Genomic DNA, 84,672 nt, shown 5'->3' with positions numbered 1-84,672 from the left:
ACTGCCGAAACCTACGCAACTCATTGAATCTCAAGGAGTTTTCCGTTTCGACTGCGCCGGAAGTGGGGCGAATTATAGACTTCCAGAATCTGCCGTCAACCGCTATTTTCATATTTCTGCCACAAAGGTCAAAACCCCCTGAGTTGGCGCCCCACCTTCCCTTCTACTTATAAGAAAGGAGAAAAGCACTACGAAGCTTCGTGGCGCAAAAGTTGCGACCAGCGCCGAATGATCGCCCGATACTATATAGAAGCGTGCCCGCCCCAGCCTTCTGATACGCAGCCTCCAAACAAAACACCAAGAACGAAAAAGCCCCCGCAATCAGTAACGATTACGGGGGCTTAGTCTTATTCAATAATGGCGGAGAGATAGGGATTCGAACCCTAGGTACCGGTGAAGGTACAACGGATTTCGAATCCGTCCCATTCGGCCACTCTGGCATCTCTCCAACGGCGCGCATCATAACAACACTTTTACCGAATGGGAAACCCCTATTCGAAATTTTTTCCGTGCTATCAGATGCTTGCGTCGATTACAGCGGTACACCCAGACGTTTGGCGACTTCTTCGTAGGCTTCGATAACGTCACCGAGGCCTTGGCGGAAGCGGTCTTTGTCCATCTTCTTCTTGGTGTCCTTGTCCCACAGACGGCAGCCGTCCGGACTGAACTCGTCACCCAGCACGATGGTGCCGTCGCTGAACACGCCGAATTCCAGCTTGAAGTCGACCAGCAGCAGGCCAGCATCGTCGAACAGTTTGCTCAACACTTCGTTGACCTTGAGCGACAGTTCTTTCATGCGAACCAGTTGCTCGGCGGTACCCCAACCGAATGCCACAACGTGGGATTCGTTGATGAACGGGTCGCCCTTGGCGTCGTCCTTGAGGAACAGCTCAAAAGTGTACGGGTTGAGCTTCAAGCCCTCCTCGACACCGAGACGCTTCACCAGGCTGCCGGCAGCGTAGTTACGCACGACGCACTCGACCGGGATCATGTCGAGCTTCTTCACCAGGCATTCGTTATCGCCCAGCAGTTTGTCGAATTGGGTCGGAACCCCGGCCGCTTCGAGTTTCTGCATGATGAAGGCGTTGAACTTGTTGTTCACCATGCCTTTGCGGTCGAGCTGCTCGATGCGCTTGCCGTCGAACGCCGAAGTGTCGTTACGGAACAGCAGGATCAAGCGGTCAGCGTCATCGGTCTTGTAAACCGACTTGGCTTTGCCGCGGTAGAGTTCTTCACGTTTTTCCATGATGGGCTCCGCTTGCTAAGTAGATGGGCTAGGCGATGTGGCGCCAGTCGAGCCCTGAATCTTGATCGGCCAGTTGCAGCCAGTCCGGGTCGCACCCGAGAGTGTCGACAAAACATTGCCGGGCCAGCTGCGGCAGGTTGTTCTTGCTGCTCAGATGGGCCAGGACCAAATGTTGCAGGCCTTGCCAGCCCAACTCGGCCACCAGGAATGCCGCCTGATGGTTGTTCAAATGTCCCAGCTCGCCGCCGACCCGCTGCTTGAGAAAGTACGGGTAATGACCACGCGCCAACATGTCACGACAATGGTTGGATTCGATCATTAACGCATCGAGATCCCGATAACCGTCCAGCACCCGCTCGCAATAAGAACCGAGGTCAGTCAGCAGGCCGAAACGCCGCTCGCCGTCACTGAATACATATTGGGTCGGTTCCTGCGCATCATGGGCCACGGCAATGACCCCGATGTTCAGTGCACCGATCTGCAGTTGCTCGCCACCGGCAAGAAACCCGGCAGCTTCAATCGGTTTGCGCATCCCGCGCAGTGTGCCGCGACTGAGGTAGACCGGCAGATTGTAGCGCCGAGACAGCAAACCCACGCCATGCACGTGATCGGCATGTTCGTGGGTCACAAGTATCGCGCTCAATTGCGCCGGGTTCACACCCAGGCGCAACAGGCGTTTTTCGGTTTCCCGCAGGGAAAAACCACAATCCACCAGCACATAGGTATCAGCGCTGGCGATCAGCGTGCCGTTCCCTTGGCTACCGCTGCCGAGAACGGCAAAACGCATGGTATCAGCCCAGGTTGTCCTGAATCAGACTCAACACCTTGCGAGCCACATCGGCCGGAGCCACGGTATTGATGTTCTTCTCGACGGTAACTTGCACGTTCTCGCCGACCTTGCTCAGACGCACCTGATAACGCTCGGCACGGGCTTCAACTTCTTCCTTGCTCGGCGCACTGCCGAACAGGCTGCTGAAGAAACCAGGCTTGTCGTCTTTCTTCTCGGCCTTTTCGGACAAGTTGATGTAGTACAGGCCCAGGCTGCGGTTGATGTCTTCAACGCGCCACTCACCTTGCTCCAGCGCACGACCGACGCTCGACCAGGCACGATCCAGGTCATTGCCGACGTTCAGCACCGGGTTGCCGCTGCCGTCTTCGCTCAGGCTGACACGGCTTGGCGTATCGAAATCGCGCGAAGCCAGCATGGACACCGAACCGCCCTTCTCCGCGATGCGGCTCATGCTTGCAAGCATGTCGTCGACCAGCGCGGCGTCGAGACCGGTATTGACCGAACGATTGGTGAACGCCACGTCGGCCGTGCTGCCGGCAGGACGCTCGGCGCTGACCACGTAGACTTCACTGGTATTGCGCTGCACGCCTGGCTCGATGCGTACCCGCACGCGAGTTTCGCTGTCGGTGCTGATACCGGCCGCGCTCAGGCGCTTGGCCATTGCAGCCGACAGTTCATCCGAGTGCTGCCAGGTCGTGGTGAACTCGCCGGTTTGCGGGCGCTGTTCATCCAGACGGAAACCGTTGTCCTGGAAAAACTGCACCGCCACTGGCCAGACTTCAGCCGGTGGATGCTGAGCCATGACCCAACGCGAGTCACCGCTCTTCTGTAGCGAGTAGTCGCTGGCATCGGCAACAGCCGACAGCGGCTGAGGACGCGGAACGATGTATTCGCCCTTGGCGGTGTCGTCGGCTACGTTGCGCGGAATCGGCAACAACGGATCGAGACGCTTGGCGGTGGCTACGTCGGGTGGCAGTTGCATCGGTGCAGTCTGTTGCGCTTCCAGGTAATCGCTACCACGGTCACGGAAATAACCTTCCGGGCCCCAGACCCATCCGCAGCCACTGGTGCTGGAGATAATCAAGGCAAGTGCGGAAAGTCCGGCCATTCGCTTCATGCGTTGTACTTCCTCAATTAAACCAGGACGCTGCATTGGCGCAGGGCCGAACGCAACGTTTCATGACAAGGGGTGCTCAGCCAGGTCAGCGGCAGGCGGATGCCTTCGTGCATCAGACCCATTTCCACCAAAGCCCACTTCACCGGAATCGGGTTGGCTTCGATGAACAGGTCCTTGTGCAGCGGCATCAGTTTTTCGTTGATCGCTCGTGCTTTGTCGGCGTTGCCCTCGAGCGCAGCCTCGCACAGATCAGCCATTTCGCGCGGAGCGACGTTGGCGGTGACGGAGATGTTGCCTTTACCACCCAGCAGGATCAGTTCGACGGCGGTCGGATCATCGCCGGACAGCACGATGAAATCCTTGCTCACGCCGTCGATGATCGCTTTGGCACGCTTCAGGTCGCCAGTGGCTTCCTTGATGCCGATGATGTTCGGCACGGTGGACAGGCGAATCACGGTCTCGGCCTGCATGTCGCAGGAAGTGCGGCCAGGAACGTTGTACAGAATCTGCGGAATGTCGACCGACTCGGCGATGTGCTTGAAGTGCTGGTACAAACCTTCCTGAGTCGGTTTATTGTAGTACGGAACGACCAGCAGGCAGGCATCGGCCCCGGCTTCTTTGGCGTTGCGGGTCAGTTCGACGGCTTCGCGGGTCGAATTGGCGCCGGTACCGGCAATGACCGGGATGCGGCCGTTGACCTGCTTGACCACGGCCTTGATGACGGCAATGTGCTCATCGACATCCAGGGTTGCCGACTCGCCGGTAGTACCGACCGCGACAATGGCGTGGGTGCCGTTCTTCAGGTGAAAGTCCACGAGTTTGCTGAGGCTGTCCCAGTCAAGACGCCCTTGTGCATCCATGGGTGTGACCAGTGCCACCATACTGCCCGCAATCATGAAACCGCTCCTGCCGGAAAAAGAGAGCGGTAATGGTACTGGCGCCAAGATGCTTGCACAAGCGAAGTACTGCGCCGCTGCCATTCCCCTTGGCCGCGCTTTTCGCTACCCTTCAGACTTTGATCGGTAATGATCAGCTTGTACGCCGGGTTCCAGCCTCCCATTTCGGCCTCCCAGGCCCCGTTCCAGCGTCGCCTCGACGCGCTTCCGCCAAAGTGGAGCGAGTTGCGAGTGCTGCCGGGGATTTCTGACGGACAGACTGAATTGGCTCATGCAGGCAACTTCCGGTAATCAATGCCCCTCACCCTACCGACCGCTCATCGCTTTAGGAATGCTGCATGTCCACCCCCACAGTTCGCGAACAATTCCTTGTCATCAGTGCCCTCGGCGCCAACCCCATGGAGCTGACTAACGTCCTGTGCCGCGCCAGCCATGAAAACCGCTGCGCCGTGGTCACGTCCCGCCTGACTCGCCATGGCGAGTGCAGTGCGCTGATCCTTGAGATCTCCGGCACTTGGGACGCCCTCGCGCGTCTTGAAGGCAGCCTGTCGGGCCTGGCCAAGAAGCACGCTTTCACCGTCAACGTGGTGCGCAGCGCGCCGCTGGAAAATCGCCCACAGGCGCTGCCATACGTGGCTTACGTCAGCTCGGCATATCGTCCGGACATCATCAACGAGCTGTGCCAGTTCTTCATGGATCACAACGTCGAGCTGGAAAACCTGACCTGCGATACCTATCAAGCTCCGCAGACCGGCGGCACCATGCTCAACGCCACGTTCACCGTGACTTTGCCCGCGGGCACGCAGATCAGTTGGCTGCGCGATCAGTTCCTGGATTTCTCCGACGCGATGAACCTCGACGCTCTGATCGAACCGTGGCGCCCACAGAACCCAATGTAAGGATGCTTTCATGGCTGTCACCATCGACCAACCGGTAGCTGATTTCGAAGCGCCTGCGACCAGCGGGCAGACCTTCAGCCTCGCCGCCCTCAAGGGCAAGCAAGTAGTGATCTACTTCTATCCGAAAGACAGCACGCCGGGCTGCACGACTCAGGGTCAGGGCTTTCGCGATCAGCACGCGTCATTTCAGGCTGCCAACACTGAGGTGTTCGGTATTTCTCGCGACAGCTTGAAATCGCACGAGAACTTCAAGGGCAAGCAGGAATTCCCGTTCGAGCTGATCAGTGACAAGGACGAAGCCGTTTGCCAGCTGTTTGATGTGATCAAGCTGAAAAAGCTCTACGGCAAGGAATATCTTGGCGTGGATCGCAGCACGTTCCTGATCGACAAGAATGGCGTGTTGCGCCAGGAATGGCGCGGCGTGAAGGTGCCAGGACATGTTGATGCGGTGCTGGCTGCTGCTCAAGACCTGAACAAGGCCTGACACTTCGGCGTCCTGGCGGACGTCGATATTGCTTGTTTCACGCTTTTTTCAGCCAGTAACGATAGACACCCGCTTCATCTTCTTCACGCAACAGCGTGTGACCGGCCAATTTGGCAAAGGTACGGAAGTCGCGCTGTGAGCCCGCATCGGTGGCGATCACCTTGAGTACCGCGCCGCTGGCCAACTTGTTCAATTCCATCTTGGCCTTGAGCAACGGCAGTGGACAATTCAAGCCACTGGCATCCAGTTCACAATCAAAGGCTACAGCGTCGGTCATGCATCACTCCAGATCGAAGGTCGGGCTGCCTAGAATATCTGGTCGCAAGCGCGGTGTCCGGCTACAGTAAGGTCTTTGTCGACTAAGGCTTTGTGCATGACTTTTTTGCGCCCTACCCTGCTGACGCTCGCTTGCCTGCTCGCCTCACCGGGCTTCGCCGACGACCTGCCGTCACTCGGTGACGCCAGTTCTGCCATCGTCTCGCCACAACAGGAGTACCAGTTGGGTCGCGCTTGGCTCGCCATGCTGCGCAGTCAGGTTTCACAGCTCAACGATCCGCAGCTCAAGGATTACGTGGAGTCCAGCGTCTATAAGCTGGTGGAAACCAGCCAGGTCAACGACCGGCGCCTCGAATTCATCCTGATCAACAGCCCGCAACTCAACGCCTTCGCGGCGCCGGGCGGGATCGTCGGGGTCAACGGCGGTCTGTTCCTCAACGCGCAGACTGAAGGCGAATATGCCTCGGTGCTGGCTCACGAACTGGCTCACTTGTCGCAACGCCACTTTGCACGCGGCGTCGAAGCTTCGCAGCGCATGCAGGTGCCGATGATGGCCGCGTTACTCGCAGGTATCGTGATTGCCGCGGCGGGTGCCGGTGACGCCGGCATTGCCGCGATTGCCGGCACTCAAGCCGCCGCAATCCAGGAACAACGCCGTTTCTCGCGCCAGAACGAACAAGAGGCCGACCGCATCGGCATCCTCAATCTGGAAAAGGCCGGCTACGATCCGCGCTCGATGCCGACCATGTTCGAACGCCTGATGCGCCAATATCGCTTCGATGCCAAACCACCGGAATTCCTCCTGACTCACCCGGTCACCGAGTCGCGGATCGCCGACACCCGTAACCGTGCAGAACAGGCCAAACCGGGCGGTATAGAGGACAGCATGCGTTATCAGCTGATCCGCGCACGGGTGCAGTTGATCTACGAAGAAACCCCGGGACTGGGCGCCAAACGCTTCCGCGCACAGCTGGATGAAAATCCGAAAAACGACGTGGCGCGTTATGGTCTGGCCATCGCGCAGATCAAGGGCGGCCAGTTGAATGAGGCGCGGGAGAATCTCCAGCAACTGCTGACCAGATTCCCGAACGAGATCGTCTACAACCTGGCTCAAGTTGATCTGGATATCACCAACAATCGCCTGCCGGATGCGCAGTCGCGGGTTGACCGGATGCTCACGCAGTATCCGGGCAACTACCCGCTGAATCAGGTACGCGTCGATCTGCTGCTCAAACAGAATCGCACGGCGGATGCCGAGAAAGCGCTCGAGGGTTTGCTCAAGTCGCGCCCGGAAGATCCCGACGTCTGGTATCAGGTAGCTGAAACGCGTGGACTTTCGGGCAATATCATCGGGCTGCATCAGGCGCGGGCCGAGTACTTCGCTTTGGTCGGCGACTATCGCCAGGCTATTCAGCAACTTGATTTCGCCAAGCGCAAGGCGGGCAGCAACTTCCCGCTGTCATCGCGCATCGATGCTCGTCAGCGCGAGCTGATGGAACAGGAGCGCATGGTCAAGGACATGATGGGCTGAGCCTTTTCTCCAGACATAAAAAAACCGCCTCATTCGAGGCGGTTTTTTATTCAGCTCACAACCGGATTATTCAGCCAGTTTGAAGGTGATGAAGCTGGCACGACCTTGACGCAGCACGCGCATCGATACCGAACGATTCTTCGGCAGCGCCTTGGCAATCTCCGAAAATTCCTTGCTCGAACCGATGGCCTGGTTGTTCAAGTGCGTGATGACGTCACCCGGCTGCAGACCGATCAGCGCCGCAGGACCGTCTTGCACTTCCTTGATCACCACACCACCTTTGAGGTCGTAGGTTTTCTTCTGCTCGGCGGTCAGCTCACTCACCGAAACACCTAGACGGTTGCTGCTGGTTTCGGCGCTCGACTTAGGCAGCGCATCCAGCTCTTTGTCTTCGTCAGGGATCGCGCCGACCGTCAGTTCGACATTCTTGCGCTTGCCTTCACGAATCACTTCCAGATTGGCCTTGGCACCTGCCTTCAGTGCACCGACCAGATGTGGCAGATCAGCCGACATGACGATCGGCTGACCGTTCATGCTCAGAATCACGTCGCCAACTTGCAGGCCACCCTTGGCCGCCGGACCGTCGTCCTGAATCTGCGCAACCAATGCACCGGCCGGTTTTTCCAGACCAAACGACTCGGCAAGATCCTTGTTCACTTCCTGGATGACCACACCCAACCAGCCACGGCTGACCTTGCCACCGCTTTTCAGCTGGTTGGAAACGTCCATAGCCACGTCAATCGGGATGGCGAACGACACGCCCATGAAGCCGCCGGAACGAGTGTAGATCTGCGAGTTGATGCCGACCACTTCACCGTTCAGATTGAACAGCGGGCCACCGGAGTTACCCGGATTGATCGGCACGTCGGTCTGAATGAACGGCACGTAGTTTTCGTTCGGCAGGCTGCGGCCGACGGCACTGACGATGCCTTGGGTCACGGTATGGTCAAAGCCGAATGGCGAACCGATCGCTACGACCCACTGGCCGGCTTTCAGATCCTGGGATTTGCCAAGTTTAAGTACCGGCAGATCCTTGCCTTCGATTTTCAGCAGCGCCACGTCGGAACGAGGGTCGGTGCCGACCAGCTTGGCTTTCATCTCACTGCGGTCGGCGAGGCGCACGAGAATTTCGTCGGCATCAGCGATCACATGGTTGTTGGTGAGGATGTAGCCATCCGGCGAGATGATGAAGCCTGAGCCCAGCGACTGCGCTTCACGCTGGCGATCGCCACGCGGGGAACGAGGCTGTTGCGGCATGCCCCGCTCGAAAAACTCGCGAAGCATGGGCGGCAAGCCTTCAAGATCAGGCATCTGCTGATTAACTCTACGGTCGGGCAGTTTCTGCGTGGTGCTGATGTTCACCACCGCAGGCGAGGCTTGCTCGACCAGTTGGGTGAAATCAGGCAGTTCAGCTGCTTGCACCGCCGTAGGCACGGCCTGACCGAGCACCAGCACGGTGGCGAAAATTGAGAGATAAGACTTCAAGCTAAGTGTCGACATACAGCTCCCGTTACGACGAGCAGGATTAAGCGATATGGAGCAAGGAACACCGGGCGCGACCGGCCGGCATTTTTGTTCCGGCAACAACAAACAAGGCCAGAGCCGTGAGGCTCTGACCTATAAAAAATTTTTGGATTATTTGCAAATGAAAATGCTCAGCAAACATTTCTACGTCCCGCTGAGGAAACGCGATTTGCTGGATTCAGCTCACTGCTTGCTGGTGGCTGCGTCATTGCTGCGCATCGATAAAGCAATTCGTTCGGCGGTGCCGATCGGGATTTCGCCGACTACCGTCACCATCATTTCACCCTCAGGGGTAGTCAGACGGCGTGATACGGCAACGGTTGGACCCAACTGAGTCCGAGTGTCAGTGACGGTTGCACCATTTAACGGCTCGAGAAACACCGAGAATCGCGCAAGACCATCGTCATACATCAGGCTGTTGACCTGGGTTTTGGTTTCAGGATCTTTGTGCGAAGAGCTGCTGGTCAATTCGAAACCTGGCGGCAGCCAATCCGAGTGCCAGACCTGCGCGCTTTTTACAGCGGATGCCTTGTCGCTCTGGAGATTGACTGGCTTGCAGTCGGCGTCGGCCATCAATTCTTTGTCGGTCGGCGTTTCCACCGTGTTCAAACGGGTGAACTGAAACCGTTCCAGCAGTTGACCCTTGTCGTTGAGTAGCAACGACTTGAGGGGCAAACCGGTTTGTTTGTCCAGATGCAGTTCGAAACCATAGCGATGCTGATCACGCGGGGTAAGCGAAACGATCACCGCTTCGCGCCCAGCGACACGCGACTTGCCGACGACGGCAAGCTCATACCAATTCTTCAGCTTTTGAGGATCGAGTGCACGCGCGCCAGAGTTGGGAGAATCGCCCAACCCCGCAACCAGGGTGCCGCTAACGCATTGAGTATGCCCATCAATTCGCACGACTTCCTGGGCCGAACCGTCAAGCTGTAACAAACGCTCGCGGATCTGACCATTCTGGACGCGATGCCAGATGTTGTGGGTAGAAAAACTACCGTTACGCTCGTAGACGAAAGTACCGTTGAAGCTTTGCTGCTGCTCGGCCTGGCCCAGGCGTGTCAACCAGTCCTGGGCTTCGTCGGCATGGGCTGGAACTACAAACCAGCCGCTAAGCAGAAGCGAAAGTAGAGGTATGGAGCGCATGATCCTCCTTAACGGTTTTCCAGGCTTGCTGCACGTGCATATGGCAGGGCGCTTTCAGTACCTTTGAGCGCAGCCTGCTGAGCGTGCTGGCGCAAGTAGCCTGGCAGACGCTGGTCATGCCAACCTGGTTGACCTTGCAATACGCCGTTGGCCATAGGGCCAGTAGCTTCGGAGCTTTCACTATAGCCTGCCAGTACAGCCGGACCTTTGACCTGTGGAGCGGACAGAGTCGGCTGATTGGATTGCTGAGCGAGCTCAACACCAGCGATTTCATCCTGGTTGTACAGGCGAACACCGGCCAGAACTGCAACTGTCACCGAGGCTGCAACAGCCAGACGACCGAGGCTACGCCATGGACCGCGGGATGCTTTGGCTGGAGTTGCTTCGTCTTCCAGCGCAGCAGATACGGCCGAAGCGATATCCAGGCGAGGAAGCAGCAGATCCTTATGCATGGCTGCCCGAGCGATTTGGTAACGAGCCCAGGTTTCACGGGTTTCGACATCATCGAGTGCATTGATCACTCGACGCAATTCCAGTTCGTCCGCTTCGTTATCCATCACTGCGGACAGCGATTCCTGCAGGGCTTCACGACTCATGGCGTTCCTCTCTTGGCTATCGCCGCTGTCTTTAGTTTTCCTGCAACAACGGCTGCAGGGCTTTATCGATGGCCTCCCGAGCGCGGAAAATCCGGGAGCGCACGGTGCCAACCGGACACTGCATGACGCTCGCAATGTCCTCGTAACTCAGACCATCGAATTCACGTAAAGTTAAAGCGGTACGCAAATCTTCCGGCAATTGCTGGATGGTTCGATGGACGGTGCCCTCGATCTCATCCCGCAGCAGTGCACGCTCTGGAGACTCAAGATCTTTCAGGCCATGATCGCCGTCGTAGAACTCCGCATCTTCGGAACTTACATCGCTATCCGGCGGCCGGCGGCCGCGAGAAACCAGATAATTCTTCGCCGTGTTGATGGCGATACGGTAAAGCCACGTATAAAACGCGCTGTCTCCGCGAAAATTTCCCAGCGCTCGATATGCCTTGATAAAGGCTTCTTGCGCTACGTCCTGCGCTTCATGGGTGTCGTGCACAAAACGCACGATCAACCCGAGAATTTTGTGCTGATACTTCAGCACCAGCAGATCGAAAGCTCGCTTGTCGCCACGCTGAACGCGCTCGACCAGCTGCTGATCCTCTTCCTGGGTTAGCATGAACACTCCTCGATAAGCTCAGAGGAAGCTTGCATAACTAAACGACCAGACTTGCAAACATAGACTCGGGCTTTTCGCAAAAGTTCTCCCCCTCCAAGCAAGTTTCCTGCGGGCTCTGATTTGGCACGCACGAAAAACGCAGCGCGGGATAAACCGGCTGCGCGAATAATCTTGTAATCGGTTCGCCGGCAGGAACCCAACCGCAGGTTCCGCATTGAAGCCGACACTGTCCCGTGGTTTTGGCAACTGTCTATTGAGCTTGAGCCTCTGACAAAAGTTCCAATTATTTATAACGTCACATCGCCGACATGTAGCCACAACGTGGCGAAAAAGGGTGTTTCATCCTCGATACAGTCGCCTTTTCCCAAAACCTGCGGAAATTTCTTCCGACGAAGCGTCGCGCTGTTCACGCCACTGTAGTCTCACAATGCCATATCGGCCCGGCTATTGTGCCGCTCCACCCCTCTATATACTAGTGGGCTGTGTGGCTGTCTCGACTCGCGAATCGCCTGTCCTGCGCCACCCCCGACCCGGGTCGCTTTGCGCGGAATCCTGAAATGAGCCAACAGTTTCAACACGATGTTCTGGTGATTGGCAGCGGCGCTGCCGGTTTGAGTCTCGCGCTGACCCTGCCGGGCCACTTGAGCATTGCTGTATTGAGCAAGGGCGATCTCGCCAACGGTTCTACCTATTGGGCCCAGGGCGGTGTCGCCGCTGTGCTCGATGACACCGACACTGTCGAATCGCACGTCGATGACACGCTGAATGCCGGCGGCGGCCTGTGCCACGAAGACGCCGTGCGTTTTACCGTCGAGCATAGCCGCGAAGCGATTCAATGGCTGATCGACCAAGGCGTGCCCTTCACCCGCGATGAACAGTCTGGCACTGAAGACGGCGGCTTCGAATTTCACCTGACCCGCGAAGGCGGCCACAGCCATCGACGCATCATCCACGCAGCCGACGCCACCGGTGCGGCAATTTTCACAACCTTGCTGAACCAGGCTAAACAGCGCTCGAACATCGAGTTGCTGGAGCAGCGAGTGGCTGTCGATTTGATCACCGAACGCCGTCTGGGCATGGACGGCGACCGCTGCCTCGGCGCTTACGTACTCAATCGCAAGAGCGGCGAAGTCGACACCTACGGCGCACGTTTCGTGATCCTTGCATCGGGTGGCGCGGCCAAGGTCTATCTCTATACCAGTAACCCCGACGGCGCCTGCGGTGATGGCATTGCCATGGCCTGGCGTTCCGGTTGCCGAGTGGCAAACCTGGAGTTCAACCAGTTCCACCCGACCTGCCTGTATCACCCGCAAGCCAAGAGTTTTCTGGTGACCGAAGCCCTTCGCGGTGAAGGCGCTCATCTTAAACTGCCGAATGGCGAGCGCTTCATGCAGCGCTTCGACTCACGCGCTGAACTGGCGCCGCGCGACATCGTCGCCCGCGCCATCGACCATGAAATGAAGCGCCTCGGTGTCGATTGCGTCTACCTCGACATCAGCCACAAGCCGGAAGCGTTCATCAAGTCGCACTTTCCGACTGTTTACGAACGCTGCCTGACATTCGGCATCGACATCACCAAACAGCCGATTCCGGTCGTACCAGCGGCGCATTACACCTGTGGCGGGGTTATGGTCGATCAACACGGCCGCACCGACGTACCGGGCCTGTACGCCATCGGCGAAACCAGTTTTACCGGCCTGCACGGCGCCAACCGCATGGCCAGCAATTCGCTGCTGGAATGCTTCGTCTACGCACGCTCAGCGGCGGCGGACATCCTTGACCAACTGGACGAAGTCGCCATCCCCCGCGCTCTGCCCGTCTGGGACGCCAGCCAGGTTACAGACTCCGATGAAGACGTGATCATCGCGCACAACTGGGATGAACTGCGGCGGTTCATGTGGGACTACGTCGGCATCGTGCGCACCAACAAGCGCCTGCAACGCGCGCAACATCGGGTGCGTCTGCTGCTGGACGAGATTGACGAGTTCTACAGCAACTATAAAGTCAGCCGCGATCTGATCGAGTTGCGCAACCTCGCCCAGGTCGCTGAACTGATGATCCGCTCAGCGATGGAGCGCAAGGAAAGTCGCGGCCTGCATTTCACCCTCGACTACCCTGATCTGCTGCCGGAAGCACTCGACACTATTCTGGTACCGCCCACCTACGTCGACTGAACTTGAGCCGCACTCGCAGGCGTCGGTGCAAATCCGCCGCCTGCGCATCGCGCGGCACGCAGATCGATCTGACCCGCCACTCCCCGCGCAAACGAAAACGCAGCACCACGATCAGCGGCAGCGCCAGGCTGTCCGGTCGCAGCTGCACCGCTTGCCAGCCATTCGCCTGATTCCACAGCTGCCAGCCATCGGCGTCACGCCGCAGCCCGCAGAAGGCTTGCGGATGACTCAACAGAATCTGCCGGGGCAGCGCCCACATAGCGTGAAGCGCACAGCCGAAGGCCCCGAGCAAACTGGCCCAGATCGGAATAGATAGAAGAAACCAACAACCCAGAGCGAACGCCTGAGCCAACAAATACGCCGCCAGCAACTGCCGTGAGGCATGCCAGCGGCATTCGAACGAATTACTTGGGCTGGACACGATCCAGAATCATCCGGACCATGCGCTGAAGCTCCGGATCTTCAGATTCGTTACGCTCCATGAACCAGCCGAACATGTCCTGATCCTCGCACGTCAGCAGACGGACATACAGATCGCGATCCACCTCGTTCAAAGTCGCGTAAACCTCCTGAACGAATGGCACCAGCAGCACGTCGAGTTCAAGCATGCCGCGACGGCTGTGCCAAAAGAGGCGATTCAGTTCAACTTGTTCGACCATGGGGCCCTCCTCAAATTTGGCGGCAAGTATACAGCCCCCAAGCGGGTCGCACAGTCGGCTTTGGTCGGGCACCTCCGATCCTTTATGAACTACCCATTTCAATAGCGCCCCCTTATGATGTGCCCCAGACTTTTTACCCTGCGATGACCCATGGCCGATTCTGCTTTTTTCTGCACCCTTTCACATGAAGGCGTTCTCGCGGTTCGCGGCGTGGATGCTGGCAAATTTCTGCAAGGCCAACTGACCTGCAACATCAATTACCTGAGCGACACCCAGGCCAGCCTCGGCGCGCGCTGCACGCAGAAAGGCCGGATGCAGTCGAGTTTCCGCATTGTGCTTGAGGGCGACGGCGTACTGCTGGCGATGGCCAGCGAGCTGCTCGAACCGCAACTGGCGGATCTGAAAAAATACGCGGTGTTCTCCAAATCCAAATTGACCGACGAAAGCGCTGCCTGGCTACGTTTTGGTCTGGAACATGCCGACACAACGTTGGCCGCACTCGGGCTGCAATTGCCGGCCGAAACCGACAGCGTTGTACGTCACGAAGACCTGATCGCAATTCGCGTCTCGCCAAACCGTGCCGAACTCTGGGTACCGGCCGATCAGGCCGACGCCATCAAAATCAAGCTGTCCGCGCAATTGGCTGAAGGTGAACTCAACCAATGGCTGCTGGGCCAGATCCGTGCCGGTATCGGCCAGGTCATGCCGAGCACCCGCGAGCTGTTCATTCCGCAGATGCTCAACCTGCAAGCCGTCGGCGGCGTGAGTTTCAAGAAGGGCTGCTACACCGGCCAGGAAATCGTCGCGCGCATGCAATACCTCGGCAAACTCAAGCGTCGTCTGTATCGCGTCCAACTCGATGCCAGCGAATTGCCGGAGCCGGGCACGCAATTGTTTGCCCCAAGCCACAACAGTGCGATCGGCGAAGTGGTGCTGGCCGCCCGCGCCGAAAACAATATTGAACTGCTGGCCGTGTTGCAGGCCGAAGCTGCCGAAGCCGGTGATTTGCATCTGGGCGCCATCGAAGGCCCGGCCCTGCACTTGCTCGACCTGCCCTACGCACTGGATCGCGACCGCGAAATCCAGCGTTGAGCGCAGCATTTGTTGCAACACCTAGAGAAACGACATGAGCGATCTGGCGGATAAGGTCCAACAGGATTTGGTTGAGGCCATCGATAACGATGACCTGGTTCTGCCAACGTTACCGGAAGTGGCCCTGCAGATTCGCAAGGCCGCGGAAGACCCTGAAATCAGCGTCAGCGAGCTGAGCAAAGTCATCGGCCGCGACACCGCGCTGTCGGCGCGCCTGATCAAAGTGGTCAACAGTCCACTGCTGCGCGCGACGCAGGAAGTCACCGACTTGCATACCGCCATCACGCGACTCGGCGTCAATTACAGCAGCAACCTGGCCATCGGTCTGGTGATGGAGCAGATTTTCCACGCCCGCTCCGAGGTGGTCGAACACAAGATGCGCGAAGTCTGGCGCAAGAGTCTGGAGATCGCCGGCGTCAGTTATGCGCTGTGCCGCCGTTACACCCAGCTTAAACCCGATCAGGCTGCGCTGGGTGGACTGGTGCATCAGATCGGCGTGTTGCCGATCCTGACCTACGCTGAAGATCACAACGAACTGCTGTCCGATCCAGTCAGCCTCAACCATGTAATCGACCACATCCATCCGTTGCTCGGTGACAAGCTGCTGCGGGTCTGGGAGTTTCCGGAACGGCTGGTGGCGCTGCCTGGGCTGTATCAGGATCTGGAACGCAATTCGCGCGAAATCGATTACGTCGATCTGGTGCAAGTGGCGAGTCTGTATTGCCACAAGGGCACCGATCACGCGTTTGCGCGAGTTGATCCGCTCAACGTTCCGGCGTTCCGCAAACTGGGGATCGACCCGGACAACAAAGCGTTGTGCGCCGATCTGGAAGAAGCGCTGACAATGTTTTACTGACGCTTAGCCGGCAATAAAACTCACCCGCACTTTCAACCCGGCATGCTCGCCGTCATGCAGCGAGATCTGCGCCAGATGCGCGCGGCAGATTTCCCCGACAATCGCCAACCCCAGCCCAGAACCGGCGACCTGCTGATTGCGCCGGTAAAAGCGTTCAAACACCCGGTCCCGCTCATCCTGCGGAATGCCCGGGCCGTCGTCTTCGACTTCCAGCACGGCCGGCGACAGCACCCGCAAAATCACGTTGCCACCCGTCGGCGTATGCGCCAGCGCGTTGTCCACCAGATTGCTCAGCAGCTCATTGAGCAAGGTCGGCTCGCCGCGCAGCCACACCGGTTCGTCTGCCTCTAACGCCAGCGCCACACCACGAGCGTGAGCCAGCGGTGCCATAGCCATGCCCAGTTCGCGGGCCAACTGGCTCAAATCGAGCAATTGCGCGCCACCTTCGGCGATGGCTCGGGCGCCGTTTTCCACCCGCGCCATCGACAGCAATTGGTTGGCCAAGTGGGTCAGACGATCGGTGCTTCGCGCGGACGATTCCAAGGTGTCGCGCCAGGTTTCCGCTTCGCTGGAGCGCAGCCCCAGTTCCAGCCGCGCCTTGAGCGCCGCCAGCGGGGTGCGCAATTCGTGAGCGGCGTCGGCAATGAATTGCGCCTGGCGCTCGAACTGCCCGCGCAGGCGTTCGGTGAAATGGTTGAGTGCGCGCACCAGCGGCCATAACTCGTGCTGCACTTCTACCAGCGGCAGCGGGCGCAGATCGTCGGGCTGGCGCTCTTCCACCGCCGTGCGCAAACGCTCCAGCGGACGCAACGCGGCACTCACGGCAAACCACACCAGCAACAATGCACCAATCGCCAGCATGCCCAGACGCAGCAAGGTATCGGCGGCCAGACTGCGCGCCATGCTCACCCGTGCTTCATCGGTTTCGGCGACACGAATTTCCGCCATGCCATTCATATTCGGCTCGCTCACCGCTTTCAACAGGCTGACCACGCGCACGTTTTGCCCTTGATAGGTGGCGTTGTAGAAACGCGCCAGCGCGGGATAGCTGTCAGTTCGCGGCGTGCCAGGCGGCGGGCCGGGCAGGTTTTCGTAACCGGAAATCAGCTTCTGATGGATGTCATTGACCTGGTAATAGATACGCCCGGCGCTGTCGTAAGCGAAGGTGTCGAGGGCCACGTAAGGCACGTCGGCACTCAGGCTGCCATCGCGTTGCGAGAGGCCGGCGGCAATAGTGCGCGCCGAGGCCAGCAGCGTGCGGTCATACGCGGTGTCGGCGGCTTCGCGACCGTTCCAGTACGCGCTCAAGCCGCTGGCCAGCATCAGCACCACCAGCAGCGCCGCGAGGTTCCACAGCAAGCGCCAGCGCAGGCTGCTGGGCTTATGCATCGCGGCTCTCCAGCAGATAGCCGAGGCCACGGAAAGTCACGATGGCCACCGGTTGGCCGTCGAGTTTCTTGCGCAGGCGATGCACGTAGATTTCGATCGCATCGGGGCTGGCCTCTTCATCCAGACCAAACACCTGCGCGGCCAGTTGTTCCTTGCTCATCACCCGCCCCGGACGCGCGATCAACGCTTCGAGCACCGCTTGTTCGCGGGAAGTCAGGGTGAGCAACTCTTCACCGAGGGTGAAGCGCCGGGTGTCGAGGTCGTAAGCCAGCACGCCGCAGCGCTGCTGACGTTCACCGCCGAGCACACTGCGCCGCAGCAGGGCTTTGACTCGTGCTTCCAGCTCAGTCAGTTCAAACGGCTTGGCAAGGTAATCGTCGGCGCCCAGATTGAGACCATGCACGCGGTCCTTCACATCACTGCGTGCAGTCAACATCAGCACCGGCAGATTCTTGCCGCGTGCGCGCAGTCGCGCCAGCACTTCGAAACCGTCCATGCGCGGCAGGCCGACATCGAGAATCGCCACCGCGTATTCCTCGCTGCTGAGTGCCAGGTCGGCAGCCACGCCATCGTGCAACACATCCACGGTCAGACCGGTGCTCTTGAGCGCCTGGGCCACGCTTTCGGCCAGTGGCAAATGGTCTTCGACGAGCAGGACACGCATGGATTTTTACCTCGTTCAGGGATGGCCGACGCCATTCTTTGGCGCGGAGTTTACAGCCGCAACCGCCGCTGTGAAGCCCGAAAACCGTGAAAGCCGATTGAAAGGTTAGCGAAAGGTTAGCCCGTTAGAGTCGGGCCACGGACAGTTCCGACTGCCGTCGCTGATGCCACACAGCGAATACGAAAAACGCCTCGAAGCGTTTTCGCCAATAAGAACAATAAACGGAGTACACCCCGCATGCCGTCCTTGCAGACCAAGGCTCTTACGCCTGTTCGTCCTTCCCGTCTCAGTCACACCGCCCTTGCCAGTGCCGCCGCCCTCGCCGTTTTTTCGCCGTTGAGCTACGCCGACTTCATCGAAGACAGTTCCGCCACCTTCGAAACCCGCAACATGTATTTCAACCGCGACTTTCGCGACGGCACCAGTGCCCAGCAATCCAAGCGCGATGAATGGGCGCAGGGTTTCATGCTCAATCTGCAATCGGGTTACACCGACGGCACCGTGGGCTTCGGTGTCGATGCGCTGGGCATGCTTGGAGTCAAACTCGATTCAAGCCCTGATCGCACCGGCACGGGTCTGTTGCCGACCCACGATGACGGGCGCGCGGCGGATGAATACTCCAAGCTTGGCCTGACCGGCAAAGTGAAAATCTCCGCCACCGAACTGAAGATCGGCAGCCTGATCCCGGAACTGCCAATCCTCAAACCCAATGACGGGCGCATCCTGCCGCAGACCTTTGAAGGTGGTTTGCTGACTTCCAAAGAGATCAAGAACCTCACGTTCACCGGCGGGCGTCTGGAAAAAGCCAAGGACCGCGACAGCACCGATTTCGAGGACATTGCCCTCAACAACAAGAACAGCCGCTTCGCCGGCACCACCGCCGGCAAACATTTCGACTTTGGCGGTGTGGACTACAAGTTCACCGACAAGATCACCGGCAGCTACCACTTCGCACAACTCGACGAAGTCTATAACCAACACTTCTTCGGACTGGTCGCCTCGCGGCCGATGGGACCGGGCACTTTCGCGACCGACCTGCGCTTCGCCGTCAGTGATGACCAAGGCGCGGCGCGTGGCGGCGAGATCGACAACCGCTCGCTCAATGGTCTGGTGAGTTATGGCCTGAGCGGCCACAAGTTCAGCGCCGGTTATCAGCACATGTCCGGCGACAGTGCCTTTCCGTATGTCGATGGCAGCGATCCGTATCTGGTCAACTTCGTGCAGATCAACGACTTCGCCGGCGCCGAAGAGCGCTCGTGGCAAGCCCGTTACGACTTCGATTTCGCCAGACTCGGCATTCCCGGCCTGAGTTTCATGAGTCGCTACTTGAGCGGTGACAACATCAAGCTCAAGAACGGTGATGAAGGCAAAGAGTGGGAGCGCAACACCGAGATTAAATATGTAGTACAAAGCGGCGCCCTCAAGGATGTCGCGGTACGCCTGCGTAATGCCACTTACCGTTCCAACTACTCCGCTCGCGATGCCGATGAAGTGCGTCTGCTGGTGAGCTATAGCGTTGCCCTTTGGTAATTCAGTACGTCCATAACAACAACTCCCAAGGAGACATAGATGAACTTATCACTGCGTAAAGTTGCTTTAGCCGCCGGCGTCATGCTGTTCGCCGGCCAATTGCTGGCCGAACCGAAACGCCCTGAATGCATCGCCCCGGCCTCCCCCGGCGGCGGTTTCGACTTGACGTGCAAATTGGTACAGAGCGCGCTGGTCAACCAGAAGCTGCTGAGCAAACCGATGCGCGTGACCTACATGCCCGGCGGCGTCGGCGCAGTGGCGTACAACGCGGTGGTCGCTCAGCGTCCGGCGGATGCGGGAACACTGGTGGCGTGGTCGAGCGGCTCGCTGTTGAATCTGGCCCAAGGCAAGTTCGGGCGTTTCGATGAAACCAACGTGCGCTGGCTGGCGGCAGTCGGCACCAGTTACGGTGCGATCGCGGTGAAAAGCGATTCGCCCTACAAGAATCTCGACGATCTGGTACAGGCGCTGAAGAAAGATCCGAGCAAAGTGGTGATTGGTTCGGGCGGCACCGTCGGTAGCCAGGACTGGATGCAGACCGCACTCATCGCCAAGGCTGCCGGAATCAACCCGCGTGACCTGCGTTATGTAGCCCTTGAGGGAGGCGGCGAAATCGCCACCGCCCTGCTCGGCGGGCACATCCAGGTCGGCAGTACCGACATCTCCGACTCCATGCCGCACATCCAGAGCGGCGACATGCGTCTGCTGGCAGTGTTCGCCGACAAGCGCATCGACGAGCCGGAAATGAAAGACATCCCCACTGCCAAGGAACAAGGCTACGACATCGTCTGGCCGGTGGTGCGCGGTTTCTACCTCGGGCCAAAAGTCAGCGATGAAGACTACGCGTGGTGGAAAGATTCTTTCGACAAACTGCTGGCCTCCGACGAGTTCGCCACGCTGCGCGATCAGCGTGAACTGTTCCCGTTCGCCATGACCGGTCCCGAGCTGGACACCTACGTGAAGAAGCAAGTCGCGGACTACAAGGTGCTGGCCAAAGAGTTCGGCCTGATCCAGTGATCGTCGCTGTCTAGCGTCCACGGCCTCGCTCAGCGCGGCCGTGGCACAGGAGTTCCTCATGCTTATTCAACGCATTTTTGCCTCAGTGCTGTTGCTGGTTTGTGCCGGCCTGGCACTGATGGCCTGGCCGTATCAGGCGGCTTTTTCCTACGAACCGGTTGGCCCACGGGCCTTTCCCCTGCTGATGCTCGGCCTGATGGGCGCAGCGCTGCTGTACATGGTGTTTCGTCCCGCGCCAATCAAGCACAGCGATGACGAGCCGCCGCTGGATCGCGAAACCCTGACCAAGATCAGCATCTGCGTCGTACTGCTGCTGGTGTTTGCCGGCCTGTTTGAACCGTTGGGATTCATCCTGTCCAGCATCCTGATCGGCATTCCAATGGCACGTCTTTACGGCGGGCCATGGGTGCCGAGCGTCGTCGTGACGACGTTGATGGCCATCGGTTTGTACTTGCTGTTCGACCGCGTGATGGACGTTCCGCTGCCCCTTGGCCTGCTCGACGTTCTGGAGAACTGATATGGATACTCTCGGTTATTTGAGCCAGGGCTTCGGCGTTGCGCTGACCCCGTACAACCTCGTCACGGCGCTGACCGGCACCTTGATCGGCACGGTGGTCGGCCTGCTGCCGGGCCTCGGCCCGATCAACGGCGTGGCGTTATTGATCCCGATTGCCTTCGCCCTCGGGCTGCCGCCGGAGTCGGCGCTGATCCTGCTGGCGGCGGTGTATCTGGGCTGCGAATACGGCGGGCGGATCAGCTCGATTCTGCTGAACATTCCCGGCGAAGCGTCGACCGTGATGACCACCCTCGACGGTTACCCGATGGCGCGCAAAGGCATGGCCGGCGTGGCGTTATCGCTGTCGGCGTGGAGTTCGTTCATCGGCGCATTCATCGCCACCTGCGGCATGGTGCTGTTCGCCCCGCTGCTGGCGAAATGGGCGATTGCCTTCGGGCCGGCGGAATATTTCGTACTGATGGTGTTCGCGATTGTCTGCCTCGGCGGCATGGCCGGTGATCGACCGTTGAAGACGTTTATCGCGGCGTTGATCGGGCTGTTCCTGTCCAGCGTCGGCATCGACGCCAACAGCGGTGTGTATCGCTTCACCGGCGACAACATTCACCTGACCGACGGCATTCAGTTTGTGGTGTTGGTGCTGGGTCTGTTCTCGATCAGCGAAATCCTGCTGTTGCTGGAGAAAACCCATCGCGGTCAGGAAGCGGTAAAAGCTACCGGACGCATGATGTTCAACTTCAAGGAAGCGGCGTCGGTGTTCACCGTGAACATCCGTTGCGGCCTGCTCGGGTTCATCATGGGCGTGTTGCCGGGTGCCGGCGCGACGCTGGCCAGTGCCGTGGCCTACATGACCGAAAAACGCATCGCCGGTGCCAGCGGCAAATTCGGTGAAGGCGATGCCCGTGGCCTCGCGGCTCCGGAAACCGCCATCGGCGCTTCTGCCTGTGGCGCACTGGTGCCGATGCTGACCCTCGGCGTCCCAGGTTCAGGCACCACGGCAGTAATGATCGGCGCCTTGTCGCTGTACAACATCACGCCTGGCCCGCTGCTGTTCCAGCAACAACCAGACATCGTCTGGGGCCTGATCGCGTCGTTGTTCGTCGCCAATATCATGCTGGTGATCCTGAACATCCCGATGATCCGCATCTTCACGCGCATCCTCGCCGTGCCGAACTGGGCACTGGTGCCGGTGATCGCGATCATTACCGGGATCGGCGTGTACGCAGTGCACGCGACCACCTTTGACCTGTTCCTGATGGTGGGCATCGGCATCTTCGGTTACATCCTGCGCAAACTGGATTTTCCGCTGTCGCCAGTCCTGCTGGGTTTCATCCTCGGCGGTCTGATGGAGCAAAACCTGCGGCGTGCGCTGTCAATTTCCAACGGTGCGCTGGAAATCCTCTGGTCGAGCCCGATCACTTTCGGCGTCTGGGTGCTGACCGCCATCATGTTGCTGATGCCGCTGCTGCGCATCTGGCGTCGCCGTGCTGCTGCGCGTAACGCCATTGCCGATGTCTGATCGGCCCTTCAAAAGCTGGTGGGGAACGCCGCTGGTCGGTCTGCTTGGCGGTTATCTCGCCAGCCAGATCGGCTGGCCGCTGCCGTGGATGGTCGGCTCGTTGCTGGCGATCATCCTGGTGCGCTGCCTGACGCCGTGGCAATTGGCGGAAATACCTGGTGGACGCAAATGCGGGCAGTGGATCGTCGGCATCGGCATCGGCCTGCACTTCACCCCGTTGGTGATGGAGCAGGTGCTCAGCCACTTTGGCCTGATCTTCTTCGGCGCGCTGGTCACCAGCCTGTCGGCGGTGGTCGGCGTGTGGTTGATGCGCCGTACCGGGGAGGATCGCGCCACGGCGTTTTTCTCAAGCATGCCCGGCGGCTCCGGGGAGATGGTCAACCTCGGCGCACGCAACGGCGCGCTGCTCAGCCATGTTGCGGCGGGCCAGAGTCTGCGGGTGTTGGTGGTGGTGTTGTGCGTGCCGGCAGCCTTCAAATATTTGCTGGGTGACGGCACACCGATTTCTCACGCCGGCAGCGTCGATTGGCGCTGGCTGGCGATTCTGTTTCCGGCGGGCGGATTGCTTGCTTGGGGTTGGCAACGGTTGCGCCAACCCAATCCGTGGCTGTTCGGGCCGTTGCTGGTGAGTGCGACGGTGAGCATCGCCTGGGATCTGCACATCAGTCTGCCCAATGGCGGCAGCCAGATTGGGCAGTGGTTGATTGGCAGCGGATTGGGTTGTCACTTCAACCGGCAGTTCTTCCGCCGCGCGCCGTCATTCATGGGCCGTACCCTGATTGGTACGGCGCTGACCATGTTGATTGCGACTTTGGCAGCGCTGGGTTTGAGCGCCCTGACCCATCTGGATCTGCGTTCGTTGACACTGGGCATGATGCCTGGCGGGATTGCCGAGATGAGTCTGACGGCGGAAACCCTGCAACTGTCGGTGCCGTTGGTGACAGCGATGCAGGTGATGCGGTTGTTGTTTGTGCTGTTTCTGGCGGAGCCGTTGTTCAAATACTGGAACCGTAATCCCGATTGAGACCGAGTGAACTTCATCGCTGGCAAGTCGAATCGTCGCACCGCAGCTCCCACAGGTTTGGGGGATGCCACAATTATGTATTCCCCCCTAACCTTGTGGGAGCTTGCCTGCAAGCGATGAGGCCCTTCAGACCCACATCAAATCGGCGGAAGACGCCACTCAATCGGCGTCTCGCCATTCTGCTCAAGAAACTTGTTGGTGCGGCTGAAGTGCCCGCACCCGAGGAAGCCACGATAAGCCGACAGCGGCGACGGATGCACCGACGTCAGCACCAGATGCTTGGTCGCATCGATCAGCTTCTGCTTGCTCTGCGCATGCGCGCCCCAGAGCATGAACACCAGGTGCGGCTGCTCGCGACTGACCACTTCAATGATCCGGTCGGTGAAAAACTGCCAGCCCTTATCCTTGTGCGCGTTGGCGTTGGCGCGCTCGACGGTCATGGTGGTGTTGAGCATCAGCACGCCCTGCTCGGCCCAGCTCTGCAGATAGCCGTGGTTGGGAATGTCGATGTTCAGGTCGCGTTTCAACTCTTTATAGATGTTGACCAACGACGGCGGCGTCGGCACGCCGGGTTGCACCGAGAAGCACAAACCATGCGCCTGTCCCGGGCCGTGATATGGGTCTTGGCCGAGGATGACGACTTTGACTTTATCCAGCGGCGTCGAATTCAGCGCATTGAAAATCATCGGCCCCGGCGGATAGATTTCCTTGCCGGCCGCCCGCTCCTGCTGCAGAAAATTGCGCAACTCTGCCATGTACGGCTGGTCGAATTCAGCACGCAGTGCCTCCTTCCAGCTCGGTTCGAGTTTGATACGGTCGTCAGCAGTCATGGTCATTTCCGGCAAAATCAATGGGGCGAACCCTAGGAAACCCGCCCCTGCTTGTCAATTGATCTGACGCAGATCCGGCACTTTCCTACACTGCGATCATACTGATCGTTCAAATTCCCGATCGAGGTCACGATGAATCTGCACTTCGAAGAACTCACCGGCACCGACGGCGCACGCATCGGCGTGGCCAGTCTGGATGCCGAAAAGTCGCTGAACGCGCTGTCTCTGCCGATGATCAACGCGCTGAGCGATAAACTGAACGCTTGGGCCAAGGATGAACAAATTGTCTGCGTACTGTTGCGCGGCAACGGCGCCAAGGCCTTTTGCGCTGGCGGCGAAGTGCGCAGTCTGGTGGAAGCCTGCAGCGCGCATCCCGGCGAAGTGCCGCCGCTGGCCGCGCAATTCTTCAGCGCGGAATACCGTTTGGACTACAGCCTGCACACTTATCCGAAACCGTTGATCTGCTGGGGCCACGGTTACGTGCTCGGCGGCGGCATGGGTTTGCTGCAAGGCGCGAGCACGCGGATCGTCACGCCGAGCAGCCGCTTGGCGATGCCCGAGATCTCCATCGGTCTGTACCCGGATGTCGGCGCCAGTTGGTTTCTGTCGCGGCTGCCGGGCAAGCTCGGGGTGTTTCTGGGTTTGACCGGCGCGCACATCAATGGCCGCGATGCGATTGATCTGGATCTGGCGGATCGCTTTCTGCTCGATGAACAGCAACCGGATCTGATTGAGGGTTTACTGCAACTGAATTGGCAGGAACAGACCGAAATGCAGCTCAACAGTCTGCTCAAGGCCCTGCAACAGGAGGCGGTGGCGCAGATGCCCGAAGCGCAGTGGCTGCCGCGTCGTCAGCACATCGATGAGTTGCTGGATGTCAGCGATGTAACCTGTGCCTGGAAGGCCATCGCCCTGCAGCGCGACAGCAGCGATCTGCTGATCGCCCGTGCAGCGAAGACCATGAGCGAAGGCTCGCCCCTGACTGCGCATCTGGTCTGGGAACAGATCAAACGCGCGCGGCATCTGTCGCTGGCCGAAGTTTTTCAGATGGAATACACCCTGAGCCTCAATTGCTGCCGGCATCCGGAATTCAGCGAGGGCGTTCGTGCGCGTTTGATCGACAAGGATCAGAAGCCGCACTGGCATTGGCCGGAGATTGCACATGTGCCGGACGCGGTGGTCGAGGCGCACTTCCACAAGGTTTGGGAGGGGCGGCATCCGTTGGCGGATCTGACGCAATACTGAAATTTCTTATTACCCGCGATGGCTGCCTATCGCGGGAAATCTTGCTAGCAGCGGTGTTCGTTACGGCTAAACGTTCAACTCGTAGAACTCGATTATTTCCATAATTGCCCGTAATGACTCTTCGTCATTTTTCGGCAAAATATCCTCAACATCCCGTAGGGGGGGAAGAGGATGCAGGAACTCTTCCAGTTGGCTGCCCGTGATGTCCTGCGCGACTCCCCCTTCGTCTAGAACTCTTATGAAGCTGATAGCAGCGTCGCCACCTGAAAAATGCTCGGAAACACGAATCTTTGGCGACATTCCGTAACTTACGACTATGACGAGATCATTCCGCTCACGGTGAAATTTGAGTTGGTTGATCGGCAGCCCAACTTCTGAGAAATCTATACCATCGATTCCGCCACCGGCGTTTACAACCAGGTCTCGCCCGAGACCATCGTATTTATACACGTCATTACCGGTGCCACCGGATAAGGTGTCATTACCCGGTCCACCGTAGAGCACATCATCGCCTGCGCTACCGTAGAGCAGATCATCTCCTTGCATTCCTCGTATTTCACCAGCGCCGCTCAGAGTGTCATTACCGCGACCACCCACGAGTGGTAGAAAACGATTCTCTCGAAATGACTTAACACGAGCAGCGCCCTTAACAGAAACACCATGATGATAGGTATCGGGGGCAGAGCCTAACTGGCTCACAAGGTCTTTCAAGCTAATGCTTGAGCCGTCAGAAAACTTCACCAGTTCAATTCCGGAACCACTGAGATCATTCGAATTGGGCATAACGATTCGTACTTTTTGAGATCCGCCCCATGTCATATCGAGTGTCGTGTACAGCATTTGAGCTCGAGGCGGGTGTCGATCATTACCGCGTAGCGGATTGGGCGACAGTTCAGTATTGACCACCTCAATCAACACAGCGCCCCAGCTTAACTGCAATTTAGCCAGCCTCGCCGCATCTGGAAGGACGACAGTATCAATATCATCCGCTCCAAATTCGTCAGACCATCCGGAAGCTCCAACCTCAGGACGCAAAAAAACAGGGCTTAGCACGTCCGCAATAATGGTGGTTGCGCCATCATGTGCCTCAACGATGTAAGTGTCGGGACCGTTTTCCCCGTACAGCCGATCATTTCCCGCTCCACTGACCAGATAATCGGCACCCTTGGAACCGAGCAGCGTGTCGTTGCCTGCGCCAGCCGATAGAAACGCGCCAGGGATCCTGTCATTCACCCCGCCATAATCAAGCACCGAGCCTGCATAGGTGACGATCAAGTCATCTCCTGCACCGCCATGAAAGAGATTTCCCACTTCGAGATTTACCCTGCCGCCAGCGTCACCGCCATGGACAATTTTATGCTTGATCGTCTGGGTAGTAGCATTCCAGCGAAACTCCTTTCGGACTGTTTCATTGGCGTTGAAACTACCAGCGGAATACACGTACCACCCTTTAATCGCGCCGGAATCCTCCCTGTCTTCAACTACAAGGTCGCCTAAATTGAACGAGAACCCTGAATAAGTGGAACCAGACGGATAGTAATGTGGTTTATTTCCCGATGAATGCGGTGCTCCCTCTGCTTTTACAGATTTGAAAGTGCTTTTGCTCGTAGTGACTGACTGCCTATCACTCGCCACGGCGTCAGCGGCGATAGCCCCCATCCACTGCGGCGTCTCTGTCAACGATCCGGAAACGATGCTCTCATTAATCAGGTCGGCGTTAACGGTATAGCCACTGTCGTCGGTGGTTATATGACTTCTGACCCAAACACCCTGACTATTCAGTGCGAACCCTGAAGCCTGCCTGCTCTCCGAGCGCTTCTTCTGGATGTCCGAAAGGAATTTGTCGTTCCAGGCAACTTTACTATTGCTCTCCAGTTCGCCTCCCTCGGTAGGCATTTCACCATCGTCGGTCTGCGCAGGGTCGACAATTACCGAATTTGGCTTCATACCACTGACCACCACAACATCCGTGACGGACGTTTCTTTCGCATCTACCGGACGCTTTATCAGGGCCATTAAATCCTGATACTTCAAAACCTGCCCATCATCAAATCTGAAAGTCGCCCCGTACCAATTCTCATAACTGCGAATTAACAAGGCATCCCCCAGACCGTTCGACAGCCGCAATACCAAGCCGGCATCAACATTGACAATATCAGCCTTTAAACTTTCCGCAGAAAATCCAGCGCGAAAACTTACGACATTATTGCCACCGGTATCGGTAATAAGATCCAGTCCATCACCCACTCCGAAATAGAAAACATCATTGCCATCCAGCCCTTCCAGATAGTCGTTTCCAGCACCACCATCAAACACGTTATCGCCAGGACCGCCGCGCAGATAGTCCACGCCTTCTCCACCAACTAACGTGTCGTTTCCACCGCCACCCAGCAAAGTGTCGTTGCCTGAACCACCATCAAGGTAATCGGCGCCATGTTCCGTTTCGGGAGTTTGGTCATAGTCCCCCATTAGAATGTCATCATCAGCACCTCCCAGAAGCGTATCGGCGCCCAAACCTCCCCAAAGCGTGTCGTTTCCTGCATCGCCGCTGACGTGGTCATCATTGGTTCCGCCCGCTTGCAAGTTGGGCTCATCACCATCCAGAGCGTCAGCGCCTGCCCCGCCTATCAGAGTGTCCGAACCACCCAAGCCGCGGAGTGTGTCGTCACCCGCAGCGCCATCGAGATAATCATCACCGTGGTAACGAATTGGGTGCTCATGGTAATCACCGACCAGTTCGTCGTTACCGCTGCCACCGAAAAGTGAGTCACCGGCACCTCCGCCCCAAAGAGTGTCGTTACCCGGGCCGCCATCGAGAACATCACTCCCGAAAAAATGCGCCGCATCACCCGAAATTCCTCGCAGTACGCTGTCATCTCCGTTCAGAACATCATTGCCAGCGCCGCCATACAACACGTCGCTACCACCGTTGCCGGCTAGAGCGTCATCGCCATCGCCGCCCTGCAACAAATCGTTGCCATGGTGGCTGCCGTGGAGACCGCCACCCCAATCGAGGTTGTCTCCAAATAATGTGTCATTGCCACTCCCGCCAGCCAGCGTGTCATTACCTCCCTCGCCGGCCAACGTGTCGTCTTCACTTCCGCCGTCAAGCAGATCATCTCCCCAGCCTCCATTGATAAAATCCCGGCCCCCTTGGCCATAGAGAACGTCATTGCCTCCCTCCAAGGGTTGGTTCAAAGAGGAGTTCTCGAAGACGGTACGAAAGCTAGTGACTCCACCGGGGATTTGAACGTTGATTTGCTTGTATTCCCAATTTTGCTCATGTACTCCGGTCGTTTCGTCACCGGATAAATTGTCATCACCTGCTCCCCCGACCAACGTATCTCGACCATTCCCTCCGAGCAGCACATCTCCCGCAGCAGTGCCCACGAGCAAATCATTACCCTGCCCACCATCCAGCCAATCGCCGCGACTAGCCTTTCCCTTTGCAGCACCAGCCAAGGCTTTTTCGAGCGTCGACTGCTTGTCGCCGAACAAGCGGTCGTTCCCGTCTTTGCCAAACAATCGGTCAGAACCGCCAAGACCAACGATGACGTCATCTTTTGGTGATCCGTAGAGTAAATCGGCTTTGTTCCTCTGCTTTACATTGGGCAATAGCACTACATTGCCTAGCTCATCGTAGGCAGGCTGATCTCCGCGAACAGTGGGGTCGCTGTCTTTCGCTTTCCAGTCGCCTTGAAGAACCAGGTCTGGGGCGGAGAACGTCTGGTTTGGGTAATCAGGAAGATCGATGCCTAGCATCCCCGGTTTGAAGTTCTTTATGACTATCAGATCGTTCAGGCCGTATTTGATGTTCAGCGTTTTTTCAGCGATCTCCTCAATGAGCGTCAACGAGATGGCTTGATCTTCGGTTAACCAGGTACTACTCAGCGGAGCACTGCGTTTTAGGGCAGGAATGGGAAGTCTATTTATCAGCAACGTGCCGCTAACGTCCCCTTCGAAGATCTCATCTATTCCATCTCCGCTGGAGAACTCATACCGATCGTTGCCCGGCCCGCCGACCAGAGAATCATTGCCCTTGCCACCCACCAAAATGTCGCCACCGGCCATCCCGTACAACGCGTCATTACCATCACCTCCACTTAAAGAATCATTACCGCGAGCTCCCTGGATAAAATCTTTGCCGGCCAGTCCGTTGATTGAATCGTTGCCACCGCCGCCGTACAAATGATCGGAATTCGCTCCGCCACCGAATGATCGTCCGCCGTCATCACCGAACATGACCAAAGGGTTCGAGACGCCTGTGTTCATCGGAGCCTGCCTGCCCGAAGCCAGATCCGAATAGGAAAACGTCTGCGCTGTGTTTTCTCCGAACGAACCATTGGTTCGCGAAATCAGCCGGGCCAGCATTTCCGCGCGATCAGCAAGCCACAGCTCAGTGATAGAGCCCTCGCCAGTTTCGGGATCGTAGAGCTCCAGTCCGCGTCCGGGAAAACCGTCAGGTCGCTCAATCACTATTTCACTGAGCTGCTTAAGAGAATTGCGCAACGCTTCGCCGACTGGCGTTGCTTGCCCAGCCAACTTCGCCCAAGCCTTGGCACTGCCATACTCGCCAATTGTCTTGGTAACGATGCTTTGGGATTGAGCCGGCGAAAGTGCGGAAAAGAATGCGTAGGCGTTGGCGGCGAAGGTTTCATCGGTGGTAGGCGTTGCAGCTGAGTTGCCGTCGTAGGTTCGCCTGAACATATCGAAAAAGTCATTCAGGCCGTATCGCAATATCAGGCGGACGATGGGCGAGATCGGTGTGCCTTTCACCACATGCTGAATGAGCGGGTTAATGCTGCCACTGGCCAGAGCGATATTTATTTGCTCGGGCAGCACCGAAAACAGGCTTTCGAAGATGTTTAGTCCGAAGTTTTTGATCACCGCCTGCAAAGCAACGCTGTAGGAATCTATGGCAAACAGAATATTCTTTAAGTCGTCGAACCTATTGAACTTGGCCAGCTCATGATTACCTTTTATATGGGAGTCTGGATCACCTGCGGAGATTAACCTCCAGGTTTCATACGGAGGCTTTCCACCTAACAGACTAAAGCCGATTGTTCCAGACCACCCCGCGTTACGACTTGTAGCGGTATCATTCTTACCACTTTCATTAAGAAATAATACTTTACCAATTGCGCTCGCATCAATTGCTGCGATTTGACTGATTGAAGGTACGGTCCACGGGGCCAACTCATTCTCAATCGAACCTTTTATCAGCGTATTCATGAAGTTCACAGCAACCTGGTTAGATGACTCTTGCATCTTTGACTCAGAAAACTGTGTATTTAACCTCAATTCACCCTGCCGCTGGGTGTAGGCACGGATCAATGCGGAGTAAGCGCCCTGTCCACCGTTTGCGTCAATTGCTACATCGAGCCATAGCTTGGCACTTTTTAAAAAACTAATTTCCTCTTTGTCGAAACCAGAAACAGCGAGAAGCTTTTCACTTAAAATATTTGACAATGACTGATACAGCAAAGCACAGCCTCGCCGCTCCACGGATACGGCACTATATTCCTTCTCTTCAATATCAAACGTCATTCCATCGCAAAGATTGGCGGCTTGAAAAATTACCGACCTTTCTGAATCACTGAAAACATAGCTCATATTTACTTCCCTGTAATTATTGAACGTGAAAGATAGTCACTAACAAACTTAAGCGCTTCAGGAGCACCGCGTAACGCATCCGTACTCAAACTTACTCGACCATCTCCTCCTGCAAAGTCGAAACTGTGTAATTCCACAGTACAATAGGTACGCAGGCTACCAAAATCCAAACTTTCTAACTCTTGTTTACTCATTTTCAATAAATCTGCCTTACCCAAACCGCTGGCCAAGGTCTTCGGATCTGGAGAGTTCAAACCATCGCACTTTATCTTCCGTGGTGTTCCGTCACTCCGGCGCCAGTCGCGCATAACGAACGTGCGAATAGAAAACTCATTATCAACATGGGGTGGAGGTGCACTAAGCCAAAGTTCCAAACCTGGATAATTTTTCAGCTTCACAACCAGCTCATCCGGCCAATCAACATGCCGTCCGCCCATACCGTGCGGCTCAGTGGTTTCTTTTCTGGTGTACAGCCTGGCCGCAACCTGGAAATACCCCCAACTATCGGGTGGTTCTTTCCCGCTCTCCTCATATTCCGGACGCAGCTCAGTTCCTGTCCACCAAAAAGAACCCTCCAGGATATCGGCGATACACGAGCCGTCACTCCTCAACGTCGATCCAAAATAAAATCCGGGAATCCGCGTCCGGTCAAGCAGGCTGCCGCCACGGATGGGGACCTGTTCCATACCCGCGAGTTTTTTACTGCATTCACCCTGTTCTTTGTGATAGATCGCTCGGGCTTCAGCGGCTTCTTCCCATCTAATATAGAAATCAACTACCCAGTAACAGACTGCGAGAATCACACCGTATTTGATGCCCCTTCTGCACTGCCGAAAGACTTCCCTGCGAGACATCTTAAACATTTCAAATCTCCATTTTAAAATGACAAAACGTTCCTTTTAACCAACAACTCTGAGACTTTCAAAAACCTCAAAGTACCCTTTCATACCGTTCGCGACATCAAACTTGCTTGCCGTCAACTTTGCGGCCTCCTTTTGAGAGTCAAACTCACCGACAGATTTCAAAACCCTGCACACTTCTTCAGCTATTGCTTCAACATCAAAAAAACCGACAAGCATTCCGTTGACTCCATCCTCAATGACCTCGCGCACTGGAGCTGTATCGGAACCAATAACGAGACAGCCAGACGCCATCGCCTCTAACAGAGACCACGACAAGACGAATGGATAAGTCAGATAAACATGAGCTTTTGATAGCTTCAGCAGCGACCGATATGTTTGATACGGAACCTTCCCGGTGAAGTGCACGTTAGAAAAATCATATTCCAGCTCGGAAACCATTTTGCTACGCCAGTTCGGATACCCAATGGGTTTGCCCCCATAACTGACGTCGTCTCCGCCGGCGATAATTATTTGGGCGTTCGGGCACTGGTTCTGAATAAACGGAATACATCTCATGAAACTGTGAAACCCACGGTACGGTTCGAGATTTCTAGCCGCATAGGTCACGATTGGTTGACCAGTCTCTATCACGCAGCCACTGGGCAGCTTCACAAATTCATTTTTGTCTGGCGCGAAATCTTGAACAACGCCTTCATGAATCACGCGAATCTTGGACTGATAAGCCTTGGGAAACAGACTTCGTTGCCATTTGGTTGGAGCAATACCAATGTCACACTGTTCAATATTCAACAGATGCATCGAATTCAAGATTCGAAGTCTTGAAGACGTATCTACCGCAGATGGAAACTCAGGGTCAAAACCTGAGTCCGCCCCCTCAGCTCGATAATAGTATTCACAAAAATGGATGAGCGGCACATCTGGGTATACATCTTTTACGAACAGCGTTTCGCCCCATCCAGGATGCGCAAGTACCACATCAGGGCGATATCCAATGTGCTTTAATCTCTTCAATATCCGGAAAACTTGTTGACCGTCGAACACAGCATCTTCATATCGACTTAAATAAGCGTGAACAGCGCTGTACGTTTTTACTGACGCACAATATCGATATATTCTCACTCCGGTCAAACCCGGCGCCGTGTTTCGCCCAATAGCAGTCACCGCAAAATTTCTGCGAAGCGCCTCCAATGCCACATGACGAAATTGCCCCGGGAAATTCTGATGAATAATAAGAAGATTCATATCTAGACAGCATTCCATGCTTGTAGACGTCTTTAAATTGAGGTTTTCACCCTCAATTTGTGCCTACAAACGCTAACAAATGCCCAGAAATAAAAATGTAGGAGGCTTCCGAGAACGCGCTAGGAGATGGAGATACAACCCATTTCCCGCAGGCACAAAAAAAGCGGCGCTCAATGCGCCGCTTTTTTGTGGTTGGTTACCAGCGGTTACCACGACCGTTGTGATCACCGCGACCGCTGTGACGGTTGTAGTCGCCCCGGCCGCGTTGGTTGTCCCAACCGTTGCCGCGATGCCCCTCCCAGCGTCCGCGATCGTTACCATGCCAGCGCCGATTATCGTAATGGCGCGGTGCTGGTTGGTAGTAACGTGGCGCCGAGTAATAACGCGGAGCCGGTTGGTAATAACGTGGTGCAGGCTGGTAATAGCGCGGGGCCGAGTAGTAAGTGCTGCGGCCGCCGCTGTAATAATTTCCACCACCGCCGTAGTAGACCGGCGCGGGTGATGTGTAAACCTCTGACCTGTAGTAGGTGTCTGCGTAGGAATACGGGGCGCAGCCACTGAGGGAAAACAGCATCACGGCAAACAGAAAGATTCGGCGATACATGGCGGCCTCCTGGACCGCGGGTAGCCACACCAGCGACGCTGGCAGGCGTCAGTCGACTATTCGGTGACTGACGCAATATCTGACAGCGTTTTCGGAATCTGGTGCGTTTCCGTAACAAGTTGAAACAAGTGATTAATGAAACCTTGTTCATCCGCAGATGGCGCCGCCCGGCGATGGATTAGTGCTGGCCGGCCGGCAACCGCTTGCGCTGTCCAGAGTGCGGGTCGATCATGCATGCAACGCCTCAGTCGACTGATCTAAATATGACCCAAGCCAACCTCTGCCCCGCCTGTGGCGCGCGCAATGACTGCACCCTGGCCGATCCGCGCACCGCAGATCGCGCCTGCTGGTGCTACGGCGTTTCGATCGACCCGGCTGTGCTCGAAGCGCTGCCCGCGCAACTGCGCGACAAATCCTGCCTGTGCCCGCGCTGTGCTCAGGTCGAGGCTCAACTGCAAGCGGCCAGGCTGCCGATCCCGTAACATGCGCGCCCCTTTATCCGCCGATTCCTGACCATGCGCGTCGACCGTTTCCTCAGCAACCTGCCCCGCTACAACCGTAAGCAGGTTCGCCTGTTGCTGGCGGAAAAGCGTGTGCGCGTTGACGGAAAAATCGTCAGCGACCCGCACAGCGACGTCCTGGAGTTCAGCCGTGTCGAGGTCGACGACGAAGTGCTGCAAACCGGCAAACCGGCGCGTTACTTCATGCTGCACAAACCGCCCGGCTGCGTCAGCGCCACGCTCGATCCCCAGCATCCGACCGTGCTCGATTTGATCAATGAGCCGGGTAAGGAAGATCTGCACATCGCTGGGCGCCTGGACTTCAACACCACCGGGCTGATGCTGATCACCAACGATGGCGCGTGGTCGCGGCGACTCACTCAGCCGCAGACCAAACTGCCGAAGGTCTACTACGTCGAGACCGAACAGGAAATCGGCGAGGAATATGCGAGCAAGTTCGCCGAAGGGATCTATTTCGCTTTCGAAGACCTGACCACGCAACCGGCGCAGCTGGAAATCCTCGGCCCGAAAGCCGCGCGTTTGAGCATCGTCGAGGGGCGTTACCATCAGGTGAAGCGCATGTTCGGCCACTTCAACAACAAAGTGCTGCGCCTGCACCGTGAATCCATGGGCCTGCTGCATCTGGATAACGCGCTAAAACCGGGCGAGTACCGCGCTTTGCGCACCGAAGAGATCCATTTGTTCTAAGCAGCCGACCGCTCAGCAGAAGTTGTCGAACAATTCTCCAAACGCACTTGCGCGATCCGCCTCCCCCTGCTTGAATCAGGACGTCGGCCAGATTGTGACCGATGAGTCACAACGTACATCCAAGAAACTTTTTGCCGGTAGACAGCCCTCAAGGCTGCGCCTCAGCCGGCAGACTGCCCGCCAATAACAATACCCGTCGACCTGCATTACCGGATCGACATGGGCCTGCAAAATTCAAGGCGTATGCCTACCTGTCACAAAGCTCGTGCAATCTCTATTTGCGCGCATACCCGCTTGCTTGCCAGGAGTCTTATGACATGAGGCCAGAAATCGCTGTGCTGGATATACAGGGTCAGTATCGGGTTTACACGGAGTTCTATCGCGCAGACGCCGCAGAAAAGACCATCATTCTGGTCAACGGCTCGATGGCCACGACTGCGTCGTTTGCACAAACCGTGAAAAATCTGCACCCGCAGTTCAACGTGGTCTGCTACGACCAGCCCTACGCGGGCAAGTCGAAAGTCCACAACCGCCATGAGAAACATCTGACCAAAGACGTCGAAGGCCAGATCCTGCTCGAGCTGATCGACCACTTCGCCGCCGAACACGTTCTGTCGTTCTCATGGGGTGGCGCCGCCACGCTGGTCGCGCTGGCGCACCAGCCACGACGCATCGAAAAAGCCGTGATCAGCTCGTTCTCCCCGGTGATCAACGCGCACATGCTCGACTACCTCGAACGCGGCGTTGATTACCTCGGCAAACGTGATGGAGACCGCGTTGGCGAACTGGTCAACAGCACCATCGGCAAACACCTGCCGTCGCTGTTCAAGCGCTTCAACTATCGTCACGTCAGCAGCCTGGCCGAGCACGAATACGGGCAGATGCACTTTCACATCAGCGACGTGCTGCACAGCGACCGTCAGTGCTATCTGAAAGCCGCGCAGAAGATCAACGTGCCGGTGTTGTTCGTCAACGGCGAATGGGACGAATACACCGCCGCCACCGACGCCCGCCTGTTCGGCAACCACGTGGCGCAAAGCACTTTCACCACGCTGCAAGCCACCGGGCACTTCCTTGACATGGAACACAAATCGGCCTGCCGCGACAGCCAGAACGCCTTGCTCGGCTTTCTGAAACCAGCACCGCAAGCCAGCCGAACGCGTTACCAGTTTGTTCAGGATCACCATGCATTGGCTATTTGAAAAAGTGTCAGCGCGAGCAAGCCTGCGGGACTGAGTTTCCATCGACTCCCAGTCCGCAGTGCTTGCTGGCGATTGACCGTTTTGGCTCTGATTCAGGCTTTTGCAGCGCGTCGGCGCAAAGAAAACTTCTCATCCGTGGCCGAGTCTGGTACAAAGTCAGCCGCTCTGAGCGGGTGTCGTATAATGGCATTACTCCAGCTTCCCAAGCTGATAACGAGGGTTCGATTCCCTTCACCCGCTCCAATCGAATATTTGTCCTGCGTTGTGGTTTGACGGGGGATGCGCAAGTACAAAAAACCGGTCTTGATGGCCGGTTTTTTTGTGTCTGGGGTTTGTTGAAACCTAGTAGGGAACTCAGCGGTTACTCCCTGATAAATATTCCAGCTCCCCTTTCCCCGTGAGTGCTCCTACCCTCACAACAAAGCCAAGAGATCAAAGCCGAGCTGCGAACAGCCAGCATCCTCAAAGGTGCGAGGGTTGTATTCAATATCGGTGGTAACAAATATAGAGTGATTCTGGCGATTGATTATCAGCGGCAGCTTGGCTTCATCCGGTTCGTCGACACCCATGCCCAGTATGACCAGATCAATGCGGAGACTGTGTAATGAACATTAAACCGATTCGTAGCCCGGAAGATCTGGCCGCTGCGTTGACGCGTGTGGAAGCACTCTGGGGCGCCGAGGTCGGCTCGACTGAAGGCGATGAACTGGAGATCTTGGCGCTGCTCATCGAAAAGTACGAAGAAGAGCAATACCCGATGCCACCGTCCGATCCGATTGAGGCGATCAAGTTTCGTATGGACCAGCAAGGTCTTACTCCGCGCGACCTCGAGCCTTTCATTGGCACCAGCGGACGCGTGTCGGAAGTATTGAACCGTAAACGAAAGCTGAGCCTGTCGATGATCAAACGCTTGCACGAGGGCCTGCGGATTCCTTATGAGAGTTTGCTTTCCGGAGTAAGCTGAGGAGTGAGAATTCAGAAACTCTTGAGCAGAAAACAAATACTGAACGCAGATGACAAAGCCAAGAAAACAGTTGGAAGCATGGCCGGAGCCATTGTTGGCGGGGTTGCAACTGATACGTTCGACCCAGAGCTAGAGGAGCTGGCCCATTGGCACATATTCTGACGCCTGCGGAACGAGCAAGTATCCAGATCGCGCTGGCAGAAGCCTTCGTAGACAGCGCCGTCGACTATGCCTCTATCGCAGAACGAATACGGAGTTACGACCCAAAGGTCGTTGAGGACATCTTGTACTCAGAGGTTGCGCCTGTGTGCTTCTGCAACCTTGAAACGCCCGTCCCTCCTGTTTGGAGTGGTTTTCAGGATGAATGGTTACTAGATGAAATAGCCAAAGAACTCAAAGCGCGAGAAAACAGCTGGCTACGACGTGGCTTCGACTTCTTAAAAGTTACCTGGCTACGCTATAGCTACGGTTACATTTGGAAGGAGCTGTTGAAGTTTCATCATTTCTGAATCCCTGGGATAAGGAATCTATGCCGATTCCCTTCACCCGCTCCAATCGAATATTTGTCCTGCGTTGTGGTTTGACGGGGGATGCGGAAAAACAAAAAACGGTCTTGATGGCCGGTTTTTTTGTGTCTGGGGTTTGGGGTTTTGTCCTCAAATCCCACGATGGATAACGATGACACGTGCTGCGGTCAAGTCGGGCGCGGCCGTTGATTGACGCAGCTATAATTCTTTTTTGTTGTGTCTTATATCTTGATAAATGCGATAAACCACACCATAAGAGAATTAAGATCTTTGACAGGTTCAAGCTTGAGTCTGTAGTTTTGTGCCTTGAAGCACATCAAGGCGGGATGAGAGTCACCATGCTGGAACTAAGCCTCAGCAAACCGGGCGAGATCGTAAAGCGGCTCTGCCAACGCCTTCGCACGGAACGCCTCGCTTTGCAGATGACGCAGGGCGATGTAGCCGCTCGTGCGGGCCTCGGGATTAATACCGTCTCCAACCTCGAAGCCGGGCGCAATGTCAGTTTCGAGTCGGTTATTCGCGTGGCCATGGTTTTGGGCCGCCTCAAAGAGATCGAAGAACTGTTCCTGCCCAAGCTGGATAGCCTGGACGATATCCTTCGTTACAAAGACAGCGCCAAGCGTCAACGGATCAAAAGGAAATCTGACAATGCTTGAAAAAGTGGACGTTTATTACGCTGGCTGGGGCGAGCACTGGCGGTGGGGCACGCTGGTTTCCACGACCGCCATCACCGGCCGCCCACTGATCGTGTTCGAGTACAGCGACGAGGCTAAAAATAGAGGGCTGCAACTGTCGTCCTTCAAGCTTCCACTGGACGGCAGTAAGTTACACCGTGACTTTCCGCTGCACCAAATGGGATTACCCGGACCAGTCTACGATTCGCTGCCCGATGGCTGGGGCATGCTTTTGATGGATCGCTTGTTCAAGCGGCGAGGCCTCAACCCGGCGCGAGTGGGTCCATTGGAGCGATTGGCCTACATCGGCGGCAATGCGATGGGTGCCATGTCCTTCCAGCCGGTCGCACCCGAAGCACTGGAACCGCAAGTAGATGTCTCGATTGGCCTGCTGGCAACCGAGGTGCAGCAAGTGCTAAACGGCGAAGGTGGGGAGTTTTTGCAACGGCTACTGCTGGTGGGCGGTTCTCCGCAAGGCGCCAGGCCTAAGGCGCTGGTCTACCGTGATCCGCAAACAGGCACTTTTACTACCGCTGCCAAAGCAGGTTTTGAAGCTTGGCTGGTCAAGTTTCCGGCCAACCAAGAGCATCCCGAAGTATGTGCAATCGAGATGGTCTACGCCGAATGCTTGCGCATGTGCGCGATCAAAACGCCAGACACGCAGTATTTCAGCCTGCCGAACGGACTCGCCGCTTTCGCGACCAAACGTTTTGATCGACACGACGGTCTGCGCGTCCCCATGCAAAGTCTCGCCGCCTTTACTGCTGCGGACTTCCAGACCGCCGGAACATTGGACTACGTCAATTTCCTGCGCGCGACCCACATGTGCACCAACGACGTACGAGAGAAAGCTCTGGCGTTTGAACGTGTAGTCTTCAATGTCGCGTTCAACAACCGGGATGACCATCCGAAGAACTTCGCCTATCTCATGTCCAAATCTGGTGAATGGACGTTGGCGCCAGCTTACGATGTGACCTTTTGCGAGGGGCCGGGTGGTTACCATCAGATGGACGTGATGGGCGAAGCATTGGAGATACACCGAAAAGCCATGCTGGGTCTTGCCGAGGAAGCCGAGGTTTCAGCCGAAACGGCAGATGACATCATTAAACGGTTTTGTGATGTAGCAGACCAGTTCACAGCCATCGCCCAAAACATGTTCCCCGGCGTCATCACTCCAGACACCCTGCGCACTATCCAGAATCGCATCGACGAGAACGTCAAACTGCTGCGCTGAGTGCGCTCGGCCAAAGAGCCGACAATTGCAACCGGTCTATAGGGCCGGTTTTTTAGTGTCTGGGATCTGGTAAAACCGCGACCCTACTGCATTTCGCAGCAATGGCCTGCAATACACCTGCGTTCCTGCCGAGTCATCCCCGCCTAGACTTCGACCAGCCCTGCGGCTCCATCAAAGGATGATGACCGTTCGGTGGTTATAGTGTTGATCGAAAAACAATCGTGGGTATAGTAACCACCAAGCGCACCACAAGGAGGTGTTGTGAATAGCCGTTTTCTAATTGGCCAGCTCGTCGCAGACGGTTGGTTTCTGGTACGGATCAGAGGCAGTCATCACCACTTCAAGCACCCGACCAAGCCCGGTCTGGTGGCAGTGCCTCATCCGAAGAAAGATCTGCTGAAGAAAACGGCCATCAGTATTCTGCAACAGGCGTTGCTTTGACCCGTCAGGGCAGCAGCATCCAGGAGGACAACACACATGCTTTACCCAATCGCGATTTCATTAGGTGATGAAGACCATGCCTGGGGAGTGGAAGTGCCGGATATTCCGGGCTGCTTCTCCGCCGGGGATGATCTGGACGATGCGATGGCCATGGCCCGTGAAGCCATTGAAGGACATTTCGAGATTCTGGCAGAGGACGGTTCGCCGATCCCACCGGCCAACAAGGTCACGCTGCATGCAGCCAATCCCAAATACGCCGGTTGCACGTGGGCCGTGGTGGATATCGACGTGACCAAGTACTTGGGCAAAGCCCAGAAGCTCAACATCACGTTGCCGGGGTATCTGCTTAACCGGATCGATGAATACGTGTTGCATCACCCTGAGGAGAAAAGCCGCTCCGGATTTTTGGCTTCGGCGGCGCTCAAGGTTTTGCAGCAGGGTTGAAGGCGAATGTAAAAAACCGGTCGTAATGACCGGTTTTTTTATGCCTGCGGGAAAACGCTTACGAAGTGCTCATGCCTTCAGCTCAACGTTATCCAGTGCCTGATTCACCGCCAGCCCTCCGAGCATGACCACCTGCGCAATGCCCAGTGCAGTCTTGCGGTGGGCGGGGTCGAGCACGGCGGCGAAGTTGTAGAGCATCTCGGTGGCCGAACCGAGTGATTCACTGGCGTTGGCGAGCAGGGATTCGGTGTCGCACGCCGGGTTGGCGTAGTACATCGGGGCGGGTTCGTTGCTGGTGCCCATGACGTGGGCGCCGGGGCAGAGGTAATGATCGAGGGCGCGGTCGGCGGCTTCGTGGAGTTTTCTGGAGTCGATGGACGCGTAAGGGGATGTTGGGTCGGTTTCGAACTCGGGTGGATTCGGTGTTGGTTTTTTCATGGCGATTGCTTCCTGTTAGACAGTTGGAGCTGGCCCATTCGGTTCCAATCGAAGAGGTGGCAGCTGTACGCGGATTGGAACCCGGGCCACAGAAAGCAAAAACCCGACAGACTCGAAGTCTCCCGCGCACAGCCGCCATAACGGAGTACACACCATGAAGGCGCGCAAGCATACGTCATGAAAAGTGCTTTTGCTTTCTGTTGAGCCGCAGGGTTCCAATCCCGGTCGCTGATTTGGCAGCGACCCACACAGGCTAGAGACCGCGCTTCCGACGGACAACCTGAAAACATTGTGGGAAGGTTCGGCAAATTCGAAACACGCGTTAAACATCCCGAATCGAAATACAGCAATTACACATCCCCAACATTCAACCTATTCTCTCCCGGCTCACGACCCGCTAGCATCTCCCCATGACTCAAAACATCTACGACGATCCCGAATTCTTCCAAGGCTACAGCCAGATGAACCGCTCCATCGGCGGCCTCGACGCCGCGCCGGAATGGCCGGCGCTGAAGGCTTTGCTGCCCTCCATGCACGGTTTGCAGGTGGTGGATCTGGGCTGCGGTTACGGCTGGTTCTGCCGCTGGGCCAGCGAGCAAGGCGCTGCTGATGTGCTGGGGCTGGATGTCTCGCAGAAAATGCTCGAACGAGCGCGGGAAACTACGTCAGCCGCCAACATCCGCTACGAACGTGCCGACCTCGAACAGCTCGATTTGCCTACGTGCACTTTCGATCTGGCCTACAGCTCGCTGGCGCTGCATTACATCAAGGATCTTTCAGGGCTGTTCGCCAAGCTGTATGCGGCGCTAAAACCGGGTGCGCATTTTGTGTTTTCGATTGAGCATCCGATCTTCATGGCGCCGCGTAATCCGGGGTGGCTGATCGACGGTGAAGGTCGCAAGCGTTGGCCGTTGGACAGCTATCAGATGGAAGGTGAGCGGGTGACGAACTGGTTGGCTGACGGGGTGATCAAACAGCATCGTACGGTCGGGACGCTGTTGAATTCGTTGATCGCGGCAGGGTTTGCCATTCGTCACGTTGATGAGTGGGGGCCGAGTGATGCGGAGGTGGCGGCGCAACCGGCGCTGGCGGAAGAGCGTGAGCGGCCGATGATGATGTTGGTGGCGGTTCAGCGCTGAGTTGATGGATTGCGAAGCCGATCCAGGATTTTGGGGTCGCTTCGCAGCCCGGCGGGAGCAACCTCCCTCGCCACAAGGTTTGCTTCAGTTCTCTAGCGCGTAGCCACAATAAACAACCGCGGAAACGGCAACAGCACCGAGCCATCCGCCAACGCCGGATAAGCCTTGGCAACAGCCTCCAGATACAACGCCAGATATGCCTCGCGCTCCACTTCCGTCAGAGGGCTGAGGAACGGAATCAACCCGCTACCCTTGAACCATTCAACAACCCCGGCCGCCCCGCCCGCCAATTGATGGTGATAAGTCGTACGCCACACATCAACCCGCGAACAGTGCGCTCGCAACATCGAGAAGTAAGCACTGGCACTGGCCATCTCCGTTCGCTGCCCCGCCGCATCGGCAAGTTTGCCGGCCCACGGGCCGTTGGCCGCCACTTCACGCATCAACCGATGCGACGGCTCATTCAAGTTGTCCGGCATCTGAATCGCCAGACTGCCACCCGGCGCCAACTTCTCCACCAGCGCCGGCAACAATGTCGCGTGATCCGGCAACCACTGCAAAACAGCATTGGCAAAGATCACATCAAACGGCCCGGCCTCCGCCCACTGATCAATCTCTGCAACATCGAACTGCAACTGCGGCAACCGCTTGCGCGCGGCCTCGATCATGTCCGGCGAACTGTCCAGTCCTTGTACTTGCGCATCCGCAAAACGCTGCGCCAGCAACTCGGTCGAGTTACCCGGGCCACAACCGATATCGACCACGGAGCGTGCGTCTGGCGTGGGGATAGCCGCCAGCAAGTCACGCGCCGGACGGGTGCGTTCATCTTCGAAAGCGACGTATTGTTTGGCGGACCAGGTCATTGCGTTCTCCTGTCGGGATCTTCCTGCGGAGCGTCACAATACAGTCAGCACCGCGAGCAGTTCCACAGTGACTCATTTTCCGACGATGTCTGCGCAGTAGGCGTCGGGACCGTCAGGATTAGAACCTTGTCTGAAAAGCGACCGCTCGTCGACCCAGGCAAAAGCGATTTTGACAGCTATAAAATCCTGCCTATAGTCAAGCTGCGGCAGTCGGAAGGAACCCGATTCGAAAGTTTTCGTGCATGGAGCACGGCCTGCTCATTTCCCCTGACCCGGTGGGTTCCCCCAGTAGTGTGCTCGCAAACGCCATACGGCAAGCAAGCGTCGTCGTGCCTGGATTGCAGTCCGACGTTCACTATGAAAAAGGAGCGTTACCATGTCTCGAGTTACCGATGTGCTGGTTTCCATCGACACCGAAACCATTCTGAAAAACTACCCGAACATCAGTAAAAATCCGGCCTCGCCGACGATGATCGACGTCAATCATGTGTACATGGTTACCAATCGGGACAACGTAATCAACGGCCAGGCCGGTGGCGAGCTGAACATCAAAGCGCAGGTCGGTGATCTGATTCGCTGGCGTGAAACCAGCCTGTCGCAGAGTTTCGAAACGGCAGTGATTTTCTACAAGTTTATTGGTAATCAAGGTAGCGAGTTGATCTCCACGCCGACCCCACGCAAGGCAACCGCCTGCGTTGCGGTACCAAACACCAGCAATCCATCAGTGCCTAGCTGTCAGAAAGTCGACAACCATTACTGGTCTTCGGAAACGCTGTCGTGTGGCAGTGTGACTTATCATTTCCACTTCCTGATTGTTGATCGCGATTGCAAGATCGTCGGCTGCTGCTCGTGGGATCCATTCATCACCATTCGCAACTGACGATGCACCGACCCCTTGGCAACGAGGGGTCTACCGATCCGACACCGCCCCGGCCGGAACAGGATGTTTTGCCTTGACCGAAGCGGCTGCCATGTTGCGCCACCATCATGAAAGGAATCCATGATGACTTCTCAACCGATCCCATCCCCCTCCAGCGCCGTGACCAATGCACAGAATGTATTGCTTGTCATTGATGCTGAATCTGTACTCACGGGTTATCCCGACCCGAGTGCAGATGCCGCTAACCCGACGAGCATTACTGACGAATTCATTTTTATCATCACAGCTGCCAACTCGAAGAAAATAGCTACAAATGACAGCAATGTGACGCTGACCGTTGAAATTGACCGGGACCTGCATTTTCGCTCACGGTCCATTAGCCTGATCGCCGAACACAGCGTAGCGGTCTACAACATGACAACCGACGACAGCGCTGTGCTTTCCGAGCCGAAGCTTGAGGTCCACCAAGACCTTACCGTCCCCGCCCCTGATCACACCAACCCGACGGTGCCGGCAAGCCACAGGGCGGATGACCATTTCTGGGTATGCACGCCGAAAACGTTCGGTACCGCCCAGTGCGCGCTGAACTTCATGCTGGTCAATCAGCAATGCGAAGCAGTGGGATATTTTCGCTGGCAGGTTGCGGTGGAACTCAGGCCCCAAAGGTAATTCGCCAGCACAAAAAAACGGCGCATTACGCGCCGTTTTTTACCCGTAAAATCAACGGCTGGCTTGCAACGCCTTGGCCTTCTCCAGATGGCTCTGCAGTTTGGGCAAAGTCTCATCGGCAAACGCCTTGATCTCCGGCACGTCGGTAGTCTGCGCTTCCAGCTCGATTTGCTTGATAGCGTCTTCGGTAGCCTTCACCTGACTCGCTGCATAAGCCTGATCAAACGTCGCGCCGTCCTTCACCTCAGGCATCAACTCTTTGGCTTTGTCCGCGACTACTTCACGCGGGGCGACCGGCAAGTCGAGCTTCTTGGCGATCTTCGCCAGGTGCTGATTGGCCGTGGTGCGGTCGTTGATCACGGTGATGGTGTAATCCTTGACCTCTCTGGATTCGGTCTTCCCGTGCGCCAAACGACTGGCTTCAATGTCGGCCATGCCTTTGGCCGAGGCATCGTTGATGAAGTCGGCGGGCGACTGGGCAAATGCGCTGCTGGCGAACAATCCCAGCAGGCTGATAAAACTGATGCTGCGTACACGGGTGGCCATCCGGCTCATGGTCGCGCCCTCCTTCTAGCGGAATTCAAGCGGGAGCTTGCGCCCCCGCCTCTCAATCAAAACAACCTTCACCGACTACTTCGATTTCTGAGCAGGCTTGCGGCCCGTTTCTGTTTTCGCAGGCTCTTTATCGACCGTCGTTGTGGTGGTTTTCCCACCTTTGCGACCGGCTTCAGACGCCTTCGTTCGATCGTTGGCGAAGTTTCCCGAGTTCGAGTTCCTTGAATTAGGCATGATTCTCTACCTCTTGGTATTGATCGTAGCGAGCAGGTGCCCGCCTAGATTGAGAATTTCCTGACGGACAAAGGTTTAGAAAGATTGCCAGCGCTGCGACGAACGGCGCGCCCGGACTAGATACCCAGCGCTCGATGATTCAGGCGTTTGGCGGCGTACATGGCCTGATCCGCATGACGGAACAGTTGCTCTTCATGATGGCCATGTTCCGGATAACGAGCTACGCCGATGCTCGGTTCAATGTGCAGATTGTGGCCATCCAGGCGCAGCGGTTGCACCAGTACCTGTCGGATTTTTTCCGCCACGCTGTCGGCATCTTCGGCTGCATGCAGGCTGTGCAGTAACACCACGAATTCGTCGCCGCCAATGCGCGCGACGGTATCGCTTTCGCGCACGCAACCCTTGAGCCGACTGGCGACAGCCTGCAGCAACATGTCGCCGACCGCGTGACCAAAGGTGTCATTGACCTGTTTGAAGCGGTCCAGATCAACGTACAACAGCGCCATGTGCCCGGTCTGCTCGCGCGCGACAGCCAGCGCAGTCTTGAGTCGGTCGCGCAGCAGTTCGCGGTTGGGCAATTGCGTGAGCTGATCGTATTGCGCCATACGTCGCAGCCGCGCGTGCAACTGTTGGCGTTCGATGGCGGTGGCGACCTGGGCGCAGACGTATTGCAGCAGTTCCTTGTCGCGCTCGGTGTAGCGCTCGCCGCCGGCCAGGCTTTTGACGATCAATGCGCCGATGGTGCGGTCTTTCGAGTTGAGCGGCACGCCGAGCCAGCACGGTGATTGCTGACCGGCCACCAGTGCTTCGAATTCCGGAGGCGTGTGTGGGCAATCCGGGGTCAGCAGAATCGGCTGGCCGCTGCGGATCACTTCCGAGCACAGACGTCCCGTCACCGTACCGGGCTGCTCCGGCTGCAAATCATCGTCATCGACGTGATAGGGAAAATTCAGCTGCGCGCAGTGTTCGTCATACAGCGCGACGGAGAAATTCAGCGCCGGCAGCCATTCGCCGATGATCAGGTGGATACGCTTGAACAGCGCGAGTAAATCCTCCGCCGCATGCGCCGCTTCGGAGATCGCGTACAGCGCGGCCTGACGCGATTCCGCCAGCTTGCGCTCAGTGATGTCGCGGGCCACGGCGATGCGCAGTTGATCCACCTCCGACCAGCGTGCCGACCACAAGATGTGCACGACACCGCCGTCCTTGCGCAGGTAGCGGTTCTCGAAATTGAGTTTCGGTTCGCCGCCCATGATGTCGCTGGCCGCCGACAACGTGCGCTCGCGGTCGGCCGGGTGCACGTAATCGATCATCGACTGGCCGATCAATTCGTCAGGCGTGTAGCCAAGAATTCGCTCGCACGCCGCGCTGACAAAAACGAAGCGGCCCTGCTTGTCCACCGCACACACGGCGTCCAGCAACAGGTCGAGGTAACTCGCCAACGGCGCGGAATTTCGCTTTTCCATGATTCAGCGTGGGTGTCCGGACAATGCAGCACTGAGCAACCATCCCTGCCCCGACAACTTCGCGTCCTGCGATTGAGTTCAAGCCTTGTTCGGTAGCAATCCGGGCAACGCATGCACCAGCGCGTTGATCGCGAAACCGATGAACATCACCCCGCACAAACGGGTGATCGCCAGCTCATGCCGCTGATACAACGTACGCACCTGCCGCGCGCCGACAATGCCAATCAGAATAGCGTAGGCGAGCAATCCGCCGAGGAAACTCAGGGCGATCAGCATCGGCAGCATCGACCAGTTGAGCAGTTCGGCGCGGCTCGACAGCAACGCGGTAAAAGTCGCCACCGCCACCGGGTACGCTTTGGGATTGGTCAGGCCGAACAGGATGCCGTGCCAAAATGGATGACGCGCCGCGCCCTGGGGTTGCTCACCGTCACTACGTTTGGCGCGTACCGCACGCCAGCCGAGCCAGAACAGGTACAGAGCGCTGAGCACACCGAGCACATCGAACGCGGTGCTGCCGATTTCCTTGGCGCCGACAATCGCGATCAACGCCGTGCTGCACCAGATCACATCGCCGAGCAGATGTCCGCAGAGAAACCCCGCCCCGGCCCGCCGGCCACGCGCCGCACCGATGCCGAACACCGCCAGCACCCCCGGTCCCGGCGTGATGCCGTAAATGAAACCCGAGGCCAGCACGGCCAGTAGCAACGAAGGAGTCATGGAAAACCTGTAAGCGCCGGAAAACGTGGCGGCCAGTCTATATCAGCGATTGGCGGTTGATCACGACTCGTCGAAAAAACGCATGCCCGCGTAAGGCTTTTGCCGACACGCGGCCAGACGCGAGGCCAAGTCACCGACATGCGCTTCGAGCTTGTGCCCGTCCGGGTCGAGGAAGTAGAACGACGCACCTTCGCTGCGGTTGTCACGCCACTCGCGTACGTTCGCGGCACGTAGCTGCTGCACGAACAACGGGAAATCCGCTGCGCCGAGGCTGAAGGCGTAATGCGTGTAGTCGGCGGCGGGTTGTTGATCGCGCTTCGGGTCGAGGGACAGGCACAACCACAGACCCGGGAGCGACAGATAAGCGCCGGCGTCCCACGTAGCTTCAACCCGCAGATGCAGCACGTCGCGGTAGAACGCGAGGCTGCGGTTCAGATCGGTGACGGCGAGGGTCAAATGGTTAAGGCCGGTGAGCATCGGATCAGTAACCTCGCAAGTCTTCGGGGATGATGTATTGAGTGCCGTCGTAGCTGAGGGTGATTTGGGTTTTCTTCAGGTCGGTGGTTTTCGAGAGGCATTCTTTGCCGGATTTGTACGAGGTCATCACCACACCGCTGGAGCTGACGATCAGATCGGAAAATCCATTGTGGCTCAACGGGCCTATTTCGACGGTTCTGCGAACTCGCGTGTCCTGCGTTTCACACTCACTTGACCCCTCGCCGAAGTCTTTGCGGATGACCAGTCCCTCAAGCACCGGCCGCAGTCTGGTGCCTTCGCGTACATATAACGCCAGATCGGTTTTCGCGTAGGGATTGGCGCGGGAGAGCTGATCGGCAAACTTTGAGCGTAAGCCGAATGCGCGAACGTTCGGTGCCAGTCTGTAGCGTGCGGTGTCGATTACCAGATCAACGAAACGGATGGCATCGGAGTTGTACGCGCCTGGTTTGACGAACGTGGCAAGCGGCTTGGCGTTGGAAGCGTTGAGCAGCGACAGGTCGAGATCAAACACCCCGTCATGCCCGTCGTCGGAATCCGTCAAGAACGTGGACTTTGCCGAGATCGCCTGATCCGGAAACGCCGGCCAGACTTTGCAGCGTGAAAGCGATTGGCCGTTGAACTTCTTTACCTCGCAGGCGGCTTGGGCCTGGGTGGTGATGGCGAGAAAGCTGAGGGCGATTAAGAGTCTGGTTGAGGTGAGCATTGTTCTTCCTTGATAAAAGTTGTGTTTGACGGCTGCCTGTTAAGTGCCTTTGAAGCCCTGAGGCAAAACATACGACTTGCCGTCATAGCGAAGTGTGGTGAACACGGGGTTTTCAGGCGTGCTCCTCAACTCGCAAGTGTCCGGCGGCCCTTCACCGACGAGGCCCGTCACAACCGATTTGATGATCAGATCTGCGTAACCATGGGAACTGGTTTTGCCGATTTCGAGGGTGCGCTCCATATAAGCGCGCTCTCCTGCACAACCGCCATCCCACTCGCCGCTGTAGTTGTACGTCACCAGCCGATCCAGTACCGGGCGCAATTTATCGCCCTCTTTGACGTAGAGCGACAGCCAGACCTCATCCAATGGATTGACGCGGGATGAGCCTTTGAACCTGACTCGGACTCCAAACGCCCGAAGCTCGGGTGTAAGTTTGTAGCGAGCGGTATCGAACTCCACGCTGTCGAGCGCGATAGCATCGGACACAAAGGCAGCAGGCTGGTGATAGGTCGCGAGTGGTTTCGAGTCCTCCGACAACACGGATAGGGCGAGATCGTAACTACCGACGTCACCCGTTTTGCCATACACCGGATCAGGCTCAAACTTCGATACAGCATTGAGCGTCATACCCGGATAGGCAGGCCAATCCTTACAAACCGAGAAATCCCGCTCACCTGCCAGCGGCGCAGGTGTGCAATCGGCAAACACCTCCCCCGCCATCAGCCACGCGCAAAGCAGCACACCCCCAACCACCGCAGACTTCACTGTGACGTCCCGCTCCTCATATATTTCAGCCGCGCACTATCCCCTCCTCAATCCGCTGATTCAACCCATCGCCTGCGCAAATCACAGACGAGCGGAACTGGCGTCATCGTGTATGTAGCTGTAGTGTCGCGTATTACACATCACTACACCGAGAACGCCATGTCAGTCATGTCCTTGCGTCTTCCAGACGAACTAGCCGACACGCTCGCCAACCTCGCCAAAGCAACCGGGCGCAGCAAGTCCTATCTGGCAGTCGATGCACTACGCGAATACATTGCCCGCGAAGCCTGGCAAATCGAAGAAATCCAGAAAGCGCTGCACGAAGCCGATGCGGGGGATTTCGCATCCGCTGAAGACGTCAAAGCCATCGCAAACAAGTGGAGCGCCAATGCAGGTTGATTGGCTGAAAACCGCACTCAGAAATCTCGATGACGAAGCGGCCTACATAGCGAAGGAAAATCCCAAAGCTGCGGCAGAATTTGTTCAAGCGATTCTCGCCAGCGTCGATCACCTCGCCCAATTCCCCGCTGCCGGACGCGAAGGCCGATTGCCCGGAACCCGCGAATGGGTCGTGACCGATCGCCCATACTTGATTCCCTATCGTGTGCGCCAAGGCCGCTTGCAGGTTTTGCGCGTCTTTCACACCCGCCGACTCCCGCCCTCTGTCTGGAAGTGAACATTCAACTGAGCGCTTCAGCTCTGGCAATCCCCTCCTCAATCCGCCGATTCAACCAGTTCAACGCCTGATCCCCACCCCGGCGCTTGTGCCACGCCAGTACGAACGTGAACGGCGCGATCTCGAACGGAGGCGGCACGACGATCAGCGACTCTCTGTCTACATCATTCAACGCACGCGAAGCCACCGTGAGAATCAGATCGGTGCCACTGATGAACTGCGGCGCGACGCTCCAGTGCGGCAGGCTGATGGCCACGCGGCGGCGTTCACGCAACGCGGTCAGCGCGCGTTCGATTTCCGGCGTGCCACTGCCACGCATTTCCAGCAGAACATGCGGGCGTGACAAGTAGGTCGGCAGGTCGAGTTGGCCATCGGCCGGCAAACTCTGACGATCCAGCAAACACACGTAGTGCTCCTCGAACAACGGCGTGCTACGCAGTTCATTGGGCAGTTCGGGAAACACCCCGGCGGCCAGATCGATATCGCCAGTGAGCACACCATCAAGCATGCCTTCGCGACTGGCATGGCTGATTTGCAGATCGATGCCCGGCGCTTCGCGGCGCAAAGTGCGAATCAGCCCCGGCAAAATAATCGCCGCACCATAATCCGACATCGCCACGCGAAAGGTCCGACGCGCGCTGGCCGGATCGAAGCTGTTCGGCACCAATAGCGATTGCACCTGAGCCAAAGCCTCAGCCAACGGCGCCACCAACTCCAGCGCTCGCGCCGTCGGTGCCAGAGTTGACCCGGCGCGCACCAGCAACGGATCACCAAGCAAATCCCGCAACCGCGCCAAGGCATGACTGACCGCCGGTTGACTCAGGTGCAGACGCTCGGCGGCGCGGGTCACGTGTTGCTCGCTGAGCAAAGCGTCGAGGATCACTAACAGGTTGAGATCGATACGCCGCAGATCATTCATCTGATGCATGTTCCGGATGACAAAACGGAATTTAAATCTGCGCGACGAATACCTTAGAGTCCAGCAAAACCTTGCTGGAGAACCATCATGAGTACGTTGCATTGGACCGGTCTGTTGCTGTTGGCCGCATTCGCCGGGGCGGTGGTGCCATTCCAAAGCGCAATCAACACCAATCTGGCGCGCGGATTGGGACATCCGTTGTGGGCGACGCTGGCCTCGCTGCTGGTCAGCGTGCTGGTGCTGTTGCCGGTAATCATCGCCCTGCGCTTGCCATTGCCATCACCGACTTTCATCAGCAAAGCGCCAATCTGGATGTGGGCCGGTGGCGCATTCGGCGTGTGTTTCGTGGCGCTGGCGGTGATGCTCTTGCCCAAGCTTGGCGCGTCAGGATTCGTGGCGCTGGCACTGGCCGGACAAGTGATTGCATCAATGCTGCTGGATCACTTCGGATTGTTTGGATTGGCGGAGAAACACCTGACGTTGCCACGCGTATCTGGAGCACTGTTGCTGATTGCCGGAGTGGTGCTGATTCAGTTTGGAGGGGCGATAGAGAAGAGCGTGGTGGCAGCGGGATGACATAGTACTTCAGAGCTGTGGCGACTGGACCGACGCCATCGCTGGCAAGTCGAATCGTCGCACCGCAGTTCCCACAGTTTTGATATCCACCCGAGAACCGCACTTCGCTTCTCACCACGCAACACAATGAGCGTTAGCTCGAGTAAAGCTCTTGATCTAAATGGCCCCTTCGGCAGGCTGAGTGGAGGGATTCATTCGGGGCTGGCGCGCAGCGCCGTTCGACGCAGTCGAACACATCGAGAGGAGGTGCAGCGCAGCAAACCGGAGGCGATGCCCCCGAATGAATCCCGGAACGAAGGAACCCCGAGCCCCAGCGAGCGGGCCGAACGCCGGGGCCCAGCCTTTTGCTTACTTTTTGGCGTTTGAAAAAGTGAGTCGCTGTAAGAGCGAAACCGCCAGCCGCCGCACCCGAAAAACCGGATATACACCCACCCCCCTACACCCAAAACCCCACCGCCCTACAACCAAATCACCATCCCCTCTCAGCCCTATCAGACATAGCCGATTCAAGCGGTAAGGCCCTGTCTGTAAAGTCTCGCAACACACACAAATTGCAACACCCCCAAGGATCGCCAAGCTCAAGGAGAGCCCCCCGTTGAACCACCAGCCCAACACCCCCAACCTCTTCACCAACTACCGCAAAGTCATCGCCCGCGCCGACCACGATTGGGAAACCGCTGAAAGCGGAAAAATCGCCGCCCTCAACGTCGAAATCAAAGGCCCCAACCACCTGCAAGATCAACACGGCCGCCACTTCCACCATTTCTGCACCACCTCCTACCTGGGCCTTGATCATCACCCCGCCCTGCTCGAAGGCGCCATCGCAGCCCTGCGCGAAACCGGCACCCTGCGCGTCGCCAACTCGAAGAACCGCTGCAAACTGGCAATCCTCGACCAATACGAAAACGAACTCTCGGAACTGTTTGGCGCCGTGTGCCTGAGCACCTTGTCATGCAGCGCCGCCAGCGCAGGAATTCTGCCGCTGCTGGCCAGTGGCGTGTTCACCCAAAACCGCCCGCCCGTGATGGTCTTCGATCGCCTCGCGCACTACTCGATGAACCACCTCAAAGCCAACTGCGCCGACGAAACCCAAGTCTTGACCGGCCCACACAACGACATGGATTTTCTCGAAAGCGTGTGCCAGCGCCACACCAGCGTCGCGTACATCGCCGACGGTGCCTACAGCATGGGTGGCGTGGCCAATCTGGACAGCCTGCTGTATCTCAAGGAACGCTACGGCTTGTTCCTCTACCTGGACGATTCCCACGCGCTGTCCGCCGTCGGTAGCAACGGCGCCGGCCTGGTGCGCCCGAGAATCAGTGCGCTGGAGGACGATTGTCTGATCGTCGCCTCGCTGGCCAAATCCTTCGGCGCCAGCGGTGGTCTGGTGATGCTCGGCAACCAGCGGCAGAAGACGCTGATCCAGCGTTACGGCGGGCCGAGCAACTGGTCGCAAAGCCTCAACTGCGCGGCCATCGGTGCCGGACGCGCGTCGATTCGATTGCACCGCAGCGCAGAATTTCGCGTTCTGCAGGGCCAGCTTCAGGCTAATATCCGCCTGTTCGACAGCCTGATCGGCACCGAACAGCACAGCAGCCCCATGGCCATTCGCCTGATCAATTGTGGCAAAGCCGCGCTGGCCAACCGTATTGCCATGGAACTGGCCGATCAAGGTTTCTTCACCAGCGCGGTATTCTTTCCGGTGGTCGCTCAAGGCAAAGCCGCAATCCGCATTACTCTGCGCGCCGATATGCCGCCGGCTTTGATCCAGCACTTCTGCGAGCTGATCACCGAACTTTTATTGACCCACAGTCGCAATCACTAACGCCACGGGCGACGCATGAACCCCAGCCTGATCCTGCTCATCACCTGCTGCACCGTATTCCTCGCCCAACTGGGCATGAGCATCTATTTGCCCGCGTTGCCGCAGATCGCCAGATATTTGCAGGTCGATGCCTCGCAGGTCGCCTGGGGGTTGGCGCTATACCTGATCGGCATGGCGTTGCCGATGCTGTTCTGGGGCAGCCTCGCCCAGCGCATCGGGCGCAAACCGGTGTTGCTGGCGGCACTCGGAATTTATGGGCTGGCGAATCTGGCGTTGCCACTGGGCGCGACGCTGGAGTCGTTCTTGTTGCTGCGATTTGTTCAGGGGATCGGCGCCAGCGGTATTTCGGTGATGGCGCGGGTGTTGATTCGCGACAGTTTCAAGGGCGATCTGCTGGCCAAGGCACTGTCGTGGATTTCGATTTCGTTCGTGGTGGCGCTGGGGATTGGTCAGTACGTCGGCTCGATCATTCAGGTGACGCTGGGCTGGCAGGCGATTTTTTATCTGCTCGGCGCCGTCAGCCTGATGATCGCCGGGATTGTCTCGCGCTTGAGCTTTCCCGTGCTCGCAGAAACACCCTCAACGGTTTCACCATGGACGGTCTATCGGCAGATTCTGAGCCATCGCGCGTTCCTCCTGCCGGCACTCGCGGGCGGTCTGGGATACGGCGTGATCATCGCCTTCAACACGGCTGCGCCGTTGATTCTGCAAGGTCCGTTGAATTGGTCAGCGGCCGATTACGGACTGCTCGGATGGCCAATCAGCGCGGCGTATTTTCTTGGCGCAGTGGCGGTCAATCGCTTCGTGCTGCGCACCGGTCAACAACGCTTGATGGCCTTGGGCGTGGGCCTGGTGCTGGCCGGCAGTGGCGTGATGTTGCTCGGCAGTCTGGCGGCGAGTTCGCTTGCCTGGCTGCTGTGGTTGCCCTACTGCGTGGCGGTGTTCGGCCAGTCGCTGAACTACCCGATCAGCCTGTCCCGCGCCAACGACGGCGCGCCGATTGCCGGTGCCTACGCCATGGCGCTGAGCGGCTTCATTCACCAATTGCTCGCGGCAGTGATCGGCGGACTGGCCAGCCTGATGGCCGGCCCGCACGCGTGGCCACTGTCGTTATTGTGCTGCGTATTGGCACTCGGCGCGGTGCTTTGCGTGCGGTTCGCGCCGGATCGTCCACGCGCTTAAAACGCGCTGCGGAAGATCTCTTCGATCTGCCGCTGATCCGCCGCGCGTGGGTTGGTCAGCCCGCAGGCGTCTTTCAGTGCATTGGCGGCCAGCACCGGAATGTCGGTGCATTTGGCGCCCAGGTCGCGCAAACCGCTGGGGATCTCCACGTCTTTGGCCAGACAGCGGATCGCCGTGATCGCCGCTTGCGCGCCCTCCTCCGCGCTGAAACCGCGAATGTCCGCCCCCATCGCGTGCGCGACATCGGTCAGCCGATCCGCGCAAACCAACGCGTTGAACGCCTGCACATGCGGCAGCAGCACCGCGTTGCACACGCCATGCGGCAGATCGTAGAAACCGCCCAACTGATGGGCCATCGCGTGCACATATCCCAGCGACGCGTTGTTGAAGGCCATGCCGGCGAGAAACTGCGCATACGCCATGTTCTCGCGGGCGGCCAGATCGCTGCCGTCGCGCACCGCCAGACGCAGGTTGTTGCTGATCAGGGTCATGGCCTTCAGCGCGCAGGCGTCGGTGATCGGGTTGGCAGCGGTCGAGACGTAGGCTTCGATGGCGTGGGTCAGAGCGTCCATGCCAGTGGCGGCGGTCAGGCTTTTCGGCATCGCTACCATCAGCGCCGGGTCGTTGACCGACAGCAGCGGCGTGACGTTGCGGTCAACGATGGCCATTTTCACGTGGCGCGATTCGTCGGTGATGATGCAGAAACGGGTCATCTCGCTGGCGGTGCCGGCAGTGGTGTTGATGGCGATCAGCGGCAGTTGCGGCTTGCTCGATTGATCGACGCCCTCATAGTCGCGGATCTGCCCGCCGTTGGTCGCGCACAATGCGATGCCTTTGGCGCAATCGTGCGGTGAACCACCGCCCAGCGACACCACGAAATCACACTGAGTTTCCTTGAGCAGGCCCAGCCCGGATTCGACGTTGGCGATGCTCGGATTCGGTTTGGCGCCGTCGAAGATCACCGAGTCGATGTCCTGCATTGCCAGTTTCTCGGCAATCATCGAAGCCACGCCAGCCTTGGCCAGACCGACGTCGGTGACAATCAACGCCTTGCGAAAACCGTAGTTGCGGATCGCGACCATGGCTTCGTCGAGGCAGCCGTTGCCCATGATGTTCACCGCCGGAATGAAAAAGGTACTGCTCATGCGCGTCTCCTGACTGAGGCCGAATCGACACCTGCTATCCGGCGGATACGCACAGCATCGACCGATCGGTCACCGGCGATGTTGATCTGGCTCAATGCCGGCTCGTGATAAAGTCGCCGTCCATCTGCCCTTCGTTTTGAGACCTGCCCTGCAATGACCGATTTTCTCGATGTCGACGCCACGCTCGAAGACTGGAGCGCCGTGCGCGCCAGCACAGACTTGCGCGGTCTGCTGATGGGCAATGGCGCCAGCCGCGCGCTGTGGGACGATTTCGGCTATGACTCGCTGTTCGAAAACGCGCGCACGCTGCCGGACAAGCCGCTGAGCCAGTCGGAACTGAGCGTGTTCGAGGCGATGCAGACGCGCAGTTTCGAGCAGGTGCTTGGCGCGCTGAAAACCACCAGCCGCGTGAACAAGGCGCTGGCCGTGAGTTCGGCGGCGCCGCGCAATCGCTACTACGCGATCAAGGAAGCGCTGATCAACAGCGTGCACGACGTGCACCTGCCGTGGCGACTGGTCAAGGCCTCGACGCTGGCGACGCTGAATCAGGAACTGGCCAGCTATCGCACGGTGTTCAGCAGCAATTACGACTTGCTCAATTGCTGGGCCGCGCAGCACCAGAGCGATGCCCTCGACGACTTGTTCAACGGCGCCAACGCCAGTTTCGACCTGAGCCAAAGCACCAGCGAAAAACCGCGTCTGCTGTACCTGCACGGCGCTCTGCACCTGGTGCGCAATCAGGACGGCAGCGCACGCAAAATGACCGTCTCCGAAGGCACGCTGCTCGGTAATTTCGCGATCAACAACACGATCAAAACCCTTGATGACGTGCCGCTGTTCGTCAACGAAGGGCCGAGTGCGGACAAGCTCAAAAGCATCCGCAGCTCGGATTATCTGTCGTTCTGCTATGAGCAGTTACTGGGGCATAGCGATGGCTTGTGCATCTTCGGCCACGCGTTGGGCGAGCAGGACAGCCACATCGTTGATGCCTTGCGCCAGGCCAGACCGAAGACCGTGGCGATCTCGATCCATCCACGCAGCACTGCGTTTATTCAGCATCAGAAGCGGCATTACGCGCAGGTGTTTGAGGGCACGGGCGTTGAGCTGCGGTTTTTTGATTCGAAGAGTCATGCGCTGGGCAGTCCGAAACTCAGAGTGCCGTTAGAAAAATAGTTGAATGGCTACTGACGCCATCGCTAGCAGGCTAGCGATGGCATTCGCCCAGTCAACTCAGTCTTCAGCGCTGTGCACGACGACCAGCAACTGCGCCTGCACATCCCCGACTGACCGAATTCGATGCGGCTTCTGCGCATTGAAGTGCAGCGCATCGCCGCGTTCCAGCAGCACGCGCTCGCTCATGAAGTCGACTTCCACCCGGCCTTCGTGGACGAACAGAAACTCCTCGCCCAAGTGTTCCTTGAAGGTTTTGTCGGTGAACTCGCTCGGCGGGTAAATGATGAACGGCAGCAGATTGCGCTCGCTGACCTGATGCGCCAGCACCGCGTAACCTGGGCTGTGCTGATCGGCGCCGAGCGGCTGGCGCTCGTGGCTGCGCACCAGGCTGTAACTGTCGAGGCTGACGTTGTCTTCGGAGAACAACTCCTCGACTTTCACGTTCAGTGCCTTGGCCAGTTTCAACGCGGCGGCAATCGACGGCGTGTTCAAGCCGCGCTCGACTTTTGACAGATAGCTCTTGGTCATGCCGGATTTTTCGGCCAGCACCTCAAGCGTCACGCCAAGTTTTTTTCTTAATAATTTCAAACGGATAGACATGAAAAACGATTAATCCAGCAAAGGAATGACGATTTGTCCTTGCCAATGACACTTTGTGTCATATAGCCTCTTTAGTGTCATTTGCATGAACACACCCGAGGACACCCGATATGGCCAAGACATTAGCACTACCCAAAGAGCAACTGGTCAAGCAAGCCCTGACGCAGATGCAAAATCACCTGGCGGATAATACGTGGACTGACCGGCAAAAGCTGGCCCTGACCTGCCGGATCCTGTTCGAGAGCGGCCATGACTCCGGCCTCGCCGGGCAGATCACCGCGCGTGGCCCGCAGCCCGGCACCTATTACACTCAGCAACTGGGCCTGGGTTTCGATGAGATCACCGCGAGCAATCTACTGCTGGTCAACGAAGACCTGGAAGTGCTCGAAGGTCACGGCATGGCCAACCCGGCCAACCGTTTCCACAGTTGGGTGTACCGTGCCCGACCGGACGTGAACTGCATCATTCACACGCATCCGACCCACGTTGCCGCGCTGTCGATGCTCGAAGTGCCGTTGCAGATTTCGCACATGGATCTGTGCCCGTTGTACGACGATTGCGCGTTTCTCGAAGGCTGGCCGGGGGTGCCGGTGGGCAATGAAGAAGGCGAACTGATTGCCGGTGCGCTGGGCGACAAGCGCGCGATTCTGCTTTCGCACCACGGTCAGCTGTCTTCCGGGGCGACGATTGAAGAAGCCTGTGTCATCGCGCAATTGATCGAGCGCGCCGCCAAGTTGCAGTTGCTGGCGATGGCTGCCGGCACGATCAAGCCGATCAGCCCCGAGTTGGGCCGTGAGGCGCATGACTGGGTGTCGAAACCGAAACGCCACGCCGCCGCGTTCAACTACTACGCCCGACAGAACCTGCGTCAACACGCCGATTGCCTGAACTGAAACTTCATCCTTGCGGAGCACCCAACATGTCCAACATTCACGGCATCATCGGCTACACCATCACCCCGTTCAGCGCCAATGGCGAAGACCTCGACCTGCCGGCGCTCGGCCGCTCCATCGACCGACTGATTGACGGCGGCGTCCACGCCATCGCCCCATTGGGCAGCACCGGTGAAGGCGCTTACCTAAGTGATGCGGAGTGGGATCAGGTCGCCGAGTTCAGCATCAAGCACGTCGCCAAACGCGTGCCGACCGTGGTCAGCGTCTCCGATCTGACCACCGCCAAAGCGGTCCGCCGTGCGCGTTTCGCCGAAGCTCATGGCGCCGATGTGGTGATGGTGCTGCCAGCCTCGTACTGGAAACTCACCGAAGCAGAAATCCTCGCCCACTACCGCGCCATCGGCGAGAGCATCGGCGTACCGATCATGCTTTACAACAACCCGGCTACCAGCGGCACCGACATGTCGGTCGATCTGATTCTGCGCATCGTTAACGCTGTGGAAAACGTGACCATGGTCAAGGAGAGCACTGGCGACATTCAGCGCATGCACAAGCTGCAACTGCTCGGCGAAGGTCAGGTGCCGTTCTACAACGGCTGCAATCCGCTGGCGCTGGAAGCGTTCGCCGCCGGGGCCAAGGGCTGGTGCACAGCGGCGCCGAACCTGATTCCACAGCTGAATCTGGATCTGTATGCCGCAGCGCTGAGCAACGATCTTGGCAAGGCGCGCGAACTGTTTTACCGCCAGTTGCCGCTGCTGGACTTCATCTTGAAAGGAGGGTTGCCGGCGACGATCAAGGCCGGGCTGCGTGATACCGGGCTGGAAGTGGGGGAGCCGCGTTTGCCGGTATTCCCGCTGAGCGAGGCTGGGCGCAATCAACTGCAAGCAATCCTAAAAACCCTGCGTTGATCCCAGGCAACACACAAAACCATGTGGGAGCCAGCCTGCTGGCTCCCACATTTGGATCTTCAGCAGATTCAGAGTACCGGCAAGGTTTTGTCCTTGATCACTTTGCTCGGCCCATTCGTCTTGACGCTGGCAATGCCCTTGTCACAAGCGGCATCAGAGGAATATGCCTCACTGCTGCCGATGACTTCATGGTTGCCAGCCTTGAGATTGAAATACGGATGACCGTCCTTGGTGGATTTCTTCTCGTAGCGTTCATCCAGCGGGCTGTTGGTCTGCACCGACGCGATGCCTTTGTCGGCAGCGCTGCGGGTGGTGTACAGCTCACTGGTCAGAATGGTTTCGGCATTCGCGGCTTTCAGTACAAACCTGAATTGACCACTGCTGCTTTTGCTCACTTCGTACCATCCGGACATGCTCGTTGCTCCTTGGCGATTGAAAGGATTGGCGCCAGAGAGTAAAGACCAGCGCCGGGCATCTGTCGCCTGCGCAGCGCTACTTCACCACTGCACGCACCACCGACAACTCCGGCGCAGCCACGCGCCGCTGACTCAGATAGCGCGTGCAGCTCACCCGTAGAAACGAAGCGAAATTCACCACCTCACCGCGATAATCCATCACCTCTTCATACAGCTTGGCCACCAGTTGATTGGTGCTCATGCCGTCGACCTCGGCGATTTCGCTGAGGATGTCCCAGAACTGGTTTTCCAGGCGCACCGTGGTCACCACACCGCAGATGCGCAGCGAGCGCGAGCGTGATTCGTAAAGAATCGGATCGGCTTTGACGTACAGCTCGCACATGCGCGCAACCTCGTTACAGAGTGATTTTGGTGCCCAGCAGACCGAGGAAACCGGCCAGCCAATTCGGATGCGCCGGCCAGGCTGGCGCAGTGGCCAGATTGCCCTGAACGTGGCCATCGGTCACGGCGATGTCGATGTACGTACCACCCGCCAGTCGCACTTCCGGCGCACAGGCTGGATAAGCGCTGCACTCGCGACCTTCGAGAATGCCCGCGGCTGCCAACAGTTGCGCGCCGTGGCAGACGGCGGCGATTGGCTTGCCGGCCTTGTCGAAGGCTCTTACCAGGTCGAGGACTTTTTCGTTCAGGCGCAGGTATTCCGGCGCACGACCGCCGGGCACCAGCAGTGCGTCGTAATCCTTGGCATCGACTTTGGCAAAGTCGAAGTTCAGCGCAAACAGGTGACCGGGTTTTTCGCTGTAAGTCTGGTCGCCTTCGAAGTCATGGATCGCGGTGCGCACCGTCTGGCCCGCAGCCTTGTCCGGGCACACGGCGTGGACGGTGTGGCCGACCATTTGCAGGGCCTGAAACGGCACCATCACTTCGTAGTCTTCGACGTAGTCGCCAACCAGCATCAGAATTTTTTTCGCGGCCATGGGGAGAACTCCTCTGGAAAATACGCAGGAGTCTTCAAGGTAGTCCGTATCTGACGGGGTGGGTAACAACCGGCTACTACGCCGCTGTCGTCCCGCCCCTTACAGTCCCCGTTTAAACCACATAGGTCAGCTCAGATAACCATCAGCGCGCAGCAAGGTTTCCAGGCAGTGCTCGCTGATGTTGTAAAACGCCTTCAGTTCTTGAATCTTCACCAGCAACTGAGCCGGATCGACCGCCTCGGCGCGTTTCACCGCCAGAATCATCTTGTTTTTGTTGGTGTGATCGAGCGAGATGAACTCGAACACCTTGGTCTCGTAACCGCAGGCCTCAAGGAACAATGCACGCAGACTGTCGGTGACCATTTCCGCTTGCTGGCCCAAGTGCAAACCGTATTGCAGCATCGGCTTGAGCAGCGCCGGGCTCTGGATTTGCAGGCGGATCTGCTTGTGGCAGCACGGCGAGCACATGATGATCGCGGCGCCCGAGCGGATGCCGGTGTGGATCGCGTAGTCGGTCGCGATGTCGCAGGCATGCAGGGCGATCATCACGTCCAGCTCGCTCGGCGCCACACTGCGTACATCGCCGCACTTGAACACTAGACCTGGGTGATCGAGTTTCGCCGCCGCGTTGTTGCACAAGTCGACCATCTCTTCACGCAGCTCGACACCGGTGACTTCGCCTTCAGCCTTGAGCGTATTGCGCAGATAGTCGTGGATGGCGAACGTCAGGTAACCCTTGCCCGACCCGAAATCCGCCACCCGCACCGGTTTATCCAGCGCCAGTGGTGAAGTGGTCAGGGCGTGGCTGAAGACTTCGATGAACTTGTTGATCTGCTTCCACTTGCGCGACATCGCCGGGATCAGCTCGGACTTGGCGTTGGTCACGCCCAGATCCTTGAGGAACGGTCGGTTCAGCTCAAGGAAGCGGTTTTTCTCGCGGTTGTGCTCGGCAGACGGCACCTCGCGCAATTGCTGGGGTTTGCTCATGAACAGCGAAGATTTGCCCTTTTTGCTGTATTCCAGCTGGGCTTCATCGTTCAGCGACAGTAAATGCGCGTTTTTGAATGAGGCTGGCAGCAGAGCAGCAATCGCCGCCACGCCTTCAGTCAGGGGCAGATTCTTGGTGATGTCGCGGGTCTTGTAGCGATACACGAACGACAGGCAAGGCTGGGCTTTGACCGTCACTGGTTTGATGATGATCCGCTGCAACTCCGCTTCGTCGCCGACGTACTTGGCCAGCACCAGTTTGATGAAGCCGCTCTGCTCGAGGCTGGTTTGCAGCAGCTCGATGAACTGGGCGTGGTGATCCGGCGCCGATTGGGTAGACGGGGCGGATTGGGCGGTAACAGACATGGGTGGCCTCGGGGCGGGGCGAATCGGGGATGGCGGGTATTTTAGGGGGGATGGCGGTTTGGGACACGCGCTTATTTACCCAGCGGTTGCTAAAAGCACCCTCACCCCAGCCCTCTCCCGGAGGGAGAGGGGGCCGATTGAGGTGTTTTGCGCTATACGTCGACCTGAACTATCGAGTCGAACTCAGGATTAAGAAGCAATGCAAATCGGCTCCCTCTCCCTCGGGAGAGGGCTGGGGTGAGGGGCTACGATCTTGCAGCGAACACAAAATCCTCAGCCCAGCACCACCAACCGATTCGGTAACTCATTCCTCACCTGCGTCACCGGCACATGCACCTTGAGCAACTCGCCACACGCCTCGATGCACGTCACGAAACCCTGCAACGTCTGCCCGCGCCTTACCTGCTCGGTAAACGCCGCGACAATCGCGTCCCAACTCTTGTTGTCCAGCCGTTTGGAAATCCCTTCGTCCACCAGAATCTCCACGTAGCGCTCGGCCTCGCAGACGAAGATCAACATCCCGGTGCTACCCACCGTGTGATGCAGGTTCTGCTCGAGAAACTGCCGTCGCGCCAGGTTCGACGCCCGCCAGTGCCGTACTCGGCGCGGCACCAGATGCGTGGTGATCTTCGGCAGCCTGAACAGCAGGCACAACACGATGAACAGGCCCCATTGCACCAGCAACAGACTGTGCAAGGTCAACCACCCGGTCAGGTAATGCACGATTCCCGGCAGCACCAGCGCCAACAGGCTGGCCCACAGCAGCGGGATGTAGGCGTAGTCGTCGGCGCGCGCCGCCAGCACCGTTACCAGTTCGGCGTCGGTGTCGCGCTCGACCCGGGCGATTGCCTCGGCGACTTTGCGTTGTTCGTGTTCATTCAGTAATGCCATGTCATGCAGTGCCTGTTCTCATTATTGTCATTACCAGCCGCCGGACGAACCACCGCCGCCGAAACTGCCACCGCCGCCGCTGAAGCCTCCACCGCCACCGCCGCCACCTCCGAAGCCGCCCCCGCCAAAACCGCCCCCGCCTCCGGAGCCACCCCGGCCAGCGGGCAGGATACCGAGCATCTGGAAGACAAACACCGCAAGGATGAACAACATCAGCAGGAACACGAACAGCGCAGGATGGCGCGAGATGAAATCGTCCGACGGATCGCCGGTCGATTCATACACCGTCGACGGCTCATCCAGCGGATTGCCACCCAGCACCACGAGCATCGCCGCGACGCCGTCGCTGATGCCCTTGCCGAAGTTGCCGGACTTGAACGCGGGTGTGATGACCTGATGGATGATCACCGAACTCTGCGCATCGGTCAGCCGATCCTCCAGCCCGTAGCCGACTTCGATGCGCAACTTGCGCTCGTCACGGGCAACGATCAGCAGCGCGCCGTTGTTCTTGTCCTTCTGACCAATGCCCCAGTGGCGACCGAGCTGGACGCCGTAGTCCTCGATCGTGGTGCCCTGCAAATCCGGCAGGGTGACCACCACCAATTGCTCGCCGGTCGCCTGCTCGTGAGCCTGTAACTGTTGGCTCAGTTGCGCGCGCACCGTCGGCTCGAGCATCTGCGCTTCGTCCACCACCCGTCCGCTCAGCGCCGGGAACGTCAACTCGGCCCGGGCGCTGACGGCGAACAGCCACAGCATCAGCACCAGGCCTATCTTCAAAACACGCATGGACATCACCGGATCAGAACTTCACTTCCGGGGCCTTGTCCGCACCGGGGGTGGTGGCTTCGAAGGTTTCACGGGCCGGCAGATCGCTGTACATCACGCTGTGCCACAGGCGACCGGGGAAGGTGCGGATTTCGGTGTTGTATTTCTGCACGGCCAGAATGAAATCGCGGCGGGCCACGGCGATGCGGTTTTCCGTGCCTTCAAGTTGCGATTGCAGGGCGAGGAAGTTCTGGTTGGCTTTGAGATCCGGATAACGCTCGGACACCACCATCAACCGGCTCAAGGCACCGGTCAGTTGATCCTGAGCCTGCTGGAACTGCTTGAGTTTTTCCGGGTTGTCGAGGGTGCTGGCATCGACCTGAATCGAAGTGGCCTTGGCGCGCGCCTCGATCACCGCCGTCAGGGTTTCCTTTTCATGCGCGGCGTAACCTTTGACGGTTTCCACCAGGTTCGGAATCAGATCAGCGCGACGCTGATACTGGTTCTGCACCTGGCCCCACGCGGCTTTGGCCTGTTCGTCGAGGGTCGGAATGTTGTTGATGCCGCACGCGGTCAGCAGCGTGGCCATCACCAATAACGTGGCCACCTGCAAGCGCGAGCGATAGACAGGACTGAGATTCATCGGATGGGTGCTCCCTTGCACATTTTCAGAAAAATTGACCGCGAAACATTCTCGGCCGGCTGTTGGGGCATAATCGCCCGCGCCACTGGATTGCTACGGGCCGATGGGCTAAAAAGAGGCCCAGCGCGATCATGCTGTGAAATTCGGCAACGCGCATTACGCCGCCGCATTTGCATCAGTACCCGAACAACAATAGTCGTTCCCTAAATTTTGGCTGGCCGGCATTGCAACGCCGTGTGTGCCCTTGAGAAAACTATTCATGAAGAAGCTGTGTTTGCTGGGCCTGTTCGTCAGTCTGGCCAGTCATCAAGTATTGGCCGCGGCGACCCCGGTGCCCCTGGAAAACAAGGACGCCTTCATCACCGACCTGATGAAGCAAATGACTCTCGACGAGAAGATCGGCCAATTGCGCCTGATCAGTATCGGCCCGGAAATGCCCCGCGAACTGATCCGCAAGGAAATCGCCGCGGGCAACATCGGCGGCACGTTCAACTCTATCACCCGTGCGGAAAACCGTCCGATGCAGGACGCGGCAATGCGCAGCCGGTTGAAGATTCCGATGTTTTTCGCGTACGACGTGATCCACGGTCACCGTACGATTTTCCCGATTCCGCTGGCCCTCGCTTCGAGCTGGGACATGGACGCCATCGGCCAGTCCGGGCGCGTCGCGGCCAGAGAAGCCGCCGCCGACAGCCTCGATATCACCTTCGCGCCGATGGTCGACATCTCCCGTGATCCGCGCTGGGGCCGTAGCTCCGAAGGTTTTGGTGAAGACACCTACCTGACTTCGCGCATCGCCACGGTGATGGTCAAGGCTTATCAGGGTGCGACCCCGAGCGCCGCCGACTCCATCATGGCCAGCGTCAAGCACTTCGCCCTGTATGGTGCGGTCGAGGGTGGTCGCGATTACAACACCGTGGATATGAGCCCGGTGAAGATGTATCAGGATTACCTGCCGCCGTACCGCGCCGCGATTGATGCCGGCGCTGGTGGCGTGATGGTGGCGCTGAACTCGATCAACGGCATACCGGCCACTGCCGATACCTGGCTGATGAACGATCTGCTGCGCCGCGACTGGGGCTTCAAAGGTCTGGCAGTCAGCGACCACGGCGCGATCTTCGAATTGATCAAGCACGGCGTGGCGCGTGACGGTCGCGAAGCGGCGAAGCTGGCGATCAAGGCCGGCATCGACATGAGCATGAACGACACCCTGTACGGCAAAGAGCTGCCGGGCCTGCTCAAGTCCGGTGAAATTGAACAGAAACACATCGACAACGCCGTACGCGAAGTGCTCGCAGCCAAGTACGACATGGGCCTGTTCAAGGACCCGTACCTGCGCATCGGCAAGGCTGAAGATGATCCGGCCGACACCTACGCCGAAAGCCGCCTGCACCGCGCCGAAGCGCGTGAAGTTGCGCGTCGCAGTCAGGTATTGCTGAAGAATCAGAATGAAACCCTGCCGCTGAAGAAAACCGCGAAAATCGCCCTGGTCGGCCCGCTGGCCAAGGCACCAATCGACATGATGGGCAGCTGGGCCGCTGCTGGTCGTCCAGCGCAATCGGTGACCCTGTTCGACGGCATGAGCAGTGTGATTGGCGATAAATCGAACCTGATCTACGCCCGTGGCGCCAACATCACCGGCGACAAGAAAGTCCTCGATTACCTGAACTTCCTCAACTTCGATGCGCCGGAAGTGGTCGATGATCCGCGTCCGGCCAACGTGCTGATCGATGAAGCGGTCAAAGCGGCGCAGTCGGCTGACGTGGTGGTTGCAGCGGTCGGTGAATCGCGTGGCATGTCCCACGAGTCGTCGAGCCGCACCGACCTGAACATCCCGCAAAGCCAGCGCGATCTGATCCGCGCCCTGAAAGCTACCGGCAAGCCGTTGGTGCTGGTGCTGATGAACGGCCGTCCGCTGACGATTCTCGAAGAGAAAGAATCGGCTGATGCGATTCTGGAAACCTGGTTCAGCGGCACCGAAGGCGGCAACGCCATCGCTGACGTGTTGTTCGGCGACTACAACCCGTCGGGCAAACTGCCGGTGACGTTCCCACGCTCGGTAGGCCAGATTCCGACCTACTACAACCATCTGAGCATTGGCCGGCCGTTCACGCCGGGCAAACCGGGCAACTACACCTCGCAGTATTTCGATGACACTACGGGGCCGCTGTTCCCGTTCGGTTTCGGCTTGAGCTACACCGATTTCAGCCTGAGCGACATGGCGCTGTCGTCGACCACGCTGAACACCACCGGCAAGCTCGACGCCAGTGTGATGGTGAAAAACACCGGCAAACGTGACGGCGAAACCGTGGTGCAGCTGTACATTCAGGACGTCACCGGCTCGATGATCCGCCCGGTGAAAGAACTGAAAAACTTCCAGAAGATCATGCTCAAGGCTGGCGAACAGAAAGTCGTGCACTTCACCATCACCGAGGATGACCTGAAGTTCTACAACGCTCAGCTCAAGTACGCGGCAGAGCCGGGCAAGTTCAACGTGCAGATCGGCCTGGACTCCCAGGACGTGACGCAGCAGAGCTTTGAGTTGCTGTAATTCGTCAAACACTGCAAAAACCTGTGGGAGCTGCGGTGCGACGATTCGACTTGCCAGCGATGGCGGACTGACAGTCAACTGAGATGTTGAATATGCCGGCCTCATCGCTGGCAAGCCAGCTCCCACAGTGTTCTAGGGTGACGCCGCTACCCGCGGCGATCCAGGATATTGACCACCACCCGATCCACCCATCCCCAAATCCTCTGCTTGACCCGCCGCCACAACGGCCGGCGCTGCCATTCCTCCAGACTCACCTGCTGACTCAGGCTGAAGTCTTTCTCGAAACTCGCCACCACTGCCGCCGTCAATTGCGGGTCCAGTGCTTCCAGATTCGCCTCAAGATTGAAGCGCAGATTCCAGTGGTCGAAATTACACGAACCGATGCTCACCCAGTCGTCCACCAGCACCATTTTCAGGTGCAGGAAGCACGGCTGGTATTCGAAGATTTTCACCCCGGCCTTGAGCAGACGCGGGTAGTAGCGATGTCCGGCATAACGCACTGAAGGATGATCGGTGTGCGGCCCGGTCAGCAGCAGGCGCACGTCGATGCCACGCGCGGCGGCCTTGCGCAGGGCACGGCGGATTTGCCAGGTCGGCAGGAAATACGGTGTTGCCAGCCAGATCCGGCGCTGGCCGCTGTTCAGCGCGCGGATCAGTGATTGCAGAATGTCGCGGTGCTGGCGGGCATCGGCGTAGGCCACGCGGCCCATGCCCGCGCCGCTGGCAGGGACTTTGGGCAAACGCGGTAGACCAAAATGCGCAGTCGGCTTCCATGCGCGGCGATAACTATTGGCAATCCATTGGCGGTCGAACAGCAATTGCCAATCGAGCACCAGCGGCCCGGTGATGTGCACCATCACTTCGTGCCATTCACTGGTGTCGTGGCCCGGCGTCCAGAACTCGTCGGTAACGCCCGTGCCGCCGACCACTGCCAGGCGCTGATCGACCAGTAGCAGCTTGCGATGATCACGGTAGAAATTACGCACCCAGCGTCGCCAGTTCAGGCGATTGTAGAAGCGCAGTTCAACGCCAGCACCCGTCAGGCGTTTACGCAGATTGAGCGTGAAGGCGAGGCTGCCGTAATCATCGAACAGGCAACGCACGCGCACACCGCGTTCGGCCGCGAGCACCAACGCCTGGACGATGGTTTCGGCGCAGGCGCCCGCCTCGACCAGATACAACTCAAGTTCGATCTGCTCCTTGGCGTTGGCGATTTCCTCGAGCATCTTCGGGAAGAATTGCGGGCCGTCGATCAGCAGTTCGAAGCGATTGCCGTCGCGCCACGGGAATACCGCACCACGCACGTCAGCGCGCCGTGAAGATCAGCACCGCACCCACCGGCACCGACAGACTGATGGCCGACAACCCGGCCATCTTGCGCAGACTTTCCAGCCCCGGTGCCAGATCGAAATCCTCGGCGCTGATCACCAGCGGCTCCAGCGTGACCACTTGAAAGCGTCGATCATCCAGACGCGTCGCCAGCAGTTCGGCAGGATATTCGTGTTGCTTGCCGTGCAGGTTGACGGTCAGCGGCAAGCGCAATTCCAGCTGCGCACCGGGCGCCAGATCGTTGATCGGGCGCAGATCGATTTGCGTGGTGATGGTCGCTTCGGGGAATTGCTCGATCTGGAACAGCTCCTTGCGCATGCGTTCGTCACGCAGCGGGATGCCGCTGTTGATCGAGTCCAGCTCGACTTCGACCTCGGCGCGACCACTCGGATCGACCTTGCCGTGCAACACCAGAAAGCGCTGCACTTCGGAAATGTGGGCGTTTTTCGTGCTGACGAAAGAAATCCGCGACGACTCGCCGTCCAGATACCAGTTGGCCTGAGCCGGCAAAGCGGCAGCCGCCAGCAATAGGCCGGCAGCGAGGTTGCACAGGGAGCGTTTGAACATTGAAGACTCGTGGGACCGATAAACGTGCACGAACCTTAACTGCCTGCGCGGTTATTGCAAACCGGATCGCCGCAAATCTGTCGATTGGTGGAAATCCCTGTGGGAGCTGGCTTGCCAGCGATAGCGCCGGCACGGGCAATATTGTTGTGACTGACACTCCGTCATCGCTGGCAAGCCAGCTCCCACAGGGTTCTCTATTCACAGGGGAATTGAGGGGTTTCAGGGATTGAGGAGACAGCCTTGTCGTTGGCTCAGCCACTGCGCGCTATTGGTTCGGCCCATGCCGCTGACAGTGATGGTTTTGCTGGCGGCGTCATCGCTGAAGCTGCTCGTCGGTAGCCACTGTTTGACGTAGCCGCGACAGTAATCGGCATCGTTGTTCATCACATAACGGCACGAACAATATTCCTTGGCGGTGTAGGCGCTGATGATGTCCGGAAACGCCCACAACGCCACGCGCTCATGCCAGATCCAGCCGAGCAGCACGATCAACAGCAACAACAAAACTCGCCCGATCCACTTCATGGCTGCACCGTCCCGGCGAATGCCTTGAGCGCCCATTTGAGCAATTCGTTGTGGCGGTAACTGCCGTCGCGGTCATCGGCGTAGCGCACGATCACCAGTTTTTCGCTGGGGATCACGTACAGCGCCTGCCCCCAATGGCCCAGAGCGGCGAAGGTGTCGGCGGGTGCATCCGGCCAGGGTGAGGCCGCACCGTCTGCCGGGCGATTGAGCCACCAGTGGCCGCCTGGCACCGCTTCGTCCTGATTCGCCTTGTAGCCAGCGAACGGTTGGCGGTTGAACGCGACCCAGTCCCGGAGCAGCAATTGTCGATCATTCCAGCGGCCATCGCGCGCCATAAGCAGGCCGATGCGCGCCAGATCTCTCGCGGTCAGATAAGCGTAGGAAGAGGCGACGAACGTGCCGGTCGCATCGGTTTCCCACACGGCGTTGCGAATGCCCAGCGGTTCGAACAGTGCCGTCCACGGATAGTCCGCATAGCGTTGCGCGCCGACGATGGTTTTCAGCGCCGCGGCCAAAAGATTGCTGTCGCCGCTGGAATAGCGGAACGCCTGACCGGGTTGTGCGTAAGTGTCGTGATCGGCGGTGAACGCGGCCATGTCGCGATGGCCACGGGTGTAGAGCATCGCCACCACTGAAGATTTAAGCGGGGCGTATTCGTAGTCTTCCTGCCAGTCGATGCCCGACGCCCAGTGCAGCAGATCGGCGAGGGTGATGGCCGGGTGTCTGGTCAGTGCCGGGTAAAACTTCGATGCCGGATCTTCGAGTTTGAACAGGCCTTCGCCGTAAGCCACGCCGAGCACCGTGGCCATCAGGCTTTTGCTGATCGACCAGGTCAGGTGCGGAGTGTCGGCAGTGGTTGGCGCGGCGTAGCGCTCGTAGATGAGCTGACCGTCGCGGATCACCAGCAAGGCGTCGGTGCGAATGCCTTGGCGGATATCGTCGTCGCGATTGGGGAAGGCATAAGTTTCCAGCGCTTCGACGGCCGGACCGGAGATCCTCGCGCCGACGGGCCACTGTTCGCCGGGCCATTGTTCGGCCTGAACGGCGAAGCTGATCAGCAGCAGAATCAGGGACAAGCCTTTGAACATGGTCAAGCCTCGGTAAACAGACCTGCCAAGGCTAGCCCACAAAAATGACAATCCCACAGGATTCAACGATCCGCCAATGCCTTGGCCAACCGCTTGGCCCGCGCACCCGCCGCCAATTGCATCACCGATTGATCACGCTGCCACATCGCCGCCCACTCCGGATTGCCGTCAGCCAACGCCTGATCCAGTTCAACCTTCAGCGCATCAAACTGCGCAAACAAACCGCCCAGCAGTACATGCCCGGCCGGACTGTTCGGCGGTTGCCGGCTCGCCTCCGAACAACCAGCCAACAGCGCCAGCAAGCGCAACTGCAAGGACTGCGGCCAATCGCAGTCCTGGCCGACGCCGTACAACCATGCGGTCATCGCGCTCAACACGTACACATCTTCAAGGGTGCGAAACGGTTTTACGTAAGCATCCCAACCGTCCCCGGCCAGCAACTCGCACAGCGCACCGTCGAGATGCAACCGACCGTGGCTGATGTCCGGCATCAACGGCAACGCAGGGAGTTTTTCCACCCGTACGCCGGGCTCGCCTGGATATACCACCGCCAGACTGAGACGGGGTGACTCGCCGGGCTGTTCACTGCGCGCGGCGATCAGCAGCCAGTCGGCGGCGTCGCCAGCAGTGACAAAATCCTTGCGTCCGCTCAGACGCAAATCCTTGAGGCGCGTTTGCATGTCCGCCGGACGCAAACTGCGCTGCTCGGTCGCGCACAGTGCGCCAAGGCTCAGCGGCGCGCTCGGCCAAAGCATGCGTAGCGCCGCCTGGTAACCCACCAGAAACGCCAGCCCCGGCGTCGCCATCCGCCGTCCGCCGGCCACCGCCAGTTCAAACGGGGTGACGTTGCCCAATTGCTGCAACAGCGTGGCGAACCCTTCCGCCAGGTCGGCGACGGCGGGCAAACGTTCGCGGCTTTCAAGCAGGGTCAGCCAGTTCATCCGAGGCTCCTCGTGGGCTGTCATATAAGCATCACCAAACATTCATGGCGATGACACCGGGGCTACATAGCCTGACTTTGCACAACACGGCTGCATAAAGAAAGTCGATGGCTGTAACCCACGACGGGTTAATGGCCCGTACGGAGATTCGCATGACTCAGATCGCCCGCATCAGCGACACCGGCAATGAACGCCGCCTGCAAGCCGAACGCCTGATCGGCGCCGAAGCGTTGCAGCAAGCCCAGGCCTTGCGCTTCAACGTGTTCAGCGGCGAGTTCAACGCCAAGTTGAACGGCGCGGAGCTGGGTCTGGACATGGATGACTATGATGTTCACTGCAGCCACATCGGCGTGCGTGACTTGAACACCGGCCGCCTGGTGGCGACCACGCGTTTGCTCGATCACACCGCCGCCACCACCCTCGGCAAGTTCTACAGTGAAGAAGAATTCAGCTTGCACGGCCTCGCGCATCTGCAAGGCCCGATCCTCGAAATCGGCCGCACCTGCGTCGACCCGGCCTACCGCAACGGCGGCACCATCGCTGTGCTCTGGGGCGAACTGGCAGAAGTATTGAATCAGGGTGGTTACAGCTATCTGATGGGCTGCGCGAGCATCCCGATGCAGGACGGCGGCATCCAGGCCCACGCGATCATGCAGCGCCTGCGCGAACGCTATCTGTGCACCGAACACTTGCGCGCCGAGCCGAAAAAGCCGCTGCCGACGCTGGATATTCCATCGAACGTGATTGCCGAAATGCCCCCGCTGCTCAAGGCTTACATGCGCCTCGGCGCGAAGATCTGTGGCGAGCCGTGCTGGGACGAAGATTTCCAGGTCGCCGACGTGTTCATCCTGCTCAAGCGCGACGAACTCTGCCCGCGCTACGCCAAACACTTCAAGGCGGCCATGTGATGAGCCGGTTGCGGGTGTACGCGCGGATTGCGCGAGTACTGCTGGTGGTGACGCTCGGTTTGACCATGGCCAGTGTGTTCGGGATGTTTGAACGCGCCGGGCTGGCGCATTCGATGCTGCGCCGGCAGCGCTGGTCGCGGTTTTTCATGGCGCGCTTGAGCAATGCTCTGCCCTTTCGCGTGACCGTGCATGGCGAGCTGCCGAAACAGCCGATGCTGTGGGTCAGCAACCACGTGTCATGGACCGACATTCCGCTGCTGGGCATGCTCACGCCGCTGTCGTTTCTGTCCAAGGCTGAAGTGCGCACCTGGCCGGTGGCCGGTTGGCTCGCGGCCAAGGCTGGCAGCCTGTTCATCCGTCGTGGTTCGGGCGACAGCCAGTTGATCCGCAAACAGATGACCCGCCACCTGCAACAGGCCCATCCGCTACTGATGTTCCCGGAAGGCACCACCACCGATGGCCGTTCGCTGCGTACCTTTCATGGTCGCTTGCTGTCGGCGGCGATTGATTCAGAGGTGATGCTGCAACCGGTAGCCATTCGTTATCTGCGCGACGGTCAGGTCGATACGCTGGCGCCGTTCATTGGTGATGATGATCTGCTGTCGCACTTGATGCGCTTGTTTGCCAATGATCGGGGTGATGTGGAGATTCATCTGCTCAAGCCGATTGCCTGCGAGGGCCGCGAGCGTGCGGCATTGGCGTTTGAAGCGCAGCAAGCGGTGCAGAAGGCGTTGTTTGGGGCAATTCCCGAGAAACAACAAGCCCCGATGCGCCCTGCGATTGCAGCTTGAAATTGAGATCTTGAAATCACGATATGACCCTGTGGGAGCGGGCTTGCCCGCGATAGCGATAGACCAGCCAACATCTTTGTGGAATGTGCTGACGCCATCGCGGGCAAGCCCGCTCCCACAGGGATCTAGGTTGCCTTTGAGCCTTGAGCAAAATCCTGCAGTTGTGGATAAAACAACGCAAAATCCTCACTCAACGGCTCATACAAGCGTCGCAACTCCTCCATCGCTCCCGACAGTTCTTCCGGCCGGGTCAGGCGCCGGGAAATCCCGCGCAACACCTGCTCCAGCACTTCAAATTCCTGATACGAACCCAGCCAATCGTTGGCCATCATGTGCGGCGCAATCTGCGCCAGGCGTTCGGGCAACTGCCGTTCGCTGGACAACACGCGATAAACGTCCGAAGTGAATTGCGCCAGCGGCCGGTCGGCATACAGCGTCCAGTCGCGCGCCAGGCAGTGGTCGAAAAACACATCAAGAACGATCCCCGCATAACGCCGGCGAGTGGTGGAAAAGCGTCCCAGTGAAACGTCGACCAATGGATGGCGATCGGTAAATACGTCGATCCGCCGATGCAGCGAAATCGCCGCTTCGACCTCCGGATCAAACTGCCCTTGCAGCCGTCCTTTGACGAAATCGCCATACAGGCTGCCGAGCAATTGGCCGGGGCGCTGGCCACCGAGGTGTAAATGTGCGAGATAGTTCATGGGCGCAGCTTAGCACTGCGTCCTGTGGTTTTTACACTCAACGTATCGTTATAACCCGATATACCGATTTATGCGGTCATCAGATCAAAATCATATTGGTATATCGCGAAATACCGATTTAAAGTTCGCCTCATCGCGATATAGCGTTTTACACACCGAGCACCCTGCCATGAACCTTGACCTCGACGAAATAATAAAAGCCCTGGCGCACCCAGTACGGCGAGACATCCTCAACTGGCTGAAAGACCCGAAAGTCCAGTTCCCGGAACAGTTGCACAACCACGAGTACGGCATCTGTGCCGGGCAGATCGATCAGCGTTGCGGCCTGTCGCAATCGACGGTCTCCGCACACCTGGCGACCTTGCAACGGGCCGGCCTGATCAGCAGCCAGAAGGTCGGTCAATGGCACTTTTTCAAACGCAACGAGGACGTGATTCAGGCGTTCCTCAGCACCCTCAGTAAAGAGCTCTGACCCTTAACGTCAGCCAGCCCAAAAGGAATCAACGATGCCCCTCTCGCTACTCATTCTCGCCTTGAGCGCCTTCGCCATCGGCACCACCGAGTTCGTCATCATGGGCCTGCTGCCCGATGTGGCGGCCGACCTCGGTGTGTCGATTCCCGGTGCCGGCTGGCTGGTGACCGGCTACGCCCTGGGCGTGGCCATCGGTGCGCCGTTCATGGCACTGGCCACCGCGAAACTGCCGCGCAAGGCTGCGCTGGTAGCGTTGATGGGGATTTTCATCGTCGGCAACCTGCTGTGTGCGGTGGCCAGTGACTATCAAGTGTTGATGTTCGCCCGAGTGGTGACCGCGCTGTGTCACGGTGCGTTCTTCGGCATCGGTTCGGTGGTCGCGGCAGGTCTGGTGGCGCCGAACAAACGCGCTTCGGCCGTGGCTTTGATGTTCACCGGTCTGACCTTGGCCAATGTGCTTGGCGTGCCACTGGGCACCGCGCTCGGTCAAGAAGCCGGCTGGCGTTCGACCTTCTGGGCCGTGACCGTGATTGGTGTGATTGCACTGATGGGCCTGATCCGCTTCCTGCCGGCCAAGCGTGACGAGGAAAAACTCGACATGCGTGCCGAACTCGCCGCCCTCAAGGGTGCCGGGATCTGGCTGTCGCTGAGCATGACCGCACTGTTCGCCGCATCGATGTTCACCCTGTTCACCTACGTCGCACCGCTGCTCGGCGAAGTCACCGGCGTCTCGCCAAAAGGCGTGACCTGGACCCTGCTGCTGATCGGCCTCGGCCTGACCGTCGGCAACATCATCGGCGGCAAACTGGCGGACAAACGCCTCGGCGCCACATTGATTGGCGTGTTCGTGGCGATGGCGGTGATTTCCACTGTGCTGAGCTGGACCAGCGTCGCGCTGATCCCGACTGAAATCACCCTGTTCCTCTGGGCCACCGCATCGTTCGCCGCCGTACCGGCGCTACAAGTCAACGTGGTGACCTTCGGCAAGGCTGCACCGAACCTGGTCTCAACGCTGAACATCGGCGCCTTCAACATCGGCAATGCGCTCGGTGCCTGGGTTGGCGGCAGCGTCATCGCCCACGGCTTCGGCCTCACCAGCGTGCCGCTCGCAGCGGCTGTCCTGGCAGTGCTCGCGCTGCTGGTGACGCTGATCACTTTCCGTCAGAGCGGTAATCCCGAGCTGGCACCTGCTACCCACTGATTCACTTAATCACCTCACGAGGGTTGTATCTCATGGCAACTATTTTCGATCCGATCAAACTGGGCGACCTCGAGCTGTCCAACCGCATCATCATGGCGCCGCTGACCCGCTGCCGCGCCGACGAAGGCCGCGTACCCAACGCGCTGATGGCCGAGTACTACGTACAACGCGCTTCTGCCGGGCTGATCCTCAGCGAAGCCACTTCGGTAACCCCGATGGGCGTCGGCTACCCTGACACCCCGGGCATCTGGTCCAACGATCAAGTGCGCGGCTGGACCAACGTGACCAAAGCCATCCACGCTGCCGGCGGCAAAATCGTCCTGCAACTGTGGCACGTCGGCCGCGTCTCGCACCCTTCGTACCTGAACGGCGAAACCCCGGTTGCTCCAAGCGCAATCCAGCCGGCAGGCCACGTCAGCCTGGTGCGTCCGCTGTCCGACTACGTCACCCCGCGCGCACTGGAAACCGCTGAAATCGCCGACATCGTCGACGCCTACCGCGTTGGTGCCGAGAACGCCAAGGCCGCCGGTTTTGACGGCGTGGAAATCCACGGCGCCAACGGTTACCTGCTCGACCAGTTCCTGCAAAGCAGCACCAACCAGCGTACCGACAACTACGGCGGCTCCCTGGAAAACCGTGCGCGCCTGTTGCTCGAAGTGACCGACGCTGCGATCGAAGTCTGGGGTGCCGGCCGGGTTGGCGTGCACCTGGCACCGCGTGCCGACTCCCACGACATGGGTGATGACAACCTCGCCGAGACCTTCACCTACGTTGCTCGCGAACTGGGCAAGCGTGGCATCGCGTTCATCTGCTCGCGTGAGAAAGAAGGCGCTGACAGCCTCGGCCCGCAATTGAAAGAAGCCTTCGGCGGCGCGTACATCGCCAACGAGCGCTTCACCAAGGACAGCGCCAACGAATGGCTGGCCAGCGGCAAGGCTGACGCCGTGGCGTTTGGTGTGCCGTTCATTGCCAACCCGGATCTGCCGGCACGCTTGAAAGCCGATGCACCGCTGAACCAGCCGCACCCGGAAACTTTCTATGGCAAAGGCCCGGTGGGTTACATTGACTATCCAACACTGTAAGCGTTAGTTAGTTGCAACTAAAAAAGCCCCGACTCGAAAGAGCCGGGGCTTTTTTAGTTCTCGCAAATAGGCAATTAAAGAAATAAACCATTACACACCGTATAAGCAAACCTTCAGCGGCGCTGTTATCTTCAGCCACCACAACACAACACAACACAATCAAACAACCAGAGATCGAATCATGGACGAAATTGAAGAACTACTCTCATACTTGGAAGGGGAACATGACCAGGAGTATATCGACAGCACCAGAACCTATTTAGCCGGCCTGAGCAAAGAACAATTCGAAAGCGAAAAGGCAAACTTTTTACTTGGTAGAAAATTTGAAGAAAACTATAAACTGGCTCGACAGCAGCAGCCTGTAGAATGGGAGGCGATTCGCAAAACAACCTCAAAGACCAACATCCTGATCCACATCTACAATCATACTCACGAAACATTTTCTCTGATCAGTTCAACGTGGGATGGCGAGCCGGAGGATTTTGAAATACCACCTGGCGATTGCTATTCACTTCTATTACCAAACGCGTTACTACGACGTATCACCAGTGGCAAGCAAGCATTTCGAAGTTCACTGATCAGTCATAAATTTACATATAGTAGCGGTGACTACGCATTCAGTTTCGCGACAGCAGCAACACTAACAAATCGCGGCTATGATCCGCTTGCTTTTGACGCAAAGTCGAGAGTATCGCGACAACACAGTATTCACTCGATTGGCCAGCGCAAAATCCTATGCGAATACGCACTGGAACAAAACCAGAGCGCCACCCCTTATAGCTACGCACTTAAGATTCAAATCCGGTATTAATTCTTGTAATTACCGGCCCATGAGCAAGCGCCCTTACGAGGGCGCTTGCCTCGTTCGCTCAAATCGAAACGACCAAATTTCCCTTCGGCGAAAATACAAAATCCCTACAAAAGACGTAGCGCGCTACGTATAAACTCGCCGCGTGAATATTCCTGTGCACCCTGGTTGACACAGCCCGCTCCAATCCCGGATTTTGTTTCATTTGCGCAGGCTGGGGCTGAGGCGCAGCATGTCCAACCCTGTATCGACCCAACGCTCGGCTTCAGCATGCAGCTCGAAGCTGTCCGGCGCGAGTAGCCAGCCATAAAGGAGGCCGTCGATATAGGCATGAATGCTGATGGCCGCGCGGGCAGTGTCGAGATCTTCCGGCAGCTGGCCGCGATTTACCGCATTACGCAGGGTCAGGCCGATACGCAGATTGCAATCGAGACTGGCCGTCCGGCGCTGCTGGCGCAGATCGCACATTTCATCGGTGAACTCGCACTTATGAAACAGAATTTCGTTGATGCGCCGGGTTTTCGGATCCAGCGCAACTTGATGAAACAAATGAATCAGCAGCTTGCGCATGCAGCCCAGCGGATCGAGTTCGTCCTCGCTCTCGCTGGCCTTGGCCAGTTCATCCAGCGGCTCATGCAAGGTATCGAGCATAGCCTGCAGCAAATCGGCTTTGTTGCTGAAGTGCCAATAGATGGCTCCGCGCGTCACGCCGGCCAGGGTGGCGATGTCCGCCAGCGTGGTGCGCGCGACCCCGCGCTCATAGAAAGCTTTCTCGGCCGCTTCGAGGATTTGGCTTCGGGTTTCCTGAGCTTCCTCTTTGGTACGACGAACCATGGCAGTAAAACCTCAAACAGGATGTTTCAGCGATGACTGAATATTCGCTGAATAAAAAGGGCTGGATCTCTCGCGGATCATCTCCCGGGCCTACAATTCCTAACCTTGCAACCACTTTTGTAACAGGCTGGATACGACGCCAGGGTGTTTACAAACAGCCATGAATGTAAGTATATTCCTTAGCAAGCTACTTATCCACCCGGTATCTGTTTTTTACCCTTACACATTTCTTGTGCGCTTTTTGCGCGCCTGACCCGAGGATCTTCATGCAATTCAAGCCAGCTGTTACCGCTCTGGTCACTGCCGTCGCCCTGGCATCGCTGCTCAGCGGATGTAAAAAGGAAGAAGCGGCGCCTGCCGCACCGCCTCCTCAGGTCGGCGTCGTCACCCTGCAACCACAAGCCTTTACCCTGACTTCCGAACTGCCGGGCCGCACCAGCGCGTTCCGCATCGCTGAAGTTCGACCGCAGGTCAACGGCATCATTCTCAAGCGTCTGTTCAAGGAAGGCGGCGATGTCAAAGCCGGCCAGCAGCTGTATCAGATCGATCCGTCGGTCTATGAAGCGACCCTGAAAAGCGCCGAAGCCAACCTGCGTTCGACCAAGTCGATCTCCGATCGCTACAAGCAGCTCGTTGACGAGCAAGCCGTGAGCCGTCAGGAATACGACACCGCCCTGTCCAACCGCCTGCAATCGGAAGCGACCCTGCAGAGCGCGCAGATCAACGTGCGTTACACCAAGGTTTACGCACCGATCTCCGGCCGCATCGGCCGCTCTTCGGTCACCGAAGGTGCACTGGTCAGCAATGGCCAGACCGACGCCATGGCGGTGATTCAGCAGCTTGACCCGATCTACGTGGACGTCACGCAGTCTTCGGTGGAATTGCTGGAGCTGCGCCGCGAGCTGGAAAGCGGTCGTCTGCAAAAGGCTGGCGATAACGCCGCTGCGGTCAAGCTGACCCTCGAAGACGGCAGCCAGTACAAGCTCGACGGTAAGCTGGAATTCTCCGAAGTGTCAGTCGATCAGACCACCGGCTCCGTGACGCTGCGCGCAGTGTTCCCGAACCCGGATCACACCTTGCTGCCAGGCATGTTTGTGCACGCTCAGTTGCAGGCCGGTGTGAACAGCGCCGCGATTCTCGCTCCGCAACAAGGCGTGACCCGTGACCTTAAAGGCACTCCGACCGCACTGGTAGTCGGCGCGGACAACAAGGTTGAACTGCGTCAGCTCAAGGCCAGCCGCACCGTTGGTAGCCAATGGCTGATCGAAGATGGCCTGAAAGCCGGCGATCGCCTGATCACCGAAGGTCTGCAATTCGTCAAGCCAGGCGTCGAAGTCAAAGCCACCGAAGCGACCAACGTCGGCAACAAGAACCCGGCCCCCGCACAGGCAGCTGATCAAGCCGCCGGCGGCAAAGGGGAGTAATTCATGTCAAAATTCTTCATCGACCGTCCGATTTTCGCTTGGGTAATTGCCCTGGTGATCATGCTGGTCGGGGCACTTTCGATCCTCAAATTGCCGATCAACCAATACCCGAGCATTGCGCCACCGGCCATTGCGATCTCCGTGACCTACCCGGGTGCTTCGGCACAAACGGTTCAGGACACCGTGGTTCAGGTGATCGAGCAGCAACTCAACGGTATCGACAACCTGCGTTATGTGTCTTCGGAAAGTAACTCCGACGGCAGCATGACCATTACCGCGACCTTCGAGCAGGGCACCAACTCCGACACTGCGCAGGTGCAGGTTCAGAACAAGCTGAACCTGGCCACCCCGCTGTTGCCGCAGGAAGTGCAGCAACAAGGTATCCGCGTGACCAAGGCAGTGAAAAACTTCCTCTTGGTGATCGGCGTGGTGTCGCGCGACGGCAGCATGAGCAAGGACGACCTGTCCAACTACATCGTGTCGAACATGCAGGATCCGATTTCGCGGACTGCCGGCGTCGGTGACTTCCAGGTCTTCGGTGCCCAGTACGCGATGCGTATCTGGCTCGACCCGGCCAAGTTGAACAACTTCAACCTGACCCCGGTTGACGTCAAGACCGCGATCGCCGCGCAGAACGTTCAGGTGTCGTCCGGTCAGCTCGGTGGCTTGCCTGCCGTACAAGGCCAGCAACTGAACGCCACGATCATCGGCAAGACCCGTCTGCAGACCGCCGAGCAATTCAAAGAGATTCTGCTCAAGGTCAACAAGGATGGCTCGCAGGTTCGCCTCAAGGACGTCGCCGACGTCGCCCTGGGTGGCGAGAACTACGCGATCAGTGCCCAGTTCAACGGCAGCCCGGCATCCGGTCTGGCAGTCAAACTGGCCAACGGCGCCAACGCCCTCGACACCGCCAAGGCACTGCGCACGACCATCGACAGCCTCAAGCCATTCTTCCCGCAAGGGATGGAAGTGGTATTCCCGTACGACACCACCCCGGTGGTGACCGAGTCGATCAAAGGTGTGGTTCATACCTTGGTCGAGGCCATCGTACTGGTGTTCCTGGTGATGTTCCTGTTCCTGCAGAACTTCCGCGCCACCGTCATCACCACGATGACCGTGCCGGTGGTATTGCTCGGTACATTCGGCATCCTCGCGGCGTTCGGTTTCAGCATCAACACCCTGACCATGTTCGGTATGGTGCTGGCCATCGGCTTGCTGGTGGACGATGCCATCGTCGTGGTGGAAAACGTCGAGCGGGTGATGAGCGAAGAAGGCTTGTCACCCAAGGAAGCAACCAAGAAATCCATGGGCCAGATCCAGGGCGCACTGGTCGGTATTGCGCTGGTTCTTTCGGCGGTATTGCTGCCGATGGCGTTCTTCAGCGGCTCCACCGGGGTGATCTACAAGCAGTTCTCCATCACCATCGTCTCGGCCATGGCCCTGTCGGTACTGGTGGCGCTGATCTTCACCCCGGCGCTCTGCGCCACCATGCTCAAGCCGATTCCGAAGGGTGAGCACGGCACACCGAAAAAAGGTTTCTTCGGCTGGTTCAACCGCAACTTCGACCGTGGCGTTCGCAGCTACGAGCGCGGTGTCGGCAGCATGCTTCAGCGCAAGATTCCTTACTTGCTGGCCTACCTGCTGATCGTGGTGGGAATGATCTGGCTGTTCACCCGCATTCCGACCGCATTCCTGCCCGAAGAAGATCAGGGCGTACTCTTCGCTCAGGTGCAAACCCCTGCCGGCTCCAGTGCCCAGCGCACTCAGGTAGTGGTGGATGAAATGCGCGAATTCCTGCTGCGTCCGACCAAGGACGGCGGTGAAGGTGACGCAGTGGCTTCGGTGTTTACCGTGACCGGCTTCAACTTTGCCGGCCGTGGTCAGAGCTCGGGTATGGCGTTCATCATGCTCAAACCGTGGGGCGAACGTAACGCTGACAACAGCGTGTTCAAACTCGCCGCCCGTGCCCAGCAGCACTTCTTTACCTTCCGCGATGCGATGGTGTTCGCCTTCGCTCCACCGGCGGTTCTGGAACTGGGTAACGCCACCGGTTTCGACGTGTTCCTGCAAGATCGCGCCGGAATCGGTCACGAAAAGTTGATGGCTGCGCGTAACCAGTTCCTCGGCATGGCGGCGCAAAGCAAAGTGCTGTCGCAGGTACGTCCGAACGGCCTGAATGACGAGCCGCAGTTCCAGCTGGAAATCGATGACGAGAAGGCCAGTGCCTTGGGCATTACCATCAGCGACATCAACAACACGTTGTCGATTGCCTTGGGCAGTAGCTACGTCAACGACTTCATCGACCGTGGTCGAGTGAAAAAAGTGTACGTACAGGGCCAGCCGGACTCGCGCATGAGCCCCGAAGACCTGAAGAAATGGTTCGTACGCAACGCCAGCGGCACCATGGTTCCGTTCTCGGCGTTCGCCAAGGGCGAATGGGCCTACGGCTCGCCGAAGCTCTCGCGTTACAACGGCGTGGAAGCGGTGGAAATCCTCGGTGCTCCGGCTCCGGGTTATTCGACGGGTGAAGCGATGGCCGAAGTCGAAGCCCTCGCAGCCAAACTGCCGGCGGGTGTGGGCCTGTCCTGGACCGGTCTGTCCTACGAGGAACGTCTGTCAGGCTCTCAGGCGCCGGCGCTGTATGCCTTGTCGCTGCTGATGGTGTTCCTGTGTCTGGCGGCACTGTATGAGAGCTGGTCGATTCCGATTGCGGTCATGCTCGTGGTGCCACTGGGGATCATCGGTGCGCTGATGGCCACCAGCCTGCGCGGTCTGTCGAACGACGTGTACTTCCAGGTGGGGCTGTTGACGACCATCGGCCTGGCGGCTAAAAACGCCATTCTGATCGTCGAGTTCGCCAAGGAGCTGCATGAGCAAGGGCGCAGCCTGCGCGAAGCGGCGATCGAAGCCTGCCGCATGCGTCTGCGTCCGATCATCATGACCTCGCTGGCATTCGTTCTCGGTGTGGTGCCACTGGCGATCTCCACGGGCGCAGGCTCGGGCAGTCAGCATGCGATCGGTACCGGCGTGATTGGCGGTATGATCACCGCCACCGTACTCGCGATATTCTGGGTGCCACTGTTCTTCGTCACTGTGTCGTCCATTGGCCAGCGTAAAAACGCCGACCTGGATGACGCCAAAGAAACTCCTAAAGAGGCTGGCCAATGAGCAAGTCGCTACTCTCCATCGCCGTCGCCGCCTTCGTGCTGAGCGGTTGCTCGCTGATCCCTGATTATCAGCAGCCCGAAGCACCGGTGGCAGGCCAATACCCGCAGGGTCCGGCGTATTCGCCGGCCCAGGCACCGGCGCAAGCCGCTGCCGAGCAGGGCTGGAAGCAGTTTTTCCATGACCCGGCACTGCAGCAACTGATTCAGGTGTCGCTGGAAAACAACCGCGACCTGCGCGTCGCGGCACTGAACATCGACGCCTATGCGGCTCAATACCGCATCCAGCGCGCCGATCTGTTCCCGGCCGTTTCGGCGACCGGCAGCGGCAGCCGTCAACGTCTGCCGGCGCGGGCTTCGCAGACCGGTGAGTCGAGCATCACCAGCTCGTACTCCGCCACCGTCGGCATCAGCGCCTATGAACTCGACCTGTTTGGTCGGGTCCGCAGCCTGAGCGAGCAATCGCTGCAGCAATACTTCGCCACTGAAGAAGCACGCCGCAGCACGCAGATCAGTCTGGTGGCCAACGTGGCCAACGCCTACCTGACCTGGCAGGCCGACAAGGAACTGCTCAAGCTGACTCAAGACACCCTCGGTGCCTTCGAAGAAAGCTACAAGCTGACCAGCCGCAGCAACGAAGTCGGTGTGGCCTCGGCGCTGGATCTGGCGCAGTCGCGCACTTCGGTGGAAAACGCCCGTGCACAACTGGCGCGCTACACCCGCCAGGTGGCGCAGGATGAAAACGGTCTGACGCTGCTGCTCGGCACTGGCATCCCGGCCAACCTGCAAGCGGCCAAACCGCTGTCCGACGACCTGCTCAGCGATGTGCCGCCCGGTCTGCCATCGGATCTGCTGCAACGTCGTCCGGACATCCTTCAGGCCGAATACAACCTGAAGGCGGCCAACGCCAACATCGGTGCGGCCCGTGCAGCGTTTTTCCCGAGCATCAGCCTGACCGCCAACGCGGGCAGCCTGAGTCCGGATCTGTCCGGCCTGTTCAAAGGTGGTTCGGGTACGTGGTTGTTCCAGCCGCAGATCAACCTGCCGATCTTCAACGCCGGCAGCCTGCGCGCCAGCCTCGATGCCGCCGAGATCCAGAAGGACATCGGCGTGGCGAACTACGAGAAGTCCATTCAAACGGCCTTCCAGGAAGTCGCCGACGGCCTCGCCGCGCGCCAGACCTACACCGAGCAGTTGCAGGCGCAGCGTGATTTCGTCCAGGCCAACCAGGATTACTACCGCCTGGCTGAGCGTCGCTATCGCATTGGCGTCGACAGCAACCTGACCTTCCTCGATGCCCAGCGTCAGCTGTTCAGCGCACAACAAGCGCTGATCACCGACCGCCTCGCGCAGCTGACCAGTGCGGTCAACCTGTACAAAGCACTCGGCGGTGGCTGGAATGCGCAAACCGCGCAGAACCAGCCGCTGAAAGAAGAAGCGCCGAAGATGAAGTTGTTCTGATCCTCGGCTGAATACAAGGAGCCCACCAATTGGTGGGCTTTTTGTTGTCTGCCAGAAAGTGGTGTTGTCTGGGCTGGCCCCATCGCCAGCAGGCTGGCACACACAACTCCAATTTGCGTACACCCCCGCGGCAAAGCCGCCCCACTCAACACAATGAGCGTTAGCTCGAGTACCGCTCTTGATCTCAAGCGCCCGTCACGCCCTGAGCCTGTCCGTCAATCTGTTGCCACCTCCATCGACGCCTTTATCAGTGTTGATCCGCGACGCGTCAAAGCCTGCAAGTAAGCCTTCTCGTCATAGACGGTG

General features: G+C 58.2%; 86 protein-coding genes, 2 tRNA genes and 1 pseudogene. 44 read left to right on the top strand and 45 right to left on the bottom strand.

Annotated elements, in window-relative coordinates:
* Nucleotides 1-358: 358 nt before the first annotated feature.
* From ACP7EE_RS24150 to dapA, 5 genes are all read right to left on the bottom strand, one after another.
* Nucleotides 359-448 (bottom strand) — tRNA-Ser (locus ACP7EE_RS24150).
* An 84-nt stretch (nucleotides 449-532) separates the two neighbouring features.
* Nucleotides 533-1,246, bottom strand: coding sequence for a phosphoribosylaminoimidazolesuccinocarboxamide synthase (gene purC, locus ACP7EE_RS24145; RefSeq protein WP_426206806.1), 714 nt, complete (start codon nucleotides 1,244-1,246; stop codon nucleotides 533-535).
* A 28-nt stretch (nucleotides 1,247-1,274) separates the two neighbouring features.
* Nucleotides 1,275-2,033, bottom strand: coding sequence for an MBL fold metallo-hydrolase (locus ACP7EE_RS24140; protein ID WP_420648102.1), 759 nt, complete (start codon nucleotides 2,031-2,033; stop codon nucleotides 1,275-1,277).
* 4 nt (nucleotides 2,034-2,037) lie between these two features.
* Complete coding sequence (gene bamC / locus ACP7EE_RS24135) at nucleotides 2,038-3,153, bottom strand: outer membrane protein assembly factor BamC (RefSeq protein ID WP_420648103.1); 1,116 nt, start codon at nucleotides 3,151-3,153, stop codon at nucleotides 2,038-2,040.
* Between the two features lie 17 nt (nucleotides 3,154-3,170).
* Nucleotides 3,171-4,049: a 4-hydroxy-tetrahydrodipicolinate synthase gene (gene dapA, locus ACP7EE_RS24130; RefSeq protein ID WP_420648104.1), complete on the bottom strand. Its 879-nt coding sequence runs from the start codon at nucleotides 4,047-4,049 to the stop codon at nucleotides 3,171-3,173.
* 338 nt (nucleotides 4,050-4,387) lie between these two features.
* Between dapA and ACP7EE_RS24125 the strand changes: the two genes are divergently transcribed.
* Nucleotides 4,388-4,948 (top strand): glycine cleavage system protein R, encoded by a 561-nt coding sequence (locus ACP7EE_RS24125; RefSeq protein ID WP_420648105.1) that lies wholly within the window; start codon nucleotides 4,388-4,390, stop codon nucleotides 4,946-4,948.
* A gap of 10 nt (nucleotides 4,949-4,958) precedes the next feature.
* Nucleotides 4,959-5,432, top strand: coding sequence for a peroxiredoxin (locus ACP7EE_RS24120; protein ID WP_426237234.1), 474 nt, complete (start codon nucleotides 4,959-4,961; stop codon nucleotides 5,430-5,432).
* Nucleotides 5,433-5,469: 37 nt separating this feature from the next.
* Here the strand turns inward: ACP7EE_RS24120 and ACP7EE_RS24115 are convergent, their stop codons facing one another.
* Nucleotides 5,470-5,709, bottom strand: a complete 240-nt coding sequence (locus ACP7EE_RS24115) for a sulfurtransferase TusA family protein (protein ID WP_426206808.1) — start codon at nucleotides 5,707-5,709, stop codon at nucleotides 5,470-5,472.
* A gap of 96 nt (nucleotides 5,710-5,805) precedes the next feature.
* Between ACP7EE_RS24115 and ACP7EE_RS24110 the strand changes: the two genes are divergently transcribed.
* Nucleotides 5,806-7,239 (top strand): M48 family metalloprotease, encoded by a 1,434-nt coding sequence (locus tag ACP7EE_RS24110; RefSeq protein WP_420648108.1) that lies wholly within the window; start codon nucleotides 5,806-5,808, stop codon nucleotides 7,237-7,239.
* A gap of 66 nt (nucleotides 7,240-7,305) precedes the next feature.
* Here ACP7EE_RS24110 and ACP7EE_RS24105 read toward each other — a convergent pair whose 3' ends face one another.
* From ACP7EE_RS24105 to rpoE, 4 genes are all read right to left on the bottom strand, one after another.
* Nucleotides 7,306-8,739 carry a DegQ family serine endoprotease gene (locus ACP7EE_RS24105; RefSeq protein ID WP_426237231.1) on the bottom strand — a complete coding sequence of 478 codons (1,434 nt, stop codon included), beginning with the start codon at nucleotides 8,737-8,739 and terminating at the stop codon, nucleotides 7,306-7,308.
* 207 nt (nucleotides 8,740-8,946) lie between these two features.
* Nucleotides 8,947-9,909, bottom strand: a complete 963-nt coding sequence (locus tag ACP7EE_RS24100; protein ID WP_426237229.1) for a MucB/RseB C-terminal domain-containing protein — start codon at nucleotides 9,907-9,909, stop codon at nucleotides 8,947-8,949.
* A gap of 8 nt (nucleotides 9,910-9,917) precedes the next feature.
* Nucleotides 9,918-10,505, bottom strand: coding sequence for a sigma-E factor negative regulatory protein (locus ACP7EE_RS24095; RefSeq protein ID WP_420648111.1), 588 nt, complete (start codon nucleotides 10,503-10,505; stop codon nucleotides 9,918-9,920).
* Nucleotides 10,506-10,536: 31 nt separating this feature from the next.
* Nucleotides 10,537-11,118 (bottom strand): RNA polymerase sigma factor RpoE, encoded by a 582-nt coding sequence (gene rpoE, locus ACP7EE_RS24090; RefSeq protein WP_003172477.1) that lies wholly within the window; start codon nucleotides 11,116-11,118, stop codon nucleotides 10,537-10,539.
* A 557-nt stretch (nucleotides 11,119-11,675) separates the two neighbouring features.
* On the opposite strand from rpoE, the gene nadB reads away from it, so the two are divergent.
* Nucleotides 11,676-13,292: an L-aspartate oxidase gene (nadB, locus tag ACP7EE_RS24085; protein ID WP_420648112.1), complete on the top strand. Its 1,617-nt coding sequence runs from the start codon at nucleotides 11,676-11,678 to the stop codon at nucleotides 13,290-13,292.
* Here the strand turns inward: nadB and ACP7EE_RS24080 are convergent.
* Nucleotides 13,261-13,713, bottom strand: coding sequence for a protein YgfX (locus ACP7EE_RS24080; RefSeq protein WP_426237227.1), 453 nt, complete (start codon nucleotides 13,711-13,713; stop codon nucleotides 13,261-13,263). The two genes, nadB and ACP7EE_RS24080, sit on opposite strands and share 32 nt — an antisense overlap.
* Nucleotides 13,697-13,951, bottom strand: a complete 255-nt coding sequence (locus tag ACP7EE_RS24075; protein ID WP_420648114.1) for a succinate dehydrogenase assembly factor 2 — start codon at nucleotides 13,949-13,951, stop codon at nucleotides 13,697-13,699. The genes ACP7EE_RS24080 and ACP7EE_RS24075 overlap by 17 nt, the downstream gene beginning before the upstream one ends.
* A 150-nt stretch (nucleotides 13,952-14,101) precedes the next feature.
* Between ACP7EE_RS24075 and ACP7EE_RS24070 the strand changes: the two genes are divergently transcribed.
* Both ACP7EE_RS24070 and ACP7EE_RS24065 read left to right on the top strand, forming a co-directional pair.
* On the top strand, nucleotides 14,102-15,043 hold the full coding sequence (locus ACP7EE_RS24070; protein ID WP_426237225.1) for a YgfZ/GcvT domain-containing protein: 942 nt from the start codon (nucleotides 14,102-14,104) through the stop codon (nucleotides 15,041-15,043).
* 34 nt (nucleotides 15,044-15,077) lie between these two features.
* The gene (locus ACP7EE_RS24065; RefSeq protein ID WP_420648116.1) at nucleotides 15,078-15,899 is read left to right on the top strand and encodes an HDOD domain-containing protein; all 822 of its coding nucleotides are present in this window, start codon (nucleotides 15,078-15,080) and stop codon (nucleotides 15,897-15,899) included.
* Between the two features lie 3 nt (nucleotides 15,900-15,902).
* On the opposite strand, the gene ACP7EE_RS24060 is transcribed toward ACP7EE_RS24065, so the two are convergent.
* Nucleotides 15,903-17,288 (bottom strand): sensor histidine kinase, encoded by a 1,386-nt coding sequence (locus ACP7EE_RS24060; RefSeq protein ID WP_426237223.1) that lies wholly within the window; start codon nucleotides 17,286-17,288, stop codon nucleotides 15,903-15,905.
* The gene (locus ACP7EE_RS24055; RefSeq protein ID WP_426205609.1) at nucleotides 17,281-17,952 is read right to left on the bottom strand and encodes a response regulator; all 672 of its coding nucleotides are present in this window, start codon (nucleotides 17,950-17,952) and stop codon (nucleotides 17,281-17,283) included. The genes ACP7EE_RS24060 and ACP7EE_RS24055 overlap by 8 nt, the downstream gene beginning before the upstream one ends.
* Before the next feature lie 237 nt (nucleotides 17,953-18,189).
* Between ACP7EE_RS24055 and ACP7EE_RS24050 the strand changes: the two genes are divergently transcribed.
* The 5 genes from ACP7EE_RS24050 to ACP7EE_RS24030 are packed head-to-tail and all read left to right on the top strand — an operon-like array spanning nucleotide 18,190 to nucleotide 23,556.
* On the top strand, nucleotides 18,190-19,482 hold the full coding sequence (locus ACP7EE_RS24050) for an OprD family porin (RefSeq protein WP_426237221.1): 1,293 nt from the start codon (nucleotides 18,190-18,192) through the stop codon (nucleotides 19,480-19,482).
* A gap of 39 nt (nucleotides 19,483-19,521) precedes the next feature.
* Nucleotides 19,522-20,499: a Bug family tripartite tricarboxylate transporter substrate binding protein gene (locus tag ACP7EE_RS24045; RefSeq protein WP_426237219.1), complete on the top strand. Its 978-nt coding sequence runs from the start codon at nucleotides 19,522-19,524 to the stop codon at nucleotides 20,497-20,499.
* A 58-nt stretch (nucleotides 20,500-20,557) separates the two neighbouring features.
* Nucleotides 20,558-21,016 carry a tripartite tricarboxylate transporter TctB family protein gene (locus ACP7EE_RS24040; protein WP_420648121.1) on the top strand — a complete coding sequence of 153 codons (459 nt, stop codon included), beginning with the start codon at nucleotides 20,558-20,560 and terminating at the stop codon, nucleotides 21,014-21,016.
* 1 nt (nucleotide 21,017) lies between these two features.
* Nucleotides 21,018-22,532: a tripartite tricarboxylate transporter permease gene (locus ACP7EE_RS24035; protein ID WP_426237217.1), complete on the top strand. Its 1,515-nt coding sequence runs from the start codon at nucleotides 21,018-21,020 to the stop codon at nucleotides 22,530-22,532.
* Nucleotides 22,525-23,556, top strand: a complete 1,032-nt coding sequence (locus ACP7EE_RS24030; protein ID WP_420648123.1) for an AbrB family transcriptional regulator — start codon at nucleotides 22,525-22,527, stop codon at nucleotides 23,554-23,556. The genes ACP7EE_RS24035 and ACP7EE_RS24030 overlap by 8 nt, the downstream gene beginning before the upstream one ends.
* A gap of 137 nt (nucleotides 23,557-23,693) precedes the next feature.
* On the opposite strand, the gene ung is transcribed toward ACP7EE_RS24030, so the two are convergent.
* A complete protein-coding gene (gene ung / locus ACP7EE_RS24025) occupies nucleotides 23,694-24,386 on the bottom strand; it encodes a uracil-DNA glycosylase (RefSeq protein ID WP_420648124.1) in 693 nt (230 codons plus the stop codon).
* A gap of 132 nt (nucleotides 24,387-24,518) precedes the next feature.
* Between ung and ACP7EE_RS24020 the strand changes: the two genes are divergently transcribed.
* Nucleotides 24,519-25,631, top strand: a complete 1,113-nt coding sequence (locus ACP7EE_RS24020; protein WP_426205605.1) for an enoyl-CoA hydratase/isomerase family protein — start codon at nucleotides 24,519-24,521, stop codon at nucleotides 25,629-25,631.
* 66 nt (nucleotides 25,632-25,697) lie between these two features.
* On the opposite strand, the gene ACP7EE_RS24015 is transcribed toward ACP7EE_RS24020, so the two are convergent.
* The 4 genes from ACP7EE_RS24015 to ACP7EE_RS24000 form a co-directional block, all read right to left on the bottom strand.
* Nucleotides 25,698-31,244, bottom strand: coding sequence for a calcium-binding protein (locus ACP7EE_RS24015; RefSeq protein ID WP_426237215.1), 5,547 nt, complete (start codon nucleotides 31,242-31,244; stop codon nucleotides 25,698-25,700).
* A gap of 2 nt (nucleotides 31,245-31,246) precedes the next feature.
* Nucleotides 31,247-32,107: a hypothetical protein gene (locus ACP7EE_RS24010; protein ID WP_426237213.1), complete on the bottom strand. Its 861-nt coding sequence runs from the start codon at nucleotides 32,105-32,107 to the stop codon at nucleotides 31,247-31,249.
* Nucleotides 32,108-32,143: 36 nt separating this feature from the next.
* Nucleotides 32,144-33,349, bottom strand: coding sequence for a glycosyltransferase family 4 protein (locus tag ACP7EE_RS24005; RefSeq protein ID WP_426205602.1), 1,206 nt, complete (start codon nucleotides 33,347-33,349; stop codon nucleotides 32,144-32,146).
* A 196-nt stretch (nucleotides 33,350-33,545) separates the two neighbouring features.
* Nucleotides 33,546-33,953: a hypothetical protein gene (locus tag ACP7EE_RS24000; protein ID WP_420648126.1), complete on the bottom strand. Its 408-nt coding sequence runs from the start codon at nucleotides 33,951-33,953 to the stop codon at nucleotides 33,546-33,548.
* 263 nt (nucleotides 33,954-34,216) lie between these two features.
* On the opposite strand from ACP7EE_RS24000, the gene ACP7EE_RS23995 reads away from it, so the two are divergent.
* From ACP7EE_RS23995 to ACP7EE_RS23945, 11 genes and pseudogenes are all read left to right on the top strand, one after another.
* Nucleotides 34,217-34,435 (top strand): cysteine-rich CWC family protein, encoded by a 219-nt coding sequence (locus tag ACP7EE_RS23995; protein WP_426205601.1) that lies wholly within the window; start codon nucleotides 34,217-34,219, stop codon nucleotides 34,433-34,435.
* Nucleotides 34,436-34,468: 33 nt separating this feature from the next.
* Nucleotides 34,469-35,161 (top strand): pseudouridine synthase, encoded by a 693-nt coding sequence (locus tag ACP7EE_RS23990; RefSeq protein ID WP_426237211.1) that lies wholly within the window; start codon nucleotides 34,469-34,471, stop codon nucleotides 35,159-35,161.
* Between the two features lie 317 nt (nucleotides 35,162-35,478).
* Nucleotides 35,479-36,363: an alpha/beta fold hydrolase gene (locus tag ACP7EE_RS23985; RefSeq protein ID WP_426237209.1), complete on the top strand. Its 885-nt coding sequence runs from the start codon at nucleotides 35,479-35,481 to the stop codon at nucleotides 36,361-36,363.
* Nucleotides 36,364-36,532: 169 nt separating this feature from the next.
* Nucleotides 36,533-36,606: transfer RNA gene (locus ACP7EE_RS23980), tRNA-Gly, on the top strand.
* 182 nt (nucleotides 36,607-36,788) lie between these two features.
* Nucleotides 36,789-36,968 (top strand): annotated as a pseudogene (locus tag ACP7EE_RS23975) (type II toxin-antitoxin system HigB family toxin); the annotation flags it as partial.
* Nucleotides 36,968-37,327, top strand: a complete 360-nt coding sequence (locus ACP7EE_RS23970; RefSeq protein WP_426237207.1) for a helix-turn-helix domain-containing protein — start codon at nucleotides 36,968-36,970, stop codon at nucleotides 37,325-37,327. The pseudogene ACP7EE_RS23975 and the gene ACP7EE_RS23970, both read left to right, overlap by 1 nt.
* Nucleotides 37,328-37,473: 146 nt before the next feature.
* Nucleotides 37,474-37,836 (top strand): DUF7079 family protein, encoded by a 363-nt coding sequence (locus tag ACP7EE_RS23965; protein ID WP_426237205.1) that lies wholly within the window; start codon nucleotides 37,474-37,476, stop codon nucleotides 37,834-37,836.
* A gap of 356 nt (nucleotides 37,837-38,192) precedes the next feature.
* A complete protein-coding gene (locus ACP7EE_RS23960; RefSeq protein WP_426237203.1) occupies nucleotides 38,193-38,510 on the top strand; it encodes a helix-turn-helix transcriptional regulator in 318 nt (105 codons plus the stop codon).
* Nucleotides 38,503-39,762 carry a type II toxin-antitoxin system HipA family toxin gene (locus ACP7EE_RS23955; RefSeq protein ID WP_426237201.1) on the top strand — a complete coding sequence of 420 codons (1,260 nt, stop codon included), beginning with the start codon at nucleotides 38,503-38,505 and terminating at the stop codon, nucleotides 39,760-39,762. The genes ACP7EE_RS23960 and ACP7EE_RS23955 overlap by 8 nt, the downstream gene beginning before the upstream one ends.
* Before the next feature lie 261 nt (nucleotides 39,763-40,023).
* Nucleotides 40,024-40,203 carry a type II toxin-antitoxin system HicA family toxin gene (locus ACP7EE_RS23950; protein ID WP_426237199.1) on the top strand — a complete coding sequence of 60 codons (180 nt, stop codon included), beginning with the start codon at nucleotides 40,024-40,026 and terminating at the stop codon, nucleotides 40,201-40,203.
* Between the two features lie 36 nt (nucleotides 40,204-40,239).
* Nucleotides 40,240-40,647 carry a type II toxin-antitoxin system HicB family antitoxin gene (locus ACP7EE_RS23945; protein WP_426237197.1) on the top strand — a complete coding sequence of 136 codons (408 nt, stop codon included), beginning with the start codon at nucleotides 40,240-40,242 and terminating at the stop codon, nucleotides 40,645-40,647.
* Nucleotides 40,648-40,716: 69 nt separating this feature from the next.
* On the opposite strand, the gene ACP7EE_RS23940 is transcribed toward ACP7EE_RS23945, so the two are convergent.
* Nucleotides 40,717-41,085 carry a DUF6124 family protein gene (locus tag ACP7EE_RS23940; RefSeq protein WP_426237195.1) on the bottom strand — a complete coding sequence of 123 codons (369 nt, stop codon included), beginning with the start codon at nucleotides 41,083-41,085 and terminating at the stop codon, nucleotides 40,717-40,719.
* Nucleotides 41,086-41,495: 410 nt separating this feature from the next.
* Here ACP7EE_RS23940 and ACP7EE_RS23935 point away from each other — a divergent pair, with 410 nt between their 5' ends.
* Nucleotides 41,496-42,224 (top strand): class I SAM-dependent methyltransferase, encoded by a 729-nt coding sequence (locus ACP7EE_RS23935; RefSeq protein WP_426237193.1) that lies wholly within the window; start codon nucleotides 41,496-41,498, stop codon nucleotides 42,222-42,224.
* 92 nt (nucleotides 42,225-42,316) lie between these two features.
* On the opposite strand, the gene tam is transcribed toward ACP7EE_RS23935, so the two are convergent.
* A complete protein-coding gene (gene tam / locus ACP7EE_RS23930; RefSeq protein WP_426237192.1) occupies nucleotides 42,317-43,087 on the bottom strand; it encodes a trans-aconitate 2-methyltransferase in 771 nt (256 codons plus the stop codon).
* Nucleotides 43,088-43,463: 376 nt separating this feature from the next.
* On the opposite strand from tam, the gene ACP7EE_RS23925 reads away from it, so the two are divergent.
* Nucleotides 43,464-43,967: an inclusion body family protein gene (locus ACP7EE_RS23925; RefSeq protein WP_426205591.1), complete on the top strand. Its 504-nt coding sequence runs from the start codon at nucleotides 43,464-43,466 to the stop codon at nucleotides 43,965-43,967.
* A gap of 123 nt (nucleotides 43,968-44,090) precedes the next feature.
* Nucleotides 44,091-44,636 carry an AidA/PixA family protein gene (locus tag ACP7EE_RS23920; RefSeq protein WP_426237191.1) on the top strand — a complete coding sequence of 182 codons (546 nt, stop codon included), beginning with the start codon at nucleotides 44,091-44,093 and terminating at the stop codon, nucleotides 44,634-44,636.
* Between the two features lie 51 nt (nucleotides 44,637-44,687).
* Here the strand turns inward: ACP7EE_RS23920 and ACP7EE_RS23915 are convergent, their stop codons facing one another.
* The 7 genes from ACP7EE_RS23915 to ACP7EE_RS23885 form a co-directional block, all read right to left on the bottom strand.
* Nucleotides 44,688-45,191: a DUF4142 domain-containing protein gene (locus tag ACP7EE_RS23915; protein ID WP_420648136.1), complete on the bottom strand. Its 504-nt coding sequence runs from the start codon at nucleotides 45,189-45,191 to the stop codon at nucleotides 44,688-44,690.
* A gap of 75 nt (nucleotides 45,192-45,266) precedes the next feature.
* Nucleotides 45,267-45,425: a KGG domain-containing protein gene (locus ACP7EE_RS23910; RefSeq protein ID WP_080762009.1), complete on the bottom strand. Its 159-nt coding sequence runs from the start codon at nucleotides 45,423-45,425 to the stop codon at nucleotides 45,267-45,269.
* Between the two features lie 116 nt (nucleotides 45,426-45,541).
* A complete protein-coding gene (locus tag ACP7EE_RS23905) occupies nucleotides 45,542-46,891 on the bottom strand; it encodes a diguanylate cyclase domain-containing protein (RefSeq protein WP_426237189.1) in 1,350 nt (449 codons plus the stop codon).
* Between the two features lie 78 nt (nucleotides 46,892-46,969).
* Nucleotides 46,970-47,608, bottom strand: coding sequence for a LysE family translocator (locus ACP7EE_RS23900; protein ID WP_426237187.1), 639 nt, complete (start codon nucleotides 47,606-47,608; stop codon nucleotides 46,970-46,972).
* A 60-nt stretch (nucleotides 47,609-47,668) separates the two neighbouring features.
* The gene (gene fos, locus ACP7EE_RS23895) at nucleotides 47,669-48,085 is read right to left on the bottom strand and encodes a fosfomycin resistance glutathione transferase (protein ID WP_420648139.1); all 417 of its coding nucleotides are present in this window, start codon (nucleotides 48,083-48,085) and stop codon (nucleotides 47,669-47,671) included.
* A 4-nt stretch (nucleotides 48,086-48,089) separates the two neighbouring features.
* A complete protein-coding gene (locus tag ACP7EE_RS23890; protein WP_426237185.1) occupies nucleotides 48,090-48,809 on the bottom strand; it encodes a hypothetical protein in 720 nt (239 codons plus the stop codon).
* Nucleotides 48,810-48,848: 39 nt separating this feature from the next.
* On the bottom strand, nucleotides 48,849-49,529 hold the full coding sequence (locus ACP7EE_RS23885; protein WP_426237236.1) for a hypothetical protein: 681 nt from the start codon (nucleotides 49,527-49,529) through the stop codon (nucleotides 48,849-48,851).
* A 204-nt stretch (nucleotides 49,530-49,733) separates the two neighbouring features.
* Between ACP7EE_RS23885 and ACP7EE_RS23880 the strand changes: the two genes are divergently transcribed.
* Nucleotides 49,734-49,973 carry a CopG family ribbon-helix-helix protein gene (locus ACP7EE_RS23880; protein WP_426237183.1) on the top strand — a complete coding sequence of 80 codons (240 nt, stop codon included), beginning with the start codon at nucleotides 49,734-49,736 and terminating at the stop codon, nucleotides 49,971-49,973.
* Nucleotides 49,963-50,250, top strand: a complete 288-nt coding sequence (locus tag ACP7EE_RS23875) for a type II toxin-antitoxin system RelE/ParE family toxin (RefSeq protein ID WP_426237181.1) — start codon at nucleotides 49,963-49,965, stop codon at nucleotides 50,248-50,250. Before ACP7EE_RS23880 ends, ACP7EE_RS23875 begins: the two co-directional genes overlap by 11 nt.
* 4 nt (nucleotides 50,251-50,254) lie before the next feature.
* Here ACP7EE_RS23875 and ACP7EE_RS23870 read toward each other — a convergent pair whose 3' ends face one another.
* The gene (locus tag ACP7EE_RS23870) at nucleotides 50,255-51,178 is read right to left on the bottom strand and encodes a LysR family transcriptional regulator (protein ID WP_426237179.1); all 924 of its coding nucleotides are present in this window, start codon (nucleotides 51,176-51,178) and stop codon (nucleotides 50,255-50,257) included.
* Nucleotides 51,179-51,256: 78 nt separating this feature from the next.
* Between ACP7EE_RS23870 and ACP7EE_RS23865 the strand changes: the two genes are divergently transcribed.
* The 3 genes from ACP7EE_RS23865 to ACP7EE_RS23855 all read left to right on the top strand — a co-directional run bounded on the left by ACP7EE_RS23865 (nucleotide 51,257) and on the right by ACP7EE_RS23855 (nucleotide 54,752).
* Nucleotides 51,257-51,745, top strand: a complete 489-nt coding sequence (locus ACP7EE_RS23865; protein ID WP_426237177.1) for a DMT family transporter — start codon at nucleotides 51,257-51,259, stop codon at nucleotides 51,743-51,745.
* 595 nt (nucleotides 51,746-52,340) lie between these two features.
* On the top strand, nucleotides 52,341-53,570 hold the full coding sequence (locus ACP7EE_RS23860; RefSeq protein ID WP_426237175.1) for an aminotransferase class I/II-fold pyridoxal phosphate-dependent enzyme: 1,230 nt from the start codon (nucleotides 52,341-52,343) through the stop codon (nucleotides 53,568-53,570).
* Between the two features lie 15 nt (nucleotides 53,571-53,585).
* Nucleotides 53,586-54,752 carry a multidrug effflux MFS transporter gene (locus ACP7EE_RS23855; RefSeq protein ID WP_426237173.1) on the top strand — a complete coding sequence of 389 codons (1,167 nt, stop codon included), beginning with the start codon at nucleotides 53,586-53,588 and terminating at the stop codon, nucleotides 54,750-54,752.
* Here ACP7EE_RS23855 and yiaY read toward each other — a convergent pair.
* A complete protein-coding gene (yiaY, locus tag ACP7EE_RS23850; RefSeq protein ID WP_426237171.1) occupies nucleotides 54,749-55,897 on the bottom strand; it encodes an L-threonine dehydrogenase in 1,149 nt (382 codons plus the stop codon). The two genes, ACP7EE_RS23855 and yiaY, sit on opposite strands and share 4 nt — an antisense overlap.
* 153 nt (nucleotides 55,898-56,050) lie before the next feature.
* Between yiaY and ACP7EE_RS23845 the strand changes: the two genes are divergently transcribed.
* Nucleotides 56,051-57,070 carry a DUF4917 family protein gene (locus ACP7EE_RS23845; protein WP_426237169.1) on the top strand — a complete coding sequence of 340 codons (1,020 nt, stop codon included), beginning with the start codon at nucleotides 56,051-56,053 and terminating at the stop codon, nucleotides 57,068-57,070.
* Between the two features lie 57 nt (nucleotides 57,071-57,127).
* Here ACP7EE_RS23845 and ACP7EE_RS23840 read toward each other — a convergent pair whose 3' ends face one another.
* Nucleotides 57,128-57,670 (bottom strand): helix-turn-helix domain-containing protein, encoded by a 543-nt coding sequence (locus ACP7EE_RS23840; protein WP_426237167.1) that lies wholly within the window; start codon nucleotides 57,668-57,670, stop codon nucleotides 57,128-57,130.
* 110 nt (nucleotides 57,671-57,780) lie between these two features.
* On the opposite strand from ACP7EE_RS23840, the gene ACP7EE_RS23835 reads away from it, so the two are divergent.
* Together ACP7EE_RS23835 and ACP7EE_RS23830 are read left to right on the top strand one after the other, a co-directional pair.
* Nucleotides 57,781-58,563, top strand: coding sequence for an aldolase (locus ACP7EE_RS23835; RefSeq protein WP_420648149.1), 783 nt, complete (start codon nucleotides 57,781-57,783; stop codon nucleotides 58,561-58,563).
* 26 nt (nucleotides 58,564-58,589) lie between these two features.
* Nucleotides 58,590-59,471, top strand: coding sequence for a dihydrodipicolinate synthase family protein (locus tag ACP7EE_RS23830; protein ID WP_426237165.1), 882 nt, complete (start codon nucleotides 58,590-58,592; stop codon nucleotides 59,469-59,471).
* A 68-nt stretch (nucleotides 59,472-59,539) separates the two neighbouring features.
* On the opposite strand, the gene ACP7EE_RS23825 is transcribed toward ACP7EE_RS23830, so the two are convergent.
* The 7 genes from ACP7EE_RS23825 to ACP7EE_RS23795 form a co-directional block, all read right to left on the bottom strand.
* Entirely contained in the window at nucleotides 59,540-59,884 is a 345-nt protein-coding gene (locus ACP7EE_RS23825) for a YegP family protein (RefSeq protein WP_426237163.1), read from the bottom strand.
* A gap of 79 nt (nucleotides 59,885-59,963) precedes the next feature.
* Entirely contained in the window at nucleotides 59,964-60,269 is a 306-nt protein-coding gene (locus ACP7EE_RS23820) for a ribbon-helix-helix domain-containing protein (RefSeq protein ID WP_420648152.1), read from the bottom strand.
* A 13-nt stretch (nucleotides 60,270-60,282) separates the two neighbouring features.
* Nucleotides 60,283-60,864 (bottom strand): DJ-1/PfpI family protein, encoded by a 582-nt coding sequence (locus ACP7EE_RS23815; protein WP_426237161.1) that lies wholly within the window; start codon nucleotides 60,862-60,864, stop codon nucleotides 60,283-60,285.
* 126 nt (nucleotides 60,865-60,990) lie between these two features.
* Nucleotides 60,991-62,217: a class I SAM-dependent methyltransferase gene (locus ACP7EE_RS23810; RefSeq protein ID WP_426205574.1), complete on the bottom strand. Its 1,227-nt coding sequence runs from the start codon at nucleotides 62,215-62,217 to the stop codon at nucleotides 60,991-60,993.
* Nucleotides 62,218-62,490: 273 nt separating this feature from the next.
* Nucleotides 62,491-63,108, bottom strand: coding sequence for a TPM domain-containing protein (locus tag ACP7EE_RS23805; RefSeq protein WP_426205573.1), 618 nt, complete (start codon nucleotides 63,106-63,108; stop codon nucleotides 62,491-62,493).
* 30 nt (nucleotides 63,109-63,138) lie between these two features.
* Entirely contained in the window at nucleotides 63,139-63,894 is a 756-nt protein-coding gene (locus ACP7EE_RS23800; protein ID WP_426237159.1) for a TPM domain-containing protein, read from the bottom strand.
* A gap of 13 nt (nucleotides 63,895-63,907) precedes the next feature.
* The gene (locus tag ACP7EE_RS23795) at nucleotides 63,908-64,516 is read right to left on the bottom strand and encodes a LemA family protein (protein ID WP_420648156.1); all 609 of its coding nucleotides are present in this window, start codon (nucleotides 64,514-64,516) and stop codon (nucleotides 63,908-63,910) included.
* Between the two features lie 259 nt (nucleotides 64,517-64,775).
* On the opposite strand from ACP7EE_RS23795, the gene bglX reads away from it, so the two are divergent.
* A complete protein-coding gene (gene bglX, locus ACP7EE_RS23790; RefSeq protein WP_426237157.1) occupies nucleotides 64,776-67,067 on the top strand; it encodes a beta-glucosidase BglX in 2,292 nt (763 codons plus the stop codon).
* A gap of 146 nt (nucleotides 67,068-67,213) precedes the next feature.
* On the opposite strand, the gene ACP7EE_RS23785 is transcribed toward bglX, so the two are convergent.
* The 5 genes from ACP7EE_RS23785 to ACP7EE_RS23765 form a co-directional block, all read right to left on the bottom strand.
* On the bottom strand, nucleotides 67,214-68,371 hold the full coding sequence (locus ACP7EE_RS23785; protein ID WP_426237155.1) for a phospholipase D-like domain-containing protein: 1,158 nt from the start codon (nucleotides 68,369-68,371) through the stop codon (nucleotides 67,214-67,216).
* Between the two features lies 1 nt (nucleotide 68,372).
* Nucleotides 68,373-68,963, bottom strand: coding sequence for a YceI family protein (locus tag ACP7EE_RS23780; protein ID WP_426237153.1), 591 nt, complete (start codon nucleotides 68,961-68,963; stop codon nucleotides 68,373-68,375).
* Nucleotides 68,964-69,182: 219 nt separating this feature from the next.
* Complete coding sequence (locus ACP7EE_RS23775; RefSeq protein WP_426237152.1) at nucleotides 69,183-69,488, bottom strand: amidase; 306 nt, start codon at nucleotides 69,486-69,488, stop codon at nucleotides 69,183-69,185.
* On the bottom strand, nucleotides 69,485-70,576 hold the full coding sequence (locus tag ACP7EE_RS23770; RefSeq protein WP_426237150.1) for a serine hydrolase domain-containing protein: 1,092 nt from the start codon (nucleotides 70,574-70,576) through the stop codon (nucleotides 69,485-69,487). Before ACP7EE_RS23770 ends, ACP7EE_RS23775 begins: the two co-directional genes overlap by 4 nt.
* Nucleotides 70,577-70,638: 62 nt before the next feature.
* Nucleotides 70,639-71,517 carry an acyl-CoA dehydrogenase gene (locus tag ACP7EE_RS23765; RefSeq protein WP_426237148.1) on the bottom strand — a complete coding sequence of 293 codons (879 nt, stop codon included), beginning with the start codon at nucleotides 71,515-71,517 and terminating at the stop codon, nucleotides 70,639-70,641.
* A 152-nt stretch (nucleotides 71,518-71,669) separates the two neighbouring features.
* On the opposite strand from ACP7EE_RS23765, the gene olsB reads away from it, so the two are divergent.
* On the top strand, nucleotides 71,670-72,425 hold the full coding sequence (gene olsB / locus ACP7EE_RS23760) for an L-ornithine N(alpha)-acyltransferase (RefSeq protein WP_426237146.1): 756 nt from the start codon (nucleotides 71,670-71,672) through the stop codon (nucleotides 72,423-72,425).
* Nucleotides 72,425-73,216, top strand: a complete 792-nt coding sequence (locus ACP7EE_RS23755; RefSeq protein WP_426237144.1) for a lysophospholipid acyltransferase family protein — start codon at nucleotides 72,425-72,427, stop codon at nucleotides 73,214-73,216. Before olsB ends, ACP7EE_RS23755 begins: the two co-directional genes overlap by 1 nt.
* Nucleotides 73,217-73,341: 125 nt before the next feature.
* Here ACP7EE_RS23755 and ACP7EE_RS23750 read toward each other — a convergent pair whose 3' ends face one another.
* Nucleotides 73,342-73,920, bottom strand: coding sequence for an ACP phosphodiesterase (locus tag ACP7EE_RS23750; protein WP_426237142.1), 579 nt, complete (start codon nucleotides 73,918-73,920; stop codon nucleotides 73,342-73,344).
* Nucleotides 73,921-74,089: 169 nt separating this feature from the next.
* On the opposite strand from ACP7EE_RS23750, the gene ACP7EE_RS23745 reads away from it, so the two are divergent.
* The 4 genes from ACP7EE_RS23745 (at nucleotide 74,090) to ACP7EE_RS23730 (ending at nucleotide 77,486) form a co-directional block, all read left to right on the top strand.
* Nucleotides 74,090-74,392, top strand: a complete 303-nt coding sequence (locus ACP7EE_RS23745; protein ID WP_426205564.1) for an ArsR/SmtB family transcription factor — start codon at nucleotides 74,090-74,092, stop codon at nucleotides 74,390-74,392.
* A gap of 34 nt (nucleotides 74,393-74,426) precedes the next feature.
* The gene (locus tag ACP7EE_RS23740) at nucleotides 74,427-75,593 is read left to right on the top strand and encodes an MFS transporter (RefSeq protein ID WP_426237140.1); all 1,167 of its coding nucleotides are present in this window, start codon (nucleotides 74,427-74,429) and stop codon (nucleotides 75,591-75,593) included.
* 32 nt (nucleotides 75,594-75,625) lie between these two features.
* The gene (locus ACP7EE_RS23735) at nucleotides 75,626-76,675 is read left to right on the top strand and encodes an alkene reductase (RefSeq protein ID WP_426205562.1); all 1,050 of its coding nucleotides are present in this window, start codon (nucleotides 75,626-75,628) and stop codon (nucleotides 76,673-76,675) included.
* Between the two features lie 181 nt (nucleotides 76,676-76,856).
* The gene (locus ACP7EE_RS23730) at nucleotides 76,857-77,486 is read left to right on the top strand and encodes a hypothetical protein (RefSeq protein WP_426237138.1); all 630 of its coding nucleotides are present in this window, start codon (nucleotides 76,857-76,859) and stop codon (nucleotides 77,484-77,486) included.
* 198 nt (nucleotides 77,487-77,684) lie between these two features.
* Here ACP7EE_RS23730 and emhR read toward each other — a convergent pair whose 3' ends face one another.
* Nucleotides 77,685-78,317, bottom strand: a complete 633-nt coding sequence (gene emhR, locus ACP7EE_RS23725) for an efflux system transcriptional repressor EmhR (protein ID WP_426205560.1) — start codon at nucleotides 78,315-78,317, stop codon at nucleotides 77,685-77,687.
* Between the two features lie 266 nt (nucleotides 78,318-78,583).
* Here emhR and emhA point away from each other — a divergent pair, with 266 nt between their 5' ends.
* The 3 genes from emhA to emhC are packed head-to-tail and all read left to right on the top strand — an operon-like array spanning nucleotide 78,584 to nucleotide 84,366.
* A complete protein-coding gene (emhA, locus tag ACP7EE_RS23720; protein ID WP_420648171.1) occupies nucleotides 78,584-79,741 on the top strand; it encodes an efflux RND transporter periplasmic adaptor subunit EmhA in 1,158 nt (385 codons plus the stop codon).
* A gap of 3 nt (nucleotides 79,742-79,744) precedes the next feature.
* Nucleotides 79,745-82,909: an efflux RND transporter permease subunit EmhB gene (emhB, locus tag ACP7EE_RS23715; RefSeq protein ID WP_426237135.1), complete on the top strand. Its 3,165-nt coding sequence runs from the start codon at nucleotides 79,745-79,747 to the stop codon at nucleotides 82,907-82,909.
* Complete coding sequence (gene emhC / locus ACP7EE_RS23710; protein WP_426237133.1) at nucleotides 82,906-84,366, top strand: efflux RND transporter outer membrane subunit EmhC; 1,461 nt, start codon at nucleotides 82,906-82,908, stop codon at nucleotides 84,364-84,366. Before emhB ends, emhC begins: the two co-directional genes overlap by 4 nt.
* Nucleotides 84,367-84,672: the final 306 nt, after the last annotated feature.

The organism is Pseudomonas sp. TWP3-2 (assembly GCF_049897765.1).
Taxonomy (GTDB): domain Bacteria; phylum Pseudomonadota; class Gammaproteobacteria; order Pseudomonadales; family Pseudomonadaceae; genus Aquipseudomonas.
Note: the sequence above shows the minus strand (reverse complement) of the source record. Positions and strands in the feature narration are given on the sequence as shown.

What these genes read in the sequence shown, in the direction of transcription:
- ACP7EE_RS23900 (WP_426237187.1), bottom strand. Translation starts at nt 47,608, where the DNA reads ATGACTCCTTCGTTGCTACTGGCCGTGCTGGCCTCGGGTTTCATTTAC.
- emhC (WP_426237133.1), top strand. Translation starts at nt 82,906, where the DNA reads ATGAGCAAGTCGCTACTCTCCATCGCCGTCGCCGCCTTCGTGCTGAGC.
- yiaY (WP_426237171.1), bottom strand. Translation starts at nt 55,897, where the DNA reads ATGAGCAGTACCTTTTTCATTCCGGCGGTGAACATCATGGGCAACGGC.
- rpoE (WP_003172477.1), bottom strand. Translation starts at nt 11,118, where the DNA reads ATGCTAACCCAGGAAGAGGATCAGCAGCTGGTCGAGCGCGTTCAGCGT.
- ACP7EE_RS23870 (WP_426237179.1), bottom strand. Translation starts at nt 51,178, where the DNA reads ATGCATCAGATGAATGATCTGCGGCGTATCGATCTCAACCTGTTAGTG.
- ACP7EE_RS24140 (WP_420648102.1), bottom strand. Translation starts at nt 2,033, where the DNA reads ATGCGTTTTGCCGTTCTCGGCAGCGGTAGCCAAGGGAACGGCACGCTG.
- ACP7EE_RS24095 (WP_420648111.1), bottom strand. Translation starts at nt 10,505, where the DNA reads ATGAGTCGTGAAGCCCTGCAGGAATCGCTGTCCGCAGTGATGGATAAC.
- ACP7EE_RS23840 (WP_426237167.1), bottom strand. Translation starts at nt 57,670, where the DNA reads ATGTCTATCCGTTTGAAATTATTAAGAAAAAAACTTGGCGTGACGCTT.
- ACP7EE_RS23985 (WP_426237209.1), top strand. Translation starts at nt 35,479, where the DNA reads ATGAGGCCAGAAATCGCTGTGCTGGATATACAGGGTCAGTATCGGGTT.
- ACP7EE_RS23825 (WP_426237163.1), bottom strand. Translation starts at nt 59,884, where the DNA reads ATGTCCGGATGGTACGAAGTGAGCAAAAGCAGCAGTGGTCAATTCAGG.
- ACP7EE_RS23815 (WP_426237161.1), bottom strand. Translation starts at nt 60,864, where the DNA reads ATGGCCGCGAAAAAAATTCTGATGCTGGTTGGCGACTACGTCGAAGAC.
- tam (WP_426237192.1), bottom strand. Translation starts at nt 43,087, where the DNA reads ATGACCTGGTCCGCCAAACAATACGTCGCTTTCGAAGATGAACGCACC.
- ACP7EE_RS23905 (WP_426237189.1), bottom strand. Translation starts at nt 46,891, where the DNA reads ATGGAAAAGCGAAATTCCGCGCCGTTGGCGAGTTACCTCGACCTGTTG.
- ACP7EE_RS24010 (WP_426237213.1), bottom strand. Translation starts at nt 32,107, where the DNA reads ATGTTTAAGATGTCTCGCAGGGAAGTCTTTCGGCAGTGCAGAAGGGGC.
- ACP7EE_RS23780 (WP_426237153.1), bottom strand. Translation starts at nt 68,963, where the DNA reads ATGTTCAAACGCTCCCTGTGCAACCTCGCTGCCGGCCTATTGCTGGCG.
- ACP7EE_RS23730 (WP_426237138.1), top strand. Translation starts at nt 76,857, where the DNA reads ATGGACGAAATTGAAGAACTACTCTCATACTTGGAAGGGGAACATGAC.
- dapA (WP_420648104.1), bottom strand. Translation starts at nt 4,049, where the DNA reads ATGATTGCGGGCAGTATGGTGGCACTGGTCACACCCATGGATGCACAA.
- ACP7EE_RS23995 (WP_426205601.1), top strand. Translation starts at nt 34,217, where the DNA reads ATGACCCAAGCCAACCTCTGCCCCGCCTGTGGCGCGCGCAATGACTGC.
- ACP7EE_RS23920 (WP_426237191.1), top strand. Translation starts at nt 44,091, where the DNA reads ATGACTTCTCAACCGATCCCATCCCCCTCCAGCGCCGTGACCAATGCA.
- ACP7EE_RS24115 (WP_426206808.1), bottom strand. Translation starts at nt 5,709, where the DNA reads ATGACCGACGCTGTAGCCTTTGATTGTGAACTGGATGCCAGTGGCTTG.
- nadB (WP_420648112.1), top strand. Translation starts at nt 11,676, where the DNA reads ATGAGCCAACAGTTTCAACACGATGTTCTGGTGATTGGCAGCGGCGCT.
- ACP7EE_RS23820 (WP_420648152.1), bottom strand. Translation starts at nt 60,269, where the DNA reads ATGTGCGAGCTGTACGTCAAAGCCGATCCGATTCTTTACGAATCACGC.
- ACP7EE_RS23990 (WP_426237211.1), top strand. Translation starts at nt 34,469, where the DNA reads ATGCGCGTCGACCGTTTCCTCAGCAACCTGCCCCGCTACAACCGTAAG.
- ACP7EE_RS23945 (WP_426237197.1), top strand. Translation starts at nt 40,240, where the DNA reads ATGCTTTACCCAATCGCGATTTCATTAGGTGATGAAGACCATGCCTGG.
- ACP7EE_RS23770 (WP_426237150.1), bottom strand. Translation starts at nt 70,576, where the DNA reads ATGTTCAAAGGCTTGTCCCTGATTCTGCTGCTGATCAGCTTCGCCGTT.
- ACP7EE_RS24070 (WP_426237225.1), top strand. Translation starts at nt 14,102, where the DNA reads ATGGCCGATTCTGCTTTTTTCTGCACCCTTTCACATGAAGGCGTTCTC.
- ACP7EE_RS24020 (WP_426205605.1), top strand. Translation starts at nt 24,519, where the DNA reads ATGAATCTGCACTTCGAAGAACTCACCGGCACCGACGGCGCACGCATC.
- ACP7EE_RS24060 (WP_426237223.1), bottom strand. Translation starts at nt 17,288, where the DNA reads ATGCATAAGCCCAGCAGCCTGCGCTGGCGCTTGCTGTGGAACCTCGCG.
- ACP7EE_RS23835 (WP_420648149.1), top strand. Translation starts at nt 57,781, where the DNA reads ATGGCCAAGACATTAGCACTACCCAAAGAGCAACTGGTCAAGCAAGCC.
- ACP7EE_RS23960 (WP_426237203.1), top strand. Translation starts at nt 38,193, where the DNA reads ATGCTGGAACTAAGCCTCAGCAAACCGGGCGAGATCGTAAAGCGGCTC.
- ACP7EE_RS23865 (WP_426237177.1), top strand. Translation starts at nt 51,257, where the DNA reads ATGAGTACGTTGCATTGGACCGGTCTGTTGCTGTTGGCCGCATTCGCC.
- ACP7EE_RS24030 (WP_420648123.1), top strand. Translation starts at nt 22,525, where the DNA reads ATGTCTGATCGGCCCTTCAAAAGCTGGTGGGGAACGCCGCTGGTCGGT.
- ACP7EE_RS23925 (WP_426205591.1), top strand. Translation starts at nt 43,464, where the DNA reads ATGTCTCGAGTTACCGATGTGCTGGTTTCCATCGACACCGAAACCATT.
- ACP7EE_RS23875 (WP_426237181.1), top strand. Translation starts at nt 49,963, where the DNA reads ATGCAGGTTGATTGGCTGAAAACCGCACTCAGAAATCTCGATGACGAA.
- ACP7EE_RS23845 (WP_426237169.1), top strand. Translation starts at nt 56,051, where the DNA reads ATGACCGATTTTCTCGATGTCGACGCCACGCTCGAAGACTGGAGCGCC.
- bamC (WP_420648103.1), bottom strand. Translation starts at nt 3,153, where the DNA reads ATGAAGCGAATGGCCGGACTTTCCGCACTTGCCTTGATTATCTCCAGC.
- ACP7EE_RS23775 (WP_426237152.1), bottom strand. Translation starts at nt 69,488, where the DNA reads ATGAAGTGGATCGGGCGAGTTTTGTTGTTGCTGTTGATCGTGCTGCTC.
- ACP7EE_RS24050 (WP_426237221.1), top strand. Translation starts at nt 18,190, where the DNA reads ATGCCGTCCTTGCAGACCAAGGCTCTTACGCCTGTTCGTCCTTCCCGT.
- ACP7EE_RS24105 (WP_426237231.1), bottom strand. Translation starts at nt 8,739, where the DNA reads ATGTCGACACTTAGCTTGAAGTCTTATCTCTCAATTTTCGCCACCGTG.
- ACP7EE_RS23795 (WP_420648156.1), bottom strand. Translation starts at nt 64,516, where the DNA reads ATGAATCTCAGTCCTGTCTATCGCTCGCGCTTGCAGGTGGCCACGTTA.
- ACP7EE_RS23750 (WP_426237142.1), bottom strand. Translation starts at nt 73,920, where the DNA reads ATGAACTATCTCGCACATTTACACCTCGGTGGCCAGCGCCCCGGCCAA.
- ACP7EE_RS23745 (WP_426205564.1), top strand. Translation starts at nt 74,090, where the DNA reads ATGAACCTTGACCTCGACGAAATAATAAAAGCCCTGGCGCACCCAGTA.
- ACP7EE_RS23740 (WP_426237140.1), top strand. Translation starts at nt 74,427, where the DNA reads ATGCCCCTCTCGCTACTCATTCTCGCCTTGAGCGCCTTCGCCATCGGC.
- emhB (WP_426237135.1), top strand. Translation starts at nt 79,745, where the DNA reads ATGTCAAAATTCTTCATCGACCGTCCGATTTTCGCTTGGGTAATTGCC.
- ACP7EE_RS24015 (WP_426237215.1), bottom strand. Translation starts at nt 31,244, where the DNA reads ATGAGCTATGTTTTCAGTGATTCAGAAAGGTCGGTAATTTTTCAAGCC.
- ACP7EE_RS24110 (WP_420648108.1), top strand. Translation starts at nt 5,806, where the DNA reads ATGACTTTTTTGCGCCCTACCCTGCTGACGCTCGCTTGCCTGCTCGCC.
- ACP7EE_RS24040 (WP_420648121.1), top strand. Translation starts at nt 20,558, where the DNA reads ATGCTTATTCAACGCATTTTTGCCTCAGTGCTGTTGCTGGTTTGTGCC.
- purC (WP_426206806.1), bottom strand. Translation starts at nt 1,246, where the DNA reads ATGGAAAAACGTGAAGAACTCTACCGCGGCAAAGCCAAGTCGGTTTAC.
- fos (WP_420648139.1), bottom strand. Translation starts at nt 48,085, where the DNA reads ATGCTCACCGGCCTTAACCATTTGACCCTCGCCGTCACCGATCTGAAC.
- ACP7EE_RS23855 (WP_426237173.1), top strand. Translation starts at nt 53,586, where the DNA reads ATGAACCCCAGCCTGATCCTGCTCATCACCTGCTGCACCGTATTCCTC.
- ACP7EE_RS23910 (WP_080762009.1), bottom strand. Translation starts at nt 45,425, where the DNA reads ATGCCTAATTCAAGGAACTCGAACTCGGGAAACTTCGCCAACGATCGA.
- ACP7EE_RS23940 (WP_426237195.1), bottom strand. Translation starts at nt 41,085, where the DNA reads ATGAAAAAACCAACACCGAATCCACCCGAGTTCGAAACCGACCCAACA.
- ACP7EE_RS23955 (WP_426237201.1), top strand. Translation starts at nt 38,503, where the DNA reads ATGCTTGAAAAAGTGGACGTTTATTACGCTGGCTGGGGCGAGCACTGG.
- ACP7EE_RS23810 (WP_426205574.1), bottom strand. Translation starts at nt 62,217, where the DNA reads ATGTCTGTTACCGCCCAATCCGCCCCGTCTACCCAATCGGCGCCGGAT.
- ACP7EE_RS24100 (WP_426237229.1), bottom strand. Translation starts at nt 9,909, where the DNA reads ATGCGCTCCATACCTCTACTTTCGCTTCTGCTTAGCGGCTGGTTTGTA.
- ACP7EE_RS23970 (WP_426237207.1), top strand. Translation starts at nt 36,968, where the DNA reads ATGAACATTAAACCGATTCGTAGCCCGGAAGATCTGGCCGCTGCGTTG.
- ACP7EE_RS24125 (WP_420648105.1), top strand. Translation starts at nt 4,388, where the DNA reads ATGTCCACCCCCACAGTTCGCGAACAATTCCTTGTCATCAGTGCCCTC.
- ACP7EE_RS23935 (WP_426237193.1), top strand. Translation starts at nt 41,496, where the DNA reads ATGACTCAAAACATCTACGACGATCCCGAATTCTTCCAAGGCTACAGC.
- bglX (WP_426237157.1), top strand. Translation starts at nt 64,776, where the DNA reads ATGAAGAAGCTGTGTTTGCTGGGCCTGTTCGTCAGTCTGGCCAGTCAT.
- ACP7EE_RS23890 (WP_426237185.1), bottom strand. Translation starts at nt 48,809, where the DNA reads ATGCTCACCTCAACCAGACTCTTAATCGCCCTCAGCTTTCTCGCCATC.
- emhR (WP_426205560.1), bottom strand. Translation starts at nt 78,317, where the DNA reads ATGGTTCGTCGTACCAAAGAGGAAGCTCAGGAAACCCGAAGCCAAATC.
- ACP7EE_RS24045 (WP_426237219.1), top strand. Translation starts at nt 19,522, where the DNA reads ATGAACTTATCACTGCGTAAAGTTGCTTTAGCCGCCGGCGTCATGCTG.
- ACP7EE_RS24000 (WP_420648126.1), bottom strand. Translation starts at nt 33,953, where the DNA reads ATGTATCGCCGAATCTTTCTGTTTGCCGTGATGCTGTTTTCCCTCAGT.
- ACP7EE_RS24120 (WP_426237234.1), top strand. Translation starts at nt 4,959, where the DNA reads ATGGCTGTCACCATCGACCAACCGGTAGCTGATTTCGAAGCGCCTGCG.
- ung (WP_420648124.1), bottom strand. Translation starts at nt 24,386, where the DNA reads ATGACTGCTGACGACCGTATCAAACTCGAACCGAGCTGGAAGGAGGCA.
- ACP7EE_RS24035 (WP_426237217.1), top strand. Translation starts at nt 21,018, where the DNA reads ATGGATACTCTCGGTTATTTGAGCCAGGGCTTCGGCGTTGCGCTGACC.
- ACP7EE_RS24075 (WP_420648114.1), bottom strand. Translation starts at nt 13,951, where the DNA reads ATGGTCGAACAAGTTGAACTGAATCGCCTCTTTTGGCACAGCCGTCGC.
- ACP7EE_RS24065 (WP_420648116.1), top strand. Translation starts at nt 15,078, where the DNA reads ATGAGCGATCTGGCGGATAAGGTCCAACAGGATTTGGTTGAGGCCATC.
- ACP7EE_RS23830 (WP_426237165.1), top strand. Translation starts at nt 58,590, where the DNA reads ATGTCCAACATTCACGGCATCATCGGCTACACCATCACCCCGTTCAGC.
- emhA (WP_420648171.1), top strand. Translation starts at nt 78,584, where the DNA reads ATGCAATTCAAGCCAGCTGTTACCGCTCTGGTCACTGCCGTCGCCCTG.
- ACP7EE_RS23805 (WP_426205573.1), bottom strand. Translation starts at nt 63,108, where the DNA reads ATGGCATTACTGAATGAACACGAACAACGCAAAGTCGCCGAGGCAATC.
- ACP7EE_RS23915 (WP_420648136.1), bottom strand. Translation starts at nt 45,191, where the DNA reads ATGAGCCGGATGGCCACCCGTGTACGCAGCATCAGTTTTATCAGCCTG.
- olsB (WP_426237146.1), top strand. Translation starts at nt 71,670, where the DNA reads ATGACTCAGATCGCCCGCATCAGCGACACCGGCAATGAACGCCGCCTG.
- ACP7EE_RS24005 (WP_426205602.1), bottom strand. Translation starts at nt 33,349, where the DNA reads ATGAATCTTCTTATTATTCATCAGAATTTCCCGGGGCAATTTCGTCAT.
- ACP7EE_RS23735 (WP_426205562.1), top strand. Translation starts at nt 75,626, where the DNA reads ATGGCAACTATTTTCGATCCGATCAAACTGGGCGACCTCGAGCTGTCC.
- ACP7EE_RS23880 (WP_426237183.1), top strand. Translation starts at nt 49,734, where the DNA reads ATGTCAGTCATGTCCTTGCGTCTTCCAGACGAACTAGCCGACACGCTC.
- ACP7EE_RS24055 (WP_426205609.1), bottom strand. Translation starts at nt 17,952, where the DNA reads ATGCGTGTCCTGCTCGTCGAAGACCATTTGCCACTGGCCGAAAGCGTG.
- ACP7EE_RS23765 (WP_426237148.1), bottom strand. Translation starts at nt 71,517, where the DNA reads ATGAACTGGCTGACCCTGCTTGAAAGCCGCGAACGTTTGCCCGCCGTC.
- ACP7EE_RS23885 (WP_426237236.1), bottom strand. Translation starts at nt 49,529, where the DNA reads ATGGCGGGGGAGGTGTTTGCCGATTGCACACCTGCGCCGCTGGCAGGT.
- ACP7EE_RS23755 (WP_426237144.1), top strand. Translation starts at nt 72,425, where the DNA reads ATGAGCCGGTTGCGGGTGTACGCGCGGATTGCGCGAGTACTGCTGGTG.
- ACP7EE_RS23800 (WP_426237159.1), bottom strand. Translation starts at nt 63,894, where the DNA reads ATGCGTGTTTTGAAGATAGGCCTGGTGCTGATGCTGTGGCTGTTCGCC.